This window comes from Candidatus Poriferisodalis sp. (assembly GCF_965215815.1).
GTDB lineage: Bacteria > Actinomycetota > Acidimicrobiia > Acidimicrobiales > Poriferisodalaceae > Poriferisodalis.
Genome location: NZ_CBDCEO010000012.1, coordinates 402,478 through 517,820, shown reverse-complemented (window position 1 = coordinate 517,820; position 115,343 = coordinate 402,478). Strand labels below are relative to the sequence as shown.

Annotated in this window: 92 protein-coding genes and 1 pseudogene (2 of these 93 only partly in view); 34 read left to right on the top strand and 59 right to left on the bottom strand. The window is 66.2% G+C overall.

The annotated features are described in order from the left end of the window. From ACOOHB_RS04365 to ACOOHB_RS04350, 4 genes are all read left to right on the top strand, one after another. On the top strand, window positions 1–225 hold the end of the coding sequence (locus ACOOHB_RS04365; RefSeq protein ID WP_420443590.1) for a 2Fe-2S iron-sulfur cluster-binding protein. It extends 1,236 nt beyond the left edge of the window; the window shows 225 of its 1,461 coding nt (coding positions 1,237–1,461); its start codon lies beyond the left edge, outside the window; its stop codon occupies window positions 223–225. Then, complete coding sequence (locus tag ACOOHB_RS04360; protein WP_420443589.1) at window positions 222–2,645, top strand: xanthine dehydrogenase family protein molybdopterin-binding subunit; 2,424 nt, start codon at window positions 222–224, stop codon at window positions 2,643–2,645. Before ACOOHB_RS04365 ends, ACOOHB_RS04360 begins: the two co-directional genes overlap by 4 nt. Beyond that, window positions 2,642–3,544 carry a VOC family protein gene (locus tag ACOOHB_RS04355; protein WP_420443588.1) on the top strand — a complete coding sequence of 301 codons (903 nt, stop codon included), beginning with the start codon at window positions 2,642–2,644 and terminating at the stop codon, window positions 3,542–3,544. The genes ACOOHB_RS04360 and ACOOHB_RS04355 overlap by 4 nt, the downstream gene beginning before the upstream one ends. A 186-nt stretch (window positions 3,545–3,730) precedes the next feature. Further along, window positions 3,731–4,669, top strand: a complete 939-nt coding sequence (locus ACOOHB_RS04350; RefSeq protein WP_420443587.1) for an ATP-binding protein — start codon at window positions 3,731–3,733, stop codon at window positions 4,667–4,669. A gap of 84 nt (window positions 4,670–4,753) precedes the next feature. Here ACOOHB_RS04350 and ACOOHB_RS04345 read toward each other — a convergent pair whose 3' ends face one another. Next, window positions 4,754–5,779, bottom strand: coding sequence for a CobW family GTP-binding protein (locus tag ACOOHB_RS04345; RefSeq protein ID WP_420443586.1), 1,026 nt, complete (start codon window positions 5,777–5,779; stop codon window positions 4,754–4,756). Window positions 5,780–6,175: 396 nt separating this feature from the next. Here ACOOHB_RS04345 and ACOOHB_RS04340 point away from each other — a divergent pair, with 396 nt between their 5' ends. After that, window positions 6,176–14,725, top strand: a complete 8,550-nt coding sequence (locus tag ACOOHB_RS04340; protein WP_420443585.1) for a Calx-beta domain-containing protein — start codon at window positions 6,176–6,178, stop codon at window positions 14,723–14,725. Then, a complete protein-coding gene (locus ACOOHB_RS04335) occupies window positions 14,722–18,693 on the top strand; it encodes a beta strand repeat-containing protein (protein ID WP_420443584.1) in 3,972 nt (1,323 codons plus the stop codon). The genes ACOOHB_RS04340 and ACOOHB_RS04335 overlap by 4 nt, the downstream gene beginning before the upstream one ends. A gap of 120 nt (window positions 18,694–18,813) precedes the next feature. Here ACOOHB_RS04335 and ACOOHB_RS04330 read toward each other — a convergent pair whose 3' ends face one another. From ACOOHB_RS04330 to ACOOHB_RS04305, 6 genes are all read right to left on the bottom strand, one after another. Then, entirely contained in the window at window positions 18,814–19,896 is a 1,083-nt protein-coding gene (locus ACOOHB_RS04330) for a DUF1295 domain-containing protein (protein ID WP_420443583.1), read from the bottom strand. After that, window positions 19,893–20,654: an SDR family NAD(P)-dependent oxidoreductase gene (locus ACOOHB_RS04325; RefSeq protein WP_420443582.1), complete on the bottom strand. Its 762-nt coding sequence runs from the start codon at window positions 20,652–20,654 to the stop codon at window positions 19,893–19,895. The genes ACOOHB_RS04330 and ACOOHB_RS04325 overlap by 4 nt, the downstream gene beginning before the upstream one ends. A 104-nt stretch (window positions 20,655–20,758) precedes the next feature. Next, on the bottom strand, window positions 20,759–22,420 hold the full coding sequence (locus ACOOHB_RS04320) for an amidohydrolase (protein WP_420443581.1): 1,662 nt from the start codon (window positions 22,418–22,420) through the stop codon (window positions 20,759–20,761). A 67-nt stretch (window positions 22,421–22,487) separates the two neighbouring features. Further along, window positions 22,488–23,372, bottom strand: a complete 885-nt coding sequence (locus ACOOHB_RS04315) for an LLM class F420-dependent oxidoreductase (protein ID WP_420443580.1) — start codon at window positions 23,370–23,372, stop codon at window positions 22,488–22,490. A gap of 20 nt (window positions 23,373–23,392) precedes the next feature. After that, complete coding sequence (locus ACOOHB_RS04310) at window positions 23,393–24,613, bottom strand: cytochrome P450 (RefSeq protein ID WP_420443579.1); 1,221 nt, start codon at window positions 24,611–24,613, stop codon at window positions 23,393–23,395. Between the two features lie 132 nt (window positions 24,614–24,745). Further along, window positions 24,746–25,966, bottom strand: a complete 1,221-nt coding sequence (locus ACOOHB_RS04305; protein WP_420443578.1) for a cytochrome P450 — start codon at window positions 25,964–25,966, stop codon at window positions 24,746–24,748. Window positions 25,967–26,141: 175 nt separating this feature from the next. On the opposite strand from ACOOHB_RS04305, the gene ACOOHB_RS04300 reads away from it, so the two are divergent. The 4 genes from ACOOHB_RS04300 to ACOOHB_RS04285 all read left to right on the top strand — a co-directional run bounded on the left by ACOOHB_RS04300 (window position 26,142) and on the right by ACOOHB_RS04285 (window position 29,979). Next, window positions 26,142–27,362, top strand: a complete 1,221-nt coding sequence (locus ACOOHB_RS04300) for an LLM class flavin-dependent oxidoreductase (protein WP_420443577.1) — start codon at window positions 26,142–26,144, stop codon at window positions 27,360–27,362. 81 nt (window positions 27,363–27,443) lie between these two features. Further along, window positions 27,444–28,235, top strand: a complete 792-nt coding sequence (locus ACOOHB_RS04295) for an SDR family NAD(P)-dependent oxidoreductase (protein WP_420443576.1) — start codon at window positions 27,444–27,446, stop codon at window positions 28,233–28,235. A gap of 245 nt (window positions 28,236–28,480) precedes the next feature. Further along, window positions 28,481–29,719 carry an acyl-CoA dehydrogenase family protein gene (locus ACOOHB_RS04290; protein WP_420443575.1) on the top strand — a complete coding sequence of 413 codons (1,239 nt, stop codon included), beginning with the start codon at window positions 28,481–28,483 and terminating at the stop codon, window positions 29,717–29,719. Window positions 29,720–29,748: 29 nt separating this feature from the next. Continuing rightward, on the top strand, window positions 29,749–29,979 hold the full coding sequence (locus tag ACOOHB_RS04285) for a hypothetical protein (RefSeq protein ID WP_420443574.1): 231 nt from the start codon (window positions 29,749–29,751) through the stop codon (window positions 29,977–29,979). 21 nt (window positions 29,980–30,000) lie between these two features. Here ACOOHB_RS04285 and ACOOHB_RS04280 read toward each other — a convergent pair whose 3' ends face one another. Continuing rightward, window positions 30,001–30,276, bottom strand: coding sequence for a hypothetical protein (locus ACOOHB_RS04280; protein ID WP_420443573.1), 276 nt, complete (start codon window positions 30,274–30,276; stop codon window positions 30,001–30,003). A 171-nt stretch (window positions 30,277–30,447) separates the two neighbouring features. On the opposite strand from ACOOHB_RS04280, the gene ACOOHB_RS04275 reads away from it, so the two are divergent. After that, window positions 30,448–31,284: a phytanoyl-CoA dioxygenase family protein gene (locus ACOOHB_RS04275; protein ID WP_420443572.1), complete on the top strand. Its 837-nt coding sequence runs from the start codon at window positions 30,448–30,450 to the stop codon at window positions 31,282–31,284. Window positions 31,285–31,352: 68 nt separating this feature from the next. Here ACOOHB_RS04275 and ACOOHB_RS04270 read toward each other — a convergent pair whose 3' ends face one another. Next, window positions 31,353–38,750, bottom strand: coding sequence for a cadherin domain-containing protein (locus ACOOHB_RS04270; RefSeq protein ID WP_420443571.1), 7,398 nt, complete (start codon window positions 38,748–38,750; stop codon window positions 31,353–31,355). A 208-nt stretch (window positions 38,751–38,958) separates the two neighbouring features. On the opposite strand from ACOOHB_RS04270, the gene ACOOHB_RS04265 reads away from it, so the two are divergent. From ACOOHB_RS04265 to ACOOHB_RS04255, 3 genes are all read left to right on the top strand, one after another. Then, window positions 38,959–42,558 (top strand): fibronectin type III domain-containing protein, encoded by a 3,600-nt coding sequence (locus ACOOHB_RS04265; protein ID WP_420443570.1) that lies wholly within the window; start codon window positions 38,959–38,961, stop codon window positions 42,556–42,558. 199 nt (window positions 42,559–42,757) lie between these two features. Beyond that, complete coding sequence (locus ACOOHB_RS04260) at window positions 42,758–44,086, top strand: aromatic ring-hydroxylating oxygenase subunit alpha (protein ID WP_420443569.1); 1,329 nt, start codon at window positions 42,758–42,760, stop codon at window positions 44,084–44,086. Window positions 44,087–44,330: 244 nt separating this feature from the next. Continuing rightward, window positions 44,331–44,843: an aromatic-ring-hydroxylating dioxygenase subunit beta gene (locus ACOOHB_RS04255; protein WP_420443568.1), complete on the top strand. Its 513-nt coding sequence runs from the start codon at window positions 44,331–44,333 to the stop codon at window positions 44,841–44,843. A 294-nt stretch (window positions 44,844–45,137) separates the two neighbouring features. Here the strand turns inward: ACOOHB_RS04255 and ACOOHB_RS04250 are convergent, their stop codons facing one another. From ACOOHB_RS04250 to ACOOHB_RS04235, 4 genes are read right to left on the bottom strand one after another with little or no spacing between them, the layout of a single operon-like run. After that, on the bottom strand, window positions 45,138–47,228 hold the full coding sequence (locus ACOOHB_RS04250) for an ABC transporter permease subunit (RefSeq protein ID WP_420443567.1): 2,091 nt from the start codon (window positions 47,226–47,228) through the stop codon (window positions 45,138–45,140). A 32-nt stretch (window positions 47,229–47,260) separates the two neighbouring features. Further along, entirely contained in the window at window positions 47,261–48,037 is a 777-nt protein-coding gene (locus tag ACOOHB_RS04245) for an enoyl-CoA hydratase/isomerase family protein (protein ID WP_420443566.1), read from the bottom strand. 38 nt (window positions 48,038–48,075) lie between these two features. Next, complete coding sequence (locus ACOOHB_RS04240; RefSeq protein WP_420443565.1) at window positions 48,076–49,242, bottom strand: diaminopropionate ammonia-lyase; 1,167 nt, start codon at window positions 49,240–49,242, stop codon at window positions 48,076–48,078. 11 nt (window positions 49,243–49,253) lie between these two features. Beyond that, complete coding sequence (locus ACOOHB_RS04235) at window positions 49,254–50,303, bottom strand: amidohydrolase family protein (RefSeq protein ID WP_420443564.1); 1,050 nt, start codon at window positions 50,301–50,303, stop codon at window positions 49,254–49,256. A 389-nt stretch (window positions 50,304–50,692) separates the two neighbouring features. Here ACOOHB_RS04235 and ACOOHB_RS04230 point away from each other — a divergent pair, with 389 nt between their 5' ends. After that, entirely contained in the window at window positions 50,693–52,933 is a 2,241-nt protein-coding gene (locus ACOOHB_RS04230; protein WP_420443563.1) for a cadherin-like beta sandwich domain-containing protein, read from the top strand. A gap of 120 nt (window positions 52,934–53,053) precedes the next feature. Here the strand turns inward: ACOOHB_RS04230 and ACOOHB_RS04225 are convergent, their stop codons facing one another. The 7 genes and pseudogenes from ACOOHB_RS04225 to ACOOHB_RS04195 form a co-directional block, all read right to left on the bottom strand. Next, the gene (locus tag ACOOHB_RS04225) at window positions 53,054–54,556 is read right to left on the bottom strand and encodes a xanthine dehydrogenase family protein molybdopterin-binding subunit (protein WP_420443562.1); all 1,503 of its coding nucleotides are present in this window, start codon (window positions 54,554–54,556) and stop codon (window positions 53,054–53,056) included. A gap of 88 nt (window positions 54,557–54,644) precedes the next feature. Further along, window positions 54,645–55,676: pseudogene (locus tag ACOOHB_RS04220) on the bottom strand (2Fe-2S iron-sulfur cluster-binding protein); the annotation flags it as partial. Window positions 55,677–55,763: 87 nt separating this feature from the next. After that, window positions 55,764–56,690 (bottom strand): N-carbamoyl-D-amino-acid hydrolase, encoded by a 927-nt coding sequence (locus ACOOHB_RS04215; protein WP_420443561.1) that lies wholly within the window; start codon window positions 56,688–56,690, stop codon window positions 55,764–55,766. Next, complete coding sequence (locus ACOOHB_RS04210) at window positions 56,687–57,973, bottom strand: Zn-dependent hydrolase (protein ID WP_420443560.1); 1,287 nt, start codon at window positions 57,971–57,973, stop codon at window positions 56,687–56,689. The genes ACOOHB_RS04215 and ACOOHB_RS04210 overlap by 4 nt, the downstream gene beginning before the upstream one ends. A gap of 136 nt (window positions 57,974–58,109) precedes the next feature. Beyond that, window positions 58,110–58,385: a hypothetical protein gene (locus tag ACOOHB_RS04205; protein ID WP_420443559.1), complete on the bottom strand. Its 276-nt coding sequence runs from the start codon at window positions 58,383–58,385 to the stop codon at window positions 58,110–58,112. 81 nt (window positions 58,386–58,466) lie between these two features. Next, a complete protein-coding gene (locus ACOOHB_RS04200) occupies window positions 58,467–58,928 on the bottom strand; it encodes a hypothetical protein (RefSeq protein WP_420443558.1) in 462 nt (153 codons plus the stop codon). A 149-nt stretch (window positions 58,929–59,077) separates the two neighbouring features. Then, a complete protein-coding gene (locus ACOOHB_RS04195) occupies window positions 59,078–60,649 on the bottom strand; it encodes a pyridoxal-phosphate dependent enzyme (protein ID WP_420443557.1) in 1,572 nt (523 codons plus the stop codon). 97 nt (window positions 60,650–60,746) lie between these two features. On the opposite strand from ACOOHB_RS04195, the gene ACOOHB_RS04190 reads away from it, so the two are divergent. Next, the gene (locus tag ACOOHB_RS04190) at window positions 60,747–61,742 is read left to right on the top strand and encodes an LLM class flavin-dependent oxidoreductase (RefSeq protein ID WP_420443556.1); all 996 of its coding nucleotides are present in this window, start codon (window positions 60,747–60,749) and stop codon (window positions 61,740–61,742) included. A gap of 64 nt (window positions 61,743–61,806) precedes the next feature. Here the strand turns inward: ACOOHB_RS04190 and ACOOHB_RS04185 are convergent, their stop codons facing one another. The 3 genes from ACOOHB_RS04185 to ACOOHB_RS04175 are packed head-to-tail and all read right to left on the bottom strand — an operon-like array spanning window position 61,807 to window position 64,275. Further along, window positions 61,807–62,868: a phosphotransferase family protein gene (locus ACOOHB_RS04185; RefSeq protein ID WP_420443555.1), complete on the bottom strand. Its 1,062-nt coding sequence runs from the start codon at window positions 62,866–62,868 to the stop codon at window positions 61,807–61,809. Then, window positions 62,865–63,290 (bottom strand): hypothetical protein, encoded by a 426-nt coding sequence (locus ACOOHB_RS04180; RefSeq protein WP_420443554.1) that lies wholly within the window; start codon window positions 63,288–63,290, stop codon window positions 62,865–62,867. The genes ACOOHB_RS04185 and ACOOHB_RS04180 overlap by 4 nt, the downstream gene beginning before the upstream one ends. Window positions 63,291–63,300: 10 nt before the next feature. Continuing rightward, the gene (locus ACOOHB_RS04175; RefSeq protein ID WP_420443553.1) at window positions 63,301–64,275 is read right to left on the bottom strand and encodes a DUF7065 domain-containing protein; all 975 of its coding nucleotides are present in this window, start codon (window positions 64,273–64,275) and stop codon (window positions 63,301–63,303) included. 95 nt (window positions 64,276–64,370) lie between these two features. Here ACOOHB_RS04175 and ACOOHB_RS04170 point away from each other — a divergent pair, with 95 nt between their 5' ends. The 8 genes from ACOOHB_RS04170 to ACOOHB_RS04135 all read left to right on the top strand — a co-directional run bounded on the left by ACOOHB_RS04170 (window position 64,371) and on the right by ACOOHB_RS04135 (window position 70,859). Further along, window positions 64,371–64,766 carry a VOC family protein gene (locus ACOOHB_RS04170; RefSeq protein ID WP_420443552.1) on the top strand — a complete coding sequence of 132 codons (396 nt, stop codon included), beginning with the start codon at window positions 64,371–64,373 and terminating at the stop codon, window positions 64,764–64,766. A gap of 110 nt (window positions 64,767–64,876) precedes the next feature. Beyond that, a complete protein-coding gene (locus ACOOHB_RS04165) occupies window positions 64,877–65,320 on the top strand; it encodes a hypothetical protein (protein ID WP_420443551.1) in 444 nt (147 codons plus the stop codon). 89 nt (window positions 65,321–65,409) lie between these two features. Then, a complete protein-coding gene (locus ACOOHB_RS04160; RefSeq protein ID WP_420443550.1) occupies window positions 65,410–65,664 on the top strand; it encodes a type II toxin-antitoxin system Phd/YefM family antitoxin in 255 nt (84 codons plus the stop codon). Then, complete coding sequence (locus ACOOHB_RS04155; RefSeq protein ID WP_420443549.1) at window positions 65,657–66,070, top strand: type II toxin-antitoxin system VapC family toxin; 414 nt, start codon at window positions 65,657–65,659, stop codon at window positions 66,068–66,070. Before ACOOHB_RS04160 ends, ACOOHB_RS04155 begins: the two co-directional genes overlap by 8 nt. A gap of 73 nt (window positions 66,071–66,143) precedes the next feature. Then, a complete protein-coding gene (locus tag ACOOHB_RS04150) occupies window positions 66,144–67,019 on the top strand; it encodes a phytanoyl-CoA dioxygenase family protein (RefSeq protein ID WP_420443548.1) in 876 nt (291 codons plus the stop codon). A 61-nt stretch (window positions 67,020–67,080) separates the two neighbouring features. Beyond that, on the top strand, window positions 67,081–68,373 hold the full coding sequence (locus tag ACOOHB_RS04145) for an aspartate aminotransferase family protein (RefSeq protein ID WP_420443547.1): 1,293 nt from the start codon (window positions 67,081–67,083) through the stop codon (window positions 68,371–68,373). Continuing rightward, window positions 68,366–69,469, top strand: coding sequence for a phosphotransferase enzyme family protein (locus tag ACOOHB_RS04140; RefSeq protein WP_420443546.1), 1,104 nt, complete (start codon window positions 68,366–68,368; stop codon window positions 69,467–69,469). The genes ACOOHB_RS04145 and ACOOHB_RS04140 overlap by 8 nt, the downstream gene beginning before the upstream one ends. Further along, a complete protein-coding gene (locus ACOOHB_RS04135; RefSeq protein ID WP_420443545.1) occupies window positions 69,420–70,859 on the top strand; it encodes an aldehyde dehydrogenase family protein in 1,440 nt (479 codons plus the stop codon). The genes ACOOHB_RS04140 and ACOOHB_RS04135 overlap by 50 nt, the downstream gene beginning before the upstream one ends. A gap of 20 nt (window positions 70,860–70,879) precedes the next feature. Here the strand turns inward: ACOOHB_RS04135 and ACOOHB_RS04130 are convergent, their stop codons facing one another. From ACOOHB_RS04130 to ACOOHB_RS04115, 4 genes are all read right to left on the bottom strand, one after another. Beyond that, complete coding sequence (locus tag ACOOHB_RS04130; RefSeq protein WP_420443544.1) at window positions 70,880–71,296, bottom strand: type II toxin-antitoxin system VapC family toxin; 417 nt, start codon at window positions 71,294–71,296, stop codon at window positions 70,880–70,882. Next, the gene (locus tag ACOOHB_RS04125) at window positions 71,293–71,589 is read right to left on the bottom strand and encodes a type II toxin-antitoxin system Phd/YefM family antitoxin (protein WP_420443543.1); all 297 of its coding nucleotides are present in this window, start codon (window positions 71,587–71,589) and stop codon (window positions 71,293–71,295) included. Before ACOOHB_RS04125 ends, ACOOHB_RS04130 begins: the two co-directional genes overlap by 4 nt. A 124-nt stretch (window positions 71,590–71,713) precedes the next feature. Further along, a complete protein-coding gene (locus ACOOHB_RS04120; RefSeq protein WP_420443542.1) occupies window positions 71,714–72,061 on the bottom strand; it encodes a type II toxin-antitoxin system PemK/MazF family toxin in 348 nt (115 codons plus the stop codon). Next, entirely contained in the window at window positions 72,061–72,282 is a 222-nt protein-coding gene (locus ACOOHB_RS04115) for a ribbon-helix-helix domain-containing protein (RefSeq protein WP_420443541.1), read from the bottom strand. Before ACOOHB_RS04115 ends, ACOOHB_RS04120 begins: the two co-directional genes overlap by 1 nt. 102 nt (window positions 72,283–72,384) lie before the next feature. Between ACOOHB_RS04115 and ACOOHB_RS04110 the strand changes: the two genes are divergently transcribed. Beyond that, the gene (locus tag ACOOHB_RS04110) at window positions 72,385–73,455 is read left to right on the top strand and encodes a DUF917 domain-containing protein (RefSeq protein WP_420443540.1); all 1,071 of its coding nucleotides are present in this window, start codon (window positions 72,385–72,387) and stop codon (window positions 73,453–73,455) included. Between the two features lie 64 nt (window positions 73,456–73,519). Here the strand turns inward: ACOOHB_RS04110 and ACOOHB_RS04105 are convergent, their stop codons facing one another. The 11 genes from ACOOHB_RS04105 to ACOOHB_RS04055 form a co-directional block, all read right to left on the bottom strand. Beyond that, the gene (locus ACOOHB_RS04105) at window positions 73,520–74,809 is read right to left on the bottom strand and encodes an ATP-binding protein (protein ID WP_420443539.1); all 1,290 of its coding nucleotides are present in this window, start codon (window positions 74,807–74,809) and stop codon (window positions 73,520–73,522) included. A gap of 92 nt (window positions 74,810–74,901) precedes the next feature. Further along, complete coding sequence (locus tag ACOOHB_RS04100; protein WP_420443538.1) at window positions 74,902–75,897, bottom strand: LLM class flavin-dependent oxidoreductase; 996 nt, start codon at window positions 75,895–75,897, stop codon at window positions 74,902–74,904. Then, on the bottom strand, window positions 75,894–77,495 hold the full coding sequence (locus ACOOHB_RS04095; RefSeq protein WP_420444656.1) for a hydantoinase/oxoprolinase N-terminal domain-containing protein: 1,602 nt from the start codon (window positions 77,493–77,495) through the stop codon (window positions 75,894–75,896). The genes ACOOHB_RS04100 and ACOOHB_RS04095 overlap by 4 nt, the downstream gene beginning before the upstream one ends. Window positions 77,496–77,524: 29 nt before the next feature. Next, window positions 77,525–79,831, bottom strand: coding sequence for a xanthine dehydrogenase family protein molybdopterin-binding subunit (locus ACOOHB_RS04090; protein ID WP_420443537.1), 2,307 nt, complete (start codon window positions 79,829–79,831; stop codon window positions 77,525–77,527). After that, a complete protein-coding gene (locus ACOOHB_RS04085) occupies window positions 79,828–80,319 on the bottom strand; it encodes a (2Fe-2S)-binding protein (RefSeq protein ID WP_420443536.1) in 492 nt (163 codons plus the stop codon). The genes ACOOHB_RS04090 and ACOOHB_RS04085 overlap by 4 nt, the downstream gene beginning before the upstream one ends. After that, complete coding sequence (locus ACOOHB_RS04080; RefSeq protein WP_420443535.1) at window positions 80,319–81,185, bottom strand: FAD binding domain-containing protein; 867 nt, start codon at window positions 81,183–81,185, stop codon at window positions 80,319–80,321. Before ACOOHB_RS04080 ends, ACOOHB_RS04085 begins: the two co-directional genes overlap by 1 nt. 154 nt (window positions 81,186–81,339) lie before the next feature. Further along, the gene (locus ACOOHB_RS04075) at window positions 81,340–81,648 is read right to left on the bottom strand and encodes a type II toxin-antitoxin system PemK/MazF family toxin (RefSeq protein WP_420443534.1); all 309 of its coding nucleotides are present in this window, start codon (window positions 81,646–81,648) and stop codon (window positions 81,340–81,342) included. Beyond that, complete coding sequence (locus tag ACOOHB_RS04070; RefSeq protein ID WP_420443533.1) at window positions 81,645–81,854, bottom strand: type II toxin-antitoxin system CcdA family antitoxin; 210 nt, start codon at window positions 81,852–81,854, stop codon at window positions 81,645–81,647. The genes ACOOHB_RS04075 and ACOOHB_RS04070 overlap by 4 nt, the downstream gene beginning before the upstream one ends. A 111-nt stretch (window positions 81,855–81,965) precedes the next feature. After that, a complete protein-coding gene (locus tag ACOOHB_RS04065; RefSeq protein WP_420443532.1) occupies window positions 81,966–84,404 on the bottom strand; it encodes a leucine-rich repeat domain-containing protein in 2,439 nt (812 codons plus the stop codon). A 153-nt stretch (window positions 84,405–84,557) separates the two neighbouring features. After that, on the bottom strand, window positions 84,558–85,400 hold the full coding sequence (locus tag ACOOHB_RS04060) for a dioxygenase (protein ID WP_420443531.1): 843 nt from the start codon (window positions 85,398–85,400) through the stop codon (window positions 84,558–84,560). A 91-nt stretch (window positions 85,401–85,491) separates the two neighbouring features. Further along, the gene (locus ACOOHB_RS04055) at window positions 85,492–86,175 is read right to left on the bottom strand and encodes a VOC family protein (RefSeq protein ID WP_420443530.1); all 684 of its coding nucleotides are present in this window, start codon (window positions 86,173–86,175) and stop codon (window positions 85,492–85,494) included. A 258-nt stretch (window positions 86,176–86,433) separates the two neighbouring features. On the opposite strand from ACOOHB_RS04055, the gene ACOOHB_RS04050 reads away from it, so the two are divergent. Continuing rightward, on the top strand, window positions 86,434–87,768 hold the full coding sequence (locus tag ACOOHB_RS04050; protein WP_420443529.1) for an ATP-binding protein: 1,335 nt from the start codon (window positions 86,434–86,436) through the stop codon (window positions 87,766–87,768). Window positions 87,769–87,842: 74 nt separating this feature from the next. Here ACOOHB_RS04050 and ACOOHB_RS04045 read toward each other — a convergent pair whose 3' ends face one another. Together ACOOHB_RS04045 and ACOOHB_RS04040 are read right to left on the bottom strand one after the other, a co-directional pair. Next, window positions 87,843–88,853, bottom strand: a complete 1,011-nt coding sequence (locus tag ACOOHB_RS04045; RefSeq protein ID WP_420443528.1) for an LLM class flavin-dependent oxidoreductase — start codon at window positions 88,851–88,853, stop codon at window positions 87,843–87,845. 118 nt (window positions 88,854–88,971) lie between these two features. Beyond that, a complete protein-coding gene (locus tag ACOOHB_RS04040) occupies window positions 88,972–90,180 on the bottom strand; it encodes an NAD(P)/FAD-dependent oxidoreductase (RefSeq protein WP_420443527.1) in 1,209 nt (402 codons plus the stop codon). A gap of 123 nt (window positions 90,181–90,303) precedes the next feature. Between ACOOHB_RS04040 and ACOOHB_RS04035 the strand changes: the two genes are divergently transcribed. Next, window positions 90,304–91,074, top strand: a complete 771-nt coding sequence (locus ACOOHB_RS04035; RefSeq protein WP_420443526.1) for a glucose 1-dehydrogenase — start codon at window positions 90,304–90,306, stop codon at window positions 91,072–91,074. Between the two features lie 139 nt (window positions 91,075–91,213). Next, the gene (locus ACOOHB_RS04030) at window positions 91,214–93,559 is read left to right on the top strand and encodes a CoA transferase (protein ID WP_420443525.1); all 2,346 of its coding nucleotides are present in this window, start codon (window positions 91,214–91,216) and stop codon (window positions 93,557–93,559) included. Between the two features lie 22 nt (window positions 93,560–93,581). Here the strand turns inward: ACOOHB_RS04030 and ACOOHB_RS04025 are convergent, their stop codons facing one another. Both ACOOHB_RS04025 and ACOOHB_RS04020 read right to left on the bottom strand, forming a co-directional pair. Next, entirely contained in the window at window positions 93,582–94,493 is a 912-nt protein-coding gene (locus ACOOHB_RS04025; RefSeq protein ID WP_420443524.1) for a haloalkane dehalogenase, read from the bottom strand. Between the two features lie 4 nt (window positions 94,494–94,497). Next, complete coding sequence (locus ACOOHB_RS04020; protein ID WP_420443523.1) at window positions 94,498–95,349, bottom strand: ribonuclease Z; 852 nt, start codon at window positions 95,347–95,349, stop codon at window positions 94,498–94,500. Between the two features lie 592 nt (window positions 95,350–95,941). Here ACOOHB_RS04020 and ACOOHB_RS04015 point away from each other — a divergent pair. The 3 genes from ACOOHB_RS04015 (at window position 95,942) to ACOOHB_RS04005 (ending at window position 97,810) form a co-directional block, all read left to right on the top strand. Next, on the top strand, window positions 95,942–96,487 hold the full coding sequence (locus tag ACOOHB_RS04015; RefSeq protein ID WP_420444655.1) for an O-acetyl-ADP-ribose deacetylase: 546 nt from the start codon (window positions 95,942–95,944) through the stop codon (window positions 96,485–96,487). Beyond that, complete coding sequence (locus tag ACOOHB_RS04010) at window positions 96,484–96,897, top strand: c-type cytochrome (RefSeq protein ID WP_420443522.1); 414 nt, start codon at window positions 96,484–96,486, stop codon at window positions 96,895–96,897. The genes ACOOHB_RS04015 and ACOOHB_RS04010 overlap by 4 nt, the downstream gene beginning before the upstream one ends. 100 nt (window positions 96,898–96,997) lie before the next feature. Continuing rightward, window positions 96,998–97,810, top strand: coding sequence for an SDR family oxidoreductase (locus tag ACOOHB_RS04005; protein WP_420443521.1), 813 nt, complete (start codon window positions 96,998–97,000; stop codon window positions 97,808–97,810). 28 nt (window positions 97,811–97,838) lie between these two features. On the opposite strand, the gene ACOOHB_RS04000 is transcribed toward ACOOHB_RS04005, so the two are convergent. From ACOOHB_RS04000 to ACOOHB_RS03990, 3 genes are all read right to left on the bottom strand, one after another. Continuing rightward, entirely contained in the window at window positions 97,839–98,153 is a 315-nt protein-coding gene (locus tag ACOOHB_RS04000; RefSeq protein WP_420443520.1) for a type II toxin-antitoxin system PemK/MazF family toxin, read from the bottom strand. Next, window positions 98,140–98,379 (bottom strand): hypothetical protein, encoded by a 240-nt coding sequence (locus tag ACOOHB_RS03995; protein ID WP_420443519.1) that lies wholly within the window; start codon window positions 98,377–98,379, stop codon window positions 98,140–98,142. The genes ACOOHB_RS04000 and ACOOHB_RS03995 overlap by 14 nt, the downstream gene beginning before the upstream one ends. Before the next feature lie 112 nt (window positions 98,380–98,491). Then, window positions 98,492–99,676 (bottom strand): mandelate racemase/muconate lactonizing enzyme family protein, encoded by a 1,185-nt coding sequence (locus ACOOHB_RS03990; RefSeq protein ID WP_420443518.1) that lies wholly within the window; start codon window positions 99,674–99,676, stop codon window positions 98,492–98,494. Between the two features lie 151 nt (window positions 99,677–99,827). Between ACOOHB_RS03990 and ACOOHB_RS03985 the strand changes: the two genes are divergently transcribed. Both ACOOHB_RS03985 and ACOOHB_RS03980 read left to right on the top strand, forming a co-directional pair. Then, window positions 99,828–100,919 carry a zinc-dependent alcohol dehydrogenase gene (locus tag ACOOHB_RS03985; protein ID WP_420443517.1) on the top strand — a complete coding sequence of 364 codons (1,092 nt, stop codon included), beginning with the start codon at window positions 99,828–99,830 and terminating at the stop codon, window positions 100,917–100,919. A 60-nt stretch (window positions 100,920–100,979) separates the two neighbouring features. Next, window positions 100,980–101,423 carry a PaaI family thioesterase gene (locus ACOOHB_RS03980; RefSeq protein WP_420443516.1) on the top strand — a complete coding sequence of 148 codons (444 nt, stop codon included), beginning with the start codon at window positions 100,980–100,982 and terminating at the stop codon, window positions 101,421–101,423. A 34-nt stretch (window positions 101,424–101,457) separates the two neighbouring features. Here the strand turns inward: ACOOHB_RS03980 and ACOOHB_RS03975 are convergent, their stop codons facing one another. The 6 genes from ACOOHB_RS03975 to ACOOHB_RS03950 form a co-directional block, all read right to left on the bottom strand. Beyond that, entirely contained in the window at window positions 101,458–103,743 is a 2,286-nt protein-coding gene (locus tag ACOOHB_RS03975; RefSeq protein WP_420443515.1) for an arylsulfatase, read from the bottom strand. A gap of 119 nt (window positions 103,744–103,862) precedes the next feature. After that, on the bottom strand, window positions 103,863–104,243 hold the full coding sequence (locus tag ACOOHB_RS03970) for a hypothetical protein (protein WP_420443514.1): 381 nt from the start codon (window positions 104,241–104,243) through the stop codon (window positions 103,863–103,865). Beyond that, window positions 104,227–104,526 (bottom strand): hypothetical protein, encoded by a 300-nt coding sequence (locus ACOOHB_RS03965; protein ID WP_420443513.1) that lies wholly within the window; start codon window positions 104,524–104,526, stop codon window positions 104,227–104,229. The genes ACOOHB_RS03970 and ACOOHB_RS03965 overlap by 17 nt, the downstream gene beginning before the upstream one ends. 123 nt (window positions 104,527–104,649) lie before the next feature. Then, window positions 104,650–105,804 carry a redoxin domain-containing protein gene (locus ACOOHB_RS03960; RefSeq protein ID WP_420444654.1) on the bottom strand — a complete coding sequence of 385 codons (1,155 nt, stop codon included), beginning with the start codon at window positions 105,802–105,804 and terminating at the stop codon, window positions 104,650–104,652. A gap of 31 nt (window positions 105,805–105,835) precedes the next feature. Beyond that, on the bottom strand, window positions 105,836–107,002 hold the full coding sequence (locus ACOOHB_RS03955) for an acyl-CoA dehydrogenase family protein (protein WP_420443512.1): 1,167 nt from the start codon (window positions 107,000–107,002) through the stop codon (window positions 105,836–105,838). A gap of 7 nt (window positions 107,003–107,009) precedes the next feature. Beyond that, entirely contained in the window at window positions 107,010–108,239 is a 1,230-nt protein-coding gene (locus tag ACOOHB_RS03950; RefSeq protein ID WP_420443511.1) for a hypothetical protein, read from the bottom strand. An 87-nt stretch (window positions 108,240–108,326) separates the two neighbouring features. Here ACOOHB_RS03950 and ACOOHB_RS03945 point away from each other — a divergent pair, with 87 nt between their 5' ends. After that, window positions 108,327–108,506 (top strand): hypothetical protein, encoded by a 180-nt coding sequence (locus tag ACOOHB_RS03945; protein ID WP_420443510.1) that lies wholly within the window; start codon window positions 108,327–108,329, stop codon window positions 108,504–108,506. 34 nt (window positions 108,507–108,540) lie between these two features. Here the strand turns inward: ACOOHB_RS03945 and ACOOHB_RS03940 are convergent, their stop codons facing one another. From ACOOHB_RS03940 to ACOOHB_RS03905, 8 genes are all read right to left on the bottom strand, one after another. Then, a complete protein-coding gene (locus tag ACOOHB_RS03940) occupies window positions 108,541–109,695 on the bottom strand; it encodes an acyl-CoA dehydrogenase family protein (RefSeq protein ID WP_420443509.1) in 1,155 nt (384 codons plus the stop codon). Between the two features lie 22 nt (window positions 109,696–109,717). After that, window positions 109,718–111,133 (bottom strand): carotenoid oxygenase family protein, encoded by a 1,416-nt coding sequence (locus tag ACOOHB_RS03935; RefSeq protein WP_420443508.1) that lies wholly within the window; start codon window positions 111,131–111,133, stop codon window positions 109,718–109,720. Beyond that, window positions 111,133–112,599 carry a N,N-dimethylformamidase beta subunit family domain-containing protein gene (locus ACOOHB_RS03930; RefSeq protein WP_420443507.1) on the bottom strand — a complete coding sequence of 489 codons (1,467 nt, stop codon included), beginning with the start codon at window positions 112,597–112,599 and terminating at the stop codon, window positions 111,133–111,135. The genes ACOOHB_RS03935 and ACOOHB_RS03930 overlap by 1 nt, the downstream gene beginning before the upstream one ends. A 324-nt stretch (window positions 112,600–112,923) precedes the next feature. Continuing rightward, window positions 112,924–113,406: a hypothetical protein gene (locus tag ACOOHB_RS03925; RefSeq protein WP_420443506.1), complete on the bottom strand. Its 483-nt coding sequence runs from the start codon at window positions 113,404–113,406 to the stop codon at window positions 112,924–112,926. A 1-nt stretch (window position 113,407) separates the two neighbouring features. Continuing rightward, window positions 113,408–113,638 carry a hypothetical protein gene (locus tag ACOOHB_RS03920; RefSeq protein WP_420443505.1) on the bottom strand — a complete coding sequence of 77 codons (231 nt, stop codon included), beginning with the start codon at window positions 113,636–113,638 and terminating at the stop codon, window positions 113,408–113,410. Beyond that, complete coding sequence (locus ACOOHB_RS03915; RefSeq protein ID WP_420443504.1) at window positions 113,635–114,168, bottom strand: hypothetical protein; 534 nt, start codon at window positions 114,166–114,168, stop codon at window positions 113,635–113,637. Before ACOOHB_RS03915 ends, ACOOHB_RS03920 begins: the two co-directional genes overlap by 4 nt. A gap of 52 nt (window positions 114,169–114,220) precedes the next feature. Then, the gene (locus tag ACOOHB_RS03910) at window positions 114,221–115,042 is read right to left on the bottom strand and encodes an MBL fold metallo-hydrolase (RefSeq protein WP_420443503.1); all 822 of its coding nucleotides are present in this window, start codon (window positions 115,040–115,042) and stop codon (window positions 114,221–114,223) included. A gap of 33 nt (window positions 115,043–115,075) precedes the next feature. Next, window positions 115,076–115,343, bottom strand: partial view of an FAD-dependent monooxygenase gene (locus ACOOHB_RS03905; protein WP_420443502.1) — the final stretch only. The gene runs 1,310 nt beyond the window's last position; 268 of the gene's 1,578 nt are visible here — the last part of the coding sequence; its start codon lies beyond the right edge, outside the window; the stop codon is at window positions 115,076–115,078.

Genomic DNA, 115,343 nt, shown 5'->3' with positions numbered 1-115,343 from the left:
GCCGAGCTGAGCGCTTTCCAGTGCGGCTACTGCACGCCCGGCCTGATCCTCACCGCGAGCGCCCTGCTGGCGCGGCATCCCGACCCCGACCGGACGACCATCTGCGACTGGCTCGATTCGAACGTGTGTCGTTGTACCGGCTACTTGATGGTCATCGAGGCAGTCGAAGCTGCCGCAGCCGCGCTGCGCTCCCCCAGCAGGCCGATGCACGGTGGCACGACATGACGCGCTCGGACGCTGCGGCGAAGGTTTCCGGCACCGCCGCGTACGCAGTCGATGTCGCACTCGGCGGCATGCTGCACGCCAAGGTGCTGCGCTCGCCCCATCCGCATGCGCTGGTCACCCGCATCGACACGGTCGAGGCCGAGCAGGCATCGGGCGTTCGGGCCGTCTTGACACGGCGGGATCTGCTCGGCGTCGAGCTTCGCGAACGCTGGGCCGGCGACGACCTGCAGCATCGCCCTGCGACGGGCCCGCTGGTGGCGTCGCACAGCTACGGCTACTTCGTGAAGGACCAGCCGATCTTGGCGCTCGATCGAGTGCGCTACGTCGGTGACCCCGTGGTCGCGATCGCTGCGGACACCGAGCTCGACGCGGCGCGGGCCCTCGCGCTCGTGCAGGTCGACTACGAGCCGCTGCCCCCCGTGACCGACTTCGACGCCGCTGCGGCCAACGGCGCGCCAGAGCTGTTTCCCGAAGCGCCGCTGGCCATGACTCCCGTCTACGGGCAGGGTGCCAGCGGTGCCGCCCGGCCCAGGCCGAACGTCTGCTACCGGTTCGGTTATGAGACCGGCGACCCAGCGGTCTTCGATCGCTGCGACCACGTCTTCACCGACGTGTTCGGCTTCGACGGCCGACAGCAGCACCTGCATCTTGAGCCCTTCGTGGCGGTCGCACGATGGTCCGGACCCCGCTGGTCGGCCCCAGCCGCGGACGACGGCGTTGACGGTGGCGACGGCGGCGACGGCGGCGACGGCGGCGACGACAGCCGCCTCGAACTCTGGTCGAGCTGCCAGAACCCGTTCCCGGTCCGCAAGGAGATGGCTCGCCTGCTGGGCATCGGCGAGCACCGGGTGAGGATGCAGGTCAGCTATCTCGGAGGCGGCTTCGGTGCCAAGAACGGCTGCAAGACCGAGCCGATAGCGGCGCTGCTGGCACGTAAGGCAGGGGCGCCGGTCCGGTACTGCCTCACGCTGGACGAGGGCTTCTTGACCATGCGCCAGCACAACGCACGCCTGACGCTGCGGACTGGCGTGATGTCCGACGGCACGCTCGTGGCCCGCGACGCCGAGGTGCTGCTCGACGCAGGTGCCTACGCCGATGCAAGCCCCCTGGTCGCAGAGAAGGCGGGCTACCGGGTGGCAGGGCCGTACCGCTGGCAGCACATCCGCACGATCACCGATGCGGTGCTCACGAACACCACTCCCGCGGGCCCGTTCCGGGGTTTCGGCGGCACCCAGGCCAACTTCGCCTGCGAGAGCCAGATCGACATGATCGCGGCACGGCTGGGGATCGACCCCGTCGAGCTGCGCCGCCGCAACCTGATCGGATTGGGCGAGGCCTACGTGCCCGGCGAGTCCGCCATGGACTCCGATCTCACCGAAGGTCTTGAACTCGTGGCCGACCGAATCGGCATGGACCAGGCGCGCCCTGCGGGCCGTGGCCGGGGCGTGGCGGTGGGCTTCAAGGATTCGGGCGGGGTCAACAAGCCTGCGCAGGCCCGGGTCAAGGTCGCCACCAGCGGCGACGCGTGGGTGCAATGCGGCACCGTCGAGATGGGCCAGGGCGCCCAGACAGCATTGCGTGAGGTCGCGGCACGAGTGCTCGACGTACCCCGATCACGTGTCCATTGGTCTGACCTCGACACCGATCACACCCCGTTCGACCAGGGCACCAATGCCTCCTCGTCCATCTCGGTGATGGGTCAGGCCGTGCAGAAGGCGGCCGAGGCCGCCCGTCTGCGCATCCTGCAATTCTCAGCCACAGCGCTGAGGGTTCCGGTGAAGCGCGTTGATTTCACCGACGGCATGGTGCTGGTCGCATCCCACGACGGCTCCAGCGAACCGGACCGACGCCCGCTTGCCCCGCTGGTCATGGGCACCTACGGCGGGACCGGATACGAGTTCACCGGTGAAGGCTTCTTCAAGGCCCCCAGCGACAGCCGGGCCCCGTTGGAATCACCGTGCGTGTCGTGGGAGTACGGCTGGGGGGCTGCGGAGGTTTCGGTGGACGCCGACACCGGAATGGTGACCGTGCACCGCCTGGTCGTCTCCGGCGATGCCGGGACCGTGCTGCACGAAGGAGCCTGTCGTGGTCAGGACGAGGGTGCCGCGATCATGGGTCTCGGCGGCGCCTTGTTCGAAACCATGCGCTTCGACGGCCCGGTGCTCGCCAACGGCCGGCTCGTCGACTACCGCGTGCCCCGGTCCAGCGACCTGCCGGAGGAGTTCATCTCGATCACCCAGGAGCAGGGACACGGACCAGGCCCCTTCGGATCGAAGGGCCTCGGTGAAGGAGCGATGCTGCCCGTGGCATCGGCCATCGCGAATGCCGTTGCCGATGCGACCGGGGTGCGCGTGACCTCAATGCCCCTGACCGGTGAGACCGTCCTCGCCGCGCTCGATGCCGCCCGGGACACCCCATGAGCGTCGGCTCCAGCCAGCCTGAATGGGCGGTCACCCACCTGCGGCACATCGCGGTGCGCTGCAGCGCATTCGACGAATGCGTCGACTATTACGCCGGCCCATGGGGGCTGCGGAAGCTGGGCGATTCCGATGCCCACACCACGGTGCTGCGCGCCACGGGCGACGAACACCATGTGCTGGAGCTGCATCGAGCCGACCGCAACGGCATCGACCACATCAGCTTCGGTCTCGCCGACAATCGGTCTGTCGACGCCGCGGCGACCGCGCTGGCGGACCGCGGCGTGACGCTGCTCAGCGAGCCTGCCGCGCTGGACCGACCCGGCGAGGGCTACGGATTCCGCATCGCAGACCCCGAAAGCCGGGTCGTCGAGCTGTCGGCGTGCACCGAGGCCGCAGCGGCACTGCAGGCCGATGCCACACCGACCAAGATCGCCCACGTAGTGCTCAACACCGCCGACATCGAGGCGCTCTGCGACTGGTGGTGCGAGGTGCTGGGTTTCAGGGTGAGCGACTGGAGCGAACGCCAGATGGTGTTCCTGCGCTGTAACGCCGACCATCACTCCGTTGCCTTCAACCGGGCCGAGTGGGCGTCCCTCAATCACGTCGCGTACGAGGTCCCCTCGCTTGACGCGTACATGTCGTCGCTCGGCCGCCTTGCCCGAGCGGGACACACCGTCGGCTGGGGCCCCGGTCGCCACGGGCCGGGCAACAACGCGTTCGGCTACTTCGTGGATCCTGCGGGCACGGTTCCCGAGGTCACCGCCGAGGTACAGCAGATCGACGAGGCCACCTGGGTGCCGCAAACCTGGCTGCGCACCCCGGAGCTGTCCGATCGCTGGGGCACCGCAGGGCCGCCATCGGCCGAAATACGGCAGCACATGGCCGGATCGCCCGAGTAGCCGACAGGCCTGCTCAGCCGACGCTTCGGCTCATCGAGGCTGCGCTGAGAACCAGCAGCGTCTCTGGGGGCGATTGCCGACGGCGACACGAGAGTTCAGGAATCTCGTCAGAGACGACGCGCAAACATATGCGCTGAGCGCTTCCTGCGGCGTGTCGCAGAGGCCGGGCGGCCAGTGACCGAAATCATGCAGCGGTACGGCTTGATCCACCAGGGCGGGCCGAATCGCGTCCGCATCACCAATGCGGCACTGCTGCTATTCGCGCGAGACTCGATTTGGCGTTGGCATCCCCGCGCTGACGCTCGGCTCTTCCGTGTGGACGGCACCGAGCGCGAGCACGGCAGGCATCGGAATGTGCAGCAGATCGCCCAGCTTGACCTACCCATTGCTTCCCTGATCGGATCGCTGAGAGATGCCGTACGCGGCCAAGTCAGACGCTCGGAACAGCTCAGCGACCTGTATTTCGAAGACACACCCGAATACCCCGACTTTGCATGGCAAGAAGCGCTCGTGAACGCTGTCGCGCACCGCGACTACGACGACATGGGGCGAAGCATCGAGGTGTGGTTCTACGACGACCGGATGGAAGTGCTCAGCCCCGGCGGGCTCGTGCCGCCGGTCACGCTCGAAGCCTTGCAGACCGGATCGCCCGCTCACGCGAGCCGAAACCCCGTTCTGGTTCGCGTTCTGGCCGCTGCAGGCATCATGCGCGACGAGGGCGAGGGGGTGCCCCGCATGTTCCGCGAAATGCGCGGCATGGGCCTGCCGCCGCCCGAGTTCAGCGCCGACGGCAGCAGTCACATGGTGCGGCTGCGCAGCACACCGGCACGATCTGGCAACGAGACCCCCGACGGCACGGACGAAGCCGACGGGTCCGGGGGCCCCAGCCTGGGTATGCAGCACGGCGCAGAAGTGCACGAATCCCGGATCGTCCGCCTGCGGGCTCGCATGTTGGCGCTCGGTGAGGTCTTGGACGCCAAGGGTGCGATGTCCAATGCCGACTACAGGGAGCTGTTCGGCACGGACCGTCGTGAAGCCCTCGCCGACTTGAGCACGTTGGTCGACCTCGGCTGGCTGGCGCGACTCGGCGAACGTCGCGGCACCCGCTACGTCAGGCCCGACTGAACGCTCTGCGTGTTGTTCTGAACTGGGCACGCTGGCGCCGAGATGCGGCAGCACATGGCTGGAACGCCTGAACAGCCGGGCCGACTAGCCGAGGTTTCGCAGGGATGCGGCCGCTGCGTCGACGGCTTCGGAGGACTCGCCGATCAGCACGATCACCGGGTCGAATGGGCCCTTCGCAGGCTCAATACGCCAGCTTCGCCCAACCGCCTGGACTTCGTGGCAGCTGCCGTCGGGAGTGCTGAACCATCCTTTTGCCCGCACCAGTGTCTCGGGCGGGGACTCAAACCAGCGAGCGACAGTCGTCACCTCCCATGGTCCCGCCGGGCTGACGACGGCAGTCGCGGCCTCGAAAAGGTGCTCACCGGCATCTGCACGAAACGTCGCTCCCTGCAGCGCAGCCCCGAGCAGGATCCGGGGATCGATACGCCCGTGAATCGAAGGAACGACCATCCGGCCTGGCGCGATCTCGCCGATCCGGCGCGTCAAGGACTGAACCGTTTCATCGTCCACACGATCGACCTTCGAGAGCACCACCAGGTGGGACACGTCGATCTGGCGACGCACGGGGGGAGCGAAACGGGGATCGCCCAGCTGGGATGCCAGCTGCTGCGCATCCACAACGGCCACGACCCCGTCGAGCGCGCAGCCCACAGCGGACTCGACTGCCAGCGCCAGCGTTGCCGGATCGGCGACGCCGCTGGCCTCCACCACGATGGCATCGCACGTTCCAGCCCCGGAGACGCTCTCCAGGGTCTCAGCGAGCTCATCCACCAAGGCACAGCACGCACAGCCATTGGTGAACTCGATCCGATCAGGCGTCTGGGAGGCGACTGGCAGGCCATCAATCACAGCCGCATCGATGTTGACAGCGCCGATGTCGTTCACGACCGCAGCAATTCGCAAGCCAGCAGGCTCTGCCAACAGCCGGCACAGCACCGTGGTCTTGCCGCTGCCCAGAAAGCCAGTGAGGACCGTGACGCCGACGGCTCGCCCACCTGCATTCCCGATCTTCCGGCGAGCCGCCGCTATCGAGGAGATGGCGGTCTGCCAGGCAGCGTCGAGTTGATCTGGTGGTGCGTTCGTTGCGCTGGTGAGACGGGGATAACTCATGTCCATAACGGTGATAGCGCCTCCAGGCGCACCCTGCGCCCGTCGGCGGTTATATCCGATGGCGTCCCCCAGCACGACTAACGACGCTCACTGACGGCCCCAAGCCCCTGGCCGCCGCTGTGCGGTGCCTGGCTCACGCATCCGTGGGATCTCTGCGCATATCGATGTGATGAAGGTTACGCATACAAAACAGAGTAGAATTCGTGCAATGGGTTCCAGCCGACCTAGGGCCTTCAATTCCGCGGCGTGAACCAGTTCTGTCCGCAATTGCTGCCCAGGTTCCCAGCGGCGACCCGATGCGGTTCTTCCAGTCAGGCCGCCGCGCGGACGATTGCGGGACCTCGGCCGCTCCTTCGGAGGGGGGGGGGGGGGTCACCGGTTCGGCGGCTGCTCGCATTGGGTGCTGCCGTACTGCTCGCCGGGCCGCTGGGGCTGCTTGTCGGCACTAGCGCTAATGCGCAGGTAGCAAGCCCGACGATCTCGTTGGTCTCGGTCGCTTCCTCGCCCGCCGACACGGTGTCGTATCTGACCGGGGAAACGATCCGCTTCGCGGTGAACTTCACGTCCGTCGTGGATGTCGAGGGCTCCCCCACGCTCGCCGTCAATGTCGGCGGGACCGAGCGGGAGGCCGTCTTCGAGTCGGTCCGCGGCAGCGAGGTGCTGTTCGGCTACACGGTGACCGACGACGATTTCGACAGCGACGGGGTGAGCGTGGGTGCCGACAAGCTCAGCCTCGGCACCGGCGGCGCCATCGCCGACTCCGGGAGCCGGGCCGCGTCGCTCACTCACGTCGCCGGCGGTGCCGGACACCGGGTGAACATGAGCGTCGTGACCATCGCGGCCGACAGCGGCGACGAGCCGGTGCCGGAGAACGAGACCGCTGGGTTCACGTTGTCCCGGACGGGGAACCTGTCGCGCGCGTTGACCGTTTCCCTCCGGGCCGAATCCCGGCAGCACTTCGTCTACACGGCCAGGGTTCCGTCGACGGTGGATTTCGAGCCCGGGCGGGCGACGATCCAATTCGAGGTGCCGTTGCGTAACGACGCCGACGTGGAAACCGAGGACGGTTCACTCACCGTCACCGTGAAGCAGGAGCAGGGCTACCTGGTCGGGACACCGGGTTCCGCCGTCGCGGTTCTGACCGATGACGGCGACATGCTGTTCTTAATCTCTGTGGGTTTCGGTGGCCACCGTGTCGAATCCCGGCAGCAGTCTGTGGTCAGAATCGGCCTCACTGTGTCCAGTACGACGACACGGGACAGGCCACCGGAAGTCGTCTCCTTCACCGCCCTGTCGCGCAGTATCGAGACGACGGCCACCTCGGATCCAGTTCAACGTCCAGCGGATATCGGCATTCTGGCCGTAGAGCTGAGACTGCAAGGCGCCGACTGGCTGAGAAAAACGGCGCAGGACGTCTTCGGACGGCCTTTCCTGCAGTACTACTACCCATTGGAATTCTTCGTACCGATCTACGACGATCTCGAACCGGAGATCCCCGAGCGGTTCCAGATCGTAGTTGACAAGTCACCGCTCACCCCGGGACGGCTGTTCGTCGGCGGCTTGCCGATCACAGCGACGTACACCATCATCGACAACGAGGGCAGTTTCGACGTGCATGTCGACCAGCCTCGCGTGGTGGACATCGTCGAGGGCGACGTGCTGGAGCTGGGACTCACCGCCGTGTCGCGGTTTCGATTCGACCCGGCCGCGACCACCTCCGTGGAGGTCGACCTGGAGTTCGTGGACGGCACCGCCACCCACATGGACGACTTCGTGCAACTCGACCGTTCGACGGCCATCAGCGAGACCGTCGAGATCACCGGCTTCGCCACGGTCGGCACCGGTGACATGGAGCGTCACCGGGCGACCAGCACCGTGAGAATCAGTGCCGTCGACAACAACGACGTGGATCCCGTGCGGGAGTTCGTCGTGGACTTCGGGAAGACACCCACCGCGCCGGACGAGCAGAGCTTCAACGCCGACGAGTGCTCGGGCGATCCGCCTCCCGACACGCCCGCCTGTTACGGGTACAACCACTTCTTGGATTTTTTCCCATCCGATCTCGAAGGCGACGCCGGGCTGTCCGGTTACTCCATGATCGTGCGCATCCACGACGACGACGCCACACCGGTCGCGGTCACGGCGGACGAGTCGAACATCGACGAGGGCGCGAACGCCGTGTTCACCGTGACGCGCAATCCCTCCGTCGCGGACCTGCCGGACCCGCTGACGGTCGGTTTCGACATCACCGAGACGGCTGACTTCATCGACTACAGCGGCGGGTTCGTGCTGCCCACCTCGGTCACGATCGCCGGCAACGACACAACGGCCAAGATCACGATCCCGACGGTGGACGACAACGTCGGTGACGGCCCCGGCGAGATCGTCGCCACACTCCGGCCGGGGACGGTTGAGCCACAGAGCAGATACTCCTACACGCTGACCGGCAGAACCGCGAGCGTCGCCGTGGGGGAGGACGAGCCGGTGCTGACCATCGCGGATGCGTCGGTCTCGGAGGGCGCGGGCACCGTTGATCTGGCCGTCACGTTGTCGGGAACGAGCGCCGAGGCCATCGGCTTCACATGGGCGACGGCGCCCGCAACGGGCGATGCCGCCGCCACCGCGGGCCAGGACTACGAATCCGCCGGTGGATCCGAGGAGATTTCCGCCGGCGACACCTCCGCAACCCTCACCGTGACGATCACCGACGACGCACTCGACGAACTCGACAACGAGACGTTCGCCGTCGATCTGTCCGCCGTCACGGGTGCCTTCGCAGCAACGCCGCAGGCGACGGTCACCGTCGCCGACGACGACGACCTGCCGGAGTTCTCGATCTCCGACGCCGAAGCCACCGAGGGCCCGGGTGCCTCGGTCGACTTCACCGTGAGCCTCGACACCGCGAGCGGGCGGCCCACCGAGGTGCGGTGGCGAACGGTCAGCGACGAGGACGACGCCCGGCCGGCGACGGAAGAGATCGACTACCAGGACATCGGCGCCACTCTCACGATCCCGGCCGGTGAGACGGAGGCGACGATCTCGGTGCAGTTGCTCGACGACGGCGACCACGAGCCGACCGAGACGTTCGAGGTGCGACTCGCCAACCCGAGCAAAAGCGTCATCGCGGACGGCACCGGCGAGGCTCGCATACTCGACGACGACACGCCCACGATCAGCATCGACGACCTGTCGGTCTCCGAGAGCGCGGGAACGGCGCAGGCCACGGTCCGTCTGACCAGGCCCGCCTACGACGAGGTCACGCTTAGCTACGGGACCGTCGCGAATACCGCCACAGCCGCGGACTACACGCATCAGAGCCAGGTCGGGGTGACCATTCCTGCCGGACTGACCACCGCAACCGTTGCCGTACCCATCCTGCCCGACGACATTCATGAGGCCGACGAGAGCTTCTTCGTCGACCTGAGCGATCCCGTCGGCGCCGATCTGGGGAGCGACGTGCGAGCGGTGATCACCATCGTCGACGACGACGCGCCGCCCACGCTCTCGGTCGGCGACGCTCAAGCCGCCATCGAAAGCGCCGGACCGCTCGTCTTCACCGTCACGAGAACCGGCGAGATCAGCCTGCCGGTGACCTTCAGCTGGTCGACCGAAGACGGCACCGCCGAAGCGGGCTCGGACTTCATCGCGGCGAGCGGCACGGTGACGATTCCCGCGACGTCGTCGGCGGCGGAGCTCCAGGTGCAGATCGTGTCCGACCTGGCAGCCGAAGACGACGAGACGGTCGGGGTCACGCTGAGCAATCCGATCAATGCGGTGATCATCGACGGTTCAGCCACCGGGGTGATCCATGACGACGACCAGACGGCTGCCAGAACGCCGAGGGTGGTGGTGGATCCCTCCGCGGTGACGGTGACCGAAGGCGGCGACGCGAGCTACACGGTGGCGCTGTCGTCGCAGCCGGCGGCGGACGTGACGGTGGCGATCATCGGCCACTCCGGCACGGACCTGTCACTATCGGGAACGGGCCTGAGCAGCGATGACACCCTGACGTTCACCACGACGAACTGGAACGCCCCCCAGACGGTGACCGTCAGCGCCGCCGACGATGCCGACGCCGTCGACGACGCGGCGGTGACGCTCACCCACACGGCGACCAGCGGCAGTCACTCCTCGGCGCCGGTGGCCGTGACCGTGACGATCACCGAGACCGACACGGCGGAGGTGCTGGTCGACCCCGCGGATCTGACGGTCGCCGAGAACGGAAGCGGCAGCTACACCGTCCGGCTGGCCACGCAGCCGTCGGCCGACGTGACGGTCACCGTCACCGGCCACGCCGGCAGCGACCTCACCCTGTCCGCCGCCAGGCTCACCTTCACTCGCGACACCTGGGGTACCGCCCAGACGGTGACGGTCACCGCCGCGGCCGACGCCGACGGCGTGGACGACAAGGTGACGGTCACCAATACCGCAAGCGGGGGCGGATACGGCGCTGCGGAGGCGGCGACCGTGGACGTCACGATCGACGACGACGGCACGGCCGCGATCGTGGTGAAGCCGTCGGCCCTCACGATGACCGAGGGCGGCAGCTCGAGCTACACGGTGGAGCTGTCGTCGCTGCCGGCGGCGGACGTGACGGTGACCGTCTCAGCCCCCGAGGCCGACCTGACGATCCTGACGGTGGGTCCGAGAACCCTTCGGTTCACACCGTCGGACTGGGACCAGCCGCAGACGGTGACGCTGGAGGCCGGCTACGACGCCGACACCGCCAATGACGATGTGACGCTCACCCACACCGGCGAGGGCGGTGGATACGACGGGCTGTCGGCGGAACTGCCGGTCACCGTCACCGACGCCGAGAGCCGTGCGGAACTGCTGGTGGTGCCCTCGTCGATCTCGATCCTGGAGGGCGACCCGGGCGCACAGACCTACTCGGTGGCACTGGGCTCCCGGCCGACGGGGGACGTGACGGTCACGATCAGCGGTCACGCCGGCAGCGACGTGACCCTGTCGGGGGCCACGTTGACCAACAACGAGTTGACCTTCACCATCGCGAACTGGAATGCCGCAAAGGAGATAACGCTCACCGCTGCCGAGGACGACGACACCGCGAACGACGATGTGACACTGACTAACACCGCCACCGGCGGCGGCTACGGCACGGCCACGGCGATCGATGTGGCGGTGACGATTCTCGACAACGACACGCCGGGGCTGGTGGTGACTCCCACCGAGGTGCGGGTCACCGAGGGCGACGAGGCCGGGGCGAGCTATCAGGTGTCGCTGGCGAACAGGCCGACGACGACGGTGCTGGTGACGACCTCGGCCAACTCCACCGACGTTGACGTGGTGCCGGCCACCATTTTGTTCACGAATACGAACTGGAGCGACCCCCAGACGATCACCGTCACGGCGCGCGATGACCCCGGCTTCGCCGACGAGGAGGTGGTTGTGGACCACAGCGTGACGTTTGGGACCTACGCGGCGTCGGCGGTCGAGGTGCAGGTGATCGTCGAGGACGACGACATGCCGGGGTTGACCGTGAACCCGCGGACGCTGAGCGTGATGGAGGGCGCTTCGGCGACCTACGACGTGGAGTTGACGGTGCAGCCATCGGCGGATGTGACGGTGACGATCGGTGGTCACGATGGCACCGACATCACACTGTCGGGAGACACGTTGACTGCCGACAGCCTCACGTTCACCGCCGACAACTGGAACCAGGCGCAGTCGGTGACGGCCACCGCGGGCCAGGATGCCGACACCACCGACGACATGGTGACGCTGATCCACACGGCGAGCGGCGGCGGCTACGACTCCCTCGAGCCGGTCGGCGTGGCGGTGACGCTCATCGACGACGACGGGCCGCGGATCGACGTGCCGGCGGCGGTGACCGTCGTCGAGAACGCCTCGGCCACCTACGGCGTGAAGTTGGCGGTCCAGCCGTCGGCGGAGGTGACGGTCACGGTCAGCGGCCACGCCGACAGCGACGTGACCCTGTCAGGGAACGCCTTGACCGGCGACGAGCTGACGTTCACAACATCGAACTGGGCCAGCGCGCAGACAGTGACCGTGACCGCTAAGGACGACGACAACGCGGTGAACGAATCGGTGGTACTCACCCACACCGCCACCGGCGGCGACTACGCGGGCCTGACGGCGCAGGTGGCGGTCACCGTGGTCGACGACGACGAGCCGGAGATCATCGTCAGCGACTCCGAGGTGACCATCGACGAGGCCGACCCCGACGGAGCGGTGTACGAAGTGCGGTTGGCGACCGAGCCGTCCCAGATGGTGGAAGTGGAGGTCCGAGGTGTCGTGGGCACGGATCTCATTCGGACCCCGGAGGTCCTGACATTCGACTCGTCGACGTGGAACACAGCCAAGACGGTCAAAGTGACGGCGCCGCCGGACGCCGACACAATGCACGAAGAGGAGGTCATCGTCCACCGCGGGAGCGGCGGTGATTACGAAGGCACGACCAAGACGGTGACGGTCATCGTGCAGGACGATGACATCCCCCCGGGCGTGGTGATCGACCCGACGATGCTGACGGTCACCGAGGGCGCCGTGGACATAAACGGCGACCCGGTGGCGGCGTCCTACACGGTGGTGTTGACGGTGCAGCCGACCGCGAACGTGGTGATCGAGGTCGCGGGCCACAGCACCGGCGGCGACGTGAGCGTGAACTCTTCGACCTCGGCGGTGGATTTGACGTTCACGGACTCTGACTGGAGCACTCCCCAGACGGTGACGGTCACGGCGGTCGACGACGACGTCGCGGAGGGCGACGAGGCGGTGGTGCTGACGCACATCTTGGCGACCACCGCGACCGAGTACGCAGACGTCGCGGCGGCGCCGGTCACAGTGAGCATCGTCGACGACGATGCCGTTGGGGTACGCATCGACCCGACAACGCTGACGGTGCTCGAGGGCGACACGGCGGGCGCGGTCTACGCGGTGGTGCTCGCCTCGCAGCCCGCCGGGGACGTGACCGTGGCCATCAGCGGCCACACGGGCACCGATGTGACGGTGTCGGGGAACACGCTGAGCGGCAACGCGTTGACGTTCACGACGACGAACTGGTCCACCCCGCAGACGATCAAAGTGACCGCGGCGGCCGACGACGACGCCGTCGCCGACGCCGACGTGACCCTGACCCATGACATCGCCAGCAGCGACGACGCCGTCTATGACGCGCTGGGCGACCAGACCGTGACGGTCGCCATCACCGAAAAAGACACCCCAGGCGTGGTGGTGGACCCGACAACGCTCACCGTGCTCGAAGCCGACACGGCCGGACAGACCTACACGGTGGTGCTCGCCTCGCAGCCCGCCGGGGACGTGACCGTGGCCATCAGCGGCCACACCGACAACGATGTGACGGTGTCGGGGAACACGCTGAGCGGCAACGCGTTGACGTTCACGACGACGAACTGGTCCACCCCGCAGACGATCAAAGTGACCGCGGCGGCCGACGACGACGCCGTCGCCGACGCCGACGTGACCCTGACCCATGACATCGCCAGCAGCGACGACGCCGTCTATGACGCGCTGGGCGACCAGACCGTCACAGTGACCATCACCGAAAAAGACACCCCAGGCGTGGTGGTGGACCCGACAACGCTCACCGTGCTCGAAGCCGACACGGCCGGACAGACCTACACGGTGGTGCTCGCCTCGCAGCCCGCCGGGAATGTGACGGTGGCCATCAGCGGCCACACGGGCACCGATGTGACGGTGTCGGGGAACACGCTGAGCGGCGGCGAGCTGACCTTCACGACATCGAACTGGGCGACTCCCCAGCAGGTGACGGTGGCCGCGGCGGCCGACGACGACGCCGTCGCCGACGACGACGTGACCCTGACCCATGACATCGCCAGCAGCGACGACGCCGTCTATGACGCGCTGGGCGACCAGACCGTCACGGTGACCATCACCGAAAAGGACGCCCCGGGGGTGCGCATCGACCCGACAACGCTGACGGTGCTCGAGGGCGACACGGCCGGACAGACCTACACGGTGGTGCTCGCCTCGCAGCCCGCCGGGGACGTGACCGTGGCCATCAGCGGCCACACCGACAACGACGTGGCCGTGACGGGAAACACGCTGAGCGGCAACGCGTTGACGTTCACGACAACGAACTGGTCCACCCCGCAGACGATCAAAGTGACCGCGGCGGCCGACGACGACGCGGTCGCCGACGACGCTGTGGTGCTGGTCCACGACATCGCCAGCGACGACGACGCCGTCTATGACGCGCTGGGCGACCAGACCGTGACGGTCGCCATCACCGAAAAAGACACCCCAGGCGTGGTGGTGGACCCGACAACGCTCACCGTGCTCGAAGCCGACACGGCCGGCGCGGTCTACACGGTGGTGCTCGCCTCGCAGCCCGCCGGGGACGTGACGGTGGCCATCAGCGGCCACACGGGCACCGATGTGACGGTGTCGGGGAACACGCTGAGCGGCGGCGAGCTGACGTTCACGACGACGAACTGGTCCACCCCGCAGACGATCAAAGTGACCGCGGCGGCCGACGACGACGCGGTCGCCGACGACGCTGTGGTGCTGGTCCACGACATCGCCAGCGACGACGACGCCGTCTATGACGCGCTGGGCGATCAGACCGTGACGGTCGCCATCACCGAAAAAGACGCCCCGGGGGTGCGCATCGACCCGGTGGCGCTGACGGTGCTCGAGGGCGACACGGCGGGCGCGGTCTACACGGTGGTGCTCGCCTCGCAGCCCGCCGGGGACGTGACCGTGGCCATCAGCGGCCACACCGACAACGACGTGGCCGTGACGGGAAACACGCTGAGCGGCAACGCGTTGACGTTCACGACAACGAACTGGTCCACCCCGCAGACGATCAAAGTGACCGCGGCGGCCGACGACGACGCGGTCGCCGACGACGCTGTGGTGCTGGTCCACACATCGCCAGCGACGACGACGCCGTCTATGACGCGCTGGGCGACCAGACCGTGACGGTCGCCATCACCGAAAAAGACACCCCAGGCGTGGTGGTGGACCCGACAACGCTCACCGTGCTCGAAGCCGACACGGCCGGCGCGGTCTACACGGTGGTGCTCGCCTCGCAGCCCGCCGGGGACGTGACCGTGGCCATCAGCGGCCACACCGACAACGATGTGACGGTGTCAGGGAACACGCTGAGCGGCGGCGCGTTGACGTTCACGACATCGAACTGGGCGACTCCCCAGCAGGTGACGGTGGCCGCGGCGGCCGACGAGGACGCGGTCGCCGACGCCGACGTGACCCTGACTCACGACATCGCCAGCAGCGACGACGCCGTCTATGACGCCCTGGGCGACCAGACCGTCACAGTGACCATCACCGAAAAAGACGCCCCGGGGGTGCGCATCGACCCGGTGGCGCTGACGGTGCTCGAGGGCGACACGGCGGGCGCGGTCTACACGGTGGTGCTCGCCTCGCAGCCCGCCGGGGACGTGACCGTGGCCATCAGCGGCCACGCCGACAACGACGTGGCCGTGACGGGGAACACGCTGAGCGGCAACGCGTTGACGTTCACGACAACGAACTGGTCCACCCCGCAGACGATCAAAGTGACCGCGGCGGCCGACGACGACGCCGTCGCCGACGACGCTGTGGTGCTGGTCCACGACATCGCCAGCGACGACGACGCCGTCTATGACGCCCTGGGCGACCAGACCGTCACAGTGACCATCACCGAAAAAGACGCCCCGGGGGTGCGCATCGACCCGGTGGCGCTGACGGTGCTCGAGGGCGACACGGCGGGCGCGGTCTACACGGTGGTGCTCGCCTCGCAGCCCGCCGGGGACGTGACCGTGGCCATCAGCGGCCACACGGGCACCGACGTGGCCGTGACGGGGAACACGCTGAGCGGCAACGCGTTGACGTTCACGACGACGAACTGGTCCACCCCGCAGACGATCAAAGTGACCGCGGCGGCCGACGACGACGCCGTCGCCGACGACGCTGTGGTGCTGGTCCACGACATCGCCAGCAGCGACGACGCCGTCTATGACGCGCTGGGCGACCAGACCGTGACGGTCGCCATCACCGAAAAAGACACCCCAGGCGTGGTGGTGGACCCGACAACGCTCACCGTGCTCGAAGCCGACACGGCCGGACAGACCTACACGGTGGTGCTCGCCTCGCAGCCCGCCGGGGACGTGACCGTGGCCATCAGCGGCCACACCGACAACGATGTGACGGTGTCGGGGAACACGCTGAGCGGCAACGCGTTGACGTTCACGACGACGAACTGGTCCACCCCGCAGACGATCAAAGTGACCGCGGCGGCCGACGACGACGCCGTCGCCGACGACGCTGTGGTGCTGGTCCACGACATCGCCAGCAGCGACGACGCCGTCTATGACGCGCTGGGCGACCAGACCGTGACGGTCGCCATCACCGAAAAAGACACCCCAGGCGTGGTGGTGGACCCGACAACGCTCACCGTGCTCGAAGCCGACACGGCCGGACAGACCTACACGGTGGTGCTCGCCTCGCAGCCCGCCGGGGACGTGACCGTGGCCATCAGCGGCCACACCGACAACGATGTGACGGTGTCGGGGAACACGCTGAGCGGCAACGCGTTGACGTTCACGACGACGAACTGGTCCACCCCGCAGACGATCAAAGTGACCGCGGCGGCCGACGACGACGCCGTCGCCGACGCCGACGTGGTGCTGGTCCACGACATCGCCAGCGACGACGACGCCGTCTATGGCGCCCTGGGCGACCAGACCGTGACGGTCGCCATCACCGAAAAGGACGCCCCGGGGGTGCGCATCGACCTGACAACGCTCACCGTGACCGAGGGCGACACGGCCGGCGCGGTCTACACGGTGGTGCTCGCCTCGCAGCCCGCCGGGAATGTGACCGTGGCCATCAGCGGCCACACGGGCACCGACGTGGCCGTGTCGGGGAACACGCTGAGCGGCGGCGAGCTGACCTTCACGACATCGAACTGGGCGACTCCCCAGCAGGTGACGGTGGCCGCGGCGGCCGACGACGACGCCGTCGCCGACGACGACGTGACCCTGACCCATGACATCGCCAGCAGCGACGACGCCGTCTATGACGCGCTGGGCGACCAGACCGTCACGGTGACCATCACCGAAAAAGACGCCCCGGGGGTGCGCATCGACCCGACAACGCTGACGGTGCTCGAGGGCGACACGGCGGGCGCGGTCTACACGGTGGTGCTCGCCTCGCAGCCCGCCGGGGACGTGACCGTGGCCATCAGCGGCCACACGGGCACCGATGTGACGGTGTCGGGGAACACGCTGAGCGGCGGCGAGCTGACGTTCACGACATCGAACTGGGCGACTCCCCAGCAGGTGACGGTGGCCGCGGCGGCCGACGACGACGCCGACGCCGACGCCGACGCCGACGTGACCCTGACCCACGACATCGCCAGCAGCGACGACGCCGTCTATGACGCGCTGGGCGATCAGACCGTGACAGTCGCCATCACCGAAAAAGACGCCCCGGGGGTGCGCATCGACCCGACAACGCTGACGGTGCTCGAGGGCGACACGGCGGGCGCGGTCTACGCGGTGGTGCTCGCCTCGCAGCCCGCCGGGGACGTGACCGTGGCCATCAGCGGCCACACGGGCACCGATGTGACGGTGTCGGGGAACACGCTGAGCGGCGGCGAGCTGACGTTCACGACATCGAACTGGGCGACTCCCCAGCAGGTGACGGTGGCCGCGGCGGCCGACGACGACGCCGACGCCGACGCCGACGTGGTGCTGGTCCACGACATCGCCAGCGACGACGACGCCGTCTATGACGCGCTGGGCGATCAGACCGTCACAGTGACCATCACCGAAAAAGACGCCCCAAGTCAACGCCTGCCGCCGGCGCCGAGGCAATTCTGGCAGTACAACGCAACCCAGGACAGCATCGCCGTGGCCTGGTTCTCAGTACGCACAGCAGCGGAGTACGCGCTGGAAATGCGAGCGAGCGGCACGACCAGCTGGACCAGGATCAACGGTGACTTCGACTACCTGCCCAGCAGGACCGACAATCGCCGGATCATTGCGGTAGCCACGGGCCTCGACTGCGACAAGGCATACGAGTTTCGGGTGACCGCACGCGGCGACGGTGGAAAGTACGACCGTCAATTCGGCCCCGAGTCATTCACCGTGGGACGAACCGAGCGATGCCCTCAGCCCCACGAGATCACCAATCTGCTCGTCACCATCGAGCTGGATTGCGCCGTCCTGACCTGGACGGCACCAACAGGAACCAGAGCCACTGGCGTGCACGTGGTCCGCAGCCGCTTCGTCGACTATCCGTTCCCAAGCACGGCGCCGCTCGATCCCTCTGCCGATTACGAGTACCTGAGTTCGGCCGTCGTGTTCGAGAGTCTGTCGGGCACTGTGACCACCTATCGGGACTGCTCGACGGACTACCCAGCTCCGGGTTACGCGTACTCATATGCCGTGCACGCCCTCGATGCTGAAGGCCGGACGTTCGGCCACTACCCATCGGGCATCATGCCTTACGGGCCGTCGAACAGGCCCGACGGAGTCGCAAACGTGCGGCTCACAGCATCCACTGCCGCATCACGGCAACTTGAGTGGAATCCTTCGCCAGACTGGCGGCTCGCCATCAAGTCGACTGTCAGACAGCCAGGATCGACATCAGATCCACGGTCGTGGGCGCCCGCTCCCGACCCATGGATCACGGGGCATCGCATTGAGCGCCGGGAATACTCGCCCAAGCCGTCACCGACACCATTTGTACGCGGTTGGATGCTGCTGGGTGATGACTGGGAGGTCGTTCGCCACGAGGCCGATGGGGACACCTCGACGGTCTTCATCGACAACGCAGACGCCGGCGACAGGCTGTACGTCTACCGAGTCTGGCCACACAACAAGTACGGCACCTCGCGCTACTCCCCCAAGGCCTTTGAATGGGCCTTCATGGAACCGAGCTGACGCTGCATTGCCCGAAGCCTCGCACTCCTGAAAATCCGGCGGCTTGTCCCGTGCCTCTTTGCGTACCCAGTCATCACCGCATCATCGCTGGGGCAAGCAACCGTGATCGCATCTGGTGTTTCAGTAGACGCGGGGGACGATGCGCCACGGCACCCGCTCGCGGTACTGCTGCCACAGGCGGCCGTACTTGTCCGCACAGCGTCGATCGTCGGCACGCTCCCGCGGGACGAGCAGCGCCACGTAGTACAGGGGATACAGCCAGGGGCCGAGTAGCGCCGGCCAGCCGAGGGCAAGCGCCAGGCCGGTCGCCATGCCGATCTCGCCCAGGTAGTTGACGTGACGCGAGAGGCCCCAGAAGCCGCTCGCCAACAGATGGCGATCACCGTCGGAGAGTGCCCTGGGGACGAGGCCCAGGAATGGCCGCGCAGTATCCCGCTTGAAGCTGAACTTCTGCATGTTGGCGCCCCGGGCCAGTGTCCACCCGGCGAAGAACACGACCGCCGAGACGACCGTCAGCCAGGCGGGCGCGTGCGGGTTCGGGCGATCCGCCACCGACCACAGGCCAACCGCGTAGAAGTACGGGTACCAGCACAGACAGCCCCACACGAGCTTGAACCCCACACGTTCCGCGAACAGGTCATAGGTGTAGAGGTGGACCCGCTCGAAGACGAGGTAGTCGCACACGAACCAGGTGAACAGCACGACGTAGAGCACGACCCCCGGGGACGGATCATCCTCGAAGGCACTGAGGTGATGGGCTGCAAAGGAGAGCAGATTGAGCTCGAGCAGAGTGGCTCCCGCCAGGTACAGGAACATCTTCGCGTCGGCGCGACCGCCGAACAGCTGCGGGTTGACCCGGCGTCCGAGATAGAGCTCGCCAAGCACACCCTCTCCCCTGGAAGGGGCAGACAGCACCGCTGCGGCAGTTGCCAGCAAGCCCAGCGTCAAAGCGCCCGCAGCGCCCTCCCAGCGGTGCTGCCAGAACCAGTCCCACGGCATGACGCCCACGGAGCACGCGGCGATCCAGAGCCCCAGCGTGACCCCGAGCACCAGCAGTCCGTTGAGGCGATAGCGCAGCAGTTCGCCGCTGTGCTCGTTGCGCACGTATCCCGCCACACGCCGCGCCGGCAGCGCTAGGTGCAGCACCCCGATGAGAGCAAGAACAGCCCAGGGCGCAAAGAATCCCGCCACGAGATCGGTCACGTCAGACGTTTCGTCTCTAGGTGTCTCGTGTTCCTGCCGATGAGCCGGACCGCCGCCCGCCGGGGAAGAAGGCGCCCCATGAGCACAGCGGTCATCCGGTTGAGGTGGCCCGGCACGAACCGCGGCCCCCGGCCGAGCCCATCGAGTGTTCGGCGCGCAGCCTCATCGGGAGACAGCATGCCGGGCACGTCGCGGCCGAACGATCTCATGTACCCCGGGGTGCGCATGGCGCCGGCACAGCAAGCGACGACGTCGATGCCGTGCGACCGCAGTTCGTACCAGAGCCCCTCGGCGAGAATGAGGTTGAACGCCTTGCTGGCCGCATAGACGCAAATGTGGGGCGTCCCTTGCAGGCCGGCGAGCGATGACATCAGCACCACAGCGCCCTTGCCCCTGCTGCGCATGGCCGGCACCAAGGCCCGCAGGGCAAGCAGCGGTCCGCGCACGTTGACGTCCACCGCCTGTTCGATCTCCTCGTCAGGGGCGTCCAGGAAGGGACCCACCGGTGTGAACGCCGCGTTGTACACGACGATCCCGAGGTCCAGCCCAGCAACGGCGTCAGCGAGCGCTCCGGCGAACGCGGGGTCGGCCAGATCCAGAACCACGCATCGAACTTCGACCCCGTACTCAGCGATGAGCTGCTCTTTGAGTTCGGCCAGCAGGTGACCGCGGCGCGCCACCAGCACCAGACTCATGCCCCGTGCGGCGAGCTGGGCGGCGAACGCAGCGCCGAGCCCCACCGAGGCACCGGCGACCACGGCCCAGCTCCCGTAGGCATTCGGCAAGCAACGGACCCGTCGAGGTGATCTCCAAGCCATGGACATCCGACCTCCAGCAATCAGGATTCGCCGCTCGAATCAAATCACGAGGTGGGCTCGCCTCCGAGCACCGTGTCGTGCACGGCGACGTCACGCAGCGCCATCGGATCCACCTCGTAGGGATCATCGTCGAGCACGGTGAAGTCAGCCAGCTTGCCAGCCTCGATCGATCCCAAGCGGTCGTCGCGAGCCAGCACATGGGCTGCATCGATGGTGATCGCTCGCAGCGCCCGATCGACTGAGATCCGCTCCCCCGGTGCCATCACGGTTTCGCCGTCTGCGGCCACTCGATTGACGGCACACCACGCAGCCAGCAGTGGCGACAAGGGTGTGACGACCAAGTTGAAATCACTGTGCAGCGCAAACGTGGCACCCGCCCGCACCAGCGAGCCCAGCCGGGCCGTGGCCTCACTGCGGTCGGGGCCGAACCCGTGATCTGAGTGCAGTTGCGCCCGGAAGTGCACGAAATAGACGTTCACGCTGGCGAGGCCGCCGAGCGCCGCGAGGCGCTTCGCCTGCGCCGGTGTCGAGATGCAGTAGTGCTCGATCGTGAAGCGATGATCGAAGCGGGGGTGCTCTGCCTGAAGCGCAGCGAGCGTGTCCAGCGTCATGTCGACGGTGCGGTCGCCGTTGGCGTGGGAGTGGATCTGCACGCCCGCCTGCCAGAACGGCCGCATCCGCTCGACCATGTCCTCCCACGGCACCTCGCCTGTGTGGGCCGTGTCCTCGTCGAGGTACCCGGGTGCATTCATCACCAGTGTCATCGACGGGTACGAGCCGTCGTTCACGTACTTCACACCGTGGGTGTTGAGCCGATCGTCGCCCTCGGCTCGCTTCGAGGCGAGGAAATCGAGCATGTCGCTGCCGTACGTGCGCACCAGCTTCGCCTCGAAGGGAATCATGTAGATGCGCAGCGGGAAAGTGCCTTCGCTGACGGCCGCTGCATGGTCGTCCCACTCGGGCTCGAATCCGTCGGCCATGCCCCACAGCAGGTCCGCTGTCGTCGTAATGCCGGCTGCTTGGGCAACCGCACCCATGCGGTCGATGGCCGCACGGCCAGTTCCCGGTCCGTACACCGAGGCGGCCACCGGGCGTGTCGCCCGCGCCGTCGCCTCGGTCTCCACGAACCAGCCATTGAGGCGCCCGTCGGGATAGCGGCCGAGTCCGTGACCGATGCTGTCGTCGTCGACACCGATCAGCTCGAGCATCGGGGAGTTCACGTAGACGATGTGCGGCGCGTACGCGCAGATCCACATCGGCACGGTGTCGCTGATGGCATCGAGCATGTCGCGGTCGAGATGGCCCTCCTGGCTGGCGGGGTCGTAGCCCCATGCCGTGAGCGGCTCGCTGGGGTCGGCGTGCTCGGCGACCAGTGCCCGGAGTTGGTGCAGCACCGCGTCACGGCTCGGCAGTCCCTTGCGCAGCCCGGTCGGTGAGGCGGAATCGATCGGGCCGACGTAGTGCAGGCCCATATAGGTGCCGCTCAGCCGCAGATGCGTGTGCGGGTCGATGAAGCCCGGAAGGATCACCTTGCCGGCGTAGCGGTCGTCGACATCGAAGGGGTAACGCCGCAGCCACGGCTGCATCGATTCCATCGAGCCGACCGACACGATGCGTCCGTCTGCGACGGCGACTGCACTGCCATGGGGCCGGCCCGGGTCCATGGTGTGGATGCGGGCCGCTGGGTACACCGTGATCCGTTCCATGCGCCTTCCCCTGTGTGCTGGCGCGACCCTAGATGAGCAATTCGGCAAGTTGCTGCCTGCGGAAGGGTCAGGTCAGTGAGATGAAATGCTCCAGGGCAGCGATGTGCTCTGCGGTGCTCTGGAGGTTCGCAGCGGGGTTGCCGCCCCACTCGCATGTGGTGCTCTGGCAATTCACGGAGAAGTGCGTGAAGCCAGCGTCGCGGGCCTCGTCCACCAGGCCGGTCCACCGATCCGGGCCGATGCCGTAGTTGGCCTCGGCTTCAAGAGCGAAGTCAGCCGGGTCACGACCCTGGGCTGCGAGCATCCCCCGCAAGGTCTCCGCAAGTGCCACCGTGTCAGGCCCGGAGTCTCCGAAGGTGAACCCGTCCCCATGGCGGGCAGCTCGTCGCAGCGCGGCAGCCGTGTAGCCGCCGAACCAGATCGGGATGCGGCGGGCCGGGCGCGGCCGGATGCCAGCCCGGTCGATGTGGTGGAACTCGCTCGAGTACTCGATGAGGTCGTTCTCCCACAGCGCACGGATGACGGTGATCTGATCGTCGAGCAGAGCGCCACGCCGCTCCCAGTCGGCGCCCAGGGATTCGTATTCGACATAGTTCCAACCCGAGCCCACACCCAGCCGGAAGCGCCCGCCCGACAGCAGATCCACCTCGGCCGCCTGCTTCGCTACAAGTGCCGCTTGGCGTTGCGGAAGGATGATGATGCCGGTCTCGAACTCGATGGTGCTCGTGACGCCCGCCAGGTAGCCGAAGAGCACGAACGGCTCGTGGAAATCGTCACGCTCGGTGTAGGGGCCCCAGAACGCTGGCTCGCGCTCAGCATGGGAGGCGCCGAGCACATGGTCGTAGGTGACGATGTGCGAGTAGCCGAGCGACTCGGCTGCTTGGGCCCAGTCGCGCAAAGCGATCGGGTCGGTGCCGATCTCGCATGTCGGCAGGACTGCGCCAAACTTCATGAGCTCAGCACCTCATCTGCTCACTTCAGGACTCGCAGCGGCACACTGCGCGGGCCGCGAATCGGGCCGATCGACCACGCGACCTCGTGGGGCTCGACAGCCAGTTCGAAGCGCGGGTATCGCTCCAACCAGGCACTGAGGCCTACCCGCAGCTCCATCCGGGCCAAGTTAGAGCCCAAGCATCGATGGACGCCCACCCCGAACGCCATATGACGATTGTCGTCGCGGTCCAGGACGAAGTCATCGGGCTGATCGAAGTAGTCGGGATCGCGATTCGCCGACGGGTAGGAGAGCAGCAACCGCTTCCCTTCCGAAACCGGGCATCCCGCGATCTCGGCATCGTCGGTGATGTACCGGGCAATCGTGGCCGGGCTGTAGAAGCGCAGGAACTCCTCGATCGCCGCTGGCATGAGGTCGGGTTCGGCCACCAGGCGTTGCAGGTCGTCGGGATGGGATCCGAGATGGAACAGCATCGAGCCCAGCGTCGACCAGGTCGTGTCGATGCCGCCGAGCATCAGCACAAACAGCGCCCCGATGCGCTCCTTGCGGCCGAACGGCCGGGAGTCCCCGTCAGGCAGCTCGGCCTGCGCCCGAAGCACGGTGGAGACAAGGTCGTCAGGGGCGTCATCTCCCTGCTCTTCGCGCTCGCGTAGCTGGCTGGCGAAGAACTCCTGTACCTCTCGAGCCGCGGTGCGTGCGATCTCGAGGTCGCCCAGGCCTTCCTTCAGCATTGCGTCGGCCCAGCGCCGGAAGCTCGGCCCCATCTCCGGCGACACGCCGAACAGGTACCCCATGACATCGATCGGCAGCAGTTGCGCGTAGTCAATGGCCCCGTCGACTACGTCCCGTCCCTCGGTGGCGTCGAGCAGGCGCTCGGCCATGGCGACCACCTTCGGTTCGAGCTCGTCGGTGGACTTGGGGCTGAACGACGGCAGCAAGGCGCGGCGGATCGGGCCGTGCTCGGGCGGGTCCAGCGTGATGGGGGGCAATTCCAGACCGATGTTGTCGGGATGGTTGTCGTTGATGACGGTGATCCGGTTCGAGAACGTCTCGGTGTCTCTGGCGGTTTCGACGATGTCGGCATGGCGGCTCACGAGATAAGCCCCCCAGAAGCGCTCCGTCTGGGCAACCGGGCACTCCTCGCGCAGTTCGGCCAGGATCTCGGGGCTCTTCGCAGCCCACTCGTCACTCAGGTGGTCGAAATCGGTCTTCCAGTCCGCAACTCGCGGTCGTTCTGCCACGGCAACCCAGCTTCCCTCAGACCAATGGCTCCCGCCATTCGTCGCTCCGAATCGGCTCCGATGGTATGCGCGACCAGTGAACCGATGCCCGATAAGCCATCCAACTCAGGGGCCAGAACCCCGGGGCTCCCCTCAGTTCAGGATGCGAAGGGGCACGCTTCGGGGGCCGCGCACAGGTCCAACCGAGAACGTGACCTCTTCAGGGTCGACAGCGAGCTCGAAGCACGGGTAGCGCTCCAGCCAGGTGCTCAAGCCGACTCGGAGCTCCATGCGGGCCAGATTCGATCCCAAGCAACGGTGCACGCCCACGCCGAACGCCATGTGGCGGTTGTCTTCACGGTCGAGAACCAGTTCGTCGGGGCGGTCGAAGTGCCCGGGATCCCGGTTCGCCGACGGGTAGGACAGCAGCACTCGTCGCCCCTCACTCACGGGACAGCCGGCAACTTCGGCGTCCTCGGTGATGTAGCGCGCAATCGTGACCGGGCTGTACAGCCGCAGGAATTCCTCCACCGCACTCGGAATCAAACCCGGATGTGCAGTCAGCTGCGCAAGGTCCTCGGGGTGCGTGCCGAGATGCAGCAGCATCGAACCCAACGATGACCACGTGGTGTCGATCCCGCCGAGCATCATGATGATCAGCGACCCGATGCGCTCGATCACGCTGAAGGGTCGAGATCTGCCGTCGGGCGATTCGACTTGGGCATTCAGCACAGTGGCAACGAGATCGTCGGGGGCCTTGTCGCCCAATTCGGCTCGGTCACGTAGCTGTGCCGCGAAGAATTCCTGGACCTCACGTGCGGCGACCCGTGCGACATCGAGATCGGCGAGCCCGTCTCGGACTATCGCGGAGACCCAGCGGCGAAAGCTCGGCCCGACCTCAGGCGAGACGCCGAACAGGTAGCCCATGACCTCCACAGGCAGGAGCTGGGCATATTCGAGCGCTCCGTCGACGATCTCGCGCCCTGCGGTGGCCTCGAGGATGCGATTCGCCATCTCGAGGACCGTGGGTTCCAGCTCATCGGTGGCTTTCGGGCTGAACGACGGCAACAAGGCACGTCGAATCGGTCCGTGCTCAGGTGGATCGAGCGTGATCGGCGGCAGCTTCAAGCCGATGTTGTCGGGATGATTGTCGTTGATGATCGTGATGCGGCTTGAAAACGTGTCGGTATCTCGGGCGGCCTTGACCACATCAGTGTGGCGGCTCACGAGGTACGCCCCCCAGAATCGCTCAGTCTGAGCGACCGGACACCGCTCGCGCAATTCAGCCAGGATCTCCGGGCTCTTCGCAGCCCACTCCTCGCTCAAGTGATCGAAGTCGGTCGTCCAGTCAGCAACCGGCGGTCGTTCAGTCACGGCTTCCTCCGCCCCCCGACGACGAGCAGCCCCCGCAACCCGCCGATCCGACTTGGCTGCGATGGTATGCGCGGTTGCCGATCCCGTGCCTGATTCTTCGCGGTTCGGCGGGGCTGGTCTCCTCTGTCAGCCGCTTCACGCGGCGCACCGGATTCCGGGCGCGTACCTTGGTGGCGTGCCGTTGTCGGTGATCGGGATGATCGGTGTGTCGCCGCCCAAGGATGATTCGACGGTGCACGTCATTGAGGGCGGGCTTTCCCGCCAATTCCTCGAGGATTTCAGCAAGGCCCACGATGAGGCCGGCTTCGACTTGGTGCTGGTGGGCTATACCTCGACGTCGGCCGACGGTTGGTCGGTGGCAACCCACGCAGCCTCGGTCACCGAGCGGCTCGGCTACCTCATCGCACACCGGCCGGGCTTCGTGGCCCCCACGCTGGCTGCTCGCAAGGCCGCCACGTTCGACCAGCTGAGCGGCGGACGGTTCGCGCTGCATGTCATCGCCGGGGCGAGCGACAAGGACAACCAGCGCGACGGCGACTACCTGCCGAAGGCCGATCGCTATGCCCGAGCCGACGAGTACCTCGAGGTGATGCGCCTGACCTGGACGTCGCCTGAGCCGTTCGACTACGAGGGCGCCTTCTACCGCTTCAGTGACGTGCGCCCCGATGTGAGGCCGCTGCAGCAGCCGTCGCCTCCGGTGTTCTTCGGCGGATCGTCGGTTGAGGCGCTCGAGATGGGTGCCCGCCGATGTGACGTCTACGCCGTGTACGCAGAGCCGAGGGCCGCTACGGCAGAGCGGTTCGACGATTTCCGCGCCAGAGCTGCCGTATACGGACACAAGCCTCAGTTCTCAATCAGCGTGCGGCCCATCCTCGGTGCCACCGAAGGCGAAGCGTGGGACCGTGCGCACCGCATCCTCGGGGGCATCGAAGCCGCCGGCACGGACAAGCTGACCGTTGCAGGCAGTCACCGGGGCAAGCCCTACGACCGCGGCGGCGAGCGGATGCTGGCGCATGCTGCGGCCGCCGACACCCATGACGAGCGCCTGTGGCTCAAGATTGCTGAAGCAACAGGCGCCCCGGGCAACACCTCGTGCCTGGTCGGCACACCCGAGCAGGTGGCCGATTCGATCCTGCGCTACTACCGGCTCGGGATACCCGCGGGCGGGGGGCTCAGCGACGTGGCCTACGTGCTGATCCGTGGCTTCGACCCGTTCAACGACGCTGTCGACTTCGGCCGCGAGCTGATCCCGCGCATCAAGGCTGGCGTGGCCGAGCTCGATGCTGCGGCAGGCGAGAACTCGGGCGAGAGGACCGGCGAGAAATCGGGCGAGCGGACCGGCGAGAACACCGACGCTGCTCAGCCGGACAAGGCCGCCCTGGCCGCTGCCGACTGAGTAACTGCCGAGTAAGTAACTGCCGACAACTGAACTGCCAACAACAGAGCTGGCCGACAATCGGATTTTGGAGAGGACCCCATGCTGGACTTGGACTTATCGGGACGGGTAGCGCTGGTGACCGGCGGCTCGAAGGGCATCGGCAGAGCGTCGGTGCAACTGATGGCCGATCACGGTGCGACGGTCGGCTTCTGTGCTCGCGGCCCGCAGGCGGTCTTCGATCTCGACAACTACCAACCCGCGTCGGGGACCGGGTCAGTACACGGGTACTTCGGCGACATGTCTGAGACCGATGCCGTGCAAGAAATCCTGGAAGTGGCCACATCCGAGATGGGTCCCATTGACATCTTGATCAACAACGTCGGCGCCTCGCCCTCGCGCAACTTCCTGTACATGACAGACGAGGACTGGACCGAACTGCACCAACTCAACCTCATGTCAGCGGTGCGCTGCACACGTTTCTGCCTGCCGCACATGCGCGAGCAGACATGGGGTCGGATCATCATGATCGCCAGTGGCGCCGCCTTCTTCCCCAACGCGGCACTCATCGATTACGCCGCCACCAAGGCCGCCATGGTTGCCACTGCCAAGGCGCTCGCCGGCAAGTACGGCGCCGACAATGTGCTCACGAACACCATCATCCCCGGGCTCATCCGTACCGACATGTGGGAACGGGCGGCCGCCGAGATCGGCGAAGCGAACAACACTGACGCCGAGGCGATCTTCGCCCGAAACTCCACCGGTGTGCCCCAGGGCCGCTACGGCACCGCCGAAGAAGTCGCCTCGGGCGTGGTCTTCCTGGCCAGCAGCGCCGCCAACTACGTAAACGGCACCTGCCTGACGATCGACGGTGGGGCCGGCACCCACGTCTGAACCAGCGACAGTCTGAACCAGCGACAGTCTGAACCAGCGACAGTCTGAACCAGCGACAGTCTGAACCAGCGACAGTCTGAACCGGCGCAGTCTGAACCGGCGCAGTCTGAACCGGCGCAGTCTGAACCGGCCAACCCCGCGAAACGCGGCCCTGAAAGTCCGTACAGCCGCGGGCTAGCTTCATGGCGCACGGGCGCCCGTTACTTTCTGGGCGCGAATCGCACATCCACGACTGGAGCGAACAGATGGCGCACGCCTACACCAAGAAGGGCCTCGAGACGCAGGAGGCTGTGCAGTCGTTCATGGACGACCACATTTATCCCAACGAGCAGGAGTACCACGAGCAGTACGCCGAGTTGGCTGCCGCGGGAAACGTGCACGCCACGCCAGCGATCATGGACAAGCTCAAGGCCGCTGCCCGCGAACGTGGGCTGTGGAACCTGTTCATCCCCCACCTCGACCCCCAGGCGCCCGGCACCAAGCTGTCCAATCTGGACTATTCGCCGATTTCCGAGCAGCTCGGCAAGGTCACGTTCAGCTCCGAAGCGCTGAATTGCTCTGCGCCCGACACCGGCAACATGGAGATCCTGAACCTGTACGGCTCCGAACGGGTCAAGCAGCAGTATCTGGCTCCGTTGCTGGAGGGCGAGTTCCGGTCCACCTTCTCGATGACCGAGCCCGAGGTGGCCAGCTCCGACGCTTCCAACATCCGCCTGCGGATCGACCGCGACGGTGACGAGTATGTGCTGAACGGACGCAAGTGGTTCTCCTCGAATGCGCTGCGTCCGGAGTGCCAGGTGCTCATCGTGATGGGCAAGAACGACCCCGATGGTCCCAGACACCGTCAGCAGTCCATGATCGTGGTGCCGCGTCATGCGGAGGGGATCAGCGTCGGGCGCGACCCGCTGGTGTTCGGTTTCCACGACCGGGGCGGTCACCCCGAGCTGGTGTACGAGAACGTGCGTGTGCCCGAGGACCACATCCTGGGCGGCGAGGGCGAGGGCTTCGCCATCAGCCAAGCCCGCCTGGGCCCGGGCCGTATCCACCACTGCATGCGATCAATCGGCGTGGCCGAGCGTGCGCTGGAATGCATGTGCCTTCGAGCGCTCGAACGCGAGACCTTCGGCAAGTCGGTTGCCCAGCAGGGCCTGATCCAGGACTGGATCGCCGACGCGCGCATCGAGATCGACCAGGCACGCGAGTACGTGCTGCACGTGGCACACCTCATGGACACCATCGGCAACAAGGCTGCGGCTCAGGAGATCTCGGGCATCAAGGTTGCCGTGCCCAACATGGCTCTCAAGGTGATCGACCGCGCCATCCAGGTGCACGGTGCTGGCGGCGTTACCCAGTTCTTCCCGCTGGCCGAGATGTACGCCCACATGCGCACCCTGCGAATCGCCGACGGGCCCGACGAGGTCCACAAGATGACCATCGCCCGCCGCGAACTCCGCCGCCACGATCCCGACTTCCGGATGTCGTAGGCCATCCTGAACCCACGAAGGGGACCTCGATGCCGAAGGCCGACTACTACGAGGGGTTGACGTTGCCCGAGGTTCTGCGGGCATTCGCCGACCATCACAGCGATCCGCGCACCAGACACATCACCGCCGACGAGACGGCACTGCTCTATCGCGCGGCAGATCGGCTCGAACAGATCACCACAGCTACGGCCGGAGGTTTGACGGACGAGAGCAACCTGGCAGCCGTCACGGCCCTGCCCCACCGCGCTGTAGGCGGATAGCTGACCGTACTTCCGCTTGCGTCAGGTGCGCCCGGCGACGCCGTCGTCGAACTCGATTCGTAGCACGGACACGCCCGGAACCGACTCGACATCTCGCATCGCCGAGCACAGTGCTTCGTCTCGCGTTGCAGCCGATCGGGTGAACTCCACCGTGTCGTTTCCGATGGTTGCGTCGCCGCAACCGGCCTCGTAAAGCGCATCAAGCGTGGCCCAGTCGAGAAGATCAGACCCTGCGGTCACCAGCACGAAGTGGAACTCCTTGCTGTGTTCGCTCAATTGAACATCGCTCGGGCTCATGTCACCCCGATCCATTTGCGCCGCGCTGACTGCACTTGGCGACCCTGGCCACGAGGGTAGCCGCGTGGCTTGCTGGGACTGCCGGTGTGCTCCAAATGGAAACTGAGCACTCCCGGTGCCCACGCTCGCCGCTCGGCTTCGTCCCAGAGAACGCAGCAGTAGCTTGGCGCGATGCTCGGGGCTGCGCATGTGGAGTCGTTCTTCGCCGACGGCTTCGTGACGGTCGACTCGCTGATTGACCCGGGCCTGATCGATTCCCTCAAAGAGCGCTTCGAGCGGCTGTTCCAAGGGGACTTCGAGACGGGAATCGCCCCTGACGAAGTCAACTGGCTCGAGGACCGCAGCGATCCGACCCTGACACGGCAGATCTGCAACGGCTGGAAGGCCGACCGGCTCATCGCGTCGACCGTGCTCGACGCTCGCCTGGGTGAGGCCGTGGCCAAGCTGGCTGGCTGGCCCGGTGCCCGCATTGTCCAGGACAACGTGCTGTGGAAGCCGCCGGGTGCCCGGTCGCTGGGATTCCATCGCGACAACGCCTACCTGGCCTGGTACACGCCCACCGAGATGTTCTCGTGCTGGATTGCGCTGGACGACACGGTGGCGGGTGGCGGCACCTTGGAGATCGCCCGGGGATCGCATCGCTGGCCCACCGCAGGCGATTTGTTCGGCGAGTTTCATGCCCCCGACGACTACCGGGCCCCGGTCGCTGCAGCCGCCGACGCCGCGGGTGTCGAGTTAGACATCGCGCCGGTCGAAGTGAGCGCTGGAGGCGGTTCGTTTCATCACGGCTGGGCCTGGCACGGCTCGGGACCCAACAATTCTGGCCGCCACCGCCGGGCCCTCGTGCTCCACTGCGCCAGCAGCGAGGCCCGCTTCAACCGGGACGGCTTCGGGCAAGGCAACGGACCCATCTACTCCCGCTACGCCCGGCTCACGGACGACGAGATGGACGAGAACCACTTCCCGATTCTCTGGCGCAACGACGGGTACCGCTCCCCCGGGATTTAGCTCGGTGACCACTGGTCATTGCGTCGCAGCGGCGGCTCTCGGTGTGGTGCCGTGTGTGGTTGGTGTGCCTATGAGGGTCCGAGTGTTCGGCGTGCGATGGCTGCGGCGGTCTGGGTTCGGGTAGCTCCGCTGTGTCGCAGCACGGTTGCGTCGGGCAGGATTGTGCGGGCTTGGTCCTTGACTGCGGCGGTGATCGCGGCAGGCCCGCCGATGAACACCACTCTGGTCGGCCGGTAGTCACCCAGCAACTCGGCGGCTTCGGCGGAAAGTCGCACAGCTTCGGTGTAGAGCACCACGGAACCCGCGGTGCGTGCCGAGAGCGCGGCTGCTACGCCGATGTCGGGAGGACTCCAGCCGTTGGCCACGATGATCGTCAGCTCATCGGCTGGTGCCGCGAGGTGCGGGCCCAAGAACCGCCGGGCCGCTCCGGCGGCTGTTGCGCTTCTGGTGGCGCCGCTGACGCGCTCAATGATCGCACCGGGCACAGCGTTACGAATTTGCGACGCTGCGGCGGGCTCCACGGCGTCCTCGCCGCCCACGATGAGCACGCGGGCCGGTCGGTAGTCGCGCAGCAGTCGCTGTGTCGCATCGGGCAAGGCGCCGGATGTGGTGTAGGCGACGGCGGAGCGAGGTGTGCGTGCAGAGAGTGCTGCGGCCACGCCGATGTCGGCGGGGCTCCATCCGTTCGCGATGATCACGGTCGCCCCGCCCGCCTCGGAGGCGTCCAGGATCCGTCGCGCGACGCTGGCGGCGGTGTCCGAGCGTGTCGCTCCGGTGATCCGCTCAACCGAGTCCGATTCCGAAGCGCGCCGCATCGAGGTCAGCGCTGCGGCGCTCACGGCGTTCTCGCCGCCCACCACGATCACTCCCGCAGGCAGATAGTCGGTCAGCAGATCGCGTGCAGCCACCGACAGTCGGTCGCCTGTGGTGTAGATCACCGCGGAGTCCGGTGTGCGTGCCGACAGCGCCGCAGCGACGCCGATATCGGACGGGCTCCATCCATTGGCCACGATCACCACCGCAGTGCTCGGCTCAAAACCGCCGCCACCACCGCCTCCACCACCGCCGCCGCCACCGCCACCACTGCCGCCGCCACCCCTGACAGGCCCTGTTCCCGGCGTGGTGCGGGGGGCGGTGACGGTCACGGTGACGGCGGTGCTGGCTCTGGCGCCGTGGGGGTCGGTTGCTTGGATTCTGAGTCGGTAGCTGGGTTGGGTTCGGCGGTCCGGCACGGTGTTTGGCCCGACGCCGATCTGGCCGGTGTCGGGGTCGATGGTGAATGACCGCGCGTCAACCTCGAAGAGGCCGTAGGTGAGCGGTTCGCCGTCGACGTCGGCGGCTGTCACCGGGCGGCCCACCGGTGCTGCGGCTGGGGCGCCTTCGGCGATCGTGCGTGTTGTGGACGTTGTCGGGAACTTGGGCTGGTCGTTGACCGCGTTGACGGTCACGGTCACGGTCGCTTCGTGGGTCGGGCGGTGCGGGCGGCCGTCGGAGACGGCGTAGGTGAAGATGTCTTTGCCGTTGAAGTCGCTTGTGGGGGTGTAGGCGAGGGTGTTGTCGGCCTCCACGCTGACGCGTCCGTGCAAGGGCGCGTCGCCAAGTGCCACGGTGAGGGTGTCGCCGTCGGGGTCGGTGTCGTTGGTCAGCACCGCGATGACCACCCGGCTGTCCTCAGCGGTGACGGCGGTGTCGTCTGCGGCGACGGGTGCCTCGTTGACGTCGGTGATGTTGATGATGACTGTGACGTCGTCGCTGGCGCCCGAGGGATCGGTGGCGGTCGCGGTGACGGAGTAGGGCCTGCTGGCGCTCTCGTAGTCCAGCACCGCGGCTGAGCCGACACGGATCTGGCCTGTGGAACCGTCAATGGTGAACAGGTCGTCGTCCGGGCCCGACAGCGTGTAGATGAGTCTGACGGCATCGCCGGAATCGCTGTCAGTGGCTGTGACCGCCGCACCCACAGCAGTGCCTGGCGGCGAGTTCTCCGCGACGGAGCGCGCAACGGGATCGTCTCCGAAGTCCGGCGCGTTCTTGGGCGCGATGGGCGCGGCGCGGGTGGGGTACACGGTTTCCGCCGCCACGGTGTCTGTGCCAGTGCCGGTGCCGTCGAGGTAGGAGACCTCGATTCGCAGGTGATAGCCCTCGTCGGCGGCCACAGGTGTGTAGCTGCCGGTCGTCGCTCCCGCGATGTCGCCCCAGGGGCCGTCGCCGAGGCGGCGCTGCCAAGTCCACTCCTGCGCCGCCAAGAAGCCGTCGGGATCGACGACCGCGGCCCCGAGAGGTGTGCCGGCCTGGGGTTGGGGCGACGACAGCACCAACATGCCGGGCTCGTCCACATCGGCGACCGTGACCAGCACATCTCTCACGACGAAATCACTGGCACCGGCACGAGCCTGGACCTGCGCCACATACTTGTTGTTGTTGTCGTCGTCGTCGGGATGCTCGAAATCCGGCGGACGCACGAAGCTCAGCACACCGCCGCTGCTGATCCTGAACACGGCAGCGTCGATAGCGCCCAGCGACCATCTGATGGTTGCCCGCTCAGGATCCGTCGCGGTGAACGCGGCCACCGGCGCGGTGGCGTTCTCGTCGTAGCTGACCACGAAGGACCCGGAGACGCTGGCGATGGTGGCCGCCTCGTCGACGTCGAAGACAGTCACTGTCACGTGACGGCTGGTGGTGTTCTCGCCGTCGGAGGCCTGCACCGCGACGTCATAGACGTTGTCGGCACCGGCGTCGGCTGGCATCTCGAAGTCCGGCGGAGCGCGGAACCCCAGCGCGCCGGCGACGATGTCGAACCAGGCGGCATCCGCGCCGCCCAGCGACCAGGTGACCGGATCGTCCTCGGCGTCGGCCGCGGTGAACACGGCCACCGCCGCAGTCCCGTTTTCCGCAAACCACAAGACGCTCGTGCCCGCGACCACCGGCGGCTCGTTCTCGTCGGTGACCGTCACCGTGACCGACGCGACGGACTGGCCGTCGTGGCGGACCACGAGCACCACCGTCTCGCCGTCGTCCTCCACCGCGTCGACGGCCGCTGCGATCCCAAAACTCGTCGACTCCGCACCAGCCCCGAGCGTCAATTCATAGGGCGCTGCCAGCTCACTCCCGTCGGCGTCGGTCAACACGAAATCGTCGCCGACAGTGGCGCTGCCTGCCACGCTCACCGACAGACTCTGGGCCTGCGCGAAGGTGACCCCGACGGTGCCAACCGTCACCGTCACCTCGGCGCCCTCGACGACCGCGTCGACGTCCGCGGACACGCTGAAGCGCGCAATGTCGTCGTCTCGCACCGCGACCGTGGCACGGTCGGGCCAGCCCGTCACATACCTCGCCGGGCTCGCGGTATCAGCGCGCACCAGCGCTGTCACCGTCGCCGCGTCCTCCACGACTGAGTCGTCGACGGTCCCCGCTCGCAACTCAGCGGTGCTCTCGCCATCTGCGAACGTCACCGTCGACGCCGGCGCGCCGCTGAGGATCCCGCCGGTCGCCGTCACCTCGACACTCACGGTGAGCGCCTGGGTCAACGGGGTTCCCAGCGTGGCGGTGCGCTCCAGCGTGAACACCGCATCGCCGCCCTCGGTCACGATCCCCCCCCCCCCCGTGATCGTCACCTCGGGCGCGTCCAAGTCGCTGGCAGGCACAGTGACAGTACGCGAGCCGATCAGCGTGCCAGTCGACGCCAGCCGGGCGCTCAACACGACAGTCTCGGCCAGCTCGGCATCAGAATCGTCCACCGTCCTCAACCCCGCTGTGACCGAGCTGGCGCCCGCCGGCAGCGTGACCGAGTAAGGCGCCGAAAGCGTCCGGTTCTGGGAGTCTGTGAGCACGAAGTCGTCCCCGACGTCAGCCGACCCGGCCACTGCGATGCCGATGGCCTGGTCCGCCGTGAACGTGACGCCGTTGGTGACAGCGAACGTCAGCTCGGTCTCGCCCCCCTCAGAGACCTCGCTGCTCGCGACGCTGAACCCGATCACAGCCGTGTCGGTGTCCGCGATCGTGACCGTCGTCACACCGGTCGAGCCCGCCGAGAATCCCGACTCCAGCGTGCCGAAGCTGAGCGCCACCGTCTCGGGACCTTCCACCAAGGCATCGTCACCCGCGTCGAACGACACCGTCTTGCGGGTCTCGCCCGCCGCGAAGCGCACGCCGGAAGCCACCGAGAACTCGCCGACCGAGGCGCTGAGGGCCGACGCGATGATCGGCACCTCGATCTCCAGCAGACCGCTGTGGGCTCTGCTCAGCTCCACCGGCACCTGCAACGTTGCACCCTCAGCGACGCTGTAAGAGGCCGCACCGAACGACACCGTCACCGGCGGACCGATCACCAGCGCCGCAGGCACACTCGCCAGCATCATGCCGTCGGCCGCGCAGACACCGCCGTCGTCACACGCCTCGCCGGCGACGAACGCGACGGAGATGGCACCCTCACCGTCGGGAGCCAGCGTCACCAAGTACGCATTCGCCGCCTCGTCCGCCACCAGAAGAGGCGCCACCGCGGTGACCGTCGCGCCCTGAACGCTCAACGACGGGCTGGACTTTGCGAAGTCCGCCACCGGCCGGTTGAAAGCCACCGCCACTTGCGGGGCATCGCCCACCCCGGAATGAGCCACCGACGTATGACTGCCCGCCAGTACCCGCGCCTCGGGCGGCGCAGGAGCCCGCGCCAACGCCTCCGGTGCCATGGTCGTGGCCTTATTGGCGCGGGTACCATCCACCGACAGCCATTCGGTGCCAGTGTCCGGATCTACCTGGGTGAACACGTCAGAGGGACTGGGGGACGGGGGGTTTCGACTTCCTCCTCCCCAGCTGATCAGCCAATGGCCGTTACTCAACCCCTCGATGTGCCCGCTCCGATAGCCCAGTTCGCTCTTGGTGCCGTGCAGCGAATGGTCGCGCACGAACACCGCCTCACCGTTGTCGAGGTCCAGGGCGTACTCCAGGCCACGGCTGTAGACCGCGTTCTCCCGGAACAGATTCTGAAGCGTCCAGGGGTTCTTGGTGCACTCCACGCCATTGTCGTAGAGGATCAGGTTGCCGTTGGGCAGCAGCGACGACGCGTGCTGGCCGCAGAACTGCTTCTCGGGGTCGCCGATGATGTCCAGCGGCGGCGGCCCGATGTCACGTTCGGCCCACTCGGAGTCGCTCAGGTTCGAGGGCCCAACCCTCCAGAGGACGTCGCCGGTCGCGGCGTCGATGGCCAGGATCCTCGAGCATCCCCGCATCGACGCGATGATGTGCCCGTCCGCCATCTGCATGGTGTTCAGATGCGCATAGTCGCCGTTGACGGGCGGGAAGAAGTGCTGCGCGCAGTCCTCGAGGGGCATGTGGTCCCACGAGTTCCAGTTGAACGTCTCGCTGCCGCCCGGGGTGACGATCTGGATGATCGAGTCCGCCACATAGACATCAGCCCCCAAGAGCCCGCCGCGGCTGTCGTTGAAGGTGAGATGGGACAGGTCGCGCTCGGTGCCCTGATAGGCCATCAGCATGTAGTTCCCGTTGTCGAGCAACCGGAAGTCGTGGCCGTCCTGGCGTGTCAGGGGCGGCACCGTTCTCGCCACCGCGAGCTGGTCCAGGTTCTCGTCCAGAATCCAGGCCAATCCACGCTGGTAGGAGTATCGGGGCTCGCCGTTGATGTCGGGATAGAACCGGAAATATCCTCCGGCCGCCTGGCCGACGCGGCGAATGATGCGGGGGACCCCGTTGTGGTCCATGGCCATCAAGTGGTTGCTCTGTGAGAAGAGGATCAGCTCGTCGAGCACGCCGCTCTCGCCCAGAGGCTTCTCGACCAGGATCGGCCACACCGCGTCACCGAAGCAGTGCACGACGTACTGGGTCTGCGCGCCCTCGGCATTGGCAAGGGCGACGCGCACCGAGCTGGCACCCGTCACCGGCACCGTCGCGGTCACCGCAACGCCAGCGCCCGCATTGGCGACCTGGATGCCGTCCACCGAGATCCGGCTCGACGCATCATCGGGGCGCATCGTCAACGTCATCGTGTCGGTGTCGTTGCAGCCCACGGAGTAGTGCAGCGTCTGCGCATCGAAGGCCGGCCGCATCTGCCGCCAGGCGTCCGCTCCGATGGCCAAAGCCGAGTCGTCGGTGCTCACCGACAGGCCGCTGAGCTGAGCAGCCGCCACCACCTCGGGCACCGTCGCCTGGGCTTGCGCGCCGCTGCCGTGGTTGTCGCTGTAGGACACGCCGACCCGCAAGAAGCTGCCCGCATCAGCCGCCACCGGCGTGTAGCTCGACCCCTCCGCCCCTGCGATCGCGGCCCACTCGTTGTACCCGACGCTGCGCTCCCACACCCATGTCGCCGATCCGTCAACCACGCCGTCGGGATCGGCCAGCGCCGCGGTGACGGGCACGCCCGTGCGGGGCCGCTTGGTCGACAGCGACACCGCACCGTGCTCATCCGCATCAGTCACCGTCACCGTCACCGTCACCGCCGTATCAGCCGTCGCCGAAGCTGACGAAGCCAGAAGCGTCACCGCGTAGGCGTTGTCGTTGCCGCTGTCGACCGGTGCCTCAAAATCCGGTGGCTTGGCGACGATCACCGGCGCCACCGGGTCAAGGTCGAACCGCAGCACCCCCGACGGCTCGTCGATGCTGAAGTGCGCCGCGTCGTCACCGCCCAGGGTCCAGGTGATGCCGTCACGGTCCTGGGGCGACGACGCAGTGAACGTCGCCACCCGTGACCAGCCGTTCTCGGCGAAACTCACCTCCGAGGGGCCTTCGGTCGCCTCGAGCTCAATGACGTTCTCCAACGTGACCAGCACATCCGCGGTGGCGTCGTTCGTCCCGTCGCTCACCTGCACTGTCAGCTCATAGATGCCATCGGCGCCGACGTCGTCGGGTTCCTCGTAGTCGGGGGCCGCGTCGAAGGCCAACGCTCCCGACTCGCTCAACACGAATCTGGCGGCGTCCGCGCCGCCCGTCACAGACCAGACCAGATCGGACTCAGCCGTGTTGTGATCTGTGGCGCCGAGCGTGGCTATCGAGGTCGCGCCCTCGTCGACCTCATAGGGACCAGCGCTCGTGATCGTCGGCGCGCCCGGGAACCGGGGCCGCGCCACACCGCTGAAATCGAGCGTGGCTGTCGCTGGCATCGAATAGATACCGGACCACGCCGAAGTACCCGCCGAGTTGACCGCCCGGATCCGCACCTGGATGCGACGCTCGTTCTCCAGACCGTCGAGGATCACGCTCGACCCGTTGAATATCGCCAAGATCCCCCGTGCCGCGCTGGGCAGCCACAGCCAGCCCTGACCGTCGAAGTATTCGACGTCGTAGGAGTCCGCGTCCACAGCATCGTCCCAGTCCAACGACACCATGCCGTAATGCAGAGCCACACCAGCGATGTTCTGCGGAACCTCCGGAACGTCGCCTGAGGCCGCCCTCGCCTGCCCCACCGTGAACAGCCCGACAGCCAATACCGCGACCAGCACCGCCAGAGCGAACACGTTCATGCGAACCACCACGGCGCGGGCAACCGACACTTCTGCTCCCGTTCAGCGATCTGCCGACCGGACGATCTGTGGACCCCGATTGTTTTTTTGGAGGGGGGGTACGCTGCCGCTCGGTTGACATGCGCTTAGCTCATATATATCTGAGTCTATTGAGCGCTGTCTTGATCGTGATGGGGGCTTTGCAGTGAGGATGACGTATCGAGGCTGCGTGCGGCAGCGTGTCCAAACGTTCTGTACGGGATTGTGGCGTGCGTCGGGTGGGCTTGCCCGGGGCACTGTGCTGGTCAGCGTGCTGGCCGTCGGGGTGCTGGCCGTCGGGATGCTGACGGTGGGGCAGGCAGCGGCCGCCTCAGACAATGTTCCCGAGGCGCCTCAGAACATCACCGGCGTGGCATTGCATCACGGGATGGTGCATCTGGACTGGGACGATGTGACCGGCGCGGATTCCTATGAGATCGAGATGTTCGACGGCCAACACGGCTGGCGGCGGCTGCCGAGTCCCGAAGATGGGATCATGGCGGTCTTCACCGGTTCCAGCGTGATCCTCGACGGCCTCGAGTTGGAGCGCTACATCCAAGTGCAGATTCGGGCTGTCAACTCTGCCGGCGCCTCGGCGTGGTCCGAGATCCACTCGATGCCGGCGACTGCTACGCACAGCTTCAGCGGCATGCCGCGGCCGAGGCTTGTCGGCGCGCCCAGCGTGCCGACCGGTGTCGTCGCGAGTGCCGAGCTGTCGTCACGCATCGACATCATCTGGGCTGCCCCGACCGATGCCGGCACCAGCGACGTGACTGATTACCGCGTCGAGTTCTCCCTGAACGCCGACTCGGACTACAGCTGGGAACTGCTGGGCCATACCGGCGGCCCGACGACGATGATGAGCCATACCGATCTGCAGAGCCGCCGGAGCTACGCGTACCGGGTCTCGGCAATCAACGGCTCAGGGCGTGGCCCGCACTCAGTGGTGGCAACCGGCTCGACACAGGCGCCTTCGGACCAGCGACGCATCTGCTCTGACGCTCCCGAGCATGAGATCGCATTGAGCTCGGGGCTGGTGCCGTCGGGCCATGGGCTGGAGGCTGGGGACCGTTTCCGGCTGCTGTTCGTGACATCGGGCCGACGCAATGCCGTGCCGACCGACATCGGCGCCTACAACCGTTTCGTGAGCGATGTCGCCGCACGCGGCATGACGGCGATTCAGCCTTACGCGTCCGACTTCCGCGTGGTCGGCAGCACCAGGGCGGTCAGCGCACGCTCCAATACCTGCACCGAGTGGACCGAGGACGATCTGGGTCACCCGATCTACTGGCTCGGCAACGCGGGTCAGCGCATCGCCGTCGATTACCGCAACTTCTACGACGGCAACTGGGACAGCGTCCGCAAGGTCAACGAGCTGGGTACATCGGACGGGTTCGAGTTCGACTACGACGATTCGGTCGGAAATTACGACGGCGGCTACAAGATCGCCACGGGCAGCACGCACGACGGGTCACCCAAGCAACTCGCTATTCCCTGGGATCCCGACGATCCCGTGGACGTAGAGGAATTGAGCCACCTGTCGCATCCGTGCCCTTGGCTCACTTTGGGCGAGAAGCCCACGAAGCCCCAGGACGAATGGTGTCAAGCTGTCGAGACGGGCGCCAGCACCGAGACACTGCAACCGCCCTGTTGGAGGAATCGCAACTGGGGTCAAGACATACCGTGGTGCGAGCGCTGGGGGCCGCTCGAGGACGTCGACGGCCACCACAACGGAACCCGGTTTGAGGAGTCGTTCTGGCACCAAGGCAAGCGCGTCACCAACGAGTTCTACTACTACGCGATGTCGCCGGTGTTCCTGATCGAAGGCGGCTGCGATTCTCTGTGGTGCGGCACTGGCACCGTCCAGCCGGTCTCAGACAACAGTCATCACACGTCTTTCACCTTGTCCGAACCGTTCACCTATGGCGGTGTGGACTACGACGTGACCGGCTTCTCTGGGGATGTGTCGGCGAACGAGGTCAGCCTGACAGTGAGCCCGTCGCCTGCGGCGAACGCGTTCGACTTCCTCACGCTGAACAGCGATGAGCTGCGTCTGCTCCTGAAGGATGCCGGGCAGTCCGACGGCACGTTCACGTGGACTGCGGCGTCGTGGATCGGCACCGACGGCGGGCTGTTCAGTGACAACGCTGACTTCAGGGTGACTTTGGATGTTGATCTCGTGCCTGGCGCCCCGACCGAGCTGTCCGCACAAGGGCAGGGCCGCGAGGCCATCGATCTGCAGTGGTCTGCGCCCGCCGATCCGGGCGGTGGAGAGATCAGCGGCTACCGGATCGAACTGTCCCTGAACGGCGGCTACGACTGGAATGTGCTGGTCCCCAACACCGGCACGGCCGACACGACGTGGACCCATAGCGGGCTGAGCGCCGGCGCACGCCACTACTACGCGGTCTCGGCGATCAACGGGGGAGGTTTCGGTCCGCGCTCGGAGACCGCGTTCGGGGCGACCACACCCGCACGCGTGCCAGATCGGCCGATCAACGTCGAGCTGACCAAAGCCGACGACGAGCCGCACATCCTGGTCTGGGACGCACCCGCCGACGACGGTGGTACCGACGTGACCGATTACTTGGTGGAGCGCTCATGGGACGGTGAGAGCTGGGAGCGGCTGCCCAATTTCCGCTCGGGCAAGCTGCTGCTGTTCAGCACCACATACCTCGACGATACGCAGCTCGACCGTTCGCTGCGCTACTACCGCGTCTCAGCAATCAATCGGATCGGCACCGGCCCGATCAGCGCCATCCTGCAGGACGGCACCGCGGTGATCACCCCGCCGGACAAGCCCTCGGAGCTGTCCATGCAACGCTCCGGCGACATGATGACGCTGAACTGGAACCCGCCCGCCGACAACGGCGGCGGCGCCATCACGGGCTACAAGTTCGAGAGTTCGCGGAACTGCGTCGAGTGGGGTCTGAGCGAGTCCGAGACCACCGCGACCTCCTACAGCGAGGAGGCACCAACTGAAGCTGTGGTGTACTGCTTCCGGGTTGCAGCAGTCAATGCTGCCGGCTCGAGTTCTGAGTACGCCTTGGCCAGCAGTGCGGCCAGCGCACCAGGTGCGCCCCAGAGCCTGTCAGCTTCGGCGACACAAACGGAGATCACGCTGTCGTGGGAGGCACCCGCCGACAACGGCGGAGCGTACGTAACCGGCTATGACATCGAGTGGTCGCCGGACGAGGCCGATTGGACCCTGCTCGAACTGCAGACCGTGGACCCCGAGTCGGTGACTTTCGAAGCTGTGCACAGCTCCCTGATCCCGGACACCGAGTACCACTACCGGGTCGCTGCGCAGAATTCGGCGGGCACGAGCGTGTGGGTCAGGCTGACCCACTCGACCGAACCCGACGTGCACAATGCCTCGACGTGGTCGGCGCTCTTGACAGTGGGCGCGACTCAGTACGGCGAGGATGCATTCATGGGGTACAGCGTCTTCAATCCCGACACGAACACGCCGTTGGGGTCGCTGTCGTCGACCGGTTTCTTCGTCGATGAGAACGGCCACACCATCGCTGTCCTAGCAGTCGTCGGCGACACCTTGTGGCTGACTCTCGGCCACGGGGTAAGACCGGAGTCCTTCACGCTCGCGATCGATGATCAGCAGTTCAGTTCCGCGGACGCGACGGTGCCCCGCCAATCCGCCTACTCCACGATGTACCAGTGGCCCGGCGCCACGTTGTACTGGTTCGAAACCGACATCGTGAACGTCAGCCTCACCGTCAACACCGCCACCGAGGAAGCTGATCCCATCGGACTGCCAGGACCCACTGAGTAGTTTTAACCCACCGAGCAGTTTGAACCCACCGAGCAGTTTTAACCCACCGAGCAGTTTGAACCCACCGAGCAGTTTTAACCCACCGAGCAGTTTTAACCCACCGAGCCGCGACGATCACATTTGGCCAGCACGCAGATCACCCTGATCGTGGGCGCTGCGTCAGCGGCAGCAGGATGAGAACGCCTAGCGTCTCGTGGCAGTGACGCGAGGGGCATCGATGGCGCTGACAGTGCAGAGTTCGCCGGCGACCAACGACTACCGGTTTCTCGTGCAGGACGACCGGGTCCACGGCAGCCTCTACACCGATCCCGCTGTGTTCGCGGACGAGATGGCGCGCATCTTCACCGACGGCTGGGTCTTTGTGGGCCACGAATCCGAGGTGCCCGAGATCGGCGACTGGGTCTCCCGGCGGCTGGGCACCGAGCCGGTGCTGATGGTGCGCAACCGTGACGGCGCCATCAGCGTCGTTGCCAACCGTTGCGCTCACCGGGGCACCACTCTGTGCCCGCAGAACGACGGCAACAACCGCAACTTCCGCTGCCCCTACCACGGGTGGACCTACGACCTCGACGGCACGCTGCTGGGTGTCCCCGGACCCAAGGGCTTCCACAAGGACACTGCCGATCTGGGGTTGGATCGGCCCGGCCAGGTGGACGACTACCGGGGGTTCGTGTTCGCCAATCGCAGCGGCACCGCCGGGCCGCTCAGCGAGCACTTGGGAGCAGGCGGCACCGACCTCATCGACCGCACGTCGAACATGTCGCCGACGGGCAGGGTCCGCTTGAGAGCCGGCTGGATCGGCCAGCGGATCGACTCGAACTGGAAGATGTGGCCAGAGAGCGACAACGACGGGTACCACCTCAACTTCACGCACGCTTCGATGGCGCTGGCGGTCCCGGACACCTATTACGACGAGATCGTCATGGGCGGTGAGGAAGCCTCGGCGTCGGTCACACGTGCCTACGACGGGGGTCATATCGAACTGGACTTTCGTCGCGGCTACACGACCGAACTTGCCTGGCTCGGCACCACACGCGACAAAGTCACCGACTATTGCGACGCACTGGAGCGCTCCTTTGGTGCCGACAAGGCGCAGTCGATCCTGTGGGACGGGCCGCCGCACGCTCTCGTGTTCCCGAACCTCTTCCTGGCCGAGATGAACATCGCCCGGATCGAGCCGCTTGCGCCGGGCGTCACGGTGCATCACCACACACCGCTGCTGGTCGAGGGCACCGACGAGAGCGTGAACCGGCGGCTCGTGCTGCAGTCCGAGGCGGCGATGGGTCCCGCATCGTTCTTCCTGACCGACGATGCGGTGATCGCCGAACGGATGCACCGTGCCTTCCAGGGAGCGGTCGTCGGTGATGGCGGATGGGTCGACCTCAGCCGGGGCCTCGAACGCGAGCACTCAGAGGACGGGCAGCGCTGGAGCGACATCACCGACGAAACCACCAATCGCGGCTTCTGGCACCACTACCGCGACGTCATGGCCGACGTCATGGTGAACAGTCCGCACAACGGAGCCTGAGCAACTGCCATGGCAACCCGCGAGCCTGAGACGAAGCCCGAGCAACCGCCATGGCAACCCGCGACCAGCTACCAGAAGGCGTTCGCCAGACCCGTCCCGCCGACCGAGCCCGAGCAACCGCCATGGCAACCCGCGACCAGCTACCAGCTTCGCCACCACCGAAGCAACCGCCATGGCAACCCGCGACCAGCTACCAGCGGGCGTTCGCCAGACCCGTCCCGCCGAAGGAGCCTGAGACGGCGCCATGGCAACCGTCGACGAGCCAACGCGCCGCGACATCGAGGCGTTCGTCTATCGCGAGGCGCGCCTCGCCGACGAGTCTCGCTACGACGAGTGGGAAGCACTGGTCACCGATGACATGCACTATTGGGTCCCATTCGGTCCCGGCGACTACGAGCCCGGCACCCGGGTCAGCTACATCAACGACAACCGGGCCCGCCTCGGCACCCGAATCCGCCAGCTGGCAACCGGCGTCCACCATGCGCAGGATCCCCCGTCGTCGATGCGCCGGGTCGTGTCCAACATCGAGATCCTGAGCGCCGATGGTGACGACGACGGCGACGCCGACGAGTTCGAGGTCGGCAGCAACTTTGTGCTCTACGAGCACGCAGTCCAGGCAACCGGGCACCTGCGCCTGTGGGCGGGACGGGCAACACACCGGCTGCGACGCACCCCAGACGGCCTGCGCATGGCTGCCAAGAAAGTGGAACTCGTCAACTCCACATCGCCGCTGCCAAACCTGCCCTTCATCATCTAGTGCTGTGACCACAAACGTGTGCGCTGTTGAGGCGGGCTGAACGCCACGCGCTGGCCCCGACAGGATCAGTCTCGGGATCTGCTCGGCAGTCTCCTAGTGCGCGTCCGGGGTGCATGGGGGCAGGGGCGCCCGTGCTTCAAACAGATGCGGCGCTTGGTGCTTTGACTGGGTGGGCTTGGGGCGCCGCATAACTGCGCGCGGGCGCCCCTGCCCCCACGCACCCCTCGTTTGGGCGTTGCAGGGCTACCGCCTGGAGCCTGAGGGAGGGGGCCGTCGTGGGGTCGGTTGCTCGTGTCATTGCCACCTGCGGGGGTCGCTGTGGGGTCGGTTGCTCGCACCACCGCCTGCAGCGGAGTCGCCTCGGGCTGCGGTGTTCGGTCGGTCTGTTGGGGGGTGGGGGCGGGGTTGGGTGGTCCATCTGTTGGGGGCGGGTCCTCGGCGGAGTTGCCGGTTGTTGTTGTGGAGGGTGTTGTGGCAGTCGTCGCAGAGGGCGGCGAGGTTGGTTTCGTCGGTGGTGCCGTTGTCGGCGTGCCATTCGTCGATGTGGTGGTATTCGCAGCGGTGCATGGGTTTGCGGCACAGCACGCAGCCGCGGTCGCGTATGGCGATGGCGAGCTGTTGTGGGGTGCTGGCGTGGCGGCGGCTGCGTCCGTGCCACAGCACTTGTCCGGGTCCGGCGAAGATGGCGCCGCTGATGCGGGTGTCGGGTGAGAGATCGTCGAGGATGGCCGCGGGGACCGGTCCTGCGCCGAGGGCTTCGCACAGCCCGTCGGGTCGGGTGCCGTCGATGACGCCGATGTCGGCGATGATCACGAGCTGGTTGGGTGCCTGGGCGGGCCGCCACCGCCCGATCGAACGACCCGGGGCGCTGTCGCGCGCCGCATCGTTGTCGTCGCTGGTGCTGTCGCTGTTGCGGTTGTGGCCCGCGTGGCCGTTGTCGTCATGTTCGGCGCTGCGGTGCGTGTCGGGTCCGGGGCGGCGTGGGTGCTTGGCTGGCTGGGCATCGCCTCGTCCTGAGCCCGGCTCGGGGCCGCTGCGGCTGTGGCCCGCGTGGCGGTTGTCGTCACCTTCGGCGCAGTGCGGCGTGTCCCCGGAACCGTGCGAGGAGTCACCGCAGCGGTGCGGCGTGTCCCCGGAACCGTGCGAGGAGTCACCGGCGCGGTGGGGTGTGTCGCCGGTGCGGTTCGAGGTGTGGGCGGTGTGCGCGGTGGGGTGGGCGATGGTGGCGAGGGCGTTTCGGTCGGCGAGCATCTCGAAGATGGCGTCGGCGATGCGTTGGGGGTTGTCGCGGATCTCATCGGGGGTGCCGTCGCGTCCGCCGTCTGCGCGCCACAGGGCGTCGCAGTAGTTCTCGACTGCTTGTTGGACCAACGCGAAGCTGACCGGGTCCAGGCGGGCGTTGAGCACTCCCATGCCGGTGCTGTGGTCGATGAACAGCGCGGCGCTGCGCTGGCGGCGCTGACGGTCCAGCACCGAGCGCACCGTGTCAGGGTCATGGCGGGCCGCGAAGTCGCGCGCGTCGCGGCGCAGCACCTCGGGCGGGACCACCGCGGCGGCCTCGAGCAGCTCAACAGCGGTGTCGACCGCTTCGGGGCTGGTGTGGCGGGCGGCGTCGGCGAGCACCTCGGCATGCTCGGCTGTGAGCGCTCCTGTGGCGAGGCCGCGTGCAGTGTTGGGCATCTGGGCGACCTGGTCGCTGGTCTGGGCGGTGCGCTTGGCGCTGCGGGCGCTCAACCGGGCGTGCTCGCGCAGCGCCGTGCGGCCTGATCCCTCCCGGTCGGCATTGGCGCTGAGGCGGCGCGTCTGCTGGATCCTGATCGCACCGGGCTCGATGAGCAGGTCCTGCAGCAGGAAGCTCAGCAGATGCGCGGCGACGATGTTCATCATGATCGTCGAGAGAATCTCGTTGACGCCTGCGTACGCCTTGAGTGCGCCGGGGATCGCTCCCCAGAACCCGCCGCCGACGGCACCGGCGATGATCACCAGCGGCACCAGCAGCACCCGTGGCAGGTCATCAAATGCCATCGACGTGGCCGTAGCCGCGATGGCACCCAGGATGATCTGTCCCTCGCCTCCGATATTGATGACGTCAGTGCGGAATGCGATGCAGATTCCCACGCCGACCAGGGCAAGCGGCATTCCCCGCACCGCGGTGTCAGCGAGGTTGTCGGCGCTGCCGAACGCGCCGGTGATCAGCTTGCCGTAGGCAAAAAGCGGGTTGGCACCGAACGCAAGCAGCATGACGGCGCCCACGGTGAGCGCCGCGATCGTCGCGACGGCAGGCACTGCGATGCCCACAAACGGCCGAATCAAACGGGCTAACCGGCCCGCCGCAAATTCGGGGGCCGCGCCGTCGTCGCCGGTCGTTGGAGATGTCAGCGCCATGGCCCTCTTGCCTTCTGCATCCCTGCTAGTGACTACTCGAACTTCGCAGGGCGCTTTTCCACGAACGCCCGCTGGGCCTCTCGAGCGTCACTGCTGTGGAAGGTCTCGCCTTCCAGGCTGAGCGACAGCGGCAGGATCTGGGCCGACATCTGCCGGATCCAGTTGTTGATGGGCACCTTGGAGGCGCTGATGGCCTTTTGCGGCCCTGCAGCGAGCTGCGCCGCCTTCTCAAGTGCCGTGTCGAGAATTGCGTCGTCGTCCACCAGGAAATTGACGAGCCCCATGTCGTAGAGCATCTGACCAGTGACCCGTTCGCCGGTCATCAGGTACCACTTGGCCCGGTTCACACCCATGAGCAGGGGCCAGATGACCTGTCCCCCATCGCCGGCGCCGATGCCCATGTTCACGTGCGTGTCGGCGAACACCGAGCTATGCCCCGCCACCACGACGTCGCACAGGAGCGCGATGTTGGCACCGAGGCCCATGGCATAACCCTGCACGGCCGAGATGATCGGCTTGCGGAGCTCGAGAAGATGGTCGACGATCTGGCGCCCCTCCTCGAAGCTGACCGCCGGTCCGCTGGCATCGCTGAAATCGCCGCCGGCACAGAAGGCACGGCCTGAGCCGGCGAGCACGACGACCTTCACGTCGTCGTCGGTCTGCGCTTCACGAGTGAAGGTCGCCATTTCGTGATGCATCTGCCCGTTGACCGCATTGAGTCGCTCCGGGCGATTCAACGTGACGACAGCGACGCCATTGTCCCGTTTGTCGATGAGCATTGCTTGGTAGTTCTCTTGGTCGAGTGGCATGACGAGTCTCTCCCTGTTGGCCAGCGCTTGGTGGGCGCTCAAAGTACTGCGGTGAGGACCCGGCCGACGTCGGTGTGGGGGCGGCCGACGATGCGCTCGTAGTTGGCCGGGTCGGTGGCCCCTTCGGTGACCATGACGAGCACTGTTGCGTTCTCCGGGTCGTCGAGAGCGCTTCGGCCAGCTTCGTCGCTGAGCAGCGCACGCAGGCCTGCCAGAGAGGCGCTGCCGGTCTCGCCCGCAACCACCTGGGATTCGGCCAGGTCGGCCATGGCCCGGCCGGCGGCATCGCTGTTCACCGAGACGCACCAGTCGACTCCGCTGGCCAGCATCGGCCATGCCAGCGGTGAGGGCACCCCGCAGTTCAACCCGACCATGATCGAACGGTGCGGCCCTGGGGTCTCGGTGATCTCCCCTGCCATCGTCGAGGCCTGCACGCAATTCGCATCGTCGGGTTCCACCGACACCAGCACCGGACGGTGCTCGCCGCTGCGGTAGTGGGTGACAGCAGCGGCCATGAAGGCCCCGACGCCGACGGGTACTGCGACGAGGTCGGGCTGGGGAATCCCGTTGGCGGCGAGCGCATCGTCCACCTCGGAGAAGATCGTCGTGTAGCCCTCGGCGACGTTGGCGGGAATGGTCTCGTAACCCGGCCATGAGGTGTCCGACACGACCAGACAACGCTCACCGGCCATCTCGGCGCTCTGTTCGATCGCATCGTCGTAGGAGCCGTCCACCACGGTCACCGTTGCGCTCTCGTCCCCGATGGCGGCAATCCGGGCCTCCGCAGTGCCGTCGGGAACCAGAATGTGCGCGTCGAAGCCCAGCAGCCGGGCCATGAAGGCAACCGCCCGTCCGTGGTTGCCGTCGGTGGCGGCCACCAGGGTCATCGGCCGAAGGTGGGCCAGGCTGGCCGCCAGCGCATTGATGTTCGCCCACTTCGGCGGCTCGCCGCCGAGGTGCTCGCAGATGGCGCGGTACGACGCCCACGACGCGCCCAGAATCTTGAACGACGGCAAGCCCATGCGCTGGGTCTCCGCCTTCACGAGCACCCGTCCGACGCCGAGGCTCTCGGCCAGCCGAGGTGCATCGATCACCAGCGTCGGGGCATAGGCCGGCAGCCGACGGTGAAATGTCAGCACCTCGGTTGGCGCGGCGGGCCAGTCGCGCCCGTCGAACAGGGGGTTGCGGGTCACCAGTGCAGCCAACGTCGGCCTCCTCAGTCCAGTTCGTCGAGCGCAGCAAAGAGCCGCTGGGCTTGCTCAGCAGCCTTGGCACGCACTTCGGCTGGGTCGACTCGAGTGGCGATCCCAGCGGAGAGCACCTGCTCGCCGTCGATCGTGACATCGAGGGCTCCGACGCCAGGCGTGTAGGCGAGATGCCAGGGATCGGCGCTCGGATAGGACCACCGCACTGAGTCGTTGCGGGCCTCGGGCATCAGGTCCCAGCCTTGGGCCAGCCACTCCCAGGGCTGATCGGGCGAGGCGGTCACGTCGTGCTCTCGCAAGCGCACATAGGCGACTCGGAACTCGTCGAGCATGTCGGCGCCGATCCCGTCAGTGCCCAGCGCTATGGGGTTCACCGCAGCGAACCGGGCCGGATTGGCGTAGCCGACGGCGTTGTTCATGTTCGAGCGGGGGTTGTGCACGATGGTGCCTTCGAGGCCGTGATCGGTCGGCAGATGAACACCGTGGATGAGCAGCCAACGCTGGTCGCTCAGGCCTGCCAGTCGCTGCGCAGCGTCAGCATCGGGCGGCCCCTCGGCGACGTGGATGTGCACGCCGACGTCGTGGCGGCGGGCCAGGTCTGCAGCCGCTGCCAGGGTGTCGTCGGTGCAGGTGAACGCCGCGTGGACGCCCACATAACCCCGACCGCCCGCTGCGAGGTACCGCTCATTCTCTGCCAGGCCGCGCCGGGCCCCGTCAACACCGTGACGGTCGGTGACGCCGTAGCAGCAGCTCGCCCGCACACCGACTTGGGCGCAGGCCGCTGCAATCACGTCGAGCGAGCCTTCGATGGCGTTGGGCGACTCGTGGTGATCGATGATGGCTGTGCAGCCCGACTCCAGGGCTTCCAGTGCACCGAGCTTCGCCGACCACTCCAGCATCTCGAGGTCGAGCGCTCGGTCGAGCCGCCACCACACGAGTTCCAGGATCTCGGCGAAGCCTCCCGGAGTGCGCGGCGGGGCAGGCATGCCTCTCGCCAGAGCGGAGTACAGGTGGTGGTGCGCACACACGAGTCCCGGCGTCGTCGCACCCCCCTCATTCACGGCTGCGAGCGTAATCCCGGCCTCCGAGCCCGCTGAGCCGCCCTGATGTCCCGATTTCATCAGGTCAGGTTGAAGGGCAGGTTGGCCGCTTTGAGATGGGGTTCGGGTCAGCCTGAGAAGAGCGAAATCACCATCGGTGTCACGATCGCCACGAAGATCGATACGCCAATCCCGACTATCCATCGGAATTGGTGCTCGGCGAGGGTGTCCTTGTGCTGGATAATCGTATTTGTGCATGTGTTTCTGCTCTAGAATTCATGTCTCAGCCAATCAGCTATCAGTTCGGGTCGCCGGTGTCATGCCGTGCGGCAGCGAGCTGTCGTGGCCTGCAGCAGGTCCTCCTGCAGCAGGCTGAATTCCTCTAGGGATTCGGGTCAGGAGTAAAACCCATGACATCTGAACACATTGCGGCGCCGCATAGCAGCGCCGCATACCGCCGCGGAATGAGTCCCCACAGGCGCAAATGGGCTCTGCCGGCGGCGTTAGCTGCGGTGGCGCTCGCGGCGGCGCTGTTGTCGCCTGCTGCGGGGGCGTCTGCCGACGCGCTGCGAGACATTGACGTAGGAGGGACAGATCCGAGTGGGATCTGGTCGGACGGCACCACGATGTGGGTGGCCGACGACAGCAACGACACGATCTACGCCTATGACCTGGCCACCGGCGAGCGCAATTCCGATTCGGACATCGACACCCTCGACGACGCCGGCAACGACAAGCCCGGCGGGCTGTGGTCCGACGGCACCACCATGTGGGTGGCCGACGGGTGGAACGAGATGATCTCGATCTATGCCTACGACCTGGCTACAGGCACTCGGAAAGGCACTGAGGACTTCTACGCCTGGGTCCTCGGCGACGCGGACAATCTCAGCCCGAAGGGCCTGTGGTCCGATGGCACCACCATGTGGGTGTCCGACTTGTCGGACGGGAAGATCTACGCCTACGACTTGGCCGCCAAGTCGCGCCAGCCGAGCAAAGACCTCAACACCCTCAAGAATGCGGGCAACAGCCGCCCCGCAGGGCTGTGGTCTGACGGCACCACCATGTGGGTGACCGACGATACGGACGACAAGATCTACGCCTACGACTTGAGCACCGGCGCCCGGCTCGCCCATCTGGATTTCGACACGCTCAGCGGCGTCGGCAACAACAGGCCCGACGGTCTCTGGTCGGACGGCACCACCATGTGGGTGACCGATCGAGAGGATGACAAGCTCTACGGCTACGTCATGCCCGGCCGCACCCACCTGCAGTCACTGGAGCTCGACGGAATCGACTTCGCGACCCTTGACCCGGCATCGGAGGCCTTTGACCCGTCGGACACTGACTACGCGGTGCGCGTGCCCAGTACCACTGCCATGACGACCGTGACCGCGAGCGCGCAGTACGCAGACGCTGAGGTTGCCGTCTCGCCTGCTGACGAGGACCCGAACACTGACGGTGCTCAAATCAGTCTGGTGGCCGGCGAGAACACCATCACCGTCACAGTGACCCGCGGTTCGCACACCAAGACCTACACCGTGATCGTCACCAGAACCACCCTGGCCGTCATCCGCAATGACGCCACGTTGAGCGCTCTCACCCTCAACAACGTGGACATCGGCACCTTCGATCCCGCCACCGTCCACTACACCGCAGGCGCGGCCAATACCGTGGCGAGCACCACCGTTACCGCCGACAGCACCGACACGGGTGCGACGGTGACGATCTCCCCCGATGACGCCGACGCCGGTGCCGACGGACACCAAGTCGCCCTGGACGAAGGCCTCAACACCGTCACTGTCACCGTGGAATCCTTCGACAGCACGGTCAACAAGACCTATACCGTCGTTGTCGCTCGGGCTTCCACCAATGCGTTTGGATGGGCCGTGCTGTCGGACATCGGCAAACTTGCTGAAGGCAATCGCATGCCTCGAGCCACTTGGTCCGACGGCACCACCATGTGGGTGACCGACCTCAGCGGAGCCCTGTTCGCCTACGACTTGGCCACCGGAGCCCACGACTCGTCCAAGGACATCTCGACACTGGCGGCTGCGGGCAATCACAATGCCAATGGGCTGTGGTCCGACGGCACCACTATGTGGGTATCGGACGATCGCGACCAGAAGTTGTACGCGTACAACTTGGCGACCGGCGTTCGCGACACCAGCAGAGAGTTCTATACCGGCGTAGACAACCGCACGCTGCCGTCCGATGCACGGCTCGAAGGTTGGAATTGGGTTCCAAAGGGTCTGTGGTCCGATGGCACCACGATCTGGGTGTCCGATCCAAAGAACAACATCAAGATCTTCGCCTACGACCTGGCCACCGGCGAGATGGACACGAGCAAAGAGATCACGACGCTCTGCTCCGATTGGAGTCTCCATCCCCGGGCATCTGACAACTGCCACCCCGCCGGACTGTGGTCCGACGGCACGACCATGTGGGTGGTCGACACGATGGACAAAAAGCTGTACGCCTACGACCTCGATACCGGTGAGCGACAAGCCCACCTCGACTTCAACACTCTTCGCGAGGCTGGCAACAACAGCCCGAAGGGAATCTGGTCCGACGGCACGACCATGTGGGTGGTCGACAACCACAAGGGCCGGATCTACTCCTACAACATGCCCGGCGAAAGCGAAGAGCAGTAGGCGACAGCAACTGCATTTGTGAACTCACGAGTGTGGCTGTGGCCCAGCATCTCGCTGGCCACAGCCACGCTCCAGCGATTGCGTGCAATAGCGATTGCGTGCAATTCGGTACGGGAACGCTCAGACCCAGGCGTCGGCTCGCTCGCGGTTTGACGGGTTGCGCATTGGCAGTTCGTTGTGCCAGACGCCTTCGTACTCGCGCAGCGCGGCCGCCACTGCGCCGGCCGTCGGCACCAAACCGATCTCGCCGACGCCCTTGATGCCATATGGGGCGCCTGGCTGTGGTGACTCGACCAGGATGACGTCGACATCTGGCATGTCCTTGGGCCGGATGATCGCGAGGCTGCGCAGCGTGGTGTTGAGCGGTCGCCCGTTGGCATCGGCAGGGAAGCCCTCGCTGAGCGCGTAGCCGAGCCCCATGTGCACGCTGCCCTCGATCTGGCCTTCGCACAGCAGCGGGTTCACAGCTCGTCCCACGTCGTGCGCTGCGATGACACGCTCCACGATGCCGGTGTCGGGATCGAGGATGACAACCTGAGCGGCGTACCCGAACGTGGAGTGGATCACCGGGTTCTCCAAGCCTTCTGACAGCGAGTTGGTCCAATCGACCCGGTACTCGCCTTCGTAGTCCACTTCGAGCTGGCAGCCGTCGGCGAGTGCGGCACGGCAGGCATCGGCCACCGATCCTGCGCCCATCAGCGTGCCCCGGCTGCCAGTGGTCTGGCCAGCGCCGAGCTCGCGGGTGGAGTCCACGATGACCCGCACTGCTTCGGGATCGATGCCTAGCTCTTCCACCGCGACCTGCAGCACGACGGTGTGCACTCCCTGACCCATCTCGGTCCAGCAGTGGCGCACCTCGAGAGTGCCGTCAGCGCAGAACCGCACCACAGCCTTGGCGATCTCCTTGAAGCCGTTCCCGAGGCCCGAGTTCTTGAGCCCCAACCCGATCCCGACGGGCTTGCCGGCTGCACGGGCTGCCTCGTATGGCTCGCGCACAGCGTCCAGGCAGGCCTGGGCGCCCAGACAGCCGTCGTCCATGATCTGGCCCGGGCCCCACACTCCTCCGGGAACCACCACGTTTCGCTGGCGGATCTCGAAGCCGCTGATGCCGAGGGCTTCGGCCAGCCGGTCCATCACGCCTTCCATGGCGAACTGCGCCTGGTTCGCGCCGAATCCACGGAATGCGCCGCACACCGGGTTATTGGTGCGCACTGCGACGGACTCGACATCTACCGCCGGCACCAGGTACGGACCGGTGGCGTGTCCCGCCGATCGTTCCAGCACCTTCATGCCCACCGAGGCGTACGGGCCCGAGTCGCCGAACATGCGTGCCCGCACCGCGGTGAGCTTGCCGTCGGCGTCGCAGCCGACCTCATAGGTCATGCGGATGGGGTGCCGCTTCGGATGCATGAGCAGCGATTCCTCACGCGACAGCGTGATCCGCACCGGGCGGCCGGTCAGCCACGCCGCCAGCGCCGCGTGGGCCTGGTTCGACATGTCCTCCTTGCCGCCGAACGCCCCGCCGTTGGAGACCAGCTCTGTGGTGACCACCGAGGGGTCCAGTGCCAGCACCGCGGCGATGTCGTTGCGGTCGTCCCAGATGCCCTGCCCGCCGGTGTACACGTGCAGTCCGGCGGGGACTCCGTTGGCCGGGGTGGGGCACGGCAAGGGTCGACTCGGGCTCGAGGTAGGCGTGCTCGATGCGCTGTGTCTGAAAAGTCTCGGTCACGGTGTGCGCCGAGGCAGCCAGCGCTGCTTCGACGTCACCACGGGCGTAGGTCGAGCGGGACAGGATGTTGCCGTCGAGCTCCCAGACGGCGTCGATGTCGCTGTCTTTCACCCGTACCGGGTCGGTCATGGGTTCGAGGACGTTGTAGGACACCTCGATCAGCTCTGCGGCGCGCCGGGCAGCGGGCCGGTTGTCCGCCACGACAGTGGCGAGCACGTCGCCGAGGTAGGAGGTACGCCCGCCCACCGGGATCATCACCGGCCAGTCCTTGTGGATGAGGCCCACCCGCAGAACGCCGGGAATGTCGGCGGCGGTGAACACGGCCCGCACCCCGGGCACTGCTTCGGCTGCGCTGGTGTCGATCGAGCGCACATCGGCACGGGCGTGATCGGCAAACCGCAGCGCGCCGTGCAGCATGCCGTACGGGCCTGTCACACCGGTGATCGACGAGTCGATCACCATGTCGTCGATGTACGGACGGCTGCCCAGCGTGAGCTCGCGAGCCTCATAGCGAACGCCGGAGCTGCCGACGCCCTTGGGCGGGAGCGCCACCGGCACTTCGCCTGACGCCAGCGACTCGACGGCGTCGAGGATCTTCGTGTAGCCGGTGCAGCGGCACAGATGGCCGCCCAGGTGACGGCTCGCTTCCTCTCGGGTCAGCGCCGAGCCCTTGCGGTCCAGCAGGGCTTTCAGGCGCACCACGATGCCGGGCGTGCAGAACCCGCACTGCAGGGCGCCGTGTGCTGCGAAGGCGTTCGCCATGGCGTCCACCTCGGCGTCGTCAAAGCCCTCGACGGTGGTGATCTCGGTGCCTGCTGAGCGCTCAAGACTGGTCTGGCAGGCCACCCGTGCCCTGCCGTCCACCAACACCGCACAGCAGCCGCACTGGCCCGACGGGGCGCATCCGTCCTTGGGCGAGATGATTCCCAGTTCATCTCGCAGAGCCGCCAGCAGGTGCTCGTGATCGCTGGCGACCGTGACCGGCGAGCCGTTCAACACGAACTCGGTCGTCATCGGCAACCTTTCTCCGGGACCTAGGGATTATCTGTCCCTTCCCCGCTGGCTATTGTCGCACCGCCGCGCAGTCATTCACACCACCGCTCACGGCGGCGGGATGACTCCCTTGCGTTCGCCGATCAACTTGTAGGTCTCAGGCCGGCGGTAGCGGTCGAAGTTGAACACCGTGTCCTTGTACCGCGAGCACCAGTCCAGGTCGCAGCGAGCGGTGATCAACTCGTCGCCGTCGGTGACGGCTTGGGCCACGATCTGACCCGACGGCGCGATCACCGCCGAGTGCGCCAGCGACTCCACGCCCTCCTCGGTGCCGCCCTTGGCAACCCCTACCACCCAGGTGCCGTTCTGGTAGGCGCCTGCCTGCATCACGAGGTGATTGTGGAAGGCCTGCAGCGGATCTTGAATCGGGTCGGGCGCGTAGTGCAGCGGCGTGTTGTAGCCGATGAAGATCATCTCGACGCCCTGGAGGCCCATGACGCGGTAGGTCTCGGGCCAGCGGCGATCGTTGCACAGCGCGATGCCCATGACGCCGCCGAATGCCCGCCACACATTGAATCCTTCGGAGGACTCCTCGAAGTAACGGCGCTCGAGATGCTGGAACGGGCGTTGGGGCTCGTGCTCTTCGTGTCCTGGAATGTGGACCTTGCGGTACTTGGCGACGAGGGTGCCGTCTCGCTCGACGAGGATCGCGGTGTTGTAGCGGTGCCCGTCTGGCGTCAGCTCGGCGTACCCCAGGTGGAAGCCGATGCCCAGGCGCTTGGCCTCGTCGAACAGCGGTTGGGTCTCCGCCGACGGCATCTCGGTCTCGAAGTACGCCAGCAGCTCGGGTGAGTCGTCGGGGAAGAACCAGCGGGGGAAGAAGGTGGTGAGCGCCAGTTCGGGGAATACCACGACATCGCAACCTCGCTCGGCGCCTTGGCGCAGCAGCGCGATCAGGCGCTTCACCACACTGGCGCGGGTCTCGTAGCGGGCGATCGGCCCGAGCTGCGCGGCGCCGACCGTGAGCGGCCTCATGTCGCAGCCCCGCCGTTCGCGAGCACATCGTCGATATCGCCGTCAGCGAGGCGCCACACCACCTCGGCCAGCAGATTCGCCCCGGCCTCGATGTCCTCTGGCGCTGTGTATTCCGCCGGATTGTGACTGACGCCGTCGAAGCTGGGCACGAAGATCATTCCGGTCGGGCAGACACGCGCCAGCATCTGGGCGTCGTGCCCGGCTCCCGAGGGCATGCGCCGGTGCGTCAGGCTCGCTTCGGAGGCGCATCGCTCGACGAGGTCGATGACGGCCGGATGGAAGACCACTGGCTCGAACCGTGCCGTGCGCCGCGTGGCGGCTTCGAGATGCTCGCCGTCGGCGATGCGGGCAACGATCTCGTCGAGGCGGGCTTCGGCGTGCTGCAGCATGCCTTCGGAAGTGTTGCGGAGGTCCACCGTCATCACGGCCGAACCGGCAATGACGTTCACCAAGTTCGGCACGAGCGAGATCGACCCCACGGTGCCGACCTGCGAGTCGCCGATGTTGTGCGCCATCTCGCGTACCTCGCCGGCGATACGGCACGCGGCCAGCCCCGCATCGCGGCGTAGTGGCATCGGCGTGGTGCCGGCGTGGTTGGACTGCCCGCGCAGCGTGACTTCTGTCCATGAAATGCCCTGCACGCCTTCGACCACGCCGATCTGGATCCCGTGGAACTCGAGCACTGGGCCCTGCTCGATGTGCAGCTCCATGCAGGCATACGGCACGGTGCCGGGCACGGGCGCCGAGCCGCGATAGCCGATGCGGTCCAGCTCGTCGCCGACGGAGATGCCGTCCCGGTCGGTGATTTCGAGTGCTTCCTCAAGCGTCATCCCGCCGACGTAGGCAAGGCTGCCCAGCATGTCGGGAGCGAACCGGCTGCCTTCCTCGTCGGTGAAGAACGCCACCGACAGCGGGCGGGCGGGTGTCGAGCCGCTGGCCAGAACAGACTCGATGACCTCCAGCCCGGCCAGCACACCGAGGTTCCCGTCATATCGACCGCCAGTGGCCACCGTGTCGATGTGGCTGCCCATCATCACCGAGTCGGCCACGCCGCCCGGCTCAGTGCAGGCCACCACGTTGCCGAGCCCGTCGATGGTGACCTCGAGCCCCAAGTCGGACATCCAGGTGGACACCAGGTCGCGCCCAGCTCGGTCCTCGTCGGTGAGCGCCAGGCGGCAATTGCCCTGAGTGCCCTCGATGGCACCGATCTGGGCCAGCTCGTCCAGTCGGCCCATGAGCCGCTCGCCATCGATCCGCGGTGCCCCCTCACTCGGTCCACTCATGGCGTCATTCTCTCATCGCAGAACGCTCTGACCGGCGCGTAGAGAATCCCGCCGAACCCAGCGCCTCGGCCCGATGCAGCATTTCCAAATCAGCGATCGGGCTCGAACACTTGTCACCTGCGCAACCATGCACCGGTCATGCAGGGGGCGCTTCGAGGCCTTCGTAACCGCCAGCGAGTTCCACCGCGGCTTCGGCGATGTCCGTGCCTCGTTGCTTCTGGACCAGCAGCCGACTGATGTCCTTGCTCACGCTCGACACCCAGTCACGCTCGAATTGATACGAAGGCGACTCAGCAAACACTTGGTCGCAGAGTTCCACGAGTGCGGCTTGGGTCGTGATGCCGGTCGCTTCTGCCAGGTCCAGGATGTCCTGCACATCTTTGCCGCGCCCCGACATGAGCTTGAGCGCCAAGAGGCGTGCTGTCTTGAAGAACCTGGTCGACCTCGTCGAGGAGGCTGAGCATTCCGGCGTGGGAGCGGCTGGGAAGCTCGCTCACGTCACGCGGCGCCTCGAGTCGGCGCGCCGGCTTGGGCCGGCACCGATGAACTGGTGATCGAACCAGACGCGATGAAATGCGCATGCGGAAGGAGCGTTCGCCACCGTTTGATCCCAGATGAAGCCATCCATGGCGCAGTGTCGCCCCCAAGCGAGATCGACTTCGGACCGGTGGCGCCAGACCCAGTGGGGCACCGCAATGCCATCGCGATCGCACAATGCATGGACGACAGCAGCGATACGGCACAGGTCGTCTTCATTGCAGCCCTGCGGCGCTTCGCGGATCATTGCGACTCGCTCGTCTGGCCACGCCGCCCATTCGCGCGCAAAGAGCGTCAGCGGTACATGTTCCCGTGAACCCCCGCTCGACATCGCCGTGGGCAGATCGGCGGCGCGCGCACGTCGATAGACGGGCAACGGATCAGCCGGTGGCCGCTGCGCCCGCACTCTCACTGGCATCGCCGGCCTCCGTCAGTGCCGTCCCTGAGCCGATGGACAACCATCATGCCCACGCTGCTGATGCTACAAGCGCTGCCGCAGCCAGCTTCTGCAAGTGCAAGCGATGTTGCCGGAGAGCGGCACCTTCGAGGCACTTCGTGCAGCGGTGGTTATACGAAGGTGGCGGCGATCTCGTCGTTGAGATCGTCGATCATCTCGTCCCACAGCCGGGGCAGATCTCGCAGCGAACCCCAGAATGCCTGGTCGCGGCGGGCTTCGAAGTCCTCCAATGGCACACCTTGCTGCTCGACCCAGGTGTAGTAGCCGAGGTTGAAGATGCGGTCGCGGCCTCGGTCGGTGAGCACTTCGATGTGAGGAGCGTGCTCGCTGCGAGTGTCGGGTGCCAGGTGACGCTCGAGGATGCTGCGGGCAGCGCCCGCATCGAAGCTGCCTGCGTGCCGTTCGACGAGATGGCGGTCCCGCTCGGAGTAATACATCTCGAATCCGTCAGTGGCCACCGTCATGACCACATCGTCTGATCCGAGGCCCAGCTCGTTGGCAGCGCGCGCCGCAGCGAGCACGTTGCAGATCGACGAATAGCCGAAGTGCCCCAGTTCGTCGAGCACCCACGATGCCGCCCCGAGGTGCTCGCGCAGGGCGCCACGGCCCGCTTCAGTGTTGAACACCAGCCCGAGCCCGTCGGTTGCCCGGTCGCTGACGCCGACGATGACGTCGGTGTTGGTGACGTTGTGGATGAGCGGGATGTGCTTGTCGCCGATGCCCTGGATGTTGTGCTCGCCGTAGCCGTTGTAGAGCATCGTCGGGCATTCGAGCGCCTCGACCGCCACGATCTGGGCGCCGTGGGCGTCCTTGAGCCGGTCGCCGGCGCCAAGCGTGCCTGCCGAGCCGCTGGCGGCAACGAACGCGGCCAGACTCGGCTCGGAGCCTGCAGGTGCTGCCTGGCGGATGTGCTCGAACACCGCGAGCAGCGCCGCGCCGGTGACCTCATAGTGGCCGATGTGATTCGAGAACTCGCTGAACTGGTTCAGGATGAAGTTCGTGGGATCCGCTGCGAGCACCGCGCACGCGTCGTAGATCTCCTTGACGTTGCTCTCCGAGCCGGGCGTACGGATCACGTCGGCAGGGTCGGCGACCCAGCGGGCCAGCCAGTCGAACCGTTCACGGCTCATGTTCTCTGGCAGCACTGCCACGCCGCGACACGCCATGATCCGGCTGATGGCCACGCCGCCGCGGGCGTAGTTGCCCGTCGACGGCCACACCGCTCGGTGCGTGATCGGATCGAACTGCCCCGAGGTAACCCTCGGAGCAAGGCAGGAATACGCAGCCAGCACCTTGTGGGCACCGATCATCGGGAACCGGTTGCCGAACAGCACGACGACCTGGGCTGGCGTGCCGGTCAGCTCGCTCGGCAGCACGACATGCTCGGGCACGTCGGTGCGTCCCCCGGCGCCGTCGTTGAACCAGTGGACCCGGAACAGGTTCAGCGGATCCGCAAAGTCTGGGTCGACGTCGGCAAGCGCTGTGTCGATGTCAGGGTCAATGAGGGAAGGATCGGCGAGTTCGGCGAACGTGGGCAGCCTGATGCCCTGTTCTCGGAATCGCTCGACCACATGGCTGCGCCCCGCCGGGTCGGTGACCTCGGTGGCGAGCTGCGCAGCGAAGCTGGAAGGAAACTCACCGGCGCTGTCGTAGGCGCCGGCTCCGCTGGTGTGGTTGGACATCAAGATCTGAGGCTATGTTCCGCGGCAGCGCCCCGATGCACGCCACACCGATGGCTGCAAGGCGCAAGGAAGGCCCCGGATCAATGACACTGGACCAATGACATTGCCACGACACGCGCTGTACCTGCAGGACGCTCACACCATCAGCGAAGCCATGAGTTTTACGCGTTACGCCGAGGGGCGCGGCTTTGAGGCGGTATGGCAAGCCGACTCGCGCTTGGTTCGCGAGGCCAGCGTTCCGATGGCTGCATTCGCCGCAACCACCTCGCAGATCAAGGTCGGCGCAGGTGTCATCGACATCTGGTCCCGCAACCCGGCGCGGCTGGCCTCGATGTTCTCCACACTTGACGACCTCGCCCCTGGGCGAATCATCTGCGGGCTCGGTGCGTGGTGGGATCCGTTGGCCGCGAAGGTGGGCATCAGCCGGTCCCGGCCCTTGGCCGCCATGCGAGAGGTCACCACCGTGGTTCGGGCCTTACTCGCCAACGAGAACGTCACGTTCCACGGTGAGCACGTCCATCTCGACGATGTCGAGCTCGACTACGTGTACCAGGAGCGCCGACCGAAGGACGTGCCGATTTACATCGGCGCCACTGGCATGAAGATGATGGAGCTGTGCGGCGAGATCGCCGACGGCGTGGTGCTGAACTACCTGGTGTCGCCCGACTACAACAGCCGGGCCATGGACGCGCTCGAACGCGGCGCCGAATCGGTAGGCCGCAGCATCGACGATCTCGACCGCCCCCAGCTGGTGGTGTGCTCGGTGCACGAAGACCGCTCAACGGCGCTCGACATGGCACGCAACATGGTCACCCAGTACCTCGGCCAGCAGCCCCACATCATGAAGGCATCGGGCGTACCCGAATCGTTGCTCGAAGAAGTGGGCAAGGTGCTGACCTGGCCAGCCACGGCCGAACAGGTCGAGGCAGCAGCGCGCCTGGTCCCCGACGACATCGTGCAGATGCTGACTGCATCAGGCACCGCTGCCGAGGCTCGTGAGGCCGTCGATGGCTACCTGGCCAACGGAGCCACCTGCCCGATCCTGTACCCCCTGGGTGACGTCGAGGCCATGATCGACGCGTTCGCTGCCTAACCCGATGCAGCCGGACTGCTCTGGCCAGGCCGGCGCGGCTGGGCCAGACGGTCCCGGGAGTCTCCTAATAGCCCAGTTCGGTCGCAGCGCGTTCGAGCGCCACGGTGACCGACCAGTGCGTGCGTGCCAGCCGCAGGTCGTTGTTCAAGCCGTCGGCGTACAGCCCCGCAGCGCTCATCCAGAACGCCGCTGAGCGCATGGCGTAGAGGAGCTGGTAATAGGCGCAGTGCTCCTCGTCGATCTTGATGCCGGTGGCCTGCTGGTAGCGGTCGAAGAACAGTTCCCGGGGCACCACGTTCGAGAGCAGCTCGGTGCCCTCGCGATTCAGCTCCGTGAGCATGTAGGCGACGTCGTACATCGGGTCGCCGATGACCTGCAGCTCCCAGTCGAGGATCGCCGACACCTGGTCGTCGTGGATCAGGACATTGCCGGTCCGGTACGCACCGTGCACGAGCGTGAGCCGCTCCGTCGGCGGCGCGTGGTGTTTCAGCCAGCCGATCAAGTCAGCGAGGATCGGATGCCCGGGATGGCCTGAATCGACGATGAGCGCCTCCCACTTGGCGATCTCGCGCAGCGCAAAATCGCTCCTTTCCCCGGGGACGCCCAGGAAGTCCAGGCCCGCCGACCGCCAGTCCACGTTGTGCACCGCAGCCAACGCTTCGGTGAAACTCACCGGTAGCACGCCTCGTTCGGCAGCCGCGGCGTAGTAGTCGCGTCCCGCCCGGCGCCACGGACTTGGACACTGGCCGGCAACACGCTCCATCACGATGGCGGGGGCTCCGAGCACCGCTGGATCGGCCTCGTACCAGTAGGCCCGGGGTGCGGGGACGTCGGTGGACTCGAGGCAGCGCAGGACTCGGAATTGGTCGGCCAGGTCGGATTCCGCGCGCAGCAGTGCATTGCCGGGGTCGCGACGCAGACAGAAGTCCCGTCGCTGCTCTGCAACACCGTCAGCCCACACGGCCTCGAAGAGCCACGTCTCGTGCGACCAGCCCACAGCGATGCGCTCCGGATTCACGATGTCGACAGGGCCGCTGGATCCGAGGCGCTCCTGCAGGTAGTTGCTGAGTACGCCCGACAGATCTTGTTCCCCGGACCCGACGTCGCGCTCCCCCGCCGCGGTCACTGCGCGATGTCCATGCGTCGGTCAATGTCCCGGCGGAGCATCTGCCGGATGGCCGCCAGAGCCGAAACCGCTTCGGGCCGTTCGGGCCCCCACTGATACAGGGCGTCGATGACGTCCGAAGCCGCAGCAATCGACGCTTGCGAGCGCATGCGAGCGACGGCGTCCCGAATCTCGGAAGGGACTTCGGTCGTGGCATCCGCTCCGGCAAGCAGCGTGTCGAGTTCGTCGGACAATGCGGCGACGTCGTCGGCCTCAGCGGCACCATGCTCGCTTCCCAGCCGAGCCTGCTTCGCAAGGCGCTGGAGAATCACTGCCGCCATGAATGCCTGTGTCCTGGCGTACTCGTCGCTGACCGCTGGTGCGATGTCACTGCGCACCGTGTCTGCCAGCCGCGACAGCAACTCGTGGTCCTCGAGGCTCACGACGCGGGTCTCATCGTCGGGACCCGGGAATCGACCAGTCGCCGCTGCGCTTGGCCGCGGCAAACCTGCGGATGGGCCACATTTCCTGGTCCTCGCCCCACCACTCGCCCACCCCGTCGACCTCCCAGCGGACGAGGCTGTTGATGTCGATGAAGCTGTGGCGGTTGATGATGATCCGGCTGACCGGGCGGCCGGTTGCCGTAAAGGCCTTGCGGTCGGTATCGACGGCATCGATGCGGATTTCGGAAATCCAGCCTTCATGGTGGCGCTTCACCGTGCGCTGACCGTCGACCAGCCCGACCTGTGTGTCACCGAACTGGACGAATCCGTACGCCACCCGATCAGTCCCATCGCGCGTGTTCGTGACTGCCAGAAAGCCAGAACCGTCATCCCCGGCCCCGGTGACGTAGGCCGCTTGCCGGGGTCGATCCTCGGGCCGCCGGCCCCAGGTGCGGTCTCGGATCGACCAGCAGTCGATGTCGATCGGCTCGCCGTGCAGTTGGATCGTGCCACTGACCCTGCCGATCTGATCGAAATGCGCCGAATGGCCGAACGTCGAGCCCGACGCAGTCAGCGGTCGCGGCGGCAGCACGGCCTCAAAATGCAGGTCGGCACTGAAGCGACCGGGGTCGTCGTAACCGAGCCGGTACGCCATCGTGGGGGTTTCGACGCGAACGTTCACACCGTTCGGCAGCGCTGCATCGCGCAAGTCGAGTTCTGGCGGCAGCCGTAGCGCGGTCAGGTTGGAGCTGTAGGGGACCTCCCAGGGCAGGTGCGCGGTGTCGTCCCACACCCATGCCCCGCCGGAGATCGTGCCGATGTTGTGGCGCGCCAGGGTGTACAGCCATCCCCCGAGCGCCCTCTCGCGGTGGTGGAACGAGAACCAGGCAGTCTCGGTGAACCACCAGTCGTCGCCGCGCAGGTGCGCGTGAAACCCGTCGTCGTCGGGCGTGAATACCGGAACGCTGTCAGGGGCCTGATTCACCTGGCGCAGCGTAGAGCCATGTTCCGGGGCGGCACTCGGCGTACTGGTGAGCCGTCACGCGGACGGCGCAGTGCCTTGTCGCCGATACTGGTGCTGTGGCGCAGGTGCAGGGACTCGATCACATCGTGCTGAATGTGGCCGATGCGCAGCGGTCGCTGTGTTGGTACCGGGACCGGCTCGGACTGGCGCCCGTCCGCTACGACGAATGGACCGCAGGGGAGGCGCCGTTCCCGTCAGTGCGGATCGACGAAGGCACGATCATCGATCTTGTCGAGACTGCTCGCAGCGGCGAGAACCTGGGGCACTTCGCACTGTGGGTCACAGGCGACGCGGAAGAAATAGCAGCACATCCCGACGTCGAGGTCGTCAGGCGCTCGCCACGCGTCTACGGGGCGCGCGGCTGGGGTTCGGCCGTCTATGTCCGTGACCCCGACGGCAACGAGGTGGAACTCCGCTCCTACGGTCTCCCAGGACCGCTCGACGGCTCTTGACAGTATGTTTCAATTAATTCTGTTGATCTTCGCGGGCGCGGCTGCTGTCATGCGGTCATGGCATCGACAAGCAGACACCGACACACGCTGGGCACCACGGGTGCTGACCGATGACGGCGGCGATGGACGCTTTGTTCGCCGTCGGGATACCGAGGTCAGCACTCGTCGTCTGGTCCGTGCTGATCACGATGGTCAGCATCGGAAGCCAGATCGAAGTGCTCCGCCGCTACCGACGCCATGTCCTGCGCGCCAAGACCGAGCTGGCGTCGCTACGTCAGCTTCTGAAGGAATTCAAGCGAGAGGTATATGCAGATCTCGCGCGGATGCAAGCGGAGGTGGACGCACATAGTGTGTGGAGCGAGGCCAGCAACCGGTTCCTGCATCACGGCCTGGCGGCAATCTCGCAACGGAACAGCTCGCGCGGCTCAACGGCTCAGCGTGCCTGCGTCGCCGAGCACCGGGACACCCACGGTCGCCGAACTGCTGCGCCCACGTGGCGGCCGATTCGCCAGACTTCCCGCGCCGTTCATCCCCGCCGCGACCTATGTCGGTGAGAGATCACCAGCCGACCGGGTCTGCCGTGCCGGCGAAAGCGGCCCTGCCCTCGGGGCCCGGCTGTAGCACGCCGTGCTACATTGGCCCGGTGGAACGCGAGATCAGCCAGCGTGAATTCCGCAACAACAGCGGCGAGGTTATGCGTGCCGTCAAGAAGGGCGAATCGTTCATCGTGACGAGCAACGGCGAGCCCGTGGCGCGCCTGTCCCCTGTAGGTCGCAGCCACTTTGTGCCCGCCCACGAGGTGCTCGACGCATTCAAGAACGCGCCGCAGATCGACTACGCACAGTTCCGAGCCGACCTCGACGCAATCATCGACCAAGACCCCTGGCCTCGTGCTTGAATCGCCGCGGTCTGCGATCGGACTGCTCGACACCTCGGTCGTGATCGACTTGCGGAGTCTCGACACGACTGCCCTGCCAACTGTGCATGCCATCAGCGCCGTCACACTCGCGGAACTGGCAGCCGGCCCACCCGCAGCGACGAGTACAACCGAGCGAGCAGCGCGACAGGAGCTTCTCCAGGTCGTCGAAGCCACTTTTCACCCCATCGCATTCGATGTTGACGCTGCTCGGGCGTACGGCCGGATTTCGGCGACGGTGGCGGCCGCGGGCCGCAAACCCCGCGGTAGCCGTGCGGTCGATCTGCTCATTGCCGCCACCGCGATGGCTCATGGACTGCCGTTGTACACACGCAATCCCGACGACTTCGTGGGCTTGGATCATCTCATCGAGATCGTCGCCGTCTGAACTGTGTATCGGCGGTGCGGCGGCCCGTGAGACGAGTCCGGCGGCTCAACCTGGCGACGCGTACTGTTGCGGCATGGCTGAGCTTGCACGTTTCACGCTGGACAGCAACGAGGATGAAATCGCTGAGGTGGTGCGAATCGACGGCGGTGCCATCATCGAGGACGCCATCGATTTGGATCTCGTCGAACGACTCGAATCCGAGTTGCGGCCCTGGATCGACCGGACACCGGGGGGGCTGGACAACTTTTCCGGCCACAACACCACCCGCACCGGAGCGCTCGTGGCGCGCTCGCGTGCGTGCCGCGAACTGGTGATCCACGACCAAGTCATCAGCATGGCCAACCGGTTCCTCGGCCCCTACACCAACAAGATTCAGCTGCATCTGACCCAGGTCATCAACATCAAGCCCGGCCAAGGCACCCAGCCGCTGCACCGGGACCGCTTGGCGTGGGGCGGCTACATCCCGGACCAGATCGAGCCGCAGTTCAACACCATGTGGGCGCTCACCGATTTCACCGACGAGAACGGCGGGACGCGCATCGTGCCGGGCAGCCCCGGCTGGGACCCCGAGCGCCGGGCTGCCGACGACGAGAAGACGCAGGCCACGATGGGCGCCGGATCGGTATTGCTGTACTCGGGCTCAGTGATCCACGGCGGCGGTGAGAACCGCAGCGACGCCGATCGCACTGGCATCAACATCACCTACACCCTCGGCTGGCTGCGCACCGAAGAGAATCAGTTCCTGTCGTGCCCGCCTGACGTCGCCAAGGACCTCGATCCGGAGCTCGCAGATCTGATGGGGTATTCGATGGGCAACTACGCACTCGGCTACTACTCCGACCCGTCCGGCATGCCGGGGCCGGTCGATCTGCTCACCCCAGAGATCGTGCTAGGCCGCAAGCCGGGTTCCAAACACTCCAACTCCGCACTCCTCACCCCCGCGGAGTGAGCTGGCAGCCGCACCCCGCATCGCCCGTTCACGCCGGCTGCGACACCTGGGGTGCGTGCCTGTGAATTCGACATCGGGCCCGTCACTTCAAGCTCGACGGGATCAGGCGCTGGGCGCAGGGGCGCCGCTCTTCTACACCGAGCCGCTGCACATCGTGCGAGGCGACGGGGTCGAGCTGTTCGATGCCGACGGCCGCCGCTACATCGACATGTACAACAACGTGCCCTGCGTGGGGCATGGCAACGCTCGTGTTGCCGAGGCGATGGCTGCCCAGCAGGCCACGCTGAACGTGCACAGCCGGTACCTGCACGAGGGCATCGTGAGCTTCGCCGAACGGCTTGTGGGGCTGCATGCGGATGGCATCGAGAGTGCTGTCATCAGCTGCAGCGGCACCGAAGCCGTCGAGGTGGCGCTGCGCATGGCACGCCTCGCCACGGGCCGGCGGGGCGTGATCGCCACTGATGCCACCTACCACGGCAACACTGAGGCAGTCATTGCCCTGACCCTCGCCGGGAGACGACCCTCGGAGCACCCAGAGGTGGCAACGATCCCCTTCCCGCAGCGCTTCCGACCCATCAAGGACGGTCTTGACGACGACGATCTCGCCGAGGCCTATCTGGAAAAGCTCGCTGCTGCCATCGATCACCTGGAGGCATCGGGACAGGGTGTCGCGGCGATCATCCTGTGCCCGATCCTGGCCAACGAAGGCCTGCCAGGCATCCCCGGCGAATTCATGGCCAAGGCTGCCCAGATGGTGCGCGACGCCGGCGGGCTGGTCATCGCGGACGAGGTGCAGGCCGGCTATTGCCGCACGGGCCGCTGGTGGGGCTACGAGGTCACGGGATTCGGACCGGACATCGCAGTGATGGGCAAGCCGATGGGCAACGGCCTGCCCCTGTCCGCGACGGTCGCAAGCCGCAAGCTCGTCGAAGGCTTCCGTGCGGGCACCCGACACTTCAACACCTTCGCCGCCAGCCCCCTGCAAGCCGCTGTCGGTCATGCGGTGATCGACGAGATTCAAGAGCGGGATCTGGCGACGAGCGTCAGCGAGATCGGCGCAAGGCTGAAGGCCGCGCTTGCCGATCGGGCCGAAGGACGCCCCTGGATCGGCGACGTCCGCGGGCACGGCCTGTTCATCGGCGTGGAAATGGTGGTGCCTGGTGAAGAGCGGGCACCGGACAGGGCCCGCGCGATCGAGGTCACCGACCGGCTGAAGGACCGCGGCGTCTTGGCTTCGAATGCTGGTGCGTTCGCCAACGTGCTGAAGCTCCGGCCGCCGCTCGTGCTCCAGCATTCCCACGCAGACGAGTTCTTGGCAGCCTTCGACGCTGTGCTGGCGGATCTCGATGGTTGACGGGGCTGCGGCCCCGTACGAGTCGCCGGCCCGCGAGGCACTCCAAGCGTTCGGCATCGGCTCGGCACGCCTGCAGCTTGTCGGCATCAGCGAGAACGTGACGTTTCGCGCTGACGACGACAGCTCACCGCAGGCCTACGTTCTGCGATTGCACCGGCCCGGCTACCACACCCTCGACGAACTCAACTCCGAACGCGTGTGGCTGGAGGCGCTGCGCAGCAGCGGCATCTCCGTACCGACGCCGGTCGCTGCGCCCGACGGCCGCTACTTCGTGCTCACCGATGTCGGCCACGGCGAGACACGGCAGGTTGGCCTCAACCTGTGGGCGCCGGGCGAGATCGTCGGCGAGCTGCTCACTGCGCACGACAAGAGCGCCGACGCAACCGAACCGGCCGAGATCGCCGAGCCGTTCGGGCAGCTCGGTGGCCTGATGGCAGCGATGCACAATCAGGCGGCCGCCTGGACACCGCCGACATCGTTCCGTCGCCACCGCCTGGACCTGAACGGTCTGCTCGGCGATGCGCCCTTCTGGGGGCCGTTCTGGGAGAACCCGGTGCTCGATGCCCGCGAGCGCGACCTGCTCATCGCGGCACGCGATCACTGCCGGGAAAGGCTGCGTCGCTACGGCGAACCGCGCAGGACCTTCAGCATGATTCATGCCGATCTGCACCTGGCAAACCTGCTCACCCACGATGGCCGGCTGAGCGTCATCGACTTCGACGACGCCGGCTTCGGCTGGCACCAGTACGACATCGCAGTGGCCATGTTCCATTCGAGAGGCACTGCGGACTTCCACGCTGCCCGGCAGGCATTCCTGGGCAGCTACCGGTCCGTGCGCCCCATCAGAGATGACGACCTGTCGCTCGTACCGATGTTCGAGCTGATCCGCGGCATGGCGATCCTGGGCTGGAGGGCCCAGCGGCCCGAGGGCCCAGCGGCCCGAGGTCCCGTGGCCCGATGGCCAGCTCGAGATGTTCCGCAGAGGTGTCATCTCCGGCTGCGAGCGATTGCTCAGCAGCAAATCAACGTCGGCCTAGGGTGCGCAGATGCATCAGCTCATTGGGGGCGAGCGGCGCATGGGCCGCAGCATCACTGAGATCACCGTCGTCGAGCCCGCTACTGGTGAGGTGCTCGCGGAGGTTGATACTGCCTCCCTTGCCGACATCGACGATGCCGTAGCCGCTGCGAACCAGGCCGAGGCCGACCTGGAGAGACTGAGTTTTTTCGAACGGGCGGAGCTGCTGCATGCAGCGGCTGGTTGTATCGATGAGCGGTCCGGACCACTGGCGAAACAGTTGGCTCGCGAGAGCGGCAAGCCGCTCGCCGCTGAGGCTGTCGACGAACTTGCCGAGTCGGCCGAGATTTTCCGGTTGGCCGCCGAGGAGATCAAGCGGCTCGAGACCCATGTGCTGCCAAGCGTCGACCCGCGCAAGCGAGTGTTCACTCACCGCAAGCCGAACGGCGTCTATGCGTTGGTGACGCCCTGGAACTTCCCGATGAACATCCCGGCGGAGTTGCTCGCAGCCGCACTCGCTGCAGGGAATCCAGCGGTGATCAAACCATCCCAGAACGCCCCGCTCTCCGCGCTCGCGCTCGCCGAGGCTGTCGCTGAAGCGGGGTTCCCGCCCGGGGCTGTGTCGGTGGTGATGGGCCGTGGCGAGGTGGGAGAGGCGCTGGTCTCGCACCCGGGTGTGCATGGTGTCGGATTCGTGGGCTCGCAGGCGACCGCTGAGGCAATCGTGTCTGCCGCTGGCATGAAGCGCACGATCATCGAGGCGTCCGGCAATGGCCCGCAGATCGTGTTCGATGACGCCGACCTGTCCGCGGCCGCCGATGCAGCGGTGTTTGGTGCTCATTTCGTGTCGGGACAGTGCTGTGTCGCGACCGAGCGACTGTTGGTGCACGACTCGATCCACGACGAACTGGTAGCGCTGGTCATGGAACGCGCCGCAGGTGTCAAGCCTGGTGATCCGCTCGAAGACACCACGCTGATGGGGCCGCTCAACAACGAAACGGTCGCAGCTCGCATGGATGCCCACGTAGCCGATGCCCAAGCTCAGGGTGCCCAAGTGCTGCTGGGCGGCGCCCGTGAGGCCGATCGGCCGACCGGCTTGTTCTACGAACTCACGGTGATCGACGACGTCATACCGACCATGGACGTGTTCCGCGAGGAAACGTTCGGCCCGGTGGTGCCCATTACCGAGTTCGATTCCGATGACGAGGCATTCGCCCTCGCCAATGACTCCGACCTCGGCTTGCAGGCTTCGGTGTTCACCTCGTCGCTGGCTCGTGCCTACCGGGCTGTCGACGAGTTGCGTACCGGCACCGTCCTGGTCAACGAGGGCACCGCATTCTGGGAACAGCATCCCCCCTTCGGCGGCGCCTCGCGTACAGGTACCGGCTGGGGCCGCATCGGCGGCAAGTACACGATCCTGGACATGACCGACCTCCGCACCGCCATCATCGACACCGGCCATCGCGGCTGAGCCTCATTCCTCCGGTGGGATCAGACTCGAGGATCGAGCAGCGTTACCAGGCTTGATCGGTCAACCCAGGCCGCGATCTCACGGTCGGCGGCGGCGAGGCGGAATCCGCCGACGATTGCCGTAGCCACGATGATGCGGTCGGCCGGGTCACCATGAAGGCCCTCGTCACCCAATTCGACGGATCGAAGAGCGATTTCATCGTCAACGGGCACAGATGCCAGACCGTCAGCCACTAACCGCTGCCGCAACACCCGCAGCGGCTGGCTGAGTTCAAGTCGGCCAGCAGAACACAGCTGGGCCAGTTCCCAGAACGTGAACGCCGACACGGCGACCTCGCCGTGCTCCCACGCCTCCTGAATCTGGTTCCGCGCCAATTCGCCGAGGCGCGACACAGCCGCGACGAGCCACACCAGCACATGGGTATCGAGGAGGATCACTGCTGCGATGTTCGATCGGGGTCCAGGACCCGATCCGGATCGCTGACGACCTCCCAGTCGCCAGCCGGAACCGCTGGTGCGACAAGGTCGTCAAGAGCCCCGATGTGCTCCTTGTAGCGCCCCCACATCTGAGGAACCGACCGGCTCGCGGGCACGAGTCGCGAAACCGCCCGTCCGCGCTTGGTGATGACGATCTCGATTCCGGTCTCGTTGACCTCGTCCATCAAGGCGAGGCATCGGTTCTTGAATTCACCAGCAGGAATAGTCCGTTCACCGGCCCCACCCAGGGTCATCCGACTACCTCCCCACATCAATCACCGGGTCCATTGTAGCCATGGCCAGTAGCCATAGCTACATAAAGCGCGTCGATCCCCCTGCGACGCCACAAGAACAACTGATCGACACCGGTCAGGCGTGCTAGAGGTCGAGGTGGAGCCGCAGGGCGTCGTCGAGCCGCTCCATGAGTTCGAACGGCAGCACACCGATGGGACGCCCAACGCGCTGCACTGACACCGATCGGACGTGTTCTGCTTGGACCTTGGAATCTGATGGCAGTCCTGTGTCCGCGGCCTCTGCGAGTACCTGAAACGGGAGGATCTTGTCGGTGTTGAAAGTCAGCGGCACCACCACGACTACCCCCCGTCCCGTGATCCCCGCACCTGCGTTGGCGGCATCGTTGCTCACGATGACTGCAGGACGTCGACGGGCTGCCTCAGAACCCAACGCGGGATCGAAGTCGACAATTCGGATCTCGCCGCGTCGCATCAGTCAGTCTCAAGACCATCGCCCGCGACCGTGTCCCAGAGTTCAGCATCTTCGTCGGACCACTCCTCGAATGCCGCGACGTAGTCGAGCACGAGGTTGGAGGTTCGCATGAGGCGGATCCCACGCCGGATCGCCGCTGAACGAGACGGCATCTGATGGGCTGCTGCATATGCATCCAGCGTCGCAACGTCCTCGTCAGGAATGCTCACACTGATCTTCATACCAGAATCCTACTTAGGTAGGAAATTCGTTTTCGCAAACCGGAATGGCAGCGCGGGGTAGCGTCGGCGGTTGCTGCGTCGGCGGGTGGCAGGAGGGACGCTGTGTGGGAGATCACCGAGCCTGATCTCGCACCGATTGCGTTGGGAGCAGCGGTGCTGGGCACCGGCGGCGGCGGGAACCCCTACCTCGGGCGGCTGCGGGTCCTCCAAGTGCTGCGAACCGGCGGGCGGGTACGGGTCATCGAACCCGACGAGATCGCCGACGATGACCTGCTGGTGGCCGTCGGGGGCATGGGTTCGCCGATGGTCAGCCATGAGAAGCTCGCCGGCGGCGAAGAGGAGACCGTGGCGGCCCGGGCACTCGAGCGCCACTTGGGTCGGAAGTTCGACGCGATCGCCCCGTTCGAGATGGGCGGCAGCAACTCGATGGTGCCGATGGTGGTTGGCGCCGCGATGGACATTCCCATCGTGAACGGTGACGGCATGGGCCGGGCCTTCCCCGAACTGCAGATGATCACGTACCTGATCTACGGCGGCAGCCCCTACCCCGCCGCCATCGCCGATGAACGCGGCAGCCAGGTGGTCATCGCCGAGGTGCCCGACGCCAAGTGGCTCGAGCGCATTGCGCGGGCCGCCACTGTCGAGATGGGCGCACACACCGGGCTGGCGTCAGCCGTCATGGACGGCGCGTACTGCCGCCGCTCGATCATCCCGAACACGCTGCGGCTGGCCAGCGACATCGGCCATGCGGTGCATCGGGCACGTGAAGTCAAGGACGATCCGTCAGACGCGATCCTGGGCGTCGCCGGTGGCATGCGGTACTTGCGCGGCAAGGTCACCGACGTGCATCGGCGCAACGCCGCCGGCTTCGCACGCGGTCAGATGACCGTGGCGGGCATCGGCGACGACGCCGGCCGCACCATCCGCATCGACTTCCAGAACGAGAATCTCGCCATCTACGAAGACGACGAGCCCAAGGTGATGGTGCCCGATCTCATAACGCTGGTCACGACCGACACCGGCGAGCCGATCACGACCGAGCTGCTTCGCTTCGGCGTACGAGCAGATGTGCTGGTCCTGCCCGCGCCCGACCTGCTGCGCACGCCCGAGGCACTTGCCGTTGTCGGACCGCACGCCTTCGGCATCGACGCTGACTACGTCCCCGCCGTCTGACCGAGCGAACGCCAGACTCAGTCCGAACTGCCCGAGCGGCATCCATTCGAGTCGGCCAGGCGAATCACGGACCCAGCGATGTCATCGGCACAACGCAAACACCATCGGGCCGCTCGTAGGCGTAGCCCGTAGCAGCAATCACCACGAGCCTTGCGGGCAAACCGGTGTGGATGTGGTCAAGCTTGTTGCGCAGTCGAAGCAAGGTGTCCGCGCCCTTGTCGACCGCTGCGGTGCCGCCGAGCTTGATCTCGGCCCCTACCCAGCGACCGTCTGGGTGTTCGATGATGGCGTCGACTTCGAGGTGATGGCTGTCGCGGTAATGCGACAGCGAGCACCGATTTGCCCTCGCGTAGATCTGGAGGTCCCGCAATGCCATCGACTCAAACAGCCGACCGGCGAAAGGCAGGTCACGCATCAGCGCATCGACACCGATGCCGAGCGAAGCGGCGGTGAGCGACGGATCGGCGAGGAAGATCTTGGAAGAGAGCCGCGCCTGCGCTCGCGACGCAATATGAGGTCGCCAGGCCGGCAATTCGTCAACGACGAACAGGCGAGCGAGTGCCGCCAAGTAGCCGGCAACCGTGCGTCGCTCTAGCGGCGCCTCGCCGGGTGCTGCGGTGTCGGCGGCGAGCACTGTGTGCCGGACTTCAGTGGCCACATTTCGTGCGATCGATCGCAGCAGCCGGCGCACCCGCACCGGATCACGCCCGACACCATCGACACGCGCTAGGTCCGTGCGGCTGATTTCCTCCAAGTAGGCCCCGGCTGCGGATGCCGCAGAGACCGGGTCGGCATTGAGCACTTGGGGCCATCCACCGCGGCACGCCAACGCGAGCACATCGTCCAGCGACAAGCCCGGATCGCTGGCGATGCACGATTCGCCGTTGAGAAGACCTCGCAGAGACACTGCTCCGTCGGACTCGCCGCTCTCGTACAGGCTCATGGTGCGCATCCGTATTCGCATGATGCGACCGGCTCCCGAGTGACGGGTGATGTCGTCGGGAGGATCCGCTGAGCCGGTGAGAATGAACTGTCCTCGCAGACCGCGCTCGTCGCAGGCCCGGCGCATCGCATTCCACACAGCGGGCGCGAGCTGCCACTCATCGACCAGTCGTGGCGTCAGGCCATCGAGGACCGTCGCCGGAGCCATCCCAGCCGCCAATGACACACCGACACGCTCGTCGAGGTACACGGCGCTGCCTGCGAATCGACGCCCAGTCCAAGTCTTGCCGCATGCACGAGGACCTTCGACGACCACAGCGGGCATCGCCCGCAATGCTGTACGCATCTCATCGTCGACTATCCGCGGCAGGTACCCCTCCGGTGCAATGTCGTCAGAATTCCTCTCGGCCATCGGCATACTCGGACAGCATTGTATGCCATCAAAGTGGCAGTTGATGTGCCAATAAAATGGCAGTCAACACGCCAGCGAGGAGGCGCTTACACCTACATTCGACTGCGGGGCAGTACCTCGCTGGCGGTGAGGTCGATGATCTCCGCCAAGCGGTCAGTCGCGATCGGAAACAGCGCCACTGAATCGGCACCCCCGGCCCACAACGCCTGGATCTTGGCGGCGCACTCGGCAGGCGTTCCCGCCACGGTCAGGTCTGCGACCCACTGGTCGGGCATGCCGTCTCGCACCGCCGTGTAGCCGCCCTTCCCAATCAAGACCTGCAGCTCGTCGGATATGCCGTACACGTCGGTGAGGGCGTTGGGCCCGTGCTGGCGATAGAACGCCAGCGAAGCCCGAGCGGAATCTCGTGCAGCTTGGCCGTCTTCGTCAACGGCGTACAGGGCGAACACCGTGATCGGGTGGGGATCGGTACGGCCCGCGAGCTCACGGCCCTCGTCAATGCGTTCGGTCGCCCATTCCACATACCGCAAGCTGGAACAGACCGAGAGCACCGTCCCATCGGCGATCTCACCGCTCAGGCGCAGCATGTTCGGCCCTGACACGCCAAGCCGCACTGGCATCGGCGGGCCCGTCTCGGGGTACCTCAGCTTGACGTCGTTGAACTCGAACACGTCTCCGTGGCGGTTGAGCGTCTCGCCGGCGAGCAGCGACTTGACCGCTGTCACACATTCCCGCACTGCTGTCAGCGGCGACCGGGGATGCAGGCCCATCTGGCGGACCCACACCGGCACGCCCAGCCCCACGCCAGCGACCAGCCGCTGCGGTGACGACCGGCTCAGCGTTGCCAGCTCCATCGCCAGCACCGAGGGATGACGGGCCACCGCCGACACGACGCCCAGACCCACCGTGATCTCATTAGTGGCACCGAGCACCACCGAAGCGCCCGAGATGCCGCCGGTGAAGAAGTAGTCCTCAGCCAGCCAGATCTCGTCGAAGCCGCTTGATTCGGCCTGCGCCGCCGCATTGGCGATGGCTTCGGGAGCAATCGCGCTGCCCAGGATGAGTCCGATCGATCCCTTGTTGCTCATATGTCTGTCCCTGTGTGCGGGGTGCCGTCGGCCGAGGCCAAGTCGCCGATGGCCTTCACCCGGATCCGTATGGCATTCGACGGTAAGTACGTGAGAGGAATCTCGTCCACGTCGGTGATTTCGACCGTGGCCGGATCGGCACCAGCGTCGACTGCACGCTGTGCCGTGACGGATCGGGCTCGCTCCATTGCTTCGTCGCGGGTCATCTCGGCCATCGAGTACACCCGCTCGGTCTCCGCGCCCACCTGAGCGATCGCTGCACCGATCGCGCTGGCGACCGAGAAGTATTCCGGCCGGATCGTCTCCGACGCTCCCGCTAGGCCGTCGCGCACCAGGACTCCCCCGCCGCCCACCACCACAACCGGCACCGGATTGGCCGAAGTCTTCATCTGCTCGACCGTTTCGGCCAGCATCACCTGTATGGACTCCACGGCGTCGCGCACGAGCGCCGGGTCAAGATTCGCTGTTGCCGCTCGATCGCCAATGTCAGCCATGCCTGCAGCAGTCGCCACATCGGTGGCCGTCAGCTCCTCGCCGCCGAACACGAGCGCTTTCTCAGCGAGCTCGTAGCCGACGCTGTCGGGGCCGACCGTCACGCGATCGCTCTGGCCGCGATCGCTTTGGCCGCAGTCTGAGCGCACCAGACTTCCGCCACCCAGTCCCAGCGACAGCACGTCGGGCATCCGAAAGTTTGTGCGAACCCCCGCCACCGACACCGCCGTCGATGCTTCACGCGGGAAACCGTTCACTAGGACGCCAATGTCGGACGTAGTGCCACCCACATCGATGACGACGCCGTCACGTACGCCGCTCAGGAACGCGGCGCCGCGCATCGAGTTCGTGGGGCCCGACGCGAACGTGGCCACCGGGTAACGGCGGGCGAAGTCGGCGCTCATGAGCGTGCCGTCGTTCTGGCTGACATGGAGCGGGCAATCGAGGCCGAGCTCGACCAGCGCCGCTATGAGGCCCGCAACGGTGCGTTCGGCGAGCGGGCGCAGGCAGGCGTTCACAATCGCGGCGTTCTCTCGTTCGAGCAGGCCGAGCCGGCCGATCTCGCTCGACAGGCTGATGTCCAGCCCGGGCACCTCGTCGCGCAGGACCTCTTGGGTTTCATGTTCGAGGCTGGCATCGACCGGCGAGAACACCGACGCGACTGCCACTGAGCGCAGACCCTTCGAAGCAATGTCACGGGCCGCAGCTCGCAGCTCCTCGTGGTCGATCGGGCTGATCAAACGGCCGTCAAATTCATGGCCGCCATGGCACAGGTAGACGTGATCGCCCAGCACCGCACGCAGCCGATCGGGCCAGTCGATGAAGGGCGGTAGTCCCTTGGTGGCGGGCAGCCCAAGGCGCACCACTGCCGTCGGCACCAACCGGCGTCCCTCCACCAGTGCGTTCGTGAAATGCGTCGTGCCGATCATCACAGCGCCGATGGCTTCGGGAGACTGGCCATGGGAGCCGAGCAGCGTCCGGACAGCCGTCACAATGCCGTCGGTGACCTCAGGTGTCGTCGTTGCCTTGGCCCAGCCCACCACGTCATTGCCCGACATGGCGACGGCATCGGTGTTGGTGCCGCCGACATCGACGCCGATGCGCAGCGTCCCCGGTGGCGGGGCCAGTGGAGCGCTCACCGTGCCCGCTCCAAGGCATCGAGCACGGCCTCCGGGGTGATCGGCAATGTGTCGATCGGTGCGCCGATGGCATCGGCGACGGCATTGGCGACAGCGGCCGCTACAGGGACCACGGGCGGCTCGGCTGCGCCCTTCGCGCCGTAGGGACCTGCAGGGTCTGCGTGTTCCATCACGATCATCTCCACCTTCGGCACATCTGCGGCCAGCGGCAGGCCATGTTCCTTGAACGTGCGCTGGACGTAACGGCCGTGATCGAGATCGACGCGCTCGCTCAGCGCAAAGCCCAAGCCCTGTGCGACGCCGCCTTGGATCTGGCCCGCAATGGCATCAGGGTGAATGGCCCGCCCGACCTCTTGGCACACCACGTAGCGCTCCACCCTGACTCGCCCGGTGACTGGGTCGACGCTGACTTCGGCCTGGTGCAGGTGGTACGTGGGCGTCGGCCACCCCTTGATCAACATGCCGGTTGCGCACATGGGATCGTGCGGCGGTGTTGGCGTGACATACGACGCGCCTGCCGCTATCGGTCCCTCTGTCCACGTGGCTGCCTGTGCGACCTGGCCGAGCGTGAGGCTCGCGGCAGGAACCCCGGCAACCGTCACAACACCGTCTGCGATCAACAGGTCCTCGGGAGCCGCCTCGAGCATCTGCGACGCCTGGTCGAGCACCTGGCGTCGGACGTCCGCAGAGGCGTCGGCGATAGCGCGGCCGACGACGTGGGTGGTGCGGCTGCCCTGGGATCCGGCGTCATAGCCCGTGGCGTCGGTGTCGGGCATCGTGACCAGCACCTGATCGGCTGCGAGTCCCAGTGTCTCGGCCGCGATCTGGCGCAACGCAGTCGCAACAGCTCCCGAGCCATTCTCGGTGGCCGAAGTGATCACTGTGGCGGTGCCGTCCTCATTCAGCTTCACCGTGGCGTGGCCTGGCATCGGGTTTGTCAGCCAGATCGCTGCCGCCATGCCGACACCGCGCAGCAAGCCGTCACCCGCACCGCTCTGTGCTGAATGACGCGACGCGATCTCGCGCCAGGGCGCCAGTTCGTCGACTCGTTCGAAGGCCTCGTGCAGGATTGACACCTGCTCGAGCGGCTGGCCGTTGCGCATGAGGTCACCGTCTCGTGCCAGCGACGAGAGCCGGAACTCCCGGCGGTCACGGCCGAGTGCGTCCGCAATGGCGTCCATGTGGCGTTCGTTTGCGAACACCAGCCAGGGTCCGTTCACCCCCCGGTAGGCGCCGGTGGGTGCCGTGTTCGTGTACACGTTTCGGGTCCGGATTCGGGCAGTGCCCACCCGGTAAATCGAGCCGAAGACGAACATCGGGATGGCCGACAGCGCCGGGCCGTTGTTGGCGTATGCGCCGCTGTCGGACACGGCCTCGACCTCGGTGGCCAGGATCGCGCCGTCTCGCCGTACTGCAGAGCGAACCGACACCAGCGCGTTCGCCCGGCAGGGAGCCACCAGCCGCTCTTCGAGTGCGCTGTGCTGCATACGGATGGGGCGGCGGTAACGCTGGGCCAGCAGTGCTGCGAACGCTTCCAGGCTGACATCGAGCTTGGAGCCGAAACCGCCCCCGATGTGATGGCCGACTACCCGGACCGCTGAGGGCATCACGCCGAGTATCTGAGCGACTCGGTCTCGCAGCCGGAACGGGTACTGGTGGGAGACCTCGATGGTGTAGCGACCCGACTCGAAGGTGGCCAATGCCATCTTGGGCTCCAGATGCGCCTGGTATTGCCGGGGCGTGCGATAGGTGCCCTCGACCACCAGGTCTGCTGCCGCAAATGCCTCATCGAGATCACCGGGGTCGTGGACCACTTCGGCCACCACGTTGCCGTTTCGCCCGATGTCGACGCCGCCGGCCACGGCGAAGCGATTCCACGCGGGCTGGACCAAGCGAGCACCGGGCGCGAGGGCCTGTTCGGGCGTGGAAATCGGTTCGATCGGCTCGATGTCGGCGGCCACGGCGCTCGCTCCGGCCTCGGCTGCGCTCCGATTGTCCGCGACCACGATCGCAATCGGCTCTCCCTCGTAAGCCACGTAGTCGGCAGCCAGCAAGGGAGTGTCGGACACGATGACGCCAGTGCGCCAACTCGGCACGTCGGCCGCAGTCAGCACATCCAGCACACCGTCGATCTCCAGTGCCGGGCGCGCGTCGATGGCACGGACCCCGCCGGCAGCCACCGGCGATCGGGCGAGCGCAGCCCACAGCATCCCCGGCCGCACGAGGTCGGCGCCGAAGACAGCCTCGCCGCGCAGCTTCGTGTCAGCATCGCTGCGGGCAGGGCTGGTGCCGAGCACGTTCACAACGACACCGCCCCAGCAGCATCGAGCGCTGCATCGACGATCTGCTGGTAGCCCGTACAGCGGCAGATATTGCCCGCCAGTGCCCGGCGAACCTCATCCTCGGTCGGTTGGGGCACCTCGGCGAGCAAGGCCGTCAGCACCATCAGCACGCCGGGCGTGCAGTAGCCGCACTGCACTGCTGCGTGGTTCACGAATGCCTGTTGCAGCGGAGTCAGCTCGCCCGGTCCGGCAAGCCCTTCTACCGTGCGAATGGTGCGACCATTCATTGAACCGGCAGCCAATATGCACGACGCTGCCGGACCGCCGTCCACGAGCACCGTGCAGGCGCCGCACTCGCCCTCGACACAGGCTTCCTTCGGACCGGTGAGCCCGAACCGATCTCGAAGCGTGCCGAGCAATGTCTCGCCTGCACCGACATCGAGCAGGTGCGCTCGGCCATTGACCGTGAGCCGGATGGCGACGGTCTGTTCGGATGAGCCTGCGGGCATCATTGCCCCGCTCCGACGATCTCGTCGACACAGCGCTGTGCGAGCCGGTTCAGCAGTCCTGGGATGACGCGACGCCGGTACTGCGCCCGTTCGGTGCGTTCCGGAGCAGCTGCCTGCGCCAGCTCCTCGCCCGCATCGTCGAATGCGACCGAGCCGCCGTCGATCTGTGTGCCCAGCATGGCCGCCTCCGCCGCCCGCACCCGTTGCGGAGACTGACTGCCGCCGCACACCGCCACCCTGGCATCGCTCACCAGGCCGTTTGGCGCAACCGACAGTCGCAGCGCCAAGCCCACGACCGCAAGATCCATAGCGCTGCGACGACCCACCTTCAGGTAGCCCTCAGCGCTACGGTCGCCGAGCGGATCAACCTCGACGGAGCGCAACAACTCAGTGGGCCGCAGAACGGTGCCGCCGGCCCCGTCGAGAAACTCCTCCAGCCCCAAGCGCCGCCGCCCCGACTTGGACACCAGCGCCAGCTGGGCATCAGAGATCAGCAGGGCCGGCAGCGTGTCGGCGGTCGGTGCAGCCCCGCACACGTTGCCGCCCAGCGTGGCGACCGTCTGGGTCTGCCATGCACCGACGGCCGCTGCTGCCTGCGCCAGCGCCGGATGCTTCAGCGCCACGAGCGAGGCGGTGGCAAGCCTGCGCAAGGTGACTAGCGCACCGATGTTTGTCACACCGCCGACCTCGGACATGCCGCGCAACCCGTCGATCCCGCCGATGTCAATCAACGCCATCGGGGTCCGCTCGCCACGCAGGTACTGCGGCATGACATCGGTCCCGCCCGCCAGGACACAGCCCCCGGTGCCCCAACGGCTCAGCTCGTCAACCGCCTCGGCGACGCTGCTCACCCTGCAGAATCGCACGGCAGAACCTCCCCAGCGCACTCAGTCGGGGTCACGGAAATCCGGGCACCCCTCGATCCCGGCGATGGTAACCCTCACCCCTTCCGGGATGCGGCCCACCTACGCCCGTGAAGGTCTTGTCCTATCGGGCATCGCCCATCAGCTGAATGGTCCATCAGCAGCCGAGCGCATAGGCGACGGCGCGGCACACCGACTGCATCGTCGAGTCATCCAACTCTCCGGCCATCGCTGTGAGCGACGAGCGCCGAATCGTATGCAATCCGTCACAGTTGATGGCCGAGTCTGCGTGGAGTTCAGCTTCGGTCTCACCCACGGGGACTTCGACGGCGATCCCCCGTATGGTCGTCGTGATCTCGGCAACGGTGACCATCTCGCGGACATCGATGACCTCGGGACGAGTCAGCACCAACACTGGACGCCGCTTGGGGCCCACGTGTGCCCACCACACTTCGCCACGATTCACGCCTCGCCCCAGGCTTCGGCCTCATCCCAGAAATCGTCGGGTTGTTCGGGAACACGCTGATAGGCCGCTCGATCAGCTTCGCCGAGCGCTCGCTTGACTGCGGCGGCCACGCCCTTTCGCGCGGCGGCCGAGACGTTGACATGGAGTAGCTGCGCTTGCTCTGCCAGCTCCCGGTCCAGCGTAAAGGTGGTTCTCGTGGTTGCCATCACCTTATGCTAGCATTTGGTACTAGCACTCGCCAATGGTACTTTGTGATTGCCTAGGCCTCGTGGCGGTCGCAGCAGCACGGATGGCGTTGCGCTCGCAAAGGTCTTCTCCTATGGGGCATCGGCCGGGCAGAACGGCAGTCCGAGGGCGCCCAGATCGTCGGCTGACGTCTCCAGCGACTCCCACGCAGCCGGCAGACAGCCAGAGAAGTCATTGGCGCTGATGAAGATCTGCTGCAGGTTGGTCAGAGTGCCGAGTTCGGCGGGGACTTCGCCCGACAGTCGATTGTCGATCAGGTACAGGTGGGTCAGCCGAGTCAGGATTCCGAGTTCGGGCGGAATCTCACCCGAGAGCTGATTGCCCCAGAGGTACAGCCGCTGCAGCTTCTCCAGATTGGCCAGCTCGACAGGGATCTCGCCGGACAGCTGGTTGACCATCAGGTACAAGCGACGCAGGTTGGTCAGGTTGCCCAACTCTGCGGGGATCGAGCCGGTGAGCTGGTTGTTGTTGAGCCACAGCTCGGTGAGCGACGTCAGATTCCCCAGTTCAGGAGGAATCTCGCCCCTCAGCATGTTCTCGTCGAGGTCAAGACGCTCGAGTTTCGCCAAGCTTCCGAGTTCCGGCGGGATCTCGCCCGTGAGGTCATTGCTCCACAGGTTCAGCCACCGCAAATTCGCCAGACTCGCCAGTTCGACCGGAATCTCGCCTGACAGTTCGTTTCGACGGATCATCAACATTTGCAGTCGCTCGAGATTGCCAAGCTCCGCTGGAATCTCGCCGCTCAGCGAGTTGTAACTGAGGTACAGCGCCACCAGATTGCCCAGCCTGCCCAACTCCGGCGGGATCTCGCCTTCGAAATGGTTGATCCGCACGTCGAGCCATCGCAAGTTGCCCAATTCACCGAGCCAGGGCGGAAGCGGACCGGACAAGTCGTTGCTGCCGAGCCACAAGTGCGTCAAACCCACAAGTCGGCTCAGCGATGCCGGCAGTTCTCCCGACAGGGCGTTGTAGCGCAAGTCCAAGCGCTCCAGCCCACCGAGTTTTCCGAGCGCTGCCGGGATCTGGCCGGACAGGCGATTGCCAGCCAGCTTCATGTGCCGCAGAGAAGCCAAGTTGCCCAGTGATGCGGGGATCTCGCCGGTGAGATTGTTGTTGTGCAGTTCGAGCACCGTCAGCTCGGCGAGTTTGCCGAAGCTGTGCGGAATTGCACCCGAGAGCTCGTTGTTGTCCAGGCGCAGACGCTCCAGGGCGGTGAGTTTGCCGATGCTGGACGGCATCACGCCGTGCAGCCGGTTGCCGCCGAGGTCCAGCTCTCGGAGGCTCCTCGCGCTGCCGATCTGACTAGGAATCCGGCCCGACAGCTCGTTGTTGCTCACGTCGAGCACCCGGAGTTCTGTGAGAGTTCCCAGGTCTGGCGGCATCCGGCCCGTCAGCTCGTTGCTGCTGAGGATGAGGTGCGTCAATCGGCCCAGGCCACCGAGACGCGAAGGGATGCTGCCGTTGAAGTAGTTCCGGTCGAGTTCCAGCCGCTCCAGCGTCGAAAGATTGCCCAGTTCAGGCGGGATCGGCCCCGACAGCTCGTTCGCAGACAGGAGCAGTTCCTCGATCTGGTCGAGAGTGCCGAGCTGCGCAGGAAGCAGACCCGACAAGTCGTTGTGCGAGAGATTCAGCCTCAACAAGCTGTCCAAGCCGCCGAACTCTGCGCGTATCTCGCCGGTGAGGCGATTGGCGCTCAGGTCGAGCCACCTCAGGCTGCTCAAGTCGCCGATCTGTGCGGGGATGGCGCCCTCCAACTGGTTGCGGCTCAGGTCGAGCCACTCAAGGTGCTCCAGCGCACCGAGCTCGACTGGAATCTCGCCCGAGAACCGGTTGCCGCTTCCGTGAAAATGCGTGAGCGATGCGAGACCGCCAAACTCCGCTGGAATCGGCCGCGAGAAGCTGTTTGTGCGCACATCGAGCACTCGCAGGACCGCAAGCTCGCCAAGCTCAGTCGGCAGCGCGCCCCACAGCCCGTTGTTGCGCACGTTGAGAACCTCGAGCTGCGCGAGGTCGCCGATCTCTGGGGGAATCGGCCGTTCCAATCGGTTGCTGTTCAGGTCAAGGACACGCAGCCCGCTGAGCGCACCCAATTCACCGGGAATCTCGCCGACAATCTCGTTGTAGCTGAGGTCGAGAACTTCGAGCCGGTCGAGTGCACCGAGACCAGTCGGAAGCTCCCCGGACAGCCCGTTGTCGGGCAGACGAAGCGCAATCACCCTTCCTTCGCGGTCGATGGTCACGCCATGCCAATACCCCAGTGGCGCCTCGCTGCCCCACGATGCTGCCTTGCGCCAGTTCGGTCCGTCGGTTGCGTCGTAGAGCTCCAGCAGGGCCTGACGGTCAGGCGGTTGCGACGGCGTCTCCTGTGCACCGCTGACTCCGGCGGCAGCTACGAGCCACACGGCCACCGCTGCAAGCACGGCGCCGAAGCGCAAAGCCAGTTGCGTCGGCGTCTTCTTCGACCGCCGGCCGTTCGCCTGACGCTTCAAGCCGCGTCGCTCTTGGCGCATCGATGGGACCGTACACGAGCACCCACGCAGCCCTTGGGGACCCTGCAACTCCAGCACGAAGCGACTGCGGCCCAGCAGCGTGTCGATCTGTTGTGCCGGTCCGTGATCGCTGAGGAGGAGCGCTGTGTTGACTTGCGTTGTCCCGAAGATCCCCTAGTTCTCCGACACGGTCTCGAGAACGAAGTCGTAGTCGCAGCGATCGCCGCTCATGTCGACGACGAGCGAATCGCGCACGCCGAAGACTGCATCGCTGTCGAGGTAGTCGCTGGTTGCGTCGAACAGGTGGGTGATCACAGTCTTGTGATCCGCTGCTGCAACCACGAAATGCATGTGCCCGGGACGCCAGTTGTGCCGTCCGTTCTCGAACAACAAGTCTCCCGCCGGGCCGTCGCCAGGAATCTGATACGGGACCGGGCGGATTCCCTGGATCTCGTAGGCGCCATCGCTCCCCGTGGTGAAGATGCCGCGCATGTTCATCGGCGTCTGGCCGCCGTCCTGCACGTCGTAGGAGCCGTTGGAGGCGGTCTCCCACACGTCGAGCGTCGCCCCTTCGATGGGATTGCCGTCGAGGCCAAGCACTCGGCCGGCGTAGGTCACCTCCTGGTCGTCCTCCATGGAATCGGTGATGATCGAATTGCCCATCGCACGGTGCGGTGCCCCCTCGACGTGAAACGGGCCGAACACCGTCGGCTCAGTCGAGCCCTCAGCCGCCACGTGATTGATCATCTCGACGAGCATCGATACGCCGATCGTGTCCGAGAGCAAGATGAACTCCTGCCGCTGTTCGTCGCACATCTGGCCCGTGCGAGTCAGTGCTTCGATGCCGGCGAACCACTCCTCCCGGGTCAGGCCGACCTCCACGACGAACTCGTGGAGGTGCCGGATCAACGCCTTGGTTATCTCCGCAAGCCGCGGATTGGGTGAGTTGTCGTAGGCCGCCAGCACCTCGGCGAGGTGGGCCTCCGGGGTCATTGCTTCGGAGCTGTTTTCTGTCATGACGCCTCCTGCGATCTCGTCAGCGCCCGACACGCTCTCGTGCGGCCTCAGGTGTTTCCGCCGGACTCAGGTGGCGTGATGCGCCCCTGGTTCACTCCGCGGCCACCGGAGGGGTGGTCTCGCTCATCCTGTCCCACACCACCTGGTCCGGAAGGTTCATCACCATGTCGTAGTGATCGGTGGGCATCAACCGGGGCATACCGGTGGCAGAAGAAGGCTGCGGGATGGGTTCGGCCGGCCGGGTGTATTCGGCGGGGTACTTCAGCGCCTCGAGCTCGGCGTCGGAGATCTCGCACAGCCCCAGAACCTCGGGGTCCACCCACTGCTCGACCGGAATGGCGGACCCGCAGGCCACTTCGAGCGCCAGCCCTTCAGGGCCGGCGAAGTAGATCGACTGGATGAAGCCGTGGTCGATCGGGCCGAAGACTTGGACACCACGGTCACGGATGCGATCCCGCAGCGCCATGAGGTCTTCGAACGTGTCGACGTTGAAGGCGACGTGCTGCATGGTGCCGGCAGTGACGGGCTCGCCGGGACCTCCCGCATGGGTGACGCCCAGCTCGATGTCCTTGGCGTTGTCCGGATGCTGGACGAACGCCACATAGCTGTCGGGGGCAAGCTCAATGAAGCCGTGATAGGTGCCTTCCACGCCGTGCATCCAGTACAGGGCTTTCAGCGGCAGTCCCAGTACGTCGCACCAGAATTCGAGCTGGCCCTTCATGTCGCGGGTGGACAGGGCCAGGTGGTTCACACCGTTGGGATGCAATGCAGTCATTCGAGCCGCCCTTCTGCTGTGCGTTCGGCTGCCCCGCCGACGAACGACGCGGCCTACGCCTGCACTGTGGACTCTATGCCCCGCTGAAGATGTTGTGCCTACCGTGTACGTCCAGCTACATCGCCACCACCGCATGGTTTCCGGGCCGCGCCGCCGTTGGTGCCCGCCACTGGCGGTGTACTGAACAGGCACATCAACTGCCCATAAACAGGCACATGACCTACCCATAAACCGGTATTTGCCACTATCCTCGGGTCCGTGACATGGCAGGAGTACGACACAGCGAACGATCTCGCCGACAACAGCGCTCCCGAGCTAGCACCCAGCGGCTACTTGGACCGAGTGGCCGATGCCGAGATGGCCGCCGCGCTTGACGCCTCGCCCGCCGTGCTCATCGAAGGGCCTCGGGCCTGCGGCAAGACATGGACGGCCCGGCGCTTCGCAGCCAGCGAAGCGCTCCTCGATGCCGCCGCGGCCTCGCGCTTGGCCGCCAATGTGGATCCCGGACTCCTGCTGAACGGACCTGCGCCGCGTCTGCTTGACGAATGGCAGATCGCACCCGACATCTGGAACCCCATGCGCCGTGCTTGCGACGATCGCGGCAGGCCAGGGCAATTCATCCTGACCGGATCGGCCGACCCGCCCGACGACATCACCCGGCACTCCGGTGCAGGCCGCGTGCTGCGGGTGCGGATGCGGCCCATGAGCCTGTTTGAGTCCGATGAGTCGAGCGGCAGCGTTTCACTCGCCGGTCTGTTCGCCTCCCAACCCACCCGCGCGATTGACCCTGGCCTGCGAACTGACGACGTGATACGTGCGGCGTGTCGTGGAGGATGGCCCAGCCTCGTGCGCAACCGAGCGGACGAGGCAACGGCACTGCGCATCGTGCGCGGCTACCTCGAGGAGATCAGCCGGACCGACATCGCCCAAGTCGACGGCATCAGCCGCGACCCCACGAACGTCAGGCGACTGCTCAGCTCACTGGGCCGCAACGTCGCGTCGGAAGCCAGCTACGCCACCCTCGCAGCCGACACCGCGGGAGACACCGCAGGCCAGAGTCCGGTGAACCGACGCACAGTAGCCACCTACATGGACTCCCTTGCTCGATTGTTCGTGGTCGAGGACCTGCCTGCGTGGAAGCCCGCTATCACTTCCCGAGCGCAGTTGCGAAATGCGCCGAAGCGCCACCTGGCTGATCCCTCACTCGCCGTCGCTGCGCTTGCATCCAATAGTCATGCCGTGATGGCCGACTTGCCATTCGCGGGCTTGCTCTTTGAAGCCCTCGCCGTCCGTGACCTGCGCGTCTACGCCCAAGCGGCCGGCAGTGACGTGTACCACTACCGCGACAGCGACGGGCTCGAAGTGGATTGCATCGTTCGGCTCGCTGACGGTCGGTGGCTCGCCGTCGAAGTCAAACTCGGCGGCGCAGCGGCCATCGATGCTGCCGTCCGATCGCTCACCCGACTCGCGGCGAAGATCGATCGATCGCGGACCCGGCCGCCGACGCGCCTCGTAGTCCTCACCGCCAGCGGCTACGGGTACGAACACCCAAGCGGCGCAGCCGTGGTCCCCATCACCACCCTCGGCCCGTAACCGATGCCCGGCCCGTCACCGCCAACGGCTACCGCTGAGATCTCAGCGCAGCCAAGCCGGATCGTCCAGCGCTGTCAGGAAGTCGCCAGTGGAGCAATCACGTGCTCGGCAAACAGGTCGAACGAGCGCGTGACCTCGTAAGCCGTCAGATCTCCCCACGCGAACACGCCGACGAAGTAGTCCGTGCCAGCCTCGGCGGCGAACTGTTCGCAGTGCTCGCGGATGGTCTGCGGCGAGCCGACGACGACGGCCTCGAAGTGCTTGGCCTTGTCGTAGTCGCCGCCGAGCGTGGGGTCGTTGGGCGGAATCAGCTCGTAGCGCCGGAAGAGTCGTGTGAGGTGCTCGCTGAAAGCAACCCATGTGCGACGCCCGATCTCGTCCGCCTCGGCATCGGTGGGAGCCACGACCAGTCGGCGAAGCCCTCCGATCATCGGCGGGTGGTGCCTGCCGATGCCGTCGTCGCGCAGAAGCTCGCTGTAGCGACTTGCGCTCGCGGCCACGGCGGCGAGCGGTCCGGCGGCCATGGTCCGAACGCCCATCTCGGCAGCCGTGTCGAGCTGGCCGGGCCGCCACAACGGTGGGTAGGGCTTCTGGTAGGGCTCGAATTCGATCGGCACATCGGCGAAGCTGAAGAACTCCCCTTCGAAGCTGAAGTTCCCGGTTGTCTGCATGGCAGCCAGGATCAGCTCCAGCGACTCGTCGGTCTTTGCAACTGCTTCGTCGGGGTCGAGGCCCCACAACAGGTGCTCGGGCGCGCTGATGCCCTTGCCGAAGCCGATTTCGAGTCGGCCTTGCGAGAGCTGGTCGAGCATGCACAGCTCTTCGGCCAGCCGGATCGGGTGGTAGAAGGGCAGCAGGTGCACCAGCGAGCAGATGCGGATGCGGCTGGTGCGCTCGATCGCGGCCGCCAAGAAGACATTGATGCTGGGCGCGGCATCGAGCGGGATCAGGTGGTGTTCGGACTTGTGCCACGCCCACACCCCGGCCTCCTCAGCCCGGGCCAACAGGTCGAGCCGGTGCCGGTAGAGCTCGTGCCATGGCACGTCGCCGGGTTGCTCGAGCTGGTCGAAGATGCCGAATCGCATGAGTGGCGAGAGTACTTGTGCGCTGCCTCGTCGTCCGAGGCGGGTGCGAGATTCAGCGAGACCCCAGAGCTGATGGCCGCGCGTGGCTCAGTCGGCCGCTGCGGGCGCGGTGCCAAGTTCAGATGATGGCGCTCTCGACGAATGGACGGTTCTCGACAATGCGCTGATACCCGAGCGGTGTGAGGTCGAGCGTGCGGTACTCGCCGTAGGCGATCCACTCCGAGACGGCCCGGCCGATTGCCGGGGATTGCTGCATGCCGTGCCCAGAGAACCCGTTGGCGAAGATGAAGTTGCCGATCTCGTGGTGGGGTCCGACGACGACGTTGTGATCGAGGGTGTTGTAGGCGTAATGGCCAGCCCACTGGCTGGTGACCTTGAGGCGTTCGAACGCCGGGACACGGTGTACCAATACCGGCCACACCTTGTCCTCGAATATGTCGCGGTCCATGGAGAAGTCGTTGTAGTCGACGGCGGGATCGACATCGGGAGTGCAGCCGCACATGTACGCATCACCGTCGCTGCGCATGTGAACGCCGGTGGGATCGATGGTGAGCGGCAGGGAGCGATCGAGCGGTTCGGCAGCCTCGAAGATGAACGTGTAGCGCTTGCGCGGCTCGACCGGCAGGGTTGCGCTCGCCATTGCCGCTATGTCCACCGCATGAGGACCTGCTGCGTTGACGAGCGTCCCGCAACTGATGGTTTCGCCTGAGGTCAGCACGACGGCAGTAACCCGACCTGACTGCACGACCAGGTCCGCGACCTCGCCGGTCACGTACTCGACGCCGTTCTGGCGAGCCTTGCGGCGCCACCAGTCGAACATCGTGCCCGAGTCGAAATAGCCCTCATCGACGAGGTTGTGGCTGCCGCAGACGATGTCGTCGACGTTGTAGAAGGGGTAGTCGGCCTTGATCTCAGCGGGACTCATAATCCGCGTGCCGGCGCCGAGTTCGGACTGAATGGCCTGGTTGCGTCGCAGGGTGACGGCGAAATCCTCGTCGCCTGCGAGGTACATGTAGCCGAAGTGGTGCACGAACAGGTCAGGGACTTCGGGGTCACCGCCGAGACGTTCCCGGAAGTTGCGCACGAAGTCGGCGCCGAAGCGCGAGATCTGCACGTTCAGCGGGTTCGAGAACTGCTGGCGCATGCAACTGTTGGTCAGCGATGTCGAGGCCTGCGCATAGCTCGGGTCGCGTTCGACGACCAGCACGGTGCCACCGAAATCGTCGTTGGCCGACAGTGCCCAGGCGATCGACGAGCCGATCACCGCACCGCCCACGATCACAACGTCGTAGGTGCCACGCAGGGGCTCTTCGCGGGCAGTGGGCATTCGTTACGGTCCTGACGTGAGTGGAGACGATTCCGGACGGTCAGATGATGGCAGCACACCGCATAGCTGTGAGAGGCACCGGCGCATTTCGAGCACATCGGGGACGATTGGGGGGTCAGGACTATGAGACTGCAAGGCAAGGTGGCGCTGATCACAGGTGCGGGCAGTGGCATCGGCCGAGCTACAGCGCTGCGCTTCGCCGCTGAGGGAGCGCGCATAGTTGCAGTCGACATTGCCCCCTCGAATGAGGAGACCGTGGCCGAGGTGAATGCCGCCGGCGGTGAGGCCATCGCGGTGCGTGCCGATGTCGCCGTCGAGTCGGACGTGGCCGCAGCGTTCGGCCGGGCAGAGGCGGAATTCGGCCGGCTGGACGTTGCTTTCAACAACGCCGGGATCATGCTGGACGCCGACAGTGACGCCATCTCGACCGGCGACGAGACCATCGACCGGACCTTCGACGTCAACGTGAAGGGCGTGCTGTACGGCTGCAAGCACGCCATCGAGGCGATGCGCCGGACCGGTGGCGGATCGATCATCAACACCGCCTCGTTCGTGGCATCGGTCGGCGCGGCGACGCCGCAGATCGCCTACACCGCCTCCAAGGGCGCCGTGTTGTCGTTGACCCGGGAACTCGCCGTGGTGCACGCCCGCGAGAACATCCGGGTGAATGCACTCTCGCCGGGACCGCTGCGCACCGAGATGCTCATGTCGTTCCTCGACACCCCCGAGAAACGGCAGCGACGCCTGGTCCATGTGCCCATGGGCAGGTTCGGCGAAGCCGACGAGATGGCTTCCGCGGCCCTGTTCCTGGCATCCGATGATTCCTCATACATGACCGGCGCCAACCTGCAAGTCGACGGCGGCCTGACCGCCGCCTACGTCACTCCCGAGTAGCGCTGCCGGCAGGCACCGTCACACCCTGGGCGAATGTGCGACTCGACGTCGCTTCGAGGCCGTCCCACAGGCGCAAGTAGTGTCCGAACAAGAGCGTCGCGGCGGACGATTACCGCAGAATCGACACCTGGAGGACGGGATGCTGGGTCCATATCGCGTGCTGGATCTCACCGATGACCGGTGCTGGTTCGCCGGCAATCTGCTGGCACAACTCGGCGCCGATGTGGTGCTGGTGGAGCCTCCCGGCGGCTGGCCGCGCGGCTATGCCCACGATGCGTACAACCGTGGCAAGCGCTCGGTCGTCTCCGCCAGCGCCGACGAGGTGGCTGCGCTGGCGGCCGATGCCGATGTCGTGCTGCACAACGACGGCACGCCCTTCAGCATCGATCTCTCGGCCCTCCGGGACGCCAACGAGCAGCTCGTCACGGTCCACATCACTCCTTGGGGCGAGACCGGGCCGAAGGCCAGTTGGCGTGCCACCGACCTGACCCTGTTTGCGTCCAGCGGCCAGCTCGCGGTGACCGGGGACAGCGACCGGCCGCCAGTGCGCATCAGCATTCCTCAGGCGTGGCTGCACGCCTCGGCACAGGCCGCCGTCGCCGCACTCGTCGCACTCGAGCACCGGGCCCGAATCGGGTGCGGCCAGCACATCGACCTGTCGACACAGCAGGCGGTGTGCGAGACAGCGCTTTCCGCGGTTCTGTACGCCCCCGCCGGAATCGCCGAAGTCCAGCGCGAAGCCGGTGGCGTGCGTTTCGGCGATTTGATGCTGCGCACGATCTACCCCTGCAAAGACGGGTACGTCATCGTCACGGTCGCTTTTGGTCCGATGATCGGGCCGATGGTGCGTCGCTACCTCGAGTGGATGCACGAAGAAGGCTTCTGCGACACCGAAACGCTCAACAAGGACTGGGTCAATTTTGCTCTGAAGCTGCAAACGGGCGAGGAAACCATCGACGTCGTCGAAGCCGTGATGGGCGACATCGCCCGCTTCTGTCTGACCAAGACCAAAGCGGAGCTGATCGAGCGAGGGTTGCGCGACTCGCTGCTGGTGTGCCCCGTGAACAGCCTGGCCGACGTCCTCGACAGCCCGCAGCTGGCGGCGCGGGACTTCTGGGATGATCTCGACGGCATCCACATGCCAGGTCGCTTCGTGCTTGCGAGCCGAAGCCCCCTGGCACCACTGGAGCGGGCGCCCGAAGTCGGCGAGCACAGCGAAGAAGTACGAACCGCAAGCGCCGCCGCGCAGCGTTCGGTTCCAGTGCAGTTGCCAGAGGGAGCTCGCTCGGACAAGCCTCTGGCCGGGTTGAAGGTCGCCGATCTGGCCTGGGTGGCAGCCGCCCCGCTTGCCACCAAGATCCTCGCCCACTGGGGCGCCACGGTCGTCCGGGTGGAGACGCAGAACCGGCCGTGTCTGTTGCGTGGCGCGTTGGGCCACCGCGACGACGTGGCTGACCAGGAGAACGCCATTGCTTGGCATTCCTCGAATGCCAACAAGATGACCATCTCGCTGGACCTGAGCAAGCCTGAAGCCCGCGAGGTCGTCCGCGATCTCGTCGCGTGGGCCGACGTGGCCATCGAGTCCTTCACTCCGGGCACGCTGGCCGCCTGGGGACTCAGTTACGACGACCTGCGCGAGGTCAACCCGGAACTCGTCATGCTCTCGAGCTGCGTAATGGGCCAGACCGGACCGCAACGCCGTTTCGCCGGATTCGGGAATATGGCAGCGTCGATTGCGGGCTTCTTCGACATCACCGGCTGGGCTGACCGCGGTCCCGCAGGGCCGTACCTCGCATACACCGACTACTGCTCGCCCCGATTCACCGTCTGCGCCCTGCTCGCCGCGCTCGACCACCGTCGGCGAACCGGGCAGGGTCAGCATCTGGACTTCTCACAGATGGAAGCCGCGGTGCACATGCTGGCGCCGGCAATCGCCGAAATGCAGGCCACGGGCAACCGGCGCACTCGCCGTGGCAACGAGGACGACGACATGGTCCCGCACGGCGTGTACCCGGCAGCCGGCGACGACGAGTGGATCGCCATCGCCATCGAAGGCGACGAGCAATGGCAGTCGCTCGCCATCGAGATGCGCCGCGATGACCTCGCCGATCTGGGCCACAGCAGTCGTCGAGAGCGGCAGACCGAACTGGATGAGATCGTCACCGCCTTCACCGCACGGCAGAACGGTCCCGGCCTCATGCATCGCTTGCAAGCGCACGGCATCACCGCCCACTACGTCCAGAATTCGGGCGCCTGCATCGACGATCCGCAGCTCGCCCACCGCGGCCACTTCCAATGGGCCCCCCATCAGTACGCCCGCCGCACCATCGTCGATGCGATGCCCTACACCATGTCAGCGGCTTCGAGCGGATTCGACTGGGCCGGACCCACCTACGGCGAGCACGCCATGGAAGTCCTCGGCGACATCCTCGGCTACGACGCCGACCGGATCGCCGAACTCGCCATGGCCGAAGCCTTGGAGTGAGCCGAACGCCTCAGCCGCACGCTCAGTTGGTTGAGGCAATGAAGTCCGCTAGCACGGCTGCAAGCTCGGGGCCGCGGTCTTCCTGAAGGAAGTGCGATGCGCCCTCGATGGTGGTGTGCGCTTGATCCTGTGCGCCGGGAACCCGCGCCCGGAACGGCTTGTCGGCACCTTGGGTGACTGGGTCACTGTCGCTGAAACAGCACAGGAACGGCTTCGTGAACTGCTCAAGCAGGCCCCAGGCCTCGCGGTTGGCAGGAGCCTCGGGATCGTCGGGCGAGGTGCAGACGAAAGACGGCCAGATGCGTGCGCCGGCCTTGTAGGAATCGTCGGGGAACGGCGCGTTGTATGCGTCGACCTCGTCGGCGGAAAGGTCGGTCAGGCAGCCGCCGTTCACGATGTCGCCGATCGGGAAGACGGGCGATTCCTGCGAGTATTTCTGCCACGCCATGAACGCATCGCTGGGCCTGCGGTCCCCTGTGGGCAGCCCGGTGTTGGAGATCGCCACACGAGCGAAGCGGTCGGGGTGGGCGGTCACGAGGCGCAGGCCGATCAGACCGCCCCAGTCCTGGCCGAAGAACGTGATGTCACCCAGATCGAGGCAGTCGAACACCAGGCTCGACATCCAGTCGACATGGCGGGCGTAGCTGTAGTCGGTCATCTCGGCCGGCTTGTCGCTGCGCCCGAAGCCAACCTGGTCCGGCACGATCACACGATGGCCGGCGTCGGCGAGCGGCCGAATCATGTGCCGGTAGAGGTACGCCCACGAGGGCTCGCCGTGCAGCAGTAGCACCGGTGCGGCATCAGCCGGGCCTTCGTCCAGGTAATGCACCCGTAACGTGCCGCCGTCGCCGTCGGGAATCTCGGCGTAGTGCGGTTCGAAGTCGTAGTCGGGCAGATCCTCGAACCGTTCGTCTGGTGTGCGCAGGGTGTGCATGATCTCAGTCTCCGCTGTCGGTTTCGGTTGGGATTTCGACACGATGCAGGTCGTCGCCGACCTCGATCACACCGTCGAAGTGGGCTGCCGCCATGTCGTGCCATTCAGCGCCGCCGCCAGGTGGGAATGGCGGCACGTAATGCGTGAGGATGAGGGTGCCTACGCCCGCTCGCTGGGCAGTCTGGGCCGCCTCGGCTGGCGATGAGTGGTACCCGAGAGTGTCCTTGATCCGCTGGAACGGCAGCTGAGCGATGACGTCCTTGTTGATCACCGTGTGCACGAGCGCATCGGCACCGTCGCACAGGCGATCCAGCCCGTCACACGGCACCGTGTCACCTGCGGCCACCACGACTGCGCCACCATGCTCGAACCGGTACCCCACGCTCGGCTCGACTGGGCGGTGGTCCGTCGGAGCGCACACCACCGTCACCGCACCGCCGAGGTCGATCGGGCCGTCGCTCACTTCGGTCACGATGACCGGCGGCGGGTAGTCGAGGTCGGCGTGGTGGGCGATGCGGTAGCCGATGTCGGGTCCGAGCGACGCCAACAGATGCTCCACGACGGCCGCCGTGCCGACGGGACCCACCACGACGAGCGGCGTCGACTCGAACGTCATCACCCACCGGGTGGTGATGACGTCGTTGAGGTCAGTGATGTGATCGCTGTGCAGGTGCGTCAACAGCACGGCACTCAGGTTCGGCGCGCCCACTCCGGCGGCTGCCATCCGCATCAGCACGCCACGCCCGGCGTCCACCAGATAGTGCTCGTCCCCGGCAGAGATCAGCGTCGACGGCCCAGCCCGGTTTGGATCAGGCAACGGACTGCCCGTTCCAAGCAAAGTGACGGCGAGGCTCATGTGGCGATCCGATCGTGAACATCGAGGCCTCGACCGGCGAGCATCCCATGTCCCGACGAGCCGTCCTCAGCGCGCCAGAAGCTAGTGGTGAAGCCATGTATTGCGTGTCTGTTGCTGCACACTGTCACATGGTCCAATTGGTCACAACGCCGAGGAATCGAGCGCTCCACTGATGGCTCAGCCGACAATCGACAGCATCCCGGTCGCCTACACACCCCCGGGCGGGTACGACGCCTTCCCCGCGCCGGTGCTCGCCGGTTGCGTCGAGCCGACCCCCGACGAAGCACCAGCCATCGGCGGGCGGTGGCAGACGGTCGATGTGGTTGTCGACGGCGAAAGCGTGCCTGATCATCCCGGGCTCAACCATGTCCAGCGCATCGAGCAGGCGGGAGATCGAGTGGTCGTCACCGGCGGAGGGATCATTCACGACATGCGATGTGACGGCACCGAAGCCAACGGTGTCCACGACGTGGCCGAGTTCGACAAGAGCACCCCCATCCATGTGATTGCTACCTACGAGGACGGCGTCCATGTCCTGCGGCCGATCGGCATGGACATCGAGGTCAGGCGCTGGCGAGACGGCGAGCACATGATGTGGCAGTACCTCGGCTACACCGCCAGGCTTCGCCGCATCGGCCCACGCCTCGAGGTGACGCTCGGCGACATCACTGCTGAATGCGTCGACGCAATCGTCAATGCCGCCAACGAGACGTTGCTGGGCGGAGGCGGTGTGGACGGCGCAATTCACCGCGCAGCGGGGCCAGAACTGCTCGCACACTGCCGCACGCTCGGGGGCTGCCCTACCGGTCAGGCCAAGATCACGCCGGGTTTCGGGCTGCCTGCTCGCTCGGTGATCCATACCGTCGGTCCCATCTGGCACGGCGGCTCTCACGGCGAGGCCGAACTGCTGGCCTCGTGCTACCAAGAATCGCTTGCCCGGGCCGACGAAGTCGGCGCCGCGTCCATCGCGTTCCCCGCCATCTCCACTGGCGTCTACAGCTACCCCGTCGCGCCTGCCACGCAGATTGCGATCGACACCGTTCGCAGCACATCCACCAAGGTCGAACTCGTCCGTTTCGTATGCTTCAACGACGAGGCCCTCCACGCCTACCGAGCCATCCTCGGCCCAATGCCATGAAGGCACAGCTGTCCCACGCAATTGCTGTCACCGTTCTCACCGCGTCCCTCGTCGCCTCGGGATGCGGATCCACAGATGCAACGCCGGAGGCCATGAACGACACTCAAGCCGATCCGGCAACAAGCACCGAGGCTCCCCTCGACGGCGCGGCCGTCTACCAGCAATATTGCGCTGAGTGCCACGGGGTCGACCTACGCGGGACCGACAAAGGCCCGTCGCAGTTGTCCATCATCTACGAACCCGGCCACCACGGCGACTACGCCTTCCGCTCAGCCATCAGCGAAGGAGCGCCCGAGCACCACTGGTGGTTCGGTGACATGCCGCCGGTCGAAGGCATCTCCGATGACGAGATCGAGGCAGTTATCGCTTTCGTGCGAGCCGAACAGGAACGCCTCGGCTTCGCAGAGTGACCAAGACCGGCACGGGCTGATGTGTCCCGTGCCGATCTAGTCTCGCTGCGCCGAGCGAACGGCAACGCTCGGACTTCCACGATTCGCAAGGGGAACCATCATGGCCAAACGCATTCTGTTGACAGGGGCTTCGACAGGGATCGGGAACGCGACCCTGCGACGGCTTGTGACGGATGGACACGAGGTGGTGAGCCTTGACATCAAGGACGCTCCCGAGGGTGCGAGCGAACATCATCACTGCGACATGTCGGATCCCGCGTCGATCGACGAGGTAGTCGCCGGGATCGACGGCTCTTTCGACGGGCTCGGCAACATCGCAGGTGTTGCCGGGAGCATGGGCGCCGAGCTGGTCTTGCGGGTGAACGTGTACGGGCTGCGCCACCTCACCGAGGCACTGCTGGCGGCGGGAAAGCTCAATGACGGCGGCTCGATCGTCAACATCGCTTCGCTCGCCGCGATGGTCTGGCATCGGCACCGCGACCGCATCGCCGAGCTTGATGCTGCGGCGGATTTCGCAGCGGGCATCGAGGTTGCCCAGGCGTACGAGCGCGGCGGCCCGGCCGCGTATGTGCTGTCCAAGGAATGGGTCGCGTCGTATACGAAGCACCTCGCAGGGAGGCTGATCGAGCCCGGCATCCGCGTCAATTCCGTCAGTCCGGGACCGGTGAACACTCCCCTGTTCCCGTACTTCGAACAGGACGCAGGCGCCGAACAGATGGCCTGGCTGAACGAGCGAGTCGGGCGAGTGGGCCTCCCCGAGGATCAAGCTGAGGTCGTGACCTGGCTGCTGGCCGGCGAGTGCGGCTGGGTCAACGGCATCGATCTGCCCGTCGACAACGGCCTTTCAGCCGGCATGACGGTCGGATGGGCCAATCCCAAGGACTCGCCAGCATCGCGCTCCCGCAAATCCTGAGCGCTGCCCGACTGGTTTCGAATTCACTTCATAGGTCGAGCACGGTGCCCAGCGCGAGGTCAATGCCCCAGAGCTCTTCTTGAGTGATGTGGCCGACGAGATCGCCGAGTCGGTTCACATCGACGGCCCCGACATGCTCCGCGAGCACAAGCGTGCGCTGTCCGTCGAGATCGATGGCTGGCCGGAACGAGGCCGGTCGTGCCCTGGTCGATGTCGGCGCGATCAGGACAACCGACCGAGGCAAGAGGGCGTCCGACTGGACCACCACGCCGAACCGACGTCCGTGCTGTTCGTGGCCGACGCCTTTGGGCAGTCGCAGTTCATAGATATCACCCCGGCGCACGCAGGTCTTCCATCAAGCTCGCGACGGCCGCCATCTCTGCACGGTCGGCCTCGTCGGATTCCAATGCGGCAACTTCGGCCGCCAGCGCTCGACGTTCTTGCAGCCGCTCCGCCTCATGCACGATCGACGCACGTACGGCCTCGGACTGCGTCAAGCCTTGCGCTTCGACCTGCCGTAGCGCCCGAAGCGCCTCTTCATCGAGCCTGACTGAGATCGCACGCGCCACGAGTCGAATGTATCACATTTCGTAGTACGCCCAGCGAGCTGGAGAAATGCGCCGACGTCACGCTCCCGCAGATCCTGAGTGCCGACTTCCCGGGGGCCGCTGGCGCGGGCGCTCAAGAGTCCTCTTCCCCTACAGCAGCGTCGATCTGCTCGGGGGTCAGCTCGATGCCGAAGCCGGGCGCGTCGCTGGGCACGAGCCAGCCATCGCCGGGAAGGGACATGCCGGGAGTGGATCGCCAGGCATTCATCAGCGACTCGCCCGGCGGGCAGCCGACATACATTTCCGCCCAACGGTTCTGCGGCAGCGCGTGGCACAAGTGCTGGCCATAGCTGTCGTTGCAACCCCCGTGCAGAGCCAGCTCAATGCCCGACGAGGCAGCGATAGCCGCGATCCGGAGCACAGCCGTGGCACCTCCCACCCACTGGATGTCCGGCTGCAGCACGTCCACGAGTCGCTGCTGGGCGGCATGCGCGAACGCCCGGTCGGTCAGCCAGCGCTCGCCCGCGGCCAGCGTCTGCGTGGGCAATCGTCGGCGCATGTCTGCGTACCCGGGCCAGTCGTCGGGCTGCGCGAAGTCCTCCATCCAGGTCAGCCGGTACGGGGCCAGTGCCTCGCCGAGGCGCACGGTGTACGACGCATCGAGCGACGACCAGCAGTCCAGCATGATGTCGGCATCGGGCCCGAGTTCTGAGCGAGCGCTCGCCACCAGATGCTCGGTCTCGGCAATGCCAGCAGTACCTGATCCGGGCCCGACCGAGCCGGCCAGCTTGAACGCGTCGAATCCTCGGTTGCGCGAGTCGTCGAGGTCGTTGCCAGTCGCGTAGCAGCGTGTGCGCTCCCTGGCCGGGCCGCCGATGATCTCGTAGACGGGCCGGCCCAGAACCTTGCCCTTGAGATCCCACAGGGCCAGATCGACCGCACTCAGGGCATACGCAGCCAGGCCTGCCGCACCGAAAGCGCTGTTGGCGCTTCGGCTCATCATGTTCCACAGCCGCTCGACAGCAAGAACGCTCTCCCCGACGATCATCGGGCCGAAGAAGTCGTTGATGATCGGCACGACCGGCCCTGCCTGGCTGGTCATGCCGACGCCGAAGCTGCCATCCGAGGCGGTCACCACGCACAGAACGTCGTCCCAGGGAGGCTCGAATCGCATCGCCTGGCCGGCAAAGCTGCCGTCATTCGACAGCGCGTGCATCATGCCCGTGGAGTCCCACGACACGGTGGGCGGAACGGTTCGCCCCAGCACTTCAGGCCGCCGCAGAGGGGCCGCCGTCACCTCAACGATCGTTGGGGTCATCGTCGCAGCGTACGGGTGCTCGCCGTGGTGATGTGTCCTACAGCCGGCTCTGCGGCGCCAGTGACCTAACGTCTTCGTCGGCGTGCCCGGTACGCCACTGACCGGCGTTGGAATCGCCGCGCTGCTTGTCACCAGGTGAGGGTCAGCTTCGATGACAACTGCAACTGGACTGGTGCTCACGTCACCCCGCTCTTTCGAGCAGCGCAGCTTCGATCTGCCGGACATCGGCGCCAGCGACGGCCTACTGCGCATCGAGGCATGCGGCCTGTGCGGCACCGATCACGAGCAGTACACGGGGCACATCACCAACCCACATGCGTTCATTCCCGGTCACGAGGTGATCGGTGTGGTGGAGGAACTGGGCGACGAAGCAGCCGAGCGCTGGGGTGTGAGCGCTGGTCAGCGGGTCGCCGTTGAGGTGTTTCTGTCCTGCCGGGAATGCGAGCAGTGCCGAGCAGACGTGTACCGGCGCTGTGAACGCAACGGGCTGCGCACGATGATCGGGTTCACCGATGCCGACATGCCGCCCGGCTTGGGCGGCGGCTACGCCTCGCATCTGTATCTGGGACCCGACTCGATGTTGATGCCAGTGCCTGACGAGCTCGACCCGGTTGCCGCCACTCTGTTCAATCCGCTCGGTGCTGGCATCCGCTGGGCGGTAGAGATCCCCGAGACCCAGCCGGGTGACGTCGTGGCGATTCTCGGACCGGGTGTTCGAGGTCTGTGCGCTGCTGCAGCCGTGAAGGAAGCCGGCGCGGGCTTCGTCATGATCACGGGCCTCGGAGCTCGCGATGCAGAACGGCTGGCCCTGGCGCCCGCGTTCGGTGCGGACCTCGCCGTCGATGTCTCCGAGACCGATCCGAATCGTGCGCTACGCGAAGCAATCGGGCGCAAGGCTGACGTCGTGGTCGACGTCACGGCGAAGGCCCCGGCCGCGCTCGCTCAGGCTGTTCAGCTCGCCCGTCCCGGAGGCACCATTGTGCTCGCCGGAACCCGCGGTACTCCCGAAACGCCGGGCTTCGACCCCGATCACATCGTCTACAAGGAGCTGCGGATCATCGGCGCCCTTGGCGTTGACGTCGGCGCGTACCGCAAGGCACTCGACCTGCTCGTCTCAGGCCGCTACCCATTCGAAGACCTGCCTCGCCAAGTCGCCGGCTTCGACGACCTCGAGCCGCTGATTCAGCTACTCGCCGGCGAACGTTCCGGCGTGCCGCCCGTTCACGGCGTCTTTGCGCCGTGAACCATCAAACACAGCACGGCGTCTTTGCACCTGATCCTGCCCAGTCCTAGGAGCCATCCCGTGAACCGTCCGGTCTTTGAAACCTTCAATCAGGAGTGGGCCGGCAAGATCATCGGCCGCGTGTCCCGCAGCGGCATCGACGGCTACCTGGGCATCAAGGCGGTGGAGTTTGAAGCAGGCCGCCTCGTGTGCGAGATGCCGATCACCGACGAACTGATCACGACGATGGGCACCATGCACGGCGGTTGCTTGTCTGCAATGTGCGATCACGTGCTCGGCGTGGTCATGTACCCAGTCATGCCGCCCGGCTACTGGGCCGCCACCACCGAATTCAAAATCAACCTGCTCGCTCCCGTCACCGACGGCACCTGCGTGGCCACCGCCGAGATCATCTCGATGAGCAAGCGACTCGCTGTCGTGCGTGTCGAGATCACCAACGGCGAGCGGATGGTCGCCGTCGCTCAGGGCACCACCACGATCGTCGCCCCGAAGACTTCAGGCTGACCGCAACGGGCGGCGCGCCGCTGCGTACTACGGCCTACTGACGGGCCATCTCGGCTCTGGCGGTGGCGGTGACGTCGGCCGCTGTGCGCTCCGAGAGGTTGATCTCCACCTCGTGCAGGGTGCCGGCAAACGGGAACGAGCCCTCGTAGTGCTCAGACACCGTTGAACCGTGGTCGTGGCCGATGCTGGAACCCAACGATGAGATCATTCGCATGATGAACGGCAGCTCTGCGGTGCCTGCCGGCTGGCCGTCAACCGCCAGTTCGATGACTCCACCCACCTTGTCTGTACGGCGGAGCCGCACCGACAACTCGCAGTCGCCTTCGGGCACCTCGATGGACGACTCCACGATCGTGCGATCCGCGAACGCGTTGTAGTCCACAACGAGGCGTTCGTTCTGGACGAAGACCGACACGCCGGCACCTGCGGTGCCCGTCGCCCAGATGACGCCCTCGTCGCCCGCACCCCGACTCACTCGGGCTGTGAGGTCGAACAAATTGCCACCGGCAGACGGGGACGCCCCCATGGGGATCCGGGACAGCGGCGGCCGGTACACATAGCGCCGGCTCGGCGGATGCGGCGAGTTCTCGCGCAACCGTGCCCCGAACAGCAAAATGCCGCTGCGGTCGTCAAGCGGCAGTACGCCGTTGCGCTCGGCTTCGGACCACCACAAGCCGATCAGCTCTTCGAGACGCTCGGGTTGGTCGGCCGCGAGGTCATTGCATTCGGAGGGATCCGCCCCGAGGTCGAACAGCTCCCACGGCTCGGTGTCGAAGTCATCGTCCGGGAGGTGCCGCACCACGGCCTTCCACCAGATGCCGTCCCCGAACGCGACCAGGGCACGCGACCCGGAATTCTCGAAGTACTGCAGCGTGTTTGTGGCCTGGGCATCAGGGTCCGCCAGCACCGACGCGAACGAGTTGCCGGTGACCGGGAGCTGGACCAGTCCTCGGTACGTCTCGGGCGGCGTGACACCGAGGAGCTCGTAGACCGTGGGGGTCACGTCAGACACATTGACGAATTGGCTCCGCTTCGTTCCTCGCTGGTCGGCGGCGATGCCAGCGGGCCAATGCACCACCATCGGCACGTGCACCCCGCCCTCATGGGTGTTCTGCTTGTACCAGCGGAATGGCGAGTTGCCGCATTGGGCCCAGCCCCACGGGTAGTTGGTGTGGCTGTTGGGCCCACCGATGTCGTCGAGCCGCTCGACGACATCGTCGATCGACTCAACCAGTCCATTGAAGAACTTGAATTCGTGCATCACGCCGGTCGGTCCGCCCTCTTGGGATGCACCGTTGTCGGCCATCACGATGAAGATCGTGTTGTCGAGCAGCCCGAGATGTTCGAGCCCGGCAACGAATCGCCCGATCTGGTCGTCGGTGTGATCCAGGAAAGCGGCAAAGGCCTCTTGCAGCCGGCAGGCCAGCTTCTGCTCGTTCACTGACAGCTTGTCCCACGGCTTCACGCCCGGGTTCAGTGGCGCCAGCACGGTGTGCGGGGGTATGACGCCCATCTCGATCTGCCGGTCGTACCAGCGCTGGCGCACCACATCCCAACCCTCGTCGTAGCGGCCCCGGTACTTCGCGAGGTACTCCGGCGGTGCTTGGTGCGGAGCGTGCGTGGCGCCAAAGGGCAGGTACGCGAAGATCGGCCGGTCGGGACGCACTCCCTTGCTGTTGCTGATCATCTGCAGCATCTGATCGACGAGGTCTTCGCTGAGGTGATACCCGTCCTCGGGACGAGCAGGCGGGTCAATCGGGTGATTGTCAGTGACAAGTTCGGGGAAGAACTGGTCGGTCTCGCCTTCGAGGAATCCGTAGAAGCGATCGAAACCCCGGCCAAGGGGCCATTGGTCGAACGGGCCGGCGGCAGAGCTGTTCTCCGTCGGCGCGAGGTGCCACTTGCCGGTGCAGAACGTGGCATAGCCCTCGTCTCGCAGCACCTCTGCGACGGTCGCAGCGTGGTTGGTGATGTGCCCGAGCTGATTCGGGTAGCCGGTCTGGAAGTTCGACACCGATCGCATGCCGACGGCGTGCTGGGCCCGGCCGGTCAGCAGTGAAGCCCGGGTCGGCGAGCACAGCGGCGCGACATGGAAGTTCGTGAACTGGACGCCGTCCGCAGCGAGTGCATTGATGTTCGGCGTGTCGATGTCAGACCCAAAGCAGCCGAACTGGGCGAACCCGGTGTCGTCGAGCAGCACGAACACGACATTCGGCGCTCCAGGGGGCGCATGGGGATGTTCCTCGAACCACGGCTCAGACTCGGCAACGGTTCGACCGATTCGGCCCTGAAATGACGCGTGCGCGCTTGGAGTGGTCATCGGTGTTGTCCCCCATTTGTCAGTGACCGGCACGCTACGTCAAGGCCGCGCCACGAATTCCGTCACAGGCTCCGTCGCGTGGCCGTGACCCTGTACATCGCCTGAGTTCCTGATGGCGTTCAGACGGACAGGATGTCGACGCGGAGGCCTGCTGCATCGACGAGCACAGCAATATCGTCAGGATCAGAGGTCAGGATCTCATCGTCGTGGTCGCACAATGCGACGAGCGCTGCATCGATCGCATCGGCGAGGCCCGAGCGTGCAAGCAGCACTCCCGCCCGTCGCCCGAGCGCGTCATCGAGAGGCTCCGTTCGAATGCCACGCAACGCTCTCGCCAGTCGGGTTTGACGGCCCGTTCCGCCTCGCCATACCTGAGCAATCACGCCCCCGTGCGTTATGGGCGGACGGCCCGTGCGATGCGCAATCGACAATCGCTCCCAGGTTGCGAGGTCGTTGCGTTCAAGGGAAATCAGCGCCCCCGAATCAAGTACCAAACTCACCTTTCGCCTTCCGCTCGCGCAATCTCGCCCGGACTTGCGCCGCGGCCTGAAGATCGAGGCGCTGTCGTTCGTCCAGCGCCTCGTCGGTGATCTCACCGAATTCGGCTTCATAATCCTCGATGGCCTCGGCCAACGCTGCGAGGAGGCGTCGTTTCTCGCTCTTGGCTGCCATCGCCTCGTTCACCCACGCACTCACGGACGATGCATCCCCGGCATTCACTGCGTTGGTCGCTGCCTCGATGAGACCTGCATCGACGGTGACGGTAATTCGGCGCTTTGTCATACCTTCATCATATTTTCACACGAGCATGGCGCGGCGGGCGTCTGCTTGTTGGTGGCGATGCTCATCAACACGCCCACAGCCGACAAGGCATAGGCGCGCAGGCGCCGATCACGCGGCGCTCAGTTAGCGGCGGAGCAGGCTCTTCACCCGCTTCAGGGCGGGTGTCCAGATCCAATCTGGCTGCGTGACTTGGTGATGATTCTCGCCCGGCAGCTCCATGGGGTCGTAGTAGTTCTTGTCGGAGTTCTTGCGCATGTCGTTCGTCCGCTTCAACACTCGCAGGTGTGCGTAAGCGGTCCCCTTGTGCGTCCAGCCCTGCCGGTTGTAGTTCCAGTTGTCCGGCGCCAAGCGTTGCGCAGCTTCGAAGTGCCACAGTGCACCCTCACTCTCGCCTGCCGCTTCGAAGTGCAGCGCGAGCTTGAACGTCGGTTCCGCCAGCAGCGTGTCATCGTCGACCGGCTTGCGGCGAGCAGCTAGCTCCTCGCTTGACCAAACGAACTCGCTGTCCGCCCCTCGCTCGATCCAGTCGCGAGTCGCAGAGGCAAACGCGTCGCTGCCGATGCGGACCTTGCCGAGTCCGAACTTGATTGTGGCCTCGGCCGGGTACACGCCTTCGTTGCTGCGAACGATGCGCCCCTCCTCGTCGATCCATGCGGCCGACGGCACGTTGACCCAACCGAACAACGAGCTGATCCGGTGCGTCGAGTCGACAACGCACCGATACGTCGGCGAGGCCCGGTCGAGCCACTTGCCCGCTGCAGCCTCGCCTCGTGAGTCTTGGGCCACACCGACCAGCTCGAATCGGTCGGGGCCGATCGAGGTGTAGAGCTCCTGCCAGACCGGCAGGCTGATCCGGCACCCTCACCAGGAGGCCCAGGTGAACAACACCACCTTGCGACCTCGCAGGTCGGACAATCGCAGCGTGTCGCCGTTGCGCTCGGCCATTTCGAAGTCGGGGGCAAGCCCCGATTCCAACCCAGATCGGCGAATCTCAGGCACCGAGCCGAGGCTCCACACACCGCCGTCGCGAACGTGTTTCTGGCCGATCTTGTCGGCAAAGGCCGAGTAGCAGAACCACACCCAGTCGTCGGCGTCAGCGATCCAGGCTTCACGTTCGGGTTCGAACAGCGGCACGCACAGCTCGCCGAGGCAAACACCCTCAGGTTTCAGCTGCCAGCCGGTGGCTCCGGAGAGCTCGTTGACCCGCACCCACAGCTCTCGCGTGTCATCGGTCCGCTGGGCGACGGTGCTCGCTTTGTCGTTGGCGAGGATGATCACGATTTTTCCTTGCCTCAGCCGGCTCACGCCATTATGGAAGACCGCCGCCGGGGTCCAGGCCGAGGACCACGCAGCCGTAGCTCTCGTAACCAATGTCAGAGACCATAAGGTGCGATTGCACCGTGTAGATGTCCCGCAGGATGCGCTGCATTTCGTTCGCCAGCATGACCGCGCTGCCGCCTGCGTAGCGGAATAGGCCGCCTACCACGTCGATTGCCTCGTCGGTGCACCACACCGCCGCGGCCTGGCTCTCGGTCGCCAACGCCGGATTGGGTGGACCTTCTGCGGCTGAGTCGAACATCCGCTCGAGCGCCTCGGCCATCCCGGCCGCGCAGGCATTCATCCGGATGGTGCCCTGACCGATCGCACGCTGGAAGACCTGCCGATCAGCGATGCTGGCTCCGCCGAGGTAGCCCCGCTTCTTCTCGATGGCGGCCTCGCTCATGGTCCGAAGCGCCAGCCGGCCGAGGGCGTAGGCGAAGCTGCCGTGCTCGTTCACGACGTACGCCGGCAATCCCAGTCGGTGCAGCGCCCCTCCCCGCAACAGCTCGGCTCCGAGCAGGTCGGTCGCGAATCGGTCGGGAACGAAGACATCGTTCAGCTCGTAATCGCAGCTGCCTGTTCCGCGCATGCCCAGCGTGTGCCAAGTGTCATGCAGGATGACCTCGCTCGTAGGCACAAGCGCCCTGATCAGCGGCGGTCCGTCGCAGAACACCGGCACCATCACCCAATCGGAATGCTCGACACCACTGCCCCACGCCCACCGGCCTGACACCCGGTATCCGCCGTCGACCTTTCGGGCCGTCCCGCCCGTCCGCAACGCCCCGGCCATGAACGGGAAGCCGTCGGCGAGGACCTCATCGACAGCCTCGTCAGGGAGCTGCGACAGCGTGGCACCGGTCACCGCCGCAGAGATGAACATGCACCACGAAGCCGCCGAGTCGATCATCGCAACCGCCTCGATGACGTCCATCTGGACCACCGGATGAGCTTCGGCGCCGCCCACCTCGCGGGGCGTCTTCAGCATGAAGAGCCCCGATTTCCGCAACGCCTCAACCGACGTCGGTGAAAGCCGTCGCGTCTGCTCGGACTCCTCCCGGCCAGCTGCCAGCGCGTCGGCCACCCTCGAGACCGCTGCCAGCAAGTAGGCACGGTTGGCTTCCCGGTCGGCCGGGAACCGGTTCTCGTAGGTGCTCATCGCCGGCTCAGAGCGCGTCGACGATGTGCTGCACCTCGCTCAGGTCCCGCGATAGCAGCGACGAGCGGACGTCATCGGGCTGATCCGCGAACTTGGGGTCGCACTGGGGGCCGTTGAGGTTGTGAACACCGGATTCCTCGACGGTCGGGCCCCATTGGTTGCCCCCGTTGTGGCCCATCTGCCCTGGATCGGTCATGTCGATGACATTCGGGCCGAAGTTGGCGTCCACCCGGTCGCCGTCGCACATGTGCTCGTGGACGTGACCGTAGGGATCGTGCCAGTAGTCGTACACCTGCGAGCCGTAGACGTGGCGCCCGACGCCCCACGCCAGCGAATACGGCGCGCCTTGCGCCGCCAGCTCCCGGAAGTGCATGTGACCGCGGAAGACGTCGTCCATGCTGAACACCTCGAACGCGGCATGGCTGAGCTGGGCTGCGGGAGTTCCGTCCATCAGCGGCAGCACCAGGATGCTGTGGTGGTCGGTGTCGGCAGTGCCCCGGTCCATGCGCATGAACTGGAACATCACGTCGGAACCGGTCGCCTTGATCAGCTCCACCAGCGGCGGCGGGAAGTGCTCCTCCGCGCCCGGCGGGATGATCATCCGGGCCGCATCGCTCACGAGCATGCCGAAGGTATCCGCCAGGAATTTCATGAAGAAGTGGTGGGCGCCGGGCGGCACTGCCGCCACGACATGACCGAGTCGATACACCTCGGGTGCCCCGGGATCCTTCTGGATCGGGGCGCGGTTGCCGCTCACGTCCTGCTCAACGCCGACCCGTTCGGAGACACCAGCATGGTTGTAGGTGATGCGGTCGCGGCGGGGCGCGAGCGGTTCGGCCTGCTGGCCGTGCACCGCCTCGAGCACAAACCCGGTGATCGGCTCGACGAAATGGACACGCTTGCCGCCGCCGAGCTGACCCTCGGCGCCGCCGATGTCATGCACCGGCGAGCAGCCGGGCACTACGCCGGCCAACGCGTGCAGGTCGTCCTCGGTATTCACTTCGAACGCCCAGCCGATGAACTTGGCCGGTCCCCGGTGCACGACGTGGAGGAACGGCATCGGCTCAAGGCCTCGGGAGATCAACACGTCGTCGTCGCGGTGGGCCACGACCAGCCCAAAGTCGGTGACGAAGGTCTCCATGACGTCGAGATCCGGAGCCGAGAACCGGATGTACGCGACATCTCTTGCCTTCACAGTCGGCGCCGCGGTCTGGGGCAGAGTTGCGGTGTCAGTCATGTCGCCTCCTGTTGGGCGCCAGTACCGTAACCCAGCGGCGCGGCGAACCATGAGGCCCGAGATGCGGCCGCTGGGAGCGTGTTCGCCATGGATCTCGGACTTGCCGGTCGCTCAGCAATCTTGATGGCGTCCAGCCGCGGACTGGGTCGAGCATGCGCTCACAGCGTGGCCCGAGAAGGCGTGAACGTCGTCATCAACGGCCGCACGGCCGCCGACGTCAAAGCGACAGCGGACTACATCGCCTCGACCTACGGCGGCGTCTTCTGAGCCGGTGGCTGCCGCCAGCAGCGGTCGCCGGAAATCAGATCAGCGGCGTCGTCGGTTTCAAGCCGAGCAGTGACCGGCCCATCTGCTCGCGGCACATGTCCGGTTCGAAGAAGGCGTGCGTTGCCAGCATGTTGATGTCTCGAAAGAACCGCTGCACAGGCGAGTCGTCGGCGAAATTTGACGTGCCTGAATGGTGGATGATGTCGTTCACCGCCCGGCGGCAGTGATCCACGACAAATCCCGCCTGCGCCTTGAATCGAATGCGATCTTCGAGGCTGAAGGTGTGGCCCGACTCGGCCAGTTCGATGGTCTCGCGCACCTGATCGGCCACCAGCCGTTCCGCGACCAGTGCGGCTGCGGCAGCCTCGCCGAGCTGGGCGTGCGCGAGCTTGTCGTCCGCCACCACGGCGCGCGTGTGCGTCCGCACCCGGTTCTTGACGATGTGCTCGAAGGCAGTGGCCGCTCCCCGCAGCCCGCCCGAGAACACCGGCAGGGCCTCGCAGTAGATGAACGGCATGAGCGGCAACAGGTACATGGGATCGTCGTGCAATCGTGCGCCGGGCGTGTCGCCATTGACGAAATCCAACAGCCGCAGCACCCGGTGATCAGGAATGAAGACGTCATCTATCTCGAAGTCGTTGCTGCCCGTGCCCGACATTGCGGCCATGTGCCAGGAGTCGACGAGAGTTGTCTCGGTCGCACGCATCGCCACGATGTAGATGTCGCCGTCGGTGCCCCGACCGCCGGTGCACACCCAGTCCGCGTGCACGATTCCTGTGCCCCACGGTGAGCGTCCCGAGGCGATCACCCCGCCATCGGTCGGCTCGATACGGATCGTGGGAGCCGTGGTGACTGGGATGAGGGCGTAGTTCTTGCCATCGAAGAACTCTGCTTGGGCCTCTTCGGAGAACTTCAGCGCCATCCAGTTGTGGCCGCTGTAGAAGGCCAGTATCCAGCCGGTGGACATGCACGCTGCGCTGATGATCTCCACGACCTCACGATGGGTGTGTAGCGAGCCCTGCAGTCCACCCCAGCGCCGTGGCACCAGAATCGAGATGAGCTCAGCGTCGATGAGTTCACGAATCGTCTCGTCGGGGGGGCGGCGCATCGCCTCCGCATCGGCTGCGCGCCCCGCGATTGCGGGCGCCAGCTCGCGAGCCCGGCTGACAAGTTCCGCGTGGTCTGACATCAGCTATGTCGCCGCCGGGTGCTCAGGTCGCCTCAGGCGGAGCGACGGTCTCGTCGGGCACCCAGTTGCCGTGGAAGCCGTAAGGCACACGCTGGGGCAGGGGGACCCGGGCCACGGGAGCACGGCTTAGATCCCGGGCGTCGAGGATGACCAGCTCGCTGCCGTTGGTGGTCTCGTCGTAGATGAATGAGATCAGCCAGCCGTCGTCCTCGGCGGTCCCGTCGGGATCGGGAACGAAGACCGCCTCGCCGCTCCCCCGGCCGGGGCCGTGATTGTGAAACACCGCGATGCCGGTGTCATAGTCGACCTTGTAGTTGGCGCCGGGAATGAGACCGTCGGCGACGCCGACCGTGTAGCCGAAGCGGTGCTTGCGGGCGGTTCGATCACCCCGTACCTGGGGGAATTCGTGGAACCGGTCGTCGACCCGTTGCTCCGACACCCGGCGGCTCACCGGATCGACGATCCAGCGGTCCAGCGTCGGCTTCGAATCGCCTGCGGGACCCAGCAGATCCCGGTCGAACATCTTGTCGTAGCGGCACAGGTCGAGCACCACGCGCCCGTCGTCGTCCTCGTAGGCGTTGAGCGGGTGGAACACGTAGCAGAGCCCGACGTCGCACCAGATGATCTCGTCGGCTGTGCCGTCTCGCGGAAGCAGCCCAACGCGGGCGCCGTAGTCGGGGTCCCACCGGAAGGGGAACGACGACTTGCCGCTGAGCGCGATGTCGAGGTCGACCGTGACCGGCAGGTCGTACACCACCGCGTAGTTCTCGGTGAGGGACATGTCGTGGATCATCGACATGCCACCCAACGGGATGTCCACCGTCTTGCGCACCTGGCCGTCCGTGCCGACCACGACGTACTCGATGTGGTCCAGCAAGTCCTGCCACGCATAGCAGATGGCGTGCATCTCGCCGGTGGCGGGATCCACCTTGGGATGAGCGGTGAAGCCGGTTTGCAGCGTCCCCAAGAAGTCGTTGCGGCACACCGTGTCGAGCTCGTAGCCAAGTTCGGCCGGCAGCGCACCGGCCTCGACCAGCGCCCAGGTGGTTCCGGCATAGCCGCCGACGCTGGTGTTCGGCGAGAAGTCGAGGCCACGGCTGGGTCCGGGGACTGGAGGCTCGCCGAACGTCTCGGTGACTTCGTGACCGCGGACCCAGCGGTTGCGATACCACTCGGCGCGGCCGTCTCGCAACCGCACGCCATGCACCATGCCCGTGCCGGTGAACCAGTGGCTCGTTGCCGGATCGGTCGGCACCACCGGGTTCGGGCCGTTGCGCAGGTATCGGCCCTCAAAGGCTGCAGGGATCTCCCCGATCACTTCGAGATCAAACGCGGTGAGCTCTGTGGTCACCCTGGCGAAGTTGCCCTCGGTGTAGTTGCTCCGCGGCTGTGCCTCGGCGGTGTCGGCGGTCTTGACCGTCTCTGCTGTCTCGGTCATCAGGGACTCCTCGGTTTGCCACCAGCCAGATCGACGTACCGGCCTATGACGTTGCGAGTCACGGTAGCCACGTCATCGTGCTCGAGGCCATAGGCCCAGTCGGTGCAGCCCGTTGTGAAGACCTCGCCGAGGCCCCGCCGGAACCAGCCCATCACAGCTGCCCCATATGCGAAGCGTTCCCGGTTCTCAGGCGTGTCGCCGCCGCCGAGACGCTCAGTCACCCAGTTGAGTTCTCCGACGTAGCTGTCGGGCAGCCCTGGCGGTGCCTCGGAGGTCTCCCACAGGTGGGCAGGCGCGGTGCCCAGCACCTCGAAATTCGCCGGGGTGCCTCCGGTTCCGGTGCTGACCGGCAGCCCGTCGACCAGGGCCATCTCGCAGCCGTCGCACTCGTAGCCGACCACCACCGGTTCGGCCCCCACGACGTCGCCCGCAATGAGCCGCAGCCCGTCGAACGCCCAGTGACCGGGTCGCCAGATCGTGTAGCCGCCGGTGCCTTTCGGGGCGCTGCGGCAATGGGCATAGCCGCCCCGGGTGAAGCTGACCCCGGTCATCTCGGATTCAGGCCGGCCAGTGAGCGGGTCGCTCCACATGGTGGACACCGCGTGCTCGGCGTCGGTTCCCATCACCGGATCGAGTCGGAAGTCGAGCTTGTAGCCGATCACCCGATCATCGTCGCCGAAGCGGACCTGCCAGAACGAGGTGTTGCCCGAGAAGAAGGCAACTGCTCCGCCGGTCTCGATCCAGTTCTCGACGTGGTCGCGCATCTCGGCCGACCAGTACTCGTCGTGGCCGACGCTCAAATAGAGGCGGCGGCCGTCGAGCAGGTCGGGTTGGGAGTGCAGATCACCGCTGGTCGCGTAGTCGAGTTCGACACCGTTGCGCTCAGCCCAGCTGACGAAGAGCCGTTCCCAGTTCGCCCACCCCGCGGCGGTGGACCAGAAGGAGTAGTTGTCGAAGTAGTCGTCGACCTCAGTGCGGGGCAGCTCGGCAAAGCGGGCGACGCGGTAACGGTGCGGGTCAGGCTTGTCCAGGAAGCCGCGTGGCAGCGGGCGCTGCTGGGAGGACACGTGGCCGCCGGTGTAGAAGCTCGGCCCGCCCCAGTCGTTGTAAGCCGCCCAGGTCGAGGTTGACAGCACGAGCAGGGTTTCGCCCGGCTCGGCTGCCCGCACGACGAAGAACGCTTCCGCGACCTCGCCGTCACTGCCATGCAGGCGCACGAGGTGGAAGCCCGGCTGCCACACAGGATCGACTTGGAACGACAGCGATGGGGTCCAGCCACAGCCCTCCGTGGCGCAGTTGTCGGGCACCGGCTGTTCTGCGGTTGCCACTTCCCATGTGCCTACGAGCCGCTCATCGGCACCGATCCGTAGCACTTCGACCCGGCATGAGCCGCCGTCGGCACTGACCATCAGGTCGATGGTGTCCCCCGCCACGCCGCTCTGCGGCCAGCAATAGCCCGCGATCATGCGGCGACCGTAGTTGTCCTGTTGCCGCGGTGGAGCGGTCGAACTAGCGCTCAGTCGGTGCTCATGAAGTCGACGAGCACCTGGGCCAGCTCGGGACCCTTGTCTTCCTGCAGGAAATGCGAGGCGCCTTCGATGGTGACGTGCGCTTGGCTCTGGGCACCGGGGACCATGCGACGGAACGGCTTGTCTGCACCTGCGGTTACTGGGTCGCTGTCACTGAAACTACACAGACCATCCCGTGACTTGCGGAAACGCTGCCACTTTCGGAGTTCCCCTAGTCCGGTTCCCCTAGCACCGTCTCAGCGCACCCGTGGGCGGCGGCTGTCAGCACTCGACGACGGTCCGCTCGAGCCGGTCGTGCACCTCGCACAGCGAGCGCAGCCCGGCGAAGAACTCCGCCGCGTCGACCCACCCCCGTGCCAACTCCGCGGCATTGCTGGGATCGACCTGGGCGAGCAGCGGCGCGCAGGCGCTCGTCTCGTAGACGCGGATGAGCCCCTCGACCCGGACGTGCGTATCGACGGACAGCCGGTAGCTGCCGCCCGCGTCGCCCCATCGGCCGCCGGTGATGGCGTCGTCCACCCCGCGCGCCCAGTACGCCGCGAGCTCGGAATCGTCCACGATGGCCTCCAGCATGGTGGCGCATCCGCGGGCCAGTGCCTCGCTGTCGGTCGGCGCAGGTTCGTCGTCGAGCAGTTCGGCAACGCGTGCGTCAACTAGGGCCTCGATGTCGGGATCGTTGGCGCTGCCGCATCCGGCGATCAGCGACAGCGCGGCGAGCAAGCCGACGATGCGGCGGGTGCTCACGTCAGCGCAGCCGCGGGCGACGGTCCAGACCGGGCGGCGCGGCAGCCTTCGCTGCCTGCCGATCCCGGCGGCCCTGCAGCCGCCGTTCGGCATCGGGCGGTCCTTCGTCGAGGTAGTGGACGCGCAGCGTTCCGCCCTCGCCGTCGGGAGTCTCGGCGTAATGCGGCTCGAACTCGTAGCCCGCCAGATCGGCGAAGCTCTCGTCGGGCGTGCGAAGGATCTTCGTTGTCACTGCTCCTGTGATGCGATTTCGGCGAATACGACTTCGGGGTCCGCGTCGGGCGGGGCGATCCGTTGCAGGCGAGCGGTGAATCCCAGGTAGTCCCACATGAGGTGCGCGCCGTCGCGCCAGCGGCGTATCTCGATCGGACCGGTGCCGATGTCGAGACCATACGGCCGCAACACGTGGACGTCGTCCTCGAAGCTGGCGATCACGTGGATCTCGACCGACTTGTCGAACTCGGCTACGTCATGGACACCGTTGCGCAGCGTCCCGTCGCAGCGCATGTCGTGGACGATGCCGGCGCCGGTCACGACCACCCGGTTGCCGGCTTGTTCAATGCGCTGCACGCGACCGAGTGCGGGATGGTCGGGCTGGATGGCGCCGTCTGCGATCACCTCGATGATCCGCCAGAAGCCCCGCATGTCCGGTGCGCCTTCGCACAGTGGCTCGGTGCAACCCGCCAGGACCGGCGGCGGCCACTGCGTCCAGCCGCCAGTCGGCGTGTAAGCGACAGGGATAGAGTCGGCGGTCGCTGTCATGGGGCTCCTGTCACTGGCAGGTCGGCGAGCGTATGGGTCGGAGTTGGGTGGCTCAGAGGGTGACGGTCGTGAGATCGTCGCCGATGACGATCTCGCCGTCGAAGTTCGCCGCGGCCAACTCGATCCACTCGGGATATTGCTCGGGGGTGGGCGCTGGGACCATGTGCGTCAGCACGAGCCGCTTGGCGCCCGCCCGGGCGGCGGTCTGGGCTGCCTGCTGCACGTCGGAGTGGTAGTCGAGGATGTCCTGGAACATCTCGTTGGGGCTCAGCTTGACGAGGTCGCTCCGGATGACCGTCTGGACGTAGGCATCGACGCCTGCTGCCAGTTCGTCCACGCCATCGCAAGGCACGGTGTCGCCGACCACGGCAGCAGTCGCGCCTTCATGGGTGAGGCGGTAGCCGAGCGTGGGCCGCACGGGCGCATGTTCGGTGGCCGCGGTGCTAATCCGAACATCGTTGACGTCGAACGTATCGCCTGGCGTCAGCTCGATCACTTCGACCTTCGGGGCGTTGACGAGCACCTCGTGATGCTCGATGCGATATCCGATGTCGGCTTCGAGCGCTCCCATCTGCCGTTCGACGAATTGCTTGATGCCCGGCGGGCCGCACACGTTCAGCGTCGCATTGCCCTGGCCCATGATCCAGTGGGTGGTGATCACGTCGTTGAGCGCGCAAACGTGGTCGCTGTGCAGGTGGGTGATCAGCACGGCGCTCAGGAACACCGGCAACGAGCCGCCGCCGGCCATGCGCATGACCGTGCCACGGCCGGCGTCGATGAGGATGTGGGTGTCGCCGGCTTTGATGAGCGTCGACGGCCCCGCACGGTTGGCGTCGGGCAGAGGTGAGCCCGTCCCAGTCAGCACTATGTCCACGAAGCTCTCCTTCTTACGCTTCAGCGCTTCTGTTCAGGCCACAGTCAGCTGGAAGGCCGCTCGGTAGGCATCGCGCACCGCACGCTCGTCGCCGGCGGCGAATCGGCCGAGCAAGACGCTGTTCTCCAGCATGGCCACATAGGTCGTGTCGCCGAAGAGCGCTATGCGCTGGCGTATATCGGGGAGGACGAGCGCTTGTCCCATGGTCTGCGCATGGGGGGCATCGACGGCGGCATAGAGGGCGGGCCGGACTGATTCGGGCAGCGAGTCGAGACTGCCGAAGGCGGTTGCCGCGAGAGGC

Coding starts and splice junctions, on each gene's coding strand:
- ACOOHB_RS04360 (WP_420443589.1), top strand. CDS start 222: ATGACGCGCTCGGACGCTGCGGCGAAGGTTTCCGGCACCGCCGCGTAC.
- ACOOHB_RS04355 (WP_420443588.1), top strand. CDS start 2,642: ATGAGCGTCGGCTCCAGCCAGCCTGAATGGGCGGTCACCCACCTGCGG.
- ACOOHB_RS04350 (WP_420443587.1), top strand. CDS start 3,731: ATGCAGCGGTACGGCTTGATCCACCAGGGCGGGCCGAATCGCGTCCGC.
- ACOOHB_RS04345 (WP_420443586.1), bottom strand. CDS start 5,779: ATGAGTTATCCCCGTCTCACCAGCGCAACGAACGCACCACCAGATCAA.
- ACOOHB_RS04320 (WP_420443581.1), bottom strand. CDS start 22,420: ATGGAACGGATCACGGTGTACCCAGCGGCCCGCATCCACACCATGGAC.
- ACOOHB_RS04315 (WP_420443580.1), bottom strand. CDS start 23,372: ATGAAGTTTGGCGCAGTCCTGCCGACATGCGAGATCGGCACCGACCCG.
- ACOOHB_RS04295 (WP_420443576.1), top strand. CDS start 27,444: ATGCTGGACTTGGACTTATCGGGACGGGTAGCGCTGGTGACCGGCGGC.
- ACOOHB_RS04290 (WP_420443575.1), top strand. CDS start 28,481: ATGGCGCACGCCTACACCAAGAAGGGCCTCGAGACGCAGGAGGCTGTG.
- ACOOHB_RS04285 (WP_420443574.1), top strand. CDS start 29,749: ATGCCGAAGGCCGACTACTACGAGGGGTTGACGTTGCCCGAGGTTCTG.
- ACOOHB_RS04280 (WP_420443573.1), bottom strand. CDS start 30,276: ATGAGCCCGAGCGATGTTCAATTGAGCGAACACAGCAAGGAGTTCCAC.
- ACOOHB_RS04275 (WP_420443572.1), top strand. CDS start 30,448: ATGCTCGGGGCTGCGCATGTGGAGTCGTTCTTCGCCGACGGCTTCGTG.
- ACOOHB_RS04270 (WP_420443571.1), bottom strand. CDS start 38,750: ATGAACGTGTTCGCTCTGGCGGTGCTGGTCGCGGTATTGGCTGTCGGG.
- ACOOHB_RS04255 (WP_420443568.1), top strand. CDS start 44,331: ATGGCAACCGTCGACGAGCCAACGCGCCGCGACATCGAGGCGTTCGTC.
- ACOOHB_RS04250 (WP_420443567.1), bottom strand. CDS start 47,228: ATGGCGCTGACATCTCCAACGACCGGCGACGACGGCGCGGCCCCCGAA.
- ACOOHB_RS04245 (WP_420443566.1), bottom strand. CDS start 48,037: ATGCCACTCGACCAAGAGAACTACCAAGCAATGCTCATCGACAAACGG.
- ACOOHB_RS04230 (WP_420443563.1), top strand. CDS start 50,693: ATGACATCTGAACACATTGCGGCGCCGCATAGCAGCGCCGCATACCGC.
- ACOOHB_RS04215 (WP_420443561.1), bottom strand. CDS start 56,690: ATGAGGCCGCTCACGGTCGGCGCCGCGCAGCTCGGGCCGATCGCCCGC.
- ACOOHB_RS04210 (WP_420443560.1), bottom strand. CDS start 57,973: ATGAGTGGACCGAGTGAGGGGGCACCGCGGATCGATGGCGAGCGGCTC.
- ACOOHB_RS04200 (WP_420443558.1), bottom strand. CDS start 58,928: ATGCCAGTGAGAGTGCGGGCGCAGCGGCCACCGGCTGATCCGTTGCCC.
- ACOOHB_RS04195 (WP_420443557.1), bottom strand. CDS start 60,649: ATGTCCAACCACACCAGCGGAGCCGGCGCCTACGACAGCGCCGGTGAG.
- ACOOHB_RS04190 (WP_420443556.1), top strand. CDS start 60,747: ATGACATTGCCACGACACGCGCTGTACCTGCAGGACGCTCACACCATC.
- ACOOHB_RS04165 (WP_420443551.1), top strand. CDS start 64,877: ATGACGGCGGCGATGGACGCTTTGTTCGCCGTCGGGATACCGAGGTCA.
- ACOOHB_RS04150 (WP_420443548.1), top strand. CDS start 66,144: ATGGCTGAGCTTGCACGTTTCACGCTGGACAGCAACGAGGATGAAATC.
- ACOOHB_RS04140 (WP_420443546.1), top strand. CDS start 68,366: ATGGTTGACGGGGCTGCGGCCCCGTACGAGTCGCCGGCCCGCGAGGCA.
- ACOOHB_RS04135 (WP_420443545.1), top strand. CDS start 69,420: ATGCATCAGCTCATTGGGGGCGAGCGGCGCATGGGCCGCAGCATCACT.
- ACOOHB_RS04125 (WP_420443543.1), bottom strand. CDS start 71,589: ATGACCCTGGGTGGGGCCGGTGAACGGACTATTCCTGCTGGTGAATTC.
- ACOOHB_RS04120 (WP_420443542.1), bottom strand. CDS start 72,061: ATGCGACGCGGCGAGATCCGAATTGTCGACTTCGATCCCGCGTTGGGT.
- ACOOHB_RS04115 (WP_420443541.1), bottom strand. CDS start 72,282: ATGAAGATCAGTGTGAGCATTCCTGACGAGGACGTTGCGACGCTGGAT.
- ACOOHB_RS04105 (WP_420443539.1), bottom strand. CDS start 74,809: ATGGCCGAGAGGAATTCTGACGACATTGCACCGGAGGGGTACCTGCCG.
- ACOOHB_RS04100 (WP_420443538.1), bottom strand. CDS start 75,897: ATGAGCAACAAGGGATCGATCGGACTCATCCTGGGCAGCGCGATTGCT.
- ACOOHB_RS04085 (WP_420443536.1), bottom strand. CDS start 80,319: ATGCCCGCAGGCTCATCCGAACAGACCGTCGCCATCCGGCTCACGGTC.
- ACOOHB_RS04070 (WP_420443533.1), bottom strand. CDS start 81,854: ATGGCAACCACGAGAACCACCTTTACGCTGGACCGGGAGCTGGCAGAG.
- ACOOHB_RS04065 (WP_420443532.1), bottom strand. CDS start 84,404: ATGCGCCAAGAGCGACGCGGCTTGAAGCGTCAGGCGAACGGCCGGCGG.
- ACOOHB_RS04060 (WP_420443531.1), bottom strand. CDS start 85,400: ATGACAGAAAACAGCTCCGAAGCAATGACCCCGGAGGCCCACCTCGCC.
- ACOOHB_RS04055 (WP_420443530.1), bottom strand. CDS start 86,175: ATGACTGCATTGCATCCCAACGGTGTGAACCACCTGGCCCTGTCCACC.
- ACOOHB_RS04045 (WP_420443528.1), bottom strand. CDS start 88,853: ATGCGATTCGGCATCTTCGACCAGCTCGAGCAACCCGGCGACGTGCCA.
- ACOOHB_RS04040 (WP_420443527.1), bottom strand. CDS start 90,180: ATGCCCACTGCCCGCGAAGAGCCCCTGCGTGGCACCTACGACGTTGTG.
- ACOOHB_RS04035 (WP_420443526.1), top strand. CDS start 90,304: ATGAGACTGCAAGGCAAGGTGGCGCTGATCACAGGTGCGGGCAGTGGC.
- ACOOHB_RS04030 (WP_420443525.1), top strand. CDS start 91,214: ATGCTGGGTCCATATCGCGTGCTGGATCTCACCGATGACCGGTGCTGG.
- ACOOHB_RS04025 (WP_420443524.1), bottom strand. CDS start 94,493: ATGCACACCCTGCGCACACCAGACGAACGGTTCGAGGATCTGCCCGAC.
- ACOOHB_RS04020 (WP_420443523.1), bottom strand. CDS start 95,349: ATGAGCCTCGCCGTCACTTTGCTTGGAACGGGCAGTCCGTTGCCTGAT.
- ACOOHB_RS04015 (WP_420444655.1), top strand. CDS start 95,942: ATGTGGCAGTACCTCGGCTACACCGCCAGGCTTCGCCGCATCGGCCCA.
- ACOOHB_RS04010 (WP_420443522.1), top strand. CDS start 96,484: ATGAAGGCACAGCTGTCCCACGCAATTGCTGTCACCGTTCTCACCGCG.
- ACOOHB_RS04005 (WP_420443521.1), top strand. CDS start 96,998: ATGGCCAAACGCATTCTGTTGACAGGGGCTTCGACAGGGATCGGGAAC.
- ACOOHB_RS03990 (WP_420443518.1), bottom strand. CDS start 99,676: ATGACCCCAACGATCGTTGAGGTGACGGCGGCCCCTCTGCGGCGGCCT.
- ACOOHB_RS03985 (WP_420443517.1), top strand. CDS start 99,828: ATGACAACTGCAACTGGACTGGTGCTCACGTCACCCCGCTCTTTCGAG.
- ACOOHB_RS03975 (WP_420443515.1), bottom strand. CDS start 103,743: ATGACCACTCCAAGCGCGCACGCGTCATTTCAGGGCCGAATCGGTCGA.
- ACOOHB_RS03965 (WP_420443513.1), bottom strand. CDS start 104,526: ATGACAAAGCGCCGAATTACCGTCACCGTCGATGCAGGTCTCATCGAG.
- ACOOHB_RS03955 (WP_420443512.1), bottom strand. CDS start 107,002: ATGAGCACCTACGAGAACCGGTTCCCGGCCGACCGGGAAGCCAACCGT.
- ACOOHB_RS03950 (WP_420443511.1), bottom strand. CDS start 108,239: ATGACTGACACCGCAACTCTGCCCCAGACCGCGGCGCCGACTGTGAAG.
- ACOOHB_RS03945 (WP_420443510.1), top strand. CDS start 108,327: ATGGATCTCGGACTTGCCGGTCGCTCAGCAATCTTGATGGCGTCCAGC.
- ACOOHB_RS03940 (WP_420443509.1), bottom strand. CDS start 109,695: ATGTCAGACCACGCGGAACTTGTCAGCCGGGCTCGCGAGCTGGCGCCC.
- ACOOHB_RS03935 (WP_420443508.1), bottom strand. CDS start 111,133: ATGACCGAGACAGCAGAGACGGTCAAGACCGCCGACACCGCCGAGGCA.
- ACOOHB_RS03930 (WP_420443507.1), bottom strand. CDS start 112,599: ATGATCGCGGGCTATTGCTGGCCGCAGAGCGGCGTGGCGGGGGACACC.
- ACOOHB_RS03915 (WP_420443504.1), bottom strand. CDS start 114,168: ATGACAGCGACCGCCGACTCTATCCCTGTCGCTTACACGCCGACTGGC.